Raw genomic sequence first — 111,607 nt, forward strand, 5'->3', positions numbered from 1 at the left:
GTTGAGTTCTCAAGAATCGGACACACCCCGCCTCCACACCACAAAGGCACTTCACAACGAGAGTGATCGAAAAATATTATTGTCAAACAAATTCATCGAAGACCAAAGCCTGTCGATTTGTCGACTTTGCCGAGACCGGTTAGGCTTGTCAGAACCGAAGTCCTGACCGCCTCCGTGGCAACTCGACTAACCTAGCACACCCGCAGGCCGTGTCAAATCCGGCTTCTTCGTGGTGTTCGCGGTCGGATCGAGATCGTCCCGCTGCACCGCAGCGCTGCTGTCACGCATCGCTTCGAGGCCGGGACCGTGTCCCGCGGAGGCTTTACATCTTACGCTCGCTACCCCGCGGTCTTCAAGAGACGAATCTCGGAAAAACCAGGGGCGAGGAGATGGTCCCCGCTTGAGGTGGGCCAGCTGGTCTCGACGCTCTGCGCCGGACTCTCGCTTGCCGCTCCTTTGGGGTGACGAAGAGTTACATTACGTCGGCGCGCGACCGCCCGGCAAATCCCTTCCGCCCCGGGCGTGTCGTGATCATCGAGTCCGCCGGCCGCTCGCTGACCGACCCGGCTCAGCGCACGAAGGCCCCGGCGAAACTCTTCTTGCCGCGTCGCAGGACGGCGATGCCGTCGATCAGCGGAAGCTCGCCAAGGACCGCAGCGTCTCCGGGAACCGGGACGTTGTTCACCGAAAGCCCGCCCTGAGCGAGTGCCCGCCGCGCCTCCCCCATGCTCGCGACGAGGCCGGTCTCGAGGAACGCCTGCAGCACAGGGGTTTCGGCGGTCGCCTCCGTCGAGGGGACAGCGTCCAGCGCGCCGCGGAGGATCGTGGGATCGATCCCCACCAGGGAGCCCCGCCCGAAGAGCGCGGTCGACGCGTCGATCACTGCCCGCGTCACCTCCTCGCCATGCACCAAAGAGGTGACCTCCCACGCCAGGGCTCGCTGGGCCTCGCGGCGGAACGGCTCGTCCGTGCTGGCCCGCTCGAGCCGGTCGATCTCGGCGCGCGGCAGGAAGGTGAAGGTCTTGAGCCGATCAACGGCATCTCGGTCGTCGGTGTTAACCCAGAACTGGTAGAACGCGTACGGGCTAGTCAGTTCGGGGTCGAGCCACACGGCGTTCCCCTCGCTCTTGCCAAACTTGGTGCCGTCCGAGTTCATCACCAGGGGCGTGCCTATCGCGTGGACTGACACTCCCTCCGTGCGGTGGATCAGATCGGTCCCGCTCGTGAGATTGCCCCACTGATCGCTGCCACCGGTTTGCAGTACGCAGCCGTACTGGCGGTAGAGCTCCAGGTAGTCCAGGCCCTGCAGGATCTGGTAGCTGAACTCGGTGTAGCTGATGCCCGCGTCGGAATTCAGACGCGCGCTGACTGCATCTTTCTTGAGCATCGTGCCGACCCGGAAGTGCTTGCCGATCTCGCGGAGGAAGTCGATCGCCGAGAGCGGAGCGGTCCAGTCCAGATTGTTGACGAGTCGCATTCCATTGTCGCCATCCACCGGGAGGAACCGGGACACCTGAGTCTGCAGGCGCTCCACCCACTCGACGACGGTCTCACGGGAGTTGAGCGACCGCTCCGCTGTCGGCCGCGGATCCCCGATTAGTCCGGTCGATCCTCCCACTAGGCCGAGCGGGCGGTGGCCGGCGAGCTGGAGTCGCCGCATCACGATGAGCTGCACGAGATTGCCGAGGTGCAGGCTCGGCGCGGTCGGGTCGAAGCCGCAGTAGTAGGTGATCGGGTCGCCCGAGAGGAGGTCCCGGAGTGCCTCGCGATCGGTCGAGACATGGACAGATCCGCGCCAGATGAGTTCCTCCCACACGGAGTCGAACGAGCTGTCGAGCTGGGGGCTCGTCGCGGATCCCCGGACGTCCTGGTCGGTCACTCCTCCAGGCTAGCGCGCGAGTGAGCGAGTCGACTCGACAGCATCAAGTTTGTGGACTTGATGTGCGGGAATCAAGTGTGCATACTTGATCGGGGAGGCACAAGTGTTCGTCATTACCGCGGATCAGCGCGACAGCCGTCACGACGACGACCGGGTGGAACACGCCATTGCGAACCTTCTCGAGAGCGCAGGCACCACCTTCGTCTTGCCGCCCGAACGTACCGCGGGGGACGAATTCCAGTTCGTACTGGACCGGGCAGACGCGGTGGTTTCGCTCGTGCTCGCCCTACACCGGGCCGAGCACTGGAGCATCGGTCTGGGTATCGGAGCGGTGGAGCATCCGCTTCCCGCGACGACCCGTGCTGCTCGGGGTGAGGCCTACTTCGCCGCACGGAGGGCGGTCGAGTCGGCGAAGACACGCCCCACCCGGTTCTCGCTCGATCCCGACGCACCCGGCGACGCCGCGCCGACCACGGCGGACGTGCAGGCGCTGATCGATCCGCTGCTGCTGCTCCGCGACTCGCGCACTGCCGCCGGCTGGCAGATCGTCGACCTGCTCGAGAGCGGGATCTCGCAGAAGGAGGCGGCTACACGCCTCGCCGTCACTCCGCAAGCCGTCAGTCTGCGGGTGCGCGCGGCCGGCGCCCGGGTCGATGGACCCGCCCGCGATGCGATCGCACGCCTGCTGACGGTGGTCGACCGTACTCTCGATCCCACCGACGAGAGGAACCCCTGATGACGGATGCCCCCGGCTCCCCCGCACTGCTCCTCGCCTCCCCCGCACTGCTCCTCGACTCCGCTGTGCAGACCGCCTCGTGGACCGGCGTGGTGCTGGTGCTACTGGCAGGTCTCGTCGGCGCCCTGCTCGCGATGCGCCTGCGTCGCCCACAGCTCGCCTGGATCGCGATCGGTGCGGGAGTGGCGGCGTTCCTGCTCACAGCGATCGCCGGCGCCGCGGCTCCCCCGGTCCACGCGGTGCTCGTCACGGTGCTCGCGTTTGCGCTCGCCGTCCTCGGCGGCGGGCCGGTCGTGCTGCTCACACTCGACCTCGCGACCGCCGACTCCCGCAGTGGCAGCCACGGCGGCATCATGGTCGCCGCCTCGCAGCGGACGACCGGAGGCCTCCCCACCGCCATCGGGCAACCGATCGAGGTACTGCGCGGAGGCACGACCATCGGCATTCTGGAGCGAATCGCGACCGCGGGTGCCCTCCTGAGTGGGGTGCCCGAAGGCGTAGCGGTCGTGGTGGCGATCAAGGGCGTCGGCCGGTTCAGCGAACTCGCGTCGGCGGAGGCGCGCGAACGATTCATCATCGGCACGCTCGCGAGCCTCGCGTGGTCGGCGGCGCTGGGGATCCTCGCCCGGCTCTTCCTCACGGGCTGAGCTCAGCCCGTGGCCGACGGCGCTGAACGGCCGGGCGGTAGGGAGACACCGTCGGATCGCCCGCACTGCTGAAACGCCAGGGGAACTCGACACCGCCGCCGGCGCCCGAGACTCCGGTCCGAGGGCCGGACACGACCGCGACCGGCTCGTCGGCCGGCCGCAGCTCGAAGGCCGCCGAGAGCGGGGCGCCGGACTCGGACAGCAGCACGCCGAGAGCCTTCGCCAGGCGCGCAGGGCCCCGCGCCAGATCCCGCGGACGCACCGCTCCCCTCCGCTGCAGCGCCAGCTCGCGCCCGACGACGACCTCGCCTGCCCGCAGCAGGACAGCGGAGGCCGTCCCCACCGGTGAGCAGACGATGTTGACGCAGGTGTGCATCCCGTAGGTGAAGTACGCGTAGATCGACCCGGGCGGGCCGAACATCGGCGCGGTCCGTGGGGTAGGGCCGCGGTGCGCGTGTGAGCCCGGGTCCTCGCCGGTGCCAAGGTAGGCCTCCACCTCGGTCAGGCGAACGCCGACCACGCCCTCCTCGGTCCGGTGCAGGAGGACGCAGCCCAGCAGTTCCGGGGCGACCTCGAGGGCCGATCGGGACAGGTCCACGACCGTCACGTCTAGAAGAAGCTCTGGCCCGAAACCAGGGTGATCACGATCACCGCGACGATCACCACGGTCGCGACGATCACCAACGTGCGCTGTTGCCAGGGCGGCAGCGGTGGACGCCCGTCATCCCCGGGCGCCCCGCCGAGAGTCACGAGCGATCCCCGCGGAGGGAGCCGCGCACCACACGCACACGCGCGGTCAGCTGCGCGAGCTGCTCCGCAACCCGGGCGGGAGCAGTGCCGCCCACTCCGTCGCGACTCGCGACGGAGCCCTCGATGCTGAGCACCGAGCGGACATCGGGAGTCAGCAGCGGGGACACCGAGGCGAGCGCGTCGTCGTCGAGGCCGTCGAGGCCACAACCGCGCGACTCCGCCAGCTTGACCAGTTCGCCAGTGATCTCGTGGGCGTCGCGGAACGGCACGTGCTTCGTGACGAGCCACTCGGCGACGTCAGTCGCGAGCGAGAAGCCCTGCGGCGCCAGCTCGGCCATCCGCTCCGTGTGGAACGTGAGGGTGGCGATCATTCCACTGAAAGCGGGAAGCAGCACCTCGAGAGTGGTCACCGAGTCGAAGACCGGCTCCTTGTCCTCCTGGAGGTCGCGGTTGTACGCGAGAGGGAGGGCCTTGAGAGTCGCCAGCAGCCCGGTGAGGTTGCCGAGAAGCCGACCCGACTTGCCGCGGGCCAGCTCGGCGATGTCGGGGTTCTTCTTCTGCGGCATGATCGAGGATCCGGTCGAGTAGCCGTCATCGAGGGTGACGAACGCGAACTCGCGCGTATTCCAGAGGATGATCTCCTCCGCGATCCGCGAGACGTCGATCCCGATCATCGCCGCGACGAAGGCAAACTCGGCGACCAGGTCCCGGCTCGCCGTTCCGTCGATCGAGTTCGGGACGCTCGCCGCGAAGCCGAGGTCGCGCGCGACCGCCTCGGCGTCGAGACCGAGCGTCGAGCCGGCGAGCGCCCCGGAACCGTAGGGCGACACGTCCGCGCGAACCGCCCAGTCGCGGAGGCGCTCGAGGTCGCGCAACAACGCCCACGCGTGCGCGAGCAGGTGGTGGGCGAGCAAGACGGGCTGCGCATGCTGGAGGTGAGTGCGTCCGGGCATGATCGCGGACGGGTGGGCGGACGCCTGCGCTGCGAGCGCATCGATGAGCTGCACGACGAGTTCGGCGACGATCGCGGCATGGTCGCGGAGGTACATCCGCACGAAGGTCGCGATCTGGTCGTTGCGTGAGCGCCCGGCACGGAGCTTGCCGCCCAGCTCGGGGCCGGCCTCGAGCATCAGACCTCGCTCGAGGGCACCGTGGACGTCCTCGTCGGACTCGTCCGCGGTGAAGCTCTCGTCGGCGACCGCGGCGCTGAGCCGGTCGAGCGCGTCGAGCATTCCCGTCAGCTCTGACTCGTCGAGGTACCCGGCCGCGGCGAGCGCACGAGCGTGCGCTCGGGAGCCGGCCAGGTCGTAGGGCGCGAGCTGCCAATCGAAGTGGGTCGACTTCGAGAGCGCTGCGAGTTCTGGCGAGGGGCCGCCGGCGAAGCGTCCGCCCCACAGGGCTCCGGCCTCGCCCGCGCGGGCGGAGGGTCGTTCCGTCATGGTTCTCCTCGGTGTCGGCTGTCGAGTCTAGCGAGCGGTTCCGGCGCGCTCGAGGAGCCAGACCAGCAGCGCCTTTTGCGCGTGGAGGCGGTTCTCGGCCTCGTCCCAGATCACGCTCTGCGGACCGTCGATCACCTCGGCGGTCACCTCGTAGCCGCGGTCGGCGGGGAGGCAGTGCAGGAACAGGGCGTTGGGCGCCGCGGCGGCCATCGTTGTGGCATCGACGCGGTAGGCGCCGAAGGTCGCGACGCGTGCGGCCTTCTCGCCCTCCTTGCCCATCGAGACCCAGGTGTCCGTGATCACGATGTCCGAGCCGGCCGCGCCCTCGGCCGGGTCGGTCGTGGTCAGGGCGGATCCGCCGGTCGTCGCGGCGATCCGCTGCGCGTCGGCCAGCACGGCAGGATCCGGGGCGTACGACTCCGGGGAGACGATGCGCACGTGCATCCCCGCCGTTGTGCCCGCCAGGAGATAGGAATGTGCCATGTTGCTGGCTCCGTCACCGAAGAAGGTCAGCGTCAGGCCGGCGAGATGCCCACGGTGCTCACGGATCGTCAGCAGGTCGGCGAGCAGCTGGCAGGGGTGGAACTCGTCGGAGAGCGCGTTCACGACCGGGACGCGGGTGCCGCGCGCCATCTCCTCCAGACCCGACTGTGCGTAGGTGCGCCAGACAATCGCCGCGACCTGGCGCTCCAGCACCCGGGCGGTGTCCGACGCAGTCTCCTTCCCGCCGAGCTGGCTGCTCGCGGTCGAAATGATCAGCGGGCTCCCGCCCAGGTCGGCGATGCCGACGGCGAACGACACGCGGGTGCGAGTGGAGGACTTGTCGAAGATGACGGCGACGGTCTGTGGCCCGGCGAGCGGCTTGCGCGCACAGCGGTCACGCTTGAGTTCGAGCGCGAGATCGAGGATCTCGGCCTGCTCGGCGGGGGTGATGTCGTCGTCGCGGAGGAAGTGGCGCGTCACGGTGCTGGTCGCTTTCGGTGAGAGGTGCGGGGTGAGAGATGCGGGGGTCAAAGGCTCTGGAGGGCGCGGCCGAGCCGGGCGGCGAACTCCGCGACCTCGGCGGCAGTGACGATCAGCGGCGGCGCGAGGCGAATGCTCGACTCGTTGGCCGCGTTCACGATCAGCCCGGCTTGGAGGGCGGCAGCGGCGAGCTCGGCGGCGACGGGCTGCGTGAGCGCGAGGCCCAGGAGCAGGCCCGTGCCGCGCACGCCTGCGATCAGTGGGGAATCGAGCGCCGTCACGGCCGCGACAATCTGGGCGCCGCGCTCGCGGGCGTTGCCCAGGAGGTCGGCGCGCTCGATCTCGGCGAGGACGGCTCCGGCGACCGCGGTCGCCAACGGATTGCCGCCGAAGGTACTGCCGTGGTGGCCCTTCTGCAGCAGAGCGGACGCCTCGCCAAAGGTCACCAGCGCGCCGACGGGGAACCCGCCGCCGAGGCCCTTGGCGAGCGTGACCGCGTCCGGCAGGATGCCCGCCTCCTGGTACGCGAACCAGCGGCCGGTCCGGCCGATGCCGGTCTGGATCTCGTCGATGATCAGCAGCGCGCCGTGCCCGCGGGTGAGTTCCCGAGCCCGCTCGAGGAAACCGGCGGGCAGCGGGAGGACGCCCGCCTCCCCCTGGATCGGCTCGACGATCACTGCCGCAATCGACTCGTCAAGGGCAGCCTCGAGCGCCTCAATGCTCGCCTCGATGTGTTCGACTCCGCCGGGCATCGGCTCGAAGGGCGCGCGCATCGCAGCTTTGCCGGTCAGCGCGAGCGAGCCCATCGTTCGTCCGTGGAACGCGTTCTGCAGCGCGAGTATGCGGTGCCGTCCACCGGTCGAATTCAGCCGAGCCAGCTTGAACGCGGCTTCGTTCGCCTCGGTTCCGGAGTTCGCGAAGTAGACGCGCCCGGCGTCTCCCGCGCCGGTCAGTCGGCGCAGGGTCTCGGCGAGCTCGATTTGTGGGGCGGTGGCGAAGTAGTTCGAGACGTGCGCAAGCGTGCCCGCCTGACGGGCCACGGCGTCCACGAAGACCGGATGCGCGTGTCCGAGCGAATTGACGGCGATCCCGCCGAGAAAGTCGAGGTACTCGCGGCCATCGACGTCCCACACCCGGCAGCCCTTGCCGCGCTCGAGCACGGCGAGCGGCGGAGCAAAGGTCTGCATCAGTGCGGCGGAGTAGCGCTCACGGGCCGAAGCGGTGCGGGAAGCGGTCGGGGCACTGGGCATGGTCATGGCGGCCTTTCGATCGAAGCGGTCCGGCCGCGAGGGCCGTCGGTGCGCGCACCCGGAACGGGGCGGACGCTCGGAGCCGGGGCCGCTGAGGATCAGCGGCCCGACATTCGCTCCCGGTCGCGAGGATCGGCTGACGCCACGACCTCGGTTCCGATCCCCTCCGAGGTGAAGACTTCGAGCAGGATCGAGTGCGCACTGCGGCCGTCGATGATTGCAGCCTTCGGCACCCCCCCGCGCACGGCATCGAGGCAGGCGGTCATCTTCGGGATCATCCCCGACTCCAGCGACGGCAGCAGGGCCGCGAGTTCGTCCGAGCGGATGTGCGGGATGAGCGACTCGCGGTCGGGCCAGTCGGAGTAGAGGCCGGGCACGTCGGTGAGGATGACCAGCTTCTCGGCGCCAAGGGCCACGGCGAGGGCGGCGGCTGCCGCATCCGCGTTCACGTTGAGAGACTGCGTCGGGTCATCGGAGTCGGGCGCGATCGACGAGACGACGGGGATGCGCCCGGCCTCAAGCTGAGCGAGGACCGCGGCGGGGTCGACGGCGATGACGTCGCCAACCAGGCCGAGGTCATACTCCTCACCGTCGATCACGACGCCACGACGGCGCCCGACGAAAAGCCCCGCGTCCTCACCGGAGATGCCGGCAGCCAGCGGCCCGTGCTCGTTGATCCGGCGCACGATGTCGCGGCTGATGCTGCCGGTCAGCACCATGCGCACGACCTCCATCGCCTCCGGACTCGTCACCCGGTAGCCGCCGCGGAACTCGCTCTCGATGCCGAGTCGGTCGAGCATCCGTGAGATCTGCGGTCCGCCGCCGTGCACGACCACCGGGCGGATGCCGGCGTAGCGCAGATAGACGATGTCCTGCGCGAAGGCGCGCTGCAACTCCTCCGAGACCATCGCATTGCCGCCGAACTTGATCACCATCGTCCGGCCGTGGAAGCGCTGCAGCCACGGCAGCGCCTCGATCAACGTCGCGGCCTTGCCCGGCGCAGCGTCGCGCAGGGCGTGGTTCTCCGCCTGTGCCGGGGTCTCGTCGGTCATCGTCGGCTCAGCTCGAGTAGGCGGAGTTTTCGTGCACGTAGTCGTGCGTGAGGTCGTTGGTCCAGATCGTCGCGGTCGCCGCTCCCGCGTGCAGGTCGATGTCGACCGTGACGCCGCGTGGGGTGAGGTTGACGAGGTCGCGGCTGTCGTGCGGCTCGCCCGCCCGGCAGACCTGGACACCATTCAGTGCGACGTCGATGCCGTAGGGATCGAACTGCGCATCAGTCGTGCCGACGGCGGCGAGCACCCGACCCCAGTTGGGGTCCTTGCCGAAAATCGCGGCCTTGAAGAGGTTGCTCCGCGAGACCGCGCGGGCGACGACGACGGCCTCGTCCTCGGTCGCGGCGTTGAGCACGCGGATCGCGATGTCGTGGGCAGCGCCCTCGGCGTCGGCCTGCAACTGCAGGGTGAGGTCGCGGCAAACCTCGGTGAGCGCGGCCGTGAACTCGGCGACGGCCGGCGCCGCTCCGCTCGCTCCGCTCGCGAGCAGTGCGACGGTGTCGTTGGTCGACATGCAGCCGTCTGAGTCGAGCCGGTCGAAGGTCACGCGAGTCGCCGCGCGAAGCGCGCGGTCAAGGTCGGCGGACTCCAGGACGGCGTCGGTGGTGAGCACCACGAGCATGGTCGCCAGTCCGGGCGCGAGCATCCCGGCACCCTTGGCCATGCCGCCGATGCACCAGCCCTGTTCCGAGCGCACCGTCGCCTGCTTGGGGACGGTGTCGGTCGTCATGATCGCGCGGGCCGCAGCCTCTCCTGCCTCGTCGCCCACGGCGAGTTCGGCGGACGCGCCGGTCACTCCTACGGTGAGCGCCGCGAGGTCGAGTTGGTCGCCGATCAGGCCGGTGGAGCAGACGAGCACGTCGCCCGCCGAGACGTCGAGCCGCTCACCGACGAGCTCGGCGGTGCGGTGGGTGACCTGGAAGCCCTGGGCGCCGGTGTAGCAGTTGGCGCCTCCGGAGTTGAGCACGATCGCCGAGACGACGCCGTCGACGATGACCTGCTCGCTCCAGAGCACGGGATTCGCCTTGCAGCGGTTGCTCGTGAAGACCGCGGCAGCGTTCTGCAGCGGACCGAGGTTGTGCACGAGGGCGACGTCGCGCCCTCCCGACGACTTCAGGCCCGCGACGACGCCCGCCGCCCGAAATCCTGCGGCAGCAGTGACGCTCACGGCGCGACTCCGTTCACGCTGAGACCGAGGGACTCGGGGAGCCCCAGGGCGATGTTGGCGGACTGGATAGCCGCGCCGGCGGTGCCCTTGACCAGGTTGTCGATCGCGGTGACCACGACCACACGGCGAGCGCGCTCATCGACGGCGAGTCCGATGAGCGCCGTGTTGGCACCGACCACATCCGCGGTTCGCGGGAAGGAGCCGTCGGGGAGCAGCTGGACGAAGAGTTCGTCACCGTACGCGGTCTCCCAGGCGGCGCGGACGTCCTGGGTCGAGACGCCGGGAGTGAGCCGAGCGGTCGAGGTCGCGAGGATGCCGCGTGACATTGGCACCAGCACAGGCGTGAACGAGATCGACACAGGACCGGCACCGGCCAGGAGGAGATTCTGCCGGATTTCGGGGTTGTGGCGGTGCGCGCCAGCCAGACCGTAGGCGTGCGCCGAGCCGAGCAACTCGCTCGCCAGCAAATCGGTGCGCAGACTCTTGCCTGCCCCGGACGGGCCGACGGCCAGCACCGAGACGAGGTCGACGGGCTCGACCACGCCGGCATGCAGGCCAGGGGCGAGGCCGAGGGTGATCGCGGTGACGTTGCAGCCGGGAACGGCGATCCGCCGCACTCCCGCGAGCTGCGCACGCTGCCTACGTCCGCCGCCTCCGATCAGCAGCTCCGGCAGACCGTAGGGCCAGGCACCCGCGAAGTCGCCCCCGTAGTAGTCGGCCCAGTCCTGCGGGTCGGTCAGCCGGTGGTCGGCCCCACAGTCCACGACCAGCACGTCCTGGGGAAGGGTCGCCGTGATCTCGCCCGACTTCCCGTGGGGAAGAGCGAGGAACACCACGTCGTGGCCGGCGAGGTTGTCGGTCGTGGTGTCGACGAGGACACGTTCGCGCAGCGACCGGAGATGCGGATGCACGGCCACCAGGGGCTGACCCGCGTTGGCGTGCGCCGTTACCGTACGCACCTCGAACTCGGGGTGACTCGCGAGGAGGCGCAGGAGTTCGCCGCCTGCGTAGCCGCTCGCACCGGCTACCGCCACGGAGAAAGTCATGCCCGAAAGCCTAGCCGGTACGGGTCCGAGCCTTGCCCGGTGACGCCGGACCGCCGCCGTCACTCCCGCAGACGAGCACCCCAGCGCTCCGCTGCGACCCGCACGCCGCCCTCCTTCGCGGCCGTCGCCTCGGCCGCCGTGAGCGTCCGGTCCGGAGCACGGAAGCGCAGAGCGAACGTGAGCGACTTGGTACCCGCTGCGAGGCCGGTACCGCGGTAGTCATCAACGAGTCGGATCGCCTCCAGCAGCTCCCCCGCGCCGTCGGCAACGGCGGCGCGCACGTCGCCGGCAGCCGTCGCGACGGGGACGACGAGCGAGAGATCCTGCGTCGCGGCCGGCAGTGCCCCGACGGGGCGGGCCACCACGACCCTCCCGGCCTGAGAGAGCAGAGGATCGAGATCAAGCTCAACGACGGCGACGCGGCGCGGCAGGTCGAGTTCCTCGGCGAGCGCAGGCAGCAGCTCACCGGCGTGACCGATGACGGCGCCGTCGAGAACGACCTCGGCGGTGCGCCCCGGGTGCAGCGCGGCATGCGCGCCCTGGCGCAGGATCAGTTCGGCGCCGCTCGCGGCGGCGACCTCGCGGACGACGTCCAGTGCATCGCGCCAGTCAACCTCGCGGCCCGCGACGCCTGGTTGGCGCGGGACGGCGGCACCAGTGAGCAACGCGCCCAGGTGCAGCGGCTGGAGCGGAATCCCCGCGTTGAGCACGGCCTCGACCTCGGCGGAGGGACGCGCACCACCGATGGGGAGCGCGCCGGAGCCGAACGGGCGACCCCGCTCGGGCAGGAAGACCGAACCGAGCTCGTAGACCGCGAGGTCAACCAACCCGCGCGAGCGGTTGCGCGCCGCCACCTGCACCAGACCGGGCAGGAGCGAGGTCCGCAGCTGGGCGGCAGTCGCGTCGAGTGGATTGGCGAGGGTGATCTGCTCCTGCGGCTCGCCCGAGACGGAACCGAGCCGGTCGTTCATCGAGCGCGAGTGGAACGGGTACGACAGCACCTCCGTCAGCCCGGACGCGGCGAGCGCCTGGGCGACGGTCCGGCGCAGGCGCTGGCCAGCGGTGAGCCCACGTCCGGGTGGGGCGACGGGGAGAATGGCGGGGATCCGGTCGTAGCCGGTGATGCGAGCGACCTCCTCCGCGAGCGCCGCTCGGTCCGTCAGGTTGGGACGCCAGCTCGGCGGTGTGACCAGCAGGCCCCTTCCCCCGACCTCGACGGAGGCGCCGACCTCGAGAAGAGCCCCGCGGATGTCCTCCGGCGTGTACGCGACTCCGATCAACCCGGCGATGTAGCCGTCGGGCAGCTCGATCGGCTCGACAACGCGAGAATCGGTAAGCACCGACCCCAACTCGTCCGCCGTGCCGCCGGCTAGCTCGACGAGCAGCTGCACCGCGCGAGCGGCGGCGACGGGCGCGACCAGAGGATCGACGCCGCGCTCGAAGCGCCGCGAGGCCTCGCTGGGCAGCTTGTGCCGTCGGGCCGTGCGCGCGACCGACACCGGGTCGAAGTTCGCGGCCTCGATGAGCACGTCGGAGGTGCCGCCCGAGATCTCAGTGCGCGCCCCTCCCATCACGCCGGCCAGACCGATCGCTCCGCCGTCATCCGTGATGACGAGGTCCTCCGCGTGCAGACGACGGGTCTGCCCGTCAAGAGTCTCGAGCGTCTCGCCTGCGATAGCTCGGCGCACAACGATGCCGCCCTGCAGCGTCGCCAGGTCGTACGCGTGCAGGGGCTGCCCGAGCTCGAACATGACGTAATTCGTGATGTCGACAACGAGCGAGATCGAGCGGACGCCCGCGAGCCGGAGCCGCGCGAGCATCCACGGCGGAGTCGGACGCGACGTGTCGATTCCGCGGACGACGCGCGTCACGAAGACCGAGGCGCCACTCCTACCGCGAATCGGGGCCTCGTCGGCGACCCGCACGGGGAAGACGGGAGCCGACTCCGCTCGCTCGTGTGCGGGCAGGGCCTGCGCCGGGTCGCGGAAGACCGCACCGGTGGCGTGAGCGTACTCGCGGGCGATACCGCGAATGGAGAAGGCGTAGCCACGGTCGGGGGTCACATTGACCTCGACCGCCGCGTCGTCCAGTCCGAGGAGCGCGATCGCGTCGGTCCCAGGCTCCGGGTCGACGCCGAGGGTCGCCAAGCGGAGGATGCCGTCGTGATCCTCGCCGAGGCCAAGCTCGCGGCTAGACGCGATCATCCCGTCGGACACGTGGCCGTAGGTCTTCCGCGCCGAGATCGGGAACGGCCCGGGGAGCACCGCGCCGGGGAGTGAGACCACGACCTTGTCGCCGACACCGAAGTTGTGTGCGCCGCAGACGATCCCGCGGACGTCCGCGCCGCCGTCGGCCGCGCGCTCGCCCTCCGGAGCCACCCGTACGTGGCACCAATTGATCGTCTTGCCGTTCTTCTGCGGCTCGGGTGCGAGGTCGAGGACCTCACCGACGACAACGGGGCCGGTCACCTCGAAGCGGTGCACGTCCTCCTCCTCGAGCCCGACCGACACCAGGGCCGCATGCACCGACTCCGTCGTGACGTCCCGAGCAAGATCGACGTACTCGCCCAGCCAACTCAGCGGGATGCGCATCAGATCACCATTCCGTACTGCTCGCTGAAGCGGACGTCGCCCTCGACCATGTCGCGCATGTCCTTCACGTCATTGCGGAACATCAGGGTCCGCTCGATTCCCATCCCGAAGGCGAAGCCGGAGTACTCGTCCGGGTCGATGCCCGCTGAGCGCAGAACCCTGGGATTGACCATGCCGCAGCCGCCCCATTCGATCCAGCGCGCACCACCGACGAAGGTGGGATGCCAGATGTCGAGTTCGGCGCTCGGCTCGGTGAAGGGGAAGTAGTTGGGCCGCAGGCGGATTCGCGCGTCGTCGCCGAAGAGAATGCGGGCGACGTGCTCGAGGGTTCCGCGCAAGTGCGCCATCGTCAGCCCGCGGTCCACAGCCAGGCCCTCGAACTGCGTGAAGACGGGCGTGTGTGTGGCGTCGAGCTCGTCCGTGCGGTAGACCCGGCCCGGAGCAATGACATAGAGCGGCAGCGGGCGCTCCAGCATCGAGCGGATCTGCACGGGCGAGGTGTGCGTGCGCAGCACCAGGTGGGAGTCGACCGGATCGACGAAGAAGGTGTCCTGCATCGCGCGCGCCGGGTGGTCCTCATCAAAGTTGAGGGCGTCGAAGTTGAACCACTCGTTCTCGAGCTCCGGCCCTTCCGCGATCTCCCACCCCATCCCGACGAACACGTCGGCGATCGACTCCTGGAGCAGCGAGAGCGGATGGCGGGAGCCGCGCCGCACGAAGCTCGCGCCAGCTGTGACATCCACACGCTCGGCCTCGAGCGCGGCAGCCTCCTCGGCCTCGACCAGTTCGGCCTCGCGGGCGGCGTACGCGTCACTCACCTGCTTGCGGGCGCCTCCGACGAGCTTGCCTGAGGCGGCCTTGTGCTCGGGCGGGACGGAGCGCATCTGCGCGTTCAGCCTTGCCAGAGCGGAGCCCTCGCCGAGGTGGGCGGCTCGGGCGGCCTTCAGAGCGGCGGAGTCGCCTGCCGCGCCGATGGCGGCCAGGGCGTCGGCGACCGCTGCGGAGACGGCCTCGTCGGTGATCGGGTTGCTGTCGGACACGATCCCCCAGTGTAGGCGAGGCCCTCCGCCCGCCGACGCGCCGCGGATGCCTCCCCGTCCGCTCTCTCGCTCCGCCGCCGGGACTGACGAATCGCGGCTGGTCTCCTAGCGTGCTTCACGAGCACGTGCGGCAGCGAAATGACGCGACATCTCCTCAGCGAGGGCGGCGTTCTGATAGGCGCCATCTGAGCGGAGATGCGCGATCACGCTGTCGATAACCTCCGACGGCTTGTTCTGACTGTATTTCGTCCGCGCGTCGGACCGGGTCACCCTGAGGCGGAATCCCACGGTGCCCACGGCAGCGCGTCGAGCGAGGTCCAGATCGATGTCGATACTCCGCGGGTCGGGGACGTGCTGCTCAAAAGTGTCCACGAGCAGACCGAGAGTTCGAAGGTTCTCGTCCTCGCTGAGGAGTTCCGGGGTGCCCCAGAGATGGGCCGTGGCGTGGTTCCAGGTCGGGACGAACGCGCCCGGTGCATACCAACTCGGCGAGATGTATCCGTGTGGCCCTTGAATGATCACGAGGAGCTCCCGGTCGCCGAGTTCCAGGGCCACCTCGTCCGGCCGGCCGACATGGCTCAGGAGGACGATCTCATCCTCATTGCGCTCATCGAGCAGCACGGGGTAGTGGCTCGCCACGAGTCCGGCAGCGGTGTGGGACACGATCGTCGCCCAAGGATGGCGGCGAATCAGACGCCGGATCTCCTCGTCAGAGTCGAGGACGAAGTGAGGTGTGTTCCGCATGAATCACATTTCTACTGGATCCGGCTGGCAACGTGAACGTTGCTGGTTGGTTCCGCAAGCAGAGTGCCGGGCGGCAGGTATTCTCCGAACCCGACGAAGCCCGGCCGTCGAGCGAGAGCGCCAAGACCATCGATGGGGATCTCTTCAATCCTGCACAGCGATCAGTTGCGTGTCGGTCGTCGCACGGGCTGCAGGATGTCCGCCGAGCGCCCGCCCGCCGCGGCCGCCGCGCTGCGTACGAATCTCGATCCATTTCGCGAGTCCGGACAGCAGCAGGCAGATACTGATGTAGATGGCTCCGATCACGATGGCCGCCGGGATGATCGGACTATCCAGGCTCGGTTGGTTGCCCAGGTACTTCGCGTAGTAGAGCAGCTCGTTGTAGGTGATGATCGAGCCGAGCGCCGTGTCCTTGAGGGCGACGACGAGCTGGGCGATGATCACCGGCAGCATCGAGCGGATGGCCTGTGGGAAGAGGATGAGCCGCATGACCCCGGCCTTGCGCAGGCCGATCGCGTAGCCTGCCTCCTTTTGCCCTCGTGGGAGGGCTTCGATGCCGGCGCGGAAGATCTCGGAAAAGACCGAGCCGTTGTAGAGCGTGAGGGCGATGACAACGGCAAGGTAGGGGCTGAGCTTGAGCCCCGCGAACGGCAGGCCGTAATACATCAGCATCATCAGAATGAGGACGGGGATCGCGCGGAACAGTTCGATGAAGAGCGTCACCGGGACGTTCACCCAGCGGTGGTCCGAGAGGCGGCCGATTGCCAGCACGAGGCCGAGGACAATGCTGGCGACTCCGGCCGTGGCGAATGCGGCGAGAGTCTGTCCGAGCGCGGCCCCGATGCTCCGCCAGACCAGCGGATAGCCGAAGGCGCGCCACTTCGAGGCGCTGAACTGCCCGGATTCGGCGAAGCGCCAGATGATGAACGCGATCAGCGCGGCGACCAGCAGGACGACGACAACGCCGATGATGCGGTTGCGGGCAATGGCGCGCGGGCCCGGGTTGTCGAAGAGGACGGAACTCATCGGGCGACCCTCCACTTCTTCTCGAGCTGACGTTGGACGAGCGAGAGCAGGGTGACCAGGATCACGAAGATTACGGCGACCCAGAGGACCACGATGAGGCTGTTCTCGCCGCGCTCGTTCAGGACGCGGACGATAGTGCCCGCCTCGGCAACCGAGAAGCCCGCGGCGACGGTCGTGTTCTTCAGCAGGGCGATCAGAATGCTCATCAGCGGCGGGATCACCGAGCGGAAAGCCTGCGGCAGGACGACCTGGGTCATCGTGAGACCGAAGTCGAGGCCGATCGCGCGGGCCGCCTCGGCTTGACCGATAGGCACCGTATTAATGCCGGAGCGGAGGACCTCCGCGACGTAGGTCGCGGTGTACAGGCTGAGTGCACAGATCGCGAGGTTCGTGTAGTCGACATCGGGCAGGTCAAGCTTCGGATAGCCGAACGCGAAGAAGAACATCAAGAGCGTGAGCGGCGTGTTCCGGACAGTGTTCACGTACACCGTCCCGAGCGCTCGCGCGATCGGGATGGGCGAGACGCGCATCGCGCCCACGATCGTCCCGAGGATCAGGGCGAAGACGAGGGAGACGGCGAACAGCACCAGCGTGTTCCCGAACGCCGGGACGAACACGTCGAGATTGTCCAGCAGCACAGTCATGCGGCGGGCCCTTCTCTGGGGATGGGGCGGGGAGGGGAAGTTTCAGGGAGTGCGGGGACCCCCGGACGGCGCGGACGCCGCCCGGGGCGCCTCCTAGTAGTCGTTGACCGCCGGCTGAGTGACGGTCGTACCCGACTGCCCGAGCGTCTTGTCGTAGATGGCGCTCCAGGTGTCGCCACCGTCGGTCAGCATCCCGTTGATGAAGTGGCGCAGCGCATCGTCGCCCTTCGCCAGGCCGATCCCATAGAGCTCGGTGCTGAAGGGCTCACCGACGACCTTGAGCTTGTCGGGATTCTGGGCGGCATAGCCGATCAGAATCGCGCCGTCGGTCGTGACGGCGTCGACCTGCCCGTCGGCCAGCGCGTCGACGCACTGCGAGTAGGTGTCAAACTCCTCTGTCTTCACCTCGGGGTAGTTGGTGCGGATGTTCTGAATCGGGGTCGAGCCGGTCGCCGAACACACGGTGGTGTCAGCCGAGAGGTCGTTGGGGCCGGTGATGGTGCTGTTATCCGCCGCGACGAGCAGCTGCTGACCGGTCTCGAAATAGGGACCAGCGAAGCCGACCTGCTCCTTGCGCTTGTCGGTGATCGAGTAGGTGCCGACGTAGTAGTCGATGTCGCCGTTGACGATCGATGCCTCACGGTTCGCCGACGGAATCGAGGTATACGTGATCTTGTCCGCGGAGAAGCCGAGCGACGCTGCGACCCACTTCGCGATCTCGATGTCAAAGCCGGTGCGCTCACCGGTCGCCGCATCGAGATAGCCGAGCCCGGGCTGGTCCTCCTTGACCCCGATGGTGATGGAGCCGGCGGCCTTCATTGCCTCGAATGTCGGGCTGCCCTCGACCGTGACGTTGGAGGCGACCTCGTAGGCGGCGGCGCTCCCCTCGGAGCCGCCACCGGCCGAACCGGAGTCGCCGGCACAGCCGGTGAGAGCAAGGGTCGCTGCCGCGAATCCCGCGGTCATGAACATGAGCTTGGTGCGCATGATCGTCCTTCCTAGAGTGTGGCCCGCTGGAGCGGGCGATGGTCGGGCGGCCTCCGGAATTCCGGGTCAGACCTATTGGATACTGCTGGTCGAGGGGCGGAGCTAGTGAGTGATGAGCTTCGAGAGGAAGTCCTTCGCTCGATCCGTGCGCGGTGCGGTAAAGAAAGACTCCGGGTCCGTGTCCTCAAGGATCTGGCCGTCGGCCATGAACACGACGCGGTCCGCGGCCTTGCGGGCAAAGCCCATCTCGTGGGTGACGACGATCATCGTCATTCCCTCCTTGGCGAGCCCAACCATCACGTCGAGGACCTCGTTAATCATCTCGGGATCGAGCGCCGAGGTCGGCTCGTCGAAGAGCATCACCTTGGGCTTCATCGCCAGGGCGCGCGCGATGGCGACGCGCTGTTGCTGCCCGCCAGAGAGCTGGGCGGGAGTCTTGGAGGCCTGGTGGCCGACTCCGACACGGTCGAGCAGCGCCTGCGCCTGGGCCTGCGCCTCTTTGCGAGCGAGGCCTCGCACCTTGATCGGCCCGAGCGTCACGTTCTCGAGGATCGTCTTGTGCGCGAACAGATTGAACGACTGGAACACCATGCCGACGTCGGCCCGGAGGGCTGCGAGACCCTTACCCTCCTCCGGGAGCCGCTGCCCATCGATCGAGATCGTGCCGCCTGAGATCGTCTCGAGACGATTAACGGTGCGGCAAAGCGTCGATTTGCCTGATCCGGAGGGGCCGAGCACGACGACCACCTCACCTCGGTGAACCGTCAGGTTGATGTCCTTCAGCGCCTGGAAATCGCCGTAGTGCTTCTGCACTCCGTCGAGCACGACGAGGGGTTCTCCTGCGGGAGCGACGGAGCGCTCGTCCTGGGGTGCGGTGACCATGCGGTCAGGCAATCACACGAGGATGGTCGGGTCAAATCATGAGCGGATTCTTAATCGAAGGGTAACAACCAGACCATTACCCCAGCCTGGGGCCGCCCGCCCTACGATTCCACTCAGGAACGAAGGGCGAAGGCGCTTTCGTAGAGACAGACTGAGGCGGCAGTGGCCAGATTCAGCGACTCAGCGGCTCCGTAGATCGGCACCGCGACGACGCCATCGACGAGGTCGAGCGACTCGTCCTCGAGACCGCGCGCCTCGTTGCCGAAGACCCAGACGGTGGGCTTGGTGAGATCCCCCCGTGCGCGCACCGCCAGCAGATCCTCACCCTTCACATCCGCGGCGACCGAGCGCAGGCCCACCGAACGCAGGCGCTGCAGAACATCGGAGAGGTCGGCTCCCACCGCGACGGGAAGGTGGAAGAGTGAACCGGTCGTCGAGCGGACCACCTTCGGGTTGTAGAGGTCGACGGAGCGGCCAGACAGCACGACCGCGTCGGCGCCGGCGGCGTCGGCCGCGCGGATGATCGTGCCGAGATTGCCGGGGTCGCGGACCTCCTCGAGCACCACGACCAGCCGGGGCTCGGAGGCGGCGACATCTTTCAGCGAGGTGGGGAACTGGCGGCAGACCGAGACGAAGCCCTGAGGTGTGACCGTATCGGCCATCGTGTCGAGCACATCCTCGGTCACGTACTCGATTTCGACCTCCGCCTCCTCGGCCGCCGCCACGATCTCGGGGTAGCGCTCGAGCGCGGTCGGAGTCGCGAACGATTCGACCAGCAGCTCCGGCCGGTACTGCAGCGCCTCGGCCACGGCCTGCGGGCCCTCGAGGAGGAACAGTCCCGTCTCCTGCCTGGCCGGCCTGCGGGTGAGCTTCGCCACAGAGCGGACGCGGGGGGAACGGGGGTTGTCGAGCATGCGGCGAGCCTAGCGGCGCGGTCCACACGGCTCCGGCAGACACGTCGCGGGCCACCGATGCCGCGCGGAAACGACGAAAGGGGGCCGCGACCCTTCGGTCGGGCCCCCCTCCGGGAAGCGGTGCGGACTACGCGGCCTTCGGGGCCGACGTGTCGGCGGGCAGCGCGTTCTTCGCGGTCGCAACGAGCGAGGCGAAGGTCGCGGGCTCGGTGATCGCGAGGTCCGCGAGGATGCGGCGGTCGACCTGGACGCCGGCCAGGGCGAGACCCTGGATGAAGCGGTTGTAGGTCAGGCCGTTCGCGCGGGACGCGGCGTTGATCCGCTGAATCCAGAGGCGACGGAACTCGCCCTTCCTGGCGCGGCGGTCACGGTACGAGTAGACGAGGGAGTGGGTGACCTGCTCCTTCGCCTTGCGGTAAAGGCGCGAACGCTGCCCGCGGTAGCCTGAGGCGCGCTCGAGGATGACCCGACGCTTCTTGTGGGCGTTGACGGCCCTCTTCACTCTTGCCATTGCTGTTTTTTCCTATCGATCCTGGTCGGCGAAGTAGCGGACTACGCGGCGCAGCGGACTGCGCCGGCAGTGAGCTACAGACCGAGAAGCTTCTTGGCGACCTTCGCGTCCTGCGGAGCGAGGACCTGGTCCTGGTTGAGGCGGCGGGTGCGGACGCTGGACTTCGACTCCAGGTTGTGACGCATACCGGCCTGCTGCTTCATGATCTTGCCGGAGCCGGTCACCTTGAAGCGCTTCTTGGCACCCGAGTGGGTCTTCATCTTGGGCATGTTCTCTCCTTGTGAACGTCACACCGCGCGCGGCGGGGCGAAACCGGTGCCCCGCGAGCGGGGCGTCCACCGGCCCCGAGGCCGGGGCGGCGAAGTATTAGACGGACTCGGCCTCGGCCGTGTCCTCGGGGGTGTTGGCCTCGCGACGAGCGGCGCGGACCGCGTTGGCCTCCGCCTTCGCCTCTGACTTGTTCTTCAGCGGGCCGATGACCATCACCATGTTGCGACCGTCGATGGTCGGGGTGGACTCGACCTGGCCGAACTCGGCGACGTCCTCCGCGAAACGCTGAAGGAGTCGGACGCCCATCTCGGGGCGGGACTGCTCGCGACCGCGGAAAAGGATCATCGCTTTCACCTTGTCGCCAGCCTTGAGGAAGCCCTCGGCACGCTTGCGCTTGGTCTCGTAGTCGTGCTTGTCGATCTTCAGGCGGAAACGGACCTCCTTGAGGATCGTGTTCGCCTGATTACGACGGGCTTCCTTGAGCTTCTGCGCCTGCTCGTACTTGAACTTGCCGTAGTCCATGATCTTGGCGACCGGCGGCTTCGAGTTCGGGGCGACCTCGACCAGATCCAGGTCTGCGTCCTGCGCGAGTCGCAGGGCGGCTTCGATTTTGACGACGCCGACCTGTTCTCCTGCGGGACCCACGAGGCGGACCTCGGGGACGCGGATACGGTCGTTGGTACGGGGATCGCTGATTGCGTTTCTCCTCTGATCTCGGTGAGTGCAGCTCTGCGTCCGGAGTCTTCTCCAGCGCACCCGAGAGAGGTGATCGTCCCGTCCGCGCCGTGCATCGGCACAGCGCTCGCACCCTCTGATGCGACTCCCGAGGCGGACCTCGGGAACCGCAGCCCTGCCTCCGTTGCCGGAGGCGGAGTGCTTCTAACCCGGTAACCTTATGAAGCGGTCAAGCGCGGGTGGGAGAATCTCCACTTTCGAACCGAGGACATGCCTCGGAGCCCGGTCAACCATAGCAGACCCGCGGCCCGCGCGACAGCGCCGAATCAGGCACTCCGACTCACCGAACGAAGGACCCATGGCTCAGCACGACGACGATTACGCCCGACGCTTCGGTGACGGCGAGGACGCCTCCGACTTGGAGGCCGCCCGCGACATCGCGGAGGTGCCCGCGGTCGAGATCATCACCACAGCGGCCGTGCACCTCATGAGCGCTGCCGCCGTGAAGTGCGGGCTCGCCGACGAGCCCGGCGCGCAGGTCGACCTCGACGAGGCGCGCAAGCTCATCACTGCCCTCGCCGGGCTGGTCACCGCCGGGGCTCCCGATATCAGCGACATGCACGCGCGCAGCCTGCGCGACGGACTGCGCACCCTCCAGCTCGCATTCCGCGAGGCCTCCCCGATCGCCGACCCGATCGGCAAGGGACCCGGCGAGAAGTGGACCGGCCCGGTCACCTGATCCGGAGTCAGGGGGCGGCGGTGAGCTGCAGCGTCATCGAATCCACGCGCGCGGCGACGATCTCGTCGGCCGCCCACCGCGCACCGAGCCGACCGGCCAGGGCGCCGAGCGCCTCCTGATTCAGGCCGGGACGCAGCCCGAGCACGATGACGATCTCGGGGCCGACGAGCCTCTGCGCGGCGTCTCCTTCGCGAACATCGAGCGACACCACCGCAGGCTCCCCCGCCGTGCAGGCCCGCAGAGCTGCCATGACCTCGGGATCGTGTACGGCCGGGTGCCAGGGTGCCCCCTCGGCGATCGCCCAGAGCGCCGGGCGCCGGATGGCGAATTCCCCCGCGGAGCCTGGATCCAGCACCACCACCTCGGTGCCCTCTGTCACGGCGGCCAGCGCAGCACGGCGTCCGTCCACCGGAACCGGCCGGGCGGAGGCGTCCCAGACGCGCATCGCCTCGACGCTACTGAAGACGGGAAGCACCGTGCGGCCGTCCGGTCCCGCCACTGTCACGATCGCAAGCTCCTGCGTTGTGTCGGCGCGCAGGCCCTCGACTCCCTCGCCCTCCTCGCCGAGACGAGCGACCAGGGGGATCAGCAGACGCGAGGAGCGCAGAGCGTCGATGACTCCCTCCGGCCCCCGCGAGCCGCCGGCGAACGCCTCGACGGCCGCAACCAGCGCCTCCGGGGCGCGGCCGTCGTCCTCGGGGGCCGTGCTCGGCTCAAAGTGCCGACCCGCCCACGGAGTCCCCGCGGAGTCGGTCAGGTGAGCGGGTAGCGGACGGTGCTCATTCGGCTGCGACATCCAGGGCCTCCGCGAGCGTGAAAGCGCCGGCATACAGCGCCTTGCCCACGATGGCGCCCTCGAGCCCCTGCGGGACGAGGTCACGCAGGGCGGCGATGTCGTCGAGGTTCGAGATGCCGCCGGAGGCGATCACCGGACGGCGGGTGCGCGCCATGACCTGCTGCAAGAGCTCAAGGTTCGGGCCCTTGAGGGTGCCGTCCTTGGTCACGTCCGTGACGACGTAGCGGGTGCAGCCGGCCTCCTCCAGGCGGTCGAGGACCTGCCAGAGATCGCCGCCCTCCCTGGTCCACCCACGCGCCGCGAGCGTCGTCCCGCGGACGTCGAGGCCGACCGCGATCTGGTCACCGTACTGGGCGATCACGCTCGCTGCCCACTCGGGGTTCTCGAGCGCGGCCGTGCCGAGATTAATGCGCTTGGCGCCCGCGCTCAGCGCGGACTCAAGACTGCGGTCATCGCGGATACCGCCAGAGAGCTCGACGTTGACGCCCTTCACCTGGCGGATGACCTTCTTCATGATGCCGTGGTTGTCACCCCGGCCAAAGGCCGCATCGAGGTCGACGAGGTGGATCCACGCGGCACCCTGGTCGGCCCAGTCCCCGGCGGCATCGATCGGATCGCCGTAGTTGGTCTCGCTCCCGGCCTCACCCTGCGTAAGGCGTACGGCCTTGCCGCCCGCCACATCGATCGCGGGCAGGAGGACCAGACCCGGGGCCTTGGTGAACTCGCTCATCGTCATCCTCAGTCTCGGAACCCGTGCCGGCCGCGACAGGCGCCGACCACCGGCCGATCCTAGTTCGTGCGGAGGGTGCCCAGCCAATTTGAGAGCAGTCGCAGGCCCGCCGCTCCGGATTTTTCGGGGTGGAACTGCGTCGCCGAGAGCGGACCGTTCTCGACCGCCGCGATGAACGGACCGCCGTGGTCGGCCCACGTAACCGCGGGCCGCGGGAAAGGCGGCATCACGTCGAGTGACCACTCCCTCGCCCCGTAGGAGTGGACGAAATAGAAACGCTCGTCGGTGACCCCGTCGAACAGGACGGACCCCTCGGGTGCCGAGACCGTGTTCCAGCCCATGTGCGGGACGACAGCGGCGGGGAGCAGGTCGACCGTGCCAGGCCACTCCCCCAGGCCCTCACTCTCGACGCCGCGCTCGACGCCACGCTCGAACAGGACCTGCATGCCGACGCAGATTCCAAGCACGGGGCGGCCTCCGGCAAGCCGCTTCTCGATGATGTCGCCACCGCGCGCCCGAGTGAGGGCCGCCATCACGGCATCGAACGCTCCGACGCCGGGGACCAGGAGGCCATCGGCCTCGAGGGCGCGACGACGGTCCCCGGTCAGCTCGACGTCGGCTCCGGCCAGCTCGAGCGCCTTGACGGCGGAGTGAACGTTGCCCGAGCCGTAGTCGTAAACAACCACGGAGGGGCGGACCGAGCTCACAGTGCGCCCTTTGTCGACGGGATCCCCGCGACCAGCGGATCGAACGCCTTCGCGTGCCGGAACGCGCGCGCGAACGCCTTGAACTCGGCCTCGGCGATGTGGTGCGGGTCGCGCCCGCCCAGTACTGTCACGTGCACGGTGAGCCCCGCGTTGAAGGCGATCGCCTCAAAGACGTGGCGAACCATCGATCCGGTGAAGTGCCCGCCGATCAGGTGCAGCGCGAAGCCCTCCGGCTCGCCCGCGTGCACGAGGTAGGGGCGACCAGAGATATCGACCACGGCCTGCACGAGTGCCTCGTCGAGTGGGACGAGCGCGTCGCCAAAGCGGGAGATGCCGGCCTTGTCGCCGAGTGCCTCGCGGATCGCGGTGCCGAGCACGATGCCGATGTCCTCCGCCGTGTGGTGGATGTCGATCTCGATATCGCCGCGAGCACGGACGCGGAGATCAGTGAGGGAGTGCTTCGCGAACGCCGTCAGCAGATGGTCAAAGAACGGCACCCCTGTCTCGAGGTCGGCGACGCCGGTGCCGTCGAGGTCAAGGGAGAGCTCGATGCTCGACTCGCTGGTTGCACGGCTGAGGGAGGCGGTGCGCCCGGGTGCGGCGCTCGGAGAGGTCATGCTCGCCAGTCTATTCGCGGGGGAACGCCGCTTCCCGGCCGGCGGTCACTCCCGCGAGAGGGCGACGGCGGGGTCGTCGGAGGGGGTGGGTAGGGAGGCCAGCGCGTCGAGGAATGCGGTGGTCTCCTCCTCAGTTCCGGCGCTGACGCGGAGGTGTCCGAGAATCCCGACGTCGCGGATGAGCACGCCGCGCGCGAGCAGACCCTCGAACACCGCGGCCGGGTCAGCGATGCCGCCGAAGAGCACAAAATTGCTGCCCGTCGCGTACGGGTGGTAGCCGAGCGCGCGGAGTCCGTCGATCATCCGGTCGCGCTGCACAATGATCTCGCCGACCATCGCGAGCATTTCGTCGGCGTGCGCGAGGGCGGCGGTGGCCGCTGCCTGGGTGAGAGCAGACAGGTGGTAAGGGAGGCGGACGAGACGTAGGGCGTCGATGACGGCCGGGTCGGCGGCGAGATAGCCGAGGCGGACACCTGCGAATGCGAAGGCCTTGCTCATCGTGCGCGAGACCAGGAGACGGGGCCGTCCGGGCAGCAGACTCAGCGCGCTCGGTGCGTCTCGGCCGGCGAATTCCGCGTAGGCCTCATCGACGACCACGATCCCCTCGGTCGCGTCGTAGACCGACTCGATCACGGCGAGGTCAAGCGGCGTACCGGTGGGATTGTTGGGAGCGCAGAGGAAGACGATGTCGGGCTGTGCGCGGCGGACCTGCTCGGCGGCGTACTCGGCTCCGACCTCGAACCCGGCCTGTCGGTCGACCGGGACCCACGCGGTTCCGCTTCCCGAGGCGAGGATCGAGTACATCGAGTAGGTCGGTGCGAAGCCGAGGAGTGAGCGGCCGGGGCCACCGAAGGCCTGGATGACGTGCTGCAGGACCTCGTTCGATCCGTTCGCGGCCCAGACGCCCTCCGCGGTGAGCCCGTGACCGAGGTAGCCCGCGAGAGCCTCCCGCAACTCGCGGAACTCGCGGTCCGGGTAGCGGTTGACCGTGTGCAGGGCCGCGGAGACGCGCGCGATGATGTCGGCGATCACGTCGTCGGGAACCGGATGGGTGTTCTCGTTGACGTTGAGGGCCACGGGCACGACGGCCTGCGGAGCACCGTACGGGTGCTTGCCTCGGAGATCGTCGCGGAGGGGGAGGTCGTCGAGAGTCGTCACCAGGGAATGGTAGCTGGGCGCCTGACGCCGGCCGGAGCGCGGCCGGCGCTCAGTGCGCCGACGCGTACTTGGCCGGGACGGCCAGACGCTGGCCAGGCTCGAGGCCGACGCTCGGCAACTGGTTGAGGGCGAGGATGTCGTCGACCACGTCACGGGGGTCGGCCTCCGGCGCGAGCTCCTCGGCGAGCGACCAGAGCGACTCCCCCGCGTGCACCGTGACGTACTGGAACTCGATCGACGCGGGGCCGCTCGACGCGACCGCTCCACCACCGTTGAGTCCAAAGACAAAGGCTCCAGCCACGATCGGCAGCGCACCAAGAGCGGCGACGACGACGCGACCGCGGCGGGTGAGCCGCAGGTGCGTACGGACGACCCGCGACTCGGCCTCCTGCTGGGGGCGTGCGTCGTGCGACGCATCGGCGGGCGGTACCGAGCGGGAGGTGAGCTGTGCGGTCATGGGATCGCTCCTTTCGACAGGAATTCGGGGGGCCTCGGCCGGGAGGGCAAACCCGAATGCCTGTACCGAACATATCTTCGACTGCCGCACCGGTCAAGCGACCGGCCCGGTGTATCCGCGGCCGAACACCAGCGCGACACACTCGAACGAATGTTCCGCACCAAGACCCCCGGCGGATACAGTTTCGAGAGCCTGGTTGCAGTAGAGCGGCGACCACCGACATTCCACGTCGAGTCGTGACCGGGTGGGCGCGTGCGCGGCGTGCGCGCCGGGAAAGAGGGAGCATCGTGGGCGACGCGAACACAGCCGGATCATCGGCCAAGACGAAGGCGGCAGCGGGCCGGCGCCGAAAGAACTTGAGCGCGAAGCAGCTCGCGATCCTCGACGCAATCCAACGCTCGGTCTCGAGCCGAGGCTACCCGCCGAGCATGCGCGAGATCGGCGACGCGGTCGGGCTCGCCTCACTCTCGAGCGTCACCCACCAGCTCAACCAGCTCGAGCTCAGCGGATACCTGCGCCGCGATCCGAACCGGCCCCGTGCGCTCGAGATCCTGATCGACGTGCCGAGTTCCACCGAGGACGACGGCTCCTTCGAGTCGACAGCGACGGTCGGCGACGCGGCGATGGTGCCGCTCGTGGGGCGCATCGCCGCGGGCGTCCCGATCATGGCGGATCAGCAGATCGACGAGGTCTTCCCGCTCCCCCGCCAGCTCGTCGGCAAGGGCGAGCTCTTCATGCTCAAGGTGGTGGGCGAGTCGATGATCGATGCGGCGATCTGCGATGGCGACTGGGTCGTCGTCCGCTCACAGCGCACCGCAGAGAACGGCGAGATCGTCGCGGCGATGCTGGACGGCGAGGCAACCGTCAAGGTGCTCCGCCAGCGCGACGGTCACACGTGGCTCCTCCCCCGCAACTCCAACTTCGAGCCGATCCTCGGCGACGAGGCCGAGGTGCTCGGCAAGATCGTCGCAGTGCTGCGCTCGATCTGAGTCCCGCCACATGAAAGGGGCCCGTCGGCTGCACGCCAACCGGGCCCCGTCGCCGCTCCTCGGGCTCAGACCACCGCGAGCGAAGCGCGGGCGGCCGTCGCCGCCGCGACCATCGCACGGAGCGATGCGACCGTCTCGTCATAGCCGCGCGTCTTGAGGCCGCAGTCTGGATTGATCCAGAGTTGCCGCACCGGAATCGAGCCCAGCGCTATCCGGACAAGCTCCGCGAGCTCGTCGCCACTGGGCACCCGCGGCGAGTGGATGTCGTAGACGCCCGGACCGATGCCGCGCGCGAAGCCCGAACGCTCGATGTCGCCGATGACGTCCATCCGCGAGCGCGCAGCCTCGATGCTCGTCACATCAGCGTTGAGCCGATCGATTGCGTCGATGACGACCCCGAACTCCGAGTAGCAGAGGTGGGTGTGAATCTGCGTCGTGGTCGCCGCTCCGCCCGTCGCCAATCGGAACGCGCCGACAGACCATTCCAGGTAGTCCGGCTGAACCGCCACCTCAAGAGGCAGGAGTTCGCGCAGCGCCGGCTCGTCCACCTGCACGATGCGGATGCCTGCCCGCTCAAGGTCGGCGATCTCGTCGCGCAGGGCGAGCGCGACCTGATCGGCCGTCTCAGCGAGGGGCTGGTCGTCTCGGACGAACGACCACGCGAGGATCGTCACCGGCCCAGTGAGCATCCCCTTCACCGGTCTGTCGGTGAGCGACTGGGTGAAGCTCGACCACTCCACGGTGATCGGCGCCGGACGCGCCACGTCACCCCACAGTAGGGAGGGCCGCGTACAGCGGCTCCCGTAGGACTGCACCCAGCCGTTCCGCGTCACCGCGAAGCCGTCGAGGTGCTCGGCAAAGTACTGCACCATGTCGTTGCGCTCGGGCTCGCCGTGCACAAGCACGTCGAGGCCGATCTCTTCCTGGAGTCGCACAACGCGCTCGATCTCCTCGCGCATCCGCTCGGTGTACTGCTCGGCGGTGAGGTCACCGCGGCCGACCGCGGCGCGGGCCGTGCGGATCTCGCGGGTCTGCGGGAACGAGCCGATCGTCGTCGTGGGCAGCAGCGGAAGACCGAGCGCCTCCTCCTGAGCCGCACGGCGCTCGTCAGCAGGAGCGCGATCCCGATCCGCGGGGCGGAGTACCGCTGAGCGCTCCCGCACCGAGCCGTCCCACACGCCGGGCGCCGCGCGACGGTCCTCCAGCGCGGCGGTTGCGGCGTCGAGCTCCTGCTCGATTGCTCCGCGGCCCTCCCGGAGACCGCGGGCGAGCACGGCAATCTGCTCGACCTTCTGGTCGGCAAAGGCGAGCCAGGAGGCCAGCCGCGGGTCGAGGTCCGGCTCGTCCGTCACATCGTGCGGCACATGGAAGAGAGAAGTGGAGCTTGCCACGGCAACGCCCGCCGCGAGCGGGCGCAGCGCCTCCGCCCGCTCCAGTGCGGCCGCGAGGTCGCCGCGCCAGACGTTGTGGCCGTCGACCACGCCCGCCACAAGCACGGTGCGTTCGAGTCCCGGCACCGCCACCGGCGACGCGCCCTTCACGAGGTCGACCCCGACGGCCTCGACACCCGCGGCGACCAGCACCGGCAGCGCGTCACCCAGCGTGCCGTAGGGTGCAGCGACGAACAGTGCGGGCCGCTCCTGGGCCTGGGCGAGGAGCCCGTAGGCCGCGTCGACGGCCGCGAGAACCTGGTCCCGCGAGACACCCAACGACTCCGACACCAGCGCCGGCTCGTCGAGCTGCACCCACTCGGCGCCGGCTTCCCGCAGCCGGGCCAGCAACTCGACGTAGACCGGCACCAGGTCGGCAAGGCGCGAGAGCGGCTCAAACCCGTCGGGCGCCGAGTCGTCAGGCTTCGCGAGCAGGAGGTAGGTGACCGGCCCCACGAGGACGGGGCGCGTCGTAAAGCCCGCCTCGCGCGCCTCCTGAACCTCGCGCACCCGCCGTGTGTCGGCCAACGAAAAGACCGTCTGCGGGCCGATCTCGGGCACGAGGTAGTGGTAGTTGGAGTCAAACCACTTCGTCATCTCGAGCGGCGCGCGCTCACCGTCTCCCCGCGCCAGCGTGAAGGAGCCTGCCAGGTCGACCGTGCCATCCACCACGAGGTCCGCGAACCGCTCGGGGATCGCACCGACCGCGAGCGTGGTGTCGAGCACCTGGTCGTAGAAGGAGTGCGCCTCCGGGATCGACGAGTCGTCGCGACCGAGACCGAGGGCGTGCAGACGCTCCCGTGTCGCGGTGCGCAGCGCGGCAGCGGAGGACTCAAGCTCATCGGCAGTCGTGACGCCGGACCAGAAGGACTCGACGGCCTTCTTCAACTCGCGGCGACGCCCGATGCGCGGGTAGCCGAGGATGGTGCCGGTGGGGAAGGCGGGGGTCGTACTCATGCGGTTGGCTCCTAGAGGGACGGGGTGGACGGGCGGGCGGCGGTCAGGAGGGGCGGCGTCCAGTCGGGCAGCAGCCCGCTCTCGGCCAGCACCGCCAGCACCGCCTCGTGGCGGTTGAAGGCGTAGAGATGCACGGCGGGCGCACCACCGGCGACGAGAGTGCGAATGAGGCGCGCGGCATGCTCCACCCCGATTCGTGCGCGCGCCGCGTCGTCTGGCTCGACGTCCAGGGCAATCGCGAGTTCGGCAGGCAGATCCTCACCGCTGAGCTCGAGCATCCGGCGCAGGCGTCCGGGGCTCGTCACGGGCATCACACCAGGGATGATCGGCATCCGCAGTCCGGCAGCCCGCGCGCGGTCCACGAAACGCAAGTAGTCGTCCGCGTGGAAGAAGAGTTGAGTCAGAGCGAACGACGCTCCCGCCGCCTCCTTTGCCAGCAGCACATCAATGTCCTGAGTGCGCGAGCGCGAGCGCGGATGCCCGTTGGGAAATGCGGCGACGGCGACCTCTGCGCGCGGGCGGGCACCCACCTCTACCCGCTGCGCGTTCGGCAACCCGGGCACCGCGACCGCTCCGTAGGGCTCGCGCTCGGCCTGGACCCGGTGGATCAGCTGCACCAGTTCGGCGGCGCTACCCAGCTCGCCGAGGAACGTATCGCCCTCCGGCGTCCCGGCGGGCGGATCTCCGCGCAGGGCGAGGAATCGAGTGACTCCCGCCGCGAGGAACTCACGCACAAGGCTGCTCGCCTCTGCGTGCGTGGAGCCGACACAGGTGAGGTGCGCGAGCGCGGGTGTCGCGGTGTGCTCGCGGAGGTGCTTGAGAATATCGAGCGACGCGCTCCGTGACGATCCGCCCGCCCCGTAGGTCACCGAGACGAAGGCGGGCCGGACCGCAGCCAGCCGGTCCACGGTCCGGGTCAGCGCGAGCGCCCCGGCAGGAGTGCGGGGCGGATAGATCTCGAACGAGAAGGGGACGTGCGAACAGGCGGGGTCCGCAGATGATCGCTGCTCCGACACGGCTGTGCCCTCCGTTCCTCGTGCCGAACCCCGGGAGGAGTCGGCTGGGTTCGGGCGGGTGCCGGGCTCGGCTGTCGCTCCACGCGCCGATCGGCGCCTCGCGGACCACAGTAGGAAGCCCTGGTCGTTGAGTCGAGCGGGATGACGTCGTGTGAAGCGATATGACGCCGCGTGTCGTGGCCGGATGCACCGGGCGCCCGCCTCCTCGAGTAAAGAGACGGGCGCTGCGTCGGCGAAGTCAGGCCTCGACGGCCGGCTGCCCAGCGGCGAACTCGGTGAGCGAGCCCGCGAGGTCGGCGTGCACCAGAGCGGTCACGTGCGTGCCGCCCTCGACGTACTGCGTCGACAGGATCCGCCCGCTGCGGTGCAGGTGGGAGATCACGTCCCCGCGGTCGTACGGCACGAGCAGCTCGATCTCGATGTCGGGCTCGGGCAGGATTGCGGCGATCCGCGCTTCGAGCTCGTCGATACCCTCGCCGCTGCGCGCCGACACGAAGACGGCATTCGGAGCGAGGCCGCGGAGCACGAGGCGCGTGCCCTCGTCAACCAGGTCGGCCTTATTGAAGGCGATGATCTCCGGGATGCCGCGCGCCCCGACCTCGCCGATCACGTCGTGCACCGTCGCGATCTGCCCGGCGGGGTCCGGGTGCGAAGCGTCAACGACGTGCACGATGACGTCGGAATCGGCCACCTCCTCGAGCGTCGAGCGGAACGCCTCAACCAGCTGGTGCGGCAGCGCCCGCACGAAGCCGACCGTGTCGGCGAGCGTGTAGAGGCGGCCATCACTCGTCTGGGCCTTGCGAACGGTGGAGTCGAGCGTTGCGAACAGCGCGTTCTCGACCAGCACTCCCGCCTGCGTCATGCGGTTGAGCAGGCTCGACTTGCCGGCGTTGGTGTAGCCGGCAATCGCGACGGACGGGACCGCGTTGCGCTTACGGTTCGCGCGCTTCGCCTCCCGGGCGGGCTTCATAGCGGTGATCTGCTTGCGCAGCCGCGCCATGCGCGTGTGGATGCGGCGACGATCGAGCTCGATTTTCGTCTCACCCGGACCGCGCGAACCCATGCCAGCACCCGCCCCCACCTGGCCGCCGGCCTGGCGGGACATCGACTCACCCCAGCCGCGGAGCCTGGGCAGCAGGTACTCGAGCTGCGCGAGCTCGACCTGAGCCTTGCCCTCGCGGCTCGTGGCGTGCTGGCTGAAAATGTCGAGGATCACCGCCGTGCGGTCGATCACCTTCACCTTCACCACGTCCTCTAGTGCGCGGCGTTGGCTCGGCGCAAGTTCGGTGTCGGCCACAACCGTGTCGGCGCCCAGAGCGGCGACGAGGCCGGCGAGTTCCTGAGCCTTGCCCTTGCCCAGGTAGGTGCTGGGGTCGGGATGTGGCCGCCTCTGGAGCAGACCGTCGAGGACGGTCGCTCCGGCGGTCTCCGCAAGCGCGGCGAGCTCGTGCAGCGAGTTCTCGGCGTCCTCGAGGGAGTTCTGCGAGTACACGCCGATAAGCACGACGTTCTCGAGTCGCAGCTGGCGGTACTCGACCTCCGTGACATCCTCGAGCTCGGTCGACAGGCCGGCGACGCGACGCAGCGCCTGCCGGTCGTCGCGGTCGAATTGCTCGCCGTCGCTGCCGCTGTTCTCGCCCTCGTGGCCGGCGCTCTGCAGCGCCTGGGCTCCACCCGCGACGAATCGCGAGTACCCTGCCGAGCGCGACTGCGCGTTCGCCAGGACCCTCGAGACAACGTCCACGGCCTCGGTCGTGTCGGTCTCGTTCAGGTCTTCCGTCATCCGGATAACACTAACTCCTCAGGTGTTGATAGGTTCACTTCTCATGGCCGCGGAGCACTACTTCTCGAGTACGCCCGACGGCGACCTCCGGCCCCGCAGGATTCCCATCCACCTTGCCGGACGCGACCTCGAAGTCACGACCGCCGGAGGGGTGTTCAGCCCCGGTCACGTCGACCTTGGCACGCGTGTCCTGCTCGACGCGGTTCCGAGCGCCCCCGCTGACGGGGACGTGCTCGACCTTGGCTGCGGCTGGGGTCCGATTACCCTCGCGCTCGCCCTCGCCTCCCCCGACGCCCGGGTGTGGGCGGTCGACGTCAACCAGCGCGCGCTCGAGTTGGTCCGTCGCAATTGCGAGGAACTCGGCATCCTTAATGTCAACGCCGTCCTGCCCGAAGATGTTCCCTCGGCGATCCGCTTCCGCGCCATCTGGTCCAACCCGCCAATCCGCATCGGCAAGGAGGAGCTGCACCTGCTCCTGCAGCGCTGGCTTCCGCGCCTGGAGGAGGGCGCCGACGCCTGGCTCGTCGTGCAGCGCAACCTCGGCTCGGACTCCCTACAGACGTGGTTGAGCGCGGCGTTCGCCGGCCGCCTCGACGTAGAGCGCGTTTCCTCCGCGAAGGGCTTCCGGGTCCTCCGTACGACCCGGATCGGCTGAGACCGCCGCTTAATCGATGCGGATGGTGCCGGTGAAGACGAGATCCGCCGGACCGGAAAGGCCGACGTGCTCGCCCTCCTCCGTGGCGAACATGGTGACGCCCAGGGTCCCTCCCGGCACCTCGACGCGCCAGGACTGCGGAGCGCGAGGTCCGGCCCAGTAGCGCACGGCCAGCGCCGCCGCCGCCGCGCCCGTGCCGCAGCTCAGCGTCTCACCGCTGCCGCGCTCGTGCACGCGCATCCGGATGCGCCCGATGCCGTCGTGCACCAGAGGCTCACCGGGCACGACGAACTCGATGTTGGCGCCGTCTTCCGGCTCGGGGTCGAGCTGAGGGATGTAGGTGAGGTCGGCCGACGCCAGTTCCTCGTCGTTGCTGAGGGCCACGACGACGTGGGGGTTACCGAGATCGATGCCAAGGCCGGGACGCGGAACAGTGAGTTCCTTGGCTCGGACAAGCGGTTCACCGCCTGCGAGTTCCCACCGCCCGAGATCGACCTGGAACCCTGAGCCGCTGCGCGTGACGTCACGGACGCCAGCGCGAGTGCCAATCGGCAGGGTGTCGCCCGGCTCGAGGGTGGCGAGGCCACCGGCGAGGAGGAAAGCGGCGTAGACGCGGATGCCGTTGCCGCACATCTCGGCGATCGACCCGTCGGCGTTGTGGTAGTCCATGAACCACTCGGCCTCGCTCTCCTGCGCGAGGGCGGCGGCACCCTCCGGCACTGAACGGGACCGCACGGCACGGATCACGCCGTCTGCGCCCACGCCGAAGTGGCGGTCGCAGATCGTCGCGATCTGCGCGGGCGAGAGGTCCATCTCACCGTCCGGGTCGCTGTAGAGCACGAAGTCGTTGCCCGTGCCCTGGCCCTTGGTGAAGTGCAGCTCGATCGTCATGCCGCACAGCCTAGCGATGCAGCGCAGCGGCGGCCTGAGCGGCGACCCGCGCTCGCGCCGCCAGGTCAGGTGCGTCGGAGGGCAGGCGGTGCGCGGCGGCGTACCGGCGAAACCAGCTGTTCTGCCTGCGGGCGTACCGCCGCGTGAGCGCCTGCGTTGCCGCAATCGCTTCGTCCTCCCGGAGGGTTCCCGCCCGCTGAGCCAGCGCCTGCGCGTAACCGATCGCCCGGCCCGCCGTCACCCCGCGTTCGATGCCCAGCGAGACCAGACGCTCGACCTCGTCGAGCATGCCGGTGGCCCACATCCGCACGACCCTGGCGTCGAGCCGCTGCACAAGCTCGTCGCGCGGCGCGTCAAGGAGGAGGATCGCGGCCGTCCGCCACGGCACGGGCTCGTCCGACATCAGCGCGCTGTGGGTGCTCCCGCCCGTGAGTTCGGCGATCTCGAGGGCCCGGATGATCCGCCGCGCGTTATGCGGTCCGATCCGCTCAGCGATTCCGCGGTCGATCGCGCGCAGGCGCTCGACGAGGACCCCCAGGCCCTCGCGCTCCGCCGTCTCCTCGAGTCGGCGCCGGACCTCCGGGTCCGTGCCCGCGAAGGTGAACTCGAAGACGACGCTCGACACGTACAGACCCGAGCCGCCGACGAGGATCGGGGTCGCGCCACGTGCCAGGACATCCTCGATCGCGCCCCGTGCCTGAACCTGATAGCGCGCCACGGACGCCTCCTCGGTCACGTCGAGCACATCGAGCACGTGGTGCGGAATCCCTCGGCGCTCCTCGACCGGCAGCTTCGCCGTTCCGATGTCCATGCCGCGGTACAACTGCATGGCGTCGGCGTTCACGATTTCGGCGGTCCCGCCCTCCGCGCCGATCGACTCGGCCAGATCGAGCGCCAGCGCCGACTTGCCTGTGCCGGTCGCTCCCACCACGGCGATCAACTCGGGAGCGTGCGCAGGCGGCTCAGCGCTCGCCATCTGCGGCGTCATAGACGGGCACCGTCAGGCTGTCGCTGCTGGTATTGATGCGCGCGCGCAGCGAGGGGAGGCCGAGCGAGACGCGGGGCGCACCGGAGGCGCCGGGCGCGGCCGGCACGCCGCAGGACTCGGTCTGCGCGCGGTCCCAGGCCTCGCCCGCACGGGTGCGGCGGATCCGCAGCGGAGCGCCGTCGGGAGAGTCGGCCAGGAGGTAGAACGGCGCGGCGCGCGTGATCTCGACCGAAACGATGTCGCCGGGTCGGGGCTCTTCTGAGCCGGTCGGCACGTCGAAGTGCACCAGTCGGCTGTCCTCCGCTCGTCCGCTCAGCCGGTGGGTCTCGGCGTCTCGGCGCCCCTCGCCGGTCGCGACCAGCACCTCGACCTCGCGGCCGACGATCATCCGGTTCTCCTGCTCGCTGATCGCATCTTGCAGCGCTGCGAGGCGCTCGTAGCGCTCCTGCACGACCGCCTTCGGGATCTGATCGGGGAGGGTCGCCGCGGGAGTGCCCGGTCGGATTGAGTACTGGAAGGTGAAGGCAGAGGCGAAGCGCGCCTCCTCGACGACGCGAAGGGTCTGCTCGAAGTCCTCCTCCGTCTCGCCGGGGAACCCGACGATGATGTCGGTGCTGATCGCCGCGTGGGGGATGCGGGTGCGTACCCGGTCGAGGATGCCGAGGAAGCGGTCGGATCGATACGAGCGGCGCATCGCGCGGAGAATGCGGTCGGAGCCGGACTGCAGCGGCATGTGCAACTGCGGCATCACGGTTGGCGTCTCGGCCATCGCGTCGATCACGTCGTCCGTGAAGGCAGCCGGGTGGGGACTGGTGAAGCGGATGCGCTCGAGACCGTCAATCGTTCCCGCGGCGCGCAGCAGCTTTGAAAACGCCTGACGGTCGCCGAACTCGACGCCGTAGGAATTGACGTTCTGGCCGAGCAACGTGATCTCGATCGCACCGTCATCGACCAGGGCCTGGATCTCGGCCAGGACGTCTCCGGGTCGGCGGTCTTTCTCCTTACCGCGGAGTGAGGGAACGATGCAAAACGTGCAGGTGTTGTTGCAGCCGACCGAGATCGAGACCCAGCCGCTGTAGGTGGAGTCGCGTTTGGTCGGGAGCGTCGAGGGGAAGACGTCGAGCGACTCCAGAATCTCGAGCTGCGCCTCGTCGTTGTGGCGTGCTCGCTCGAGAAGGCTGGGCAGCGCACCCATGTTGTGGGTGCCGAAGACGACGTCGACCCACGGCGCGCGGTCGAGGACGACGCTCTTGTCCTTTTGGGCGAGGCAGCCACCGACCGCGATCTGCATTCCCTCGTGTCGGCGCTTGACTGAGGCGAGGTGTCCGAGAGTGCCGTAGAGCTTGTTGTCGGCGTTTTCGCGCACAGCGCAGGTATTGATGACGACAACGTCAGCCTCGGCTCCGTCCGCCCGTACGTAACCCGCGGCCTCTAGCGATCCGCTCAGGCGTTCGGAGTCATGCACGTTCATCTGGCACCCGAACGTACGAACCTCGTAGGTCCTCGGCCTGGTCTCGGTGACGAACGACGGGGCGGTACCTAGCATGCTCATGGTGTGCGATTCTACGCGCCGGGTTGGACGCCTCCTGCCCGTCTGTTCAACGGAAACGAATGCTCGGTCCGGATCTACGGACGGTCTCGCGGACGACGCGCTGGACGAGTCCCCCGGAGTAGCCGCGGCGGGCGAGGAATCCGGTCAGGCGCCGTTCGGCGACCTCATCCGAGAGTGAGCGCAGGCTCGGCAGACGCTTGCGTGCCAGCTCAAGTGCAGTGCGGTACTCGTCGTCGCCGTCGAGTTCGTCGAGAGCCGTCGCGATCGCGTCCGGGTCGAGTTTGCGGGCCCGCAACTCCTGCTGAATGGAGGACCGGCCGAGCTTCTTGCGCTCTCGAAGCGACGCGACCAGCTGCTCCGCCATCCGGAGGTCGTCGAGGTAACCGAAGCGAGAGAACCGCTCGATAATCTCGAGGGCGTCCTTCTCGGCGACGCCTTCGGTGTAAAGCTGCGCTTCGACCTCGGCCACCGACAGACTCTTGCGTGAGAGCCCGCGAACGATGCGATCCGCGATGCGCTCCGGATCGATTTCTTCTGGAGCCTCGACCGCCTCGTCCTCAGGGGAGTCATGCGGGTCACCCGGCTCGGAAGTCCCCAACTGCCCGGTGATGTGCGCCGACAACTCGGCGATCCGCTCCGACGCGGCGACATCGAGGGCAGCAGGGCCGGGCGCGACGTACCCCACAGTCGCGGGCTCGGGGACGGCGACCGCCCAACCCTCGTCGTCCGTCCCAGTGGGACGGGCGCTCCCCGCCTCGCTCACCTTGTCCTTATCGACCCAGGGCAGGAAGGCCACGGGACGACTCCCGGCTCCCCCCGCGGCCTTCTCCGCCACGGGCTAGGCGCCCTTGCGAACGGGCTGCTTGGTCTCGATCGCGACCGGTGCGACCTCCGCGACCGCGTTCGGGTCGGCGATAACGCCCAGCTTCACCAGGATCCGCTTCTCGATTTCGGCGGCGATGTCTGAATTGTCGATGAGGAACTGACGTGCCTTCTCCTTGCCCTGGCCGAGCTGGTCACCGTCGTAGGTGTACCAGGCGCCCGACTTGCGGACGATCTCGTGCTCGACGCCGAAGTCGATCAGGCTGCCCTCGCGGGAAATGCCGATGCCATACAGGATGTCGAACTCGGCCTGCTTGAAGGGCGGCGCCATCTTGTTCTTGACGACCTTGACTCGGGTTCGGTTACCGACCGCGTCGGTGCCGTCCTTGAGCGTCTCGATACGGCGGATGTCGAGGCGGACGGAGGCGTAGAACTTGAGTGCCTTGCCACCCGCGGTGGTCTCGGGGCTACCAAAGAAGACGCCGATCTTCTCGCGCAGCTGGTTGATGAAGATCATGGTGGTGTTGGTGGTGTTGAGACCGCCGGTGAGCTTACGGAGCGCCTGCGACATGAGCCGGGCCTGGAGGCCGACGTGGGAGTCGCCCATCTCGCCCTCGATCTCCGCACGCGGTACCAGGGCCGCGACCGAGTCGATGACGACGAGGTCGATCGAGCCGGAACGCACAAGCATATCGGCGATTTCGAGCGCCTGCTCCCCCGTGTCAGGCTGCGAGACGAGGAGGGAGTCGATGTCGACACCGAGCTTCTTGGCGTACTCGGGGTCGAGCGCATGCTCTGCGTCGATGAAGGCGGCGATGCCCCCGTTGCGCTGGGCGTTGGCGATAGCGTGGAGCGTGAGGGTCGTCTTACCCGAGGACTCGGGCCCGTAGATCTCGACGATGCGGCCACGAGGGAGACCGCCAATGCCGAGGGCGACGTCGAGCGCGATCGACCCGGTCTGGATCACCTCGACGGGGGCGCGTTCGTCGCTGCCGAGACGCATGACGGCGCCCTTGCCAAACTGGCGGTCGATTTGGGCGAGTGCGGTCTCGAGGGACTTCTCGCGGTCGGAGGAACTGGGCATGGCCGTCTCGCTCTCGTGTTCGTGGTGGTGTCGCCTACAGGCTGTCGCGACATGCCGGCGGCTGTCGGAGTGACAGTGCCGACCGGCTGCAACAAGGCGGTGAAGCAGATCCGTTCAGGTGTCTCTGACGGTACGCCCGACCACCGACACCGGGGCCGAGCGACAGCGACTCCGTGGAGACGGAGCCGATTCTGCTTCTGTGGAGGAGCCTAAACCCGATCGAACACTGATTCGAGCAGGCGCCTTCCGGCGTGTCGAACATCGCTTCGGGTCCACACGTGTTCGGCAGCCTCAGCGAGAGCGCTTCTTCGGCTCTCTGCCGTACCACCGAGCCTCGGGAACGTCGTTCGCGCGGCAGAGGGCGAGCCACACCTCACGGGGCTCCGCTCCGTCGCTCAGCGCCTGCTCCGCCGTACGGCCACCGAGTTCGGTGAGCACAAGGTCCGACACCAGGACACGGGCGTAGGGACCCCCGAACTCGTCGTCAACCAGCTGCCGGAATTCGCTCAACCGCATCCATCCACGCTAGCCGCTCCCCGGCAGACCTCCCGGCCAACGCCGAAGGGCGCCCGGCCGAAGCCTGGGCGCCCTTGGGGTGGAACGAGGTGCGGTGAGTGGAGGGGGAAGCCGATTACTGCGTCACGAGGTCGGCATCGAAGCCGGCGACCATGTCGGCCGGGATGGTATCGGGGATGGTGTCAATGCCCTCGATAACGGCGAGACGATCGCCGACCTCGCGCATGATCACCGAGATGGGAGTGCCGAGGGCGTCAGCGACAGACGCGAGGATCTCCGAGGAGGCCTCCTTCTGACCGCGTTCGACCTCGCTCAGGTAGCCGAGCGCGACGCTCGCCTTACTCGCCACCTGACGGAGTGTACGACCTTTTTGCAGGCGAAAGTCCCTGAGGACATCGCCGATCTCCTGACGAACTAGAACCACTGGACCCTCCTTCTCCACGTCAACCGCATGTCGCGCACCTTCCCCGGGGCACGGGCGCCGGACTTCTCCGAGGCTGGTGGTCGAGGGGCTGGGACGAGAGAACCGGATAGCTGTTCACTACCCGGTTCGTATTGTGTCGACTCTAATACCGGATGACTGGACTTTGCGTGTGAGCGACATCAGATGTAACCGGGTCGCAATGCGCGGCATTCCGATCGCCGCGTGCGCATGGCTGGGTATTCGCCTCATGCCGTTCGAACGAGCAGTTCGCGCCCCAGAGCCAGAGCCGCATCGACCGAGGCAGATCGGATCGCGGCTCGATCGCCGTTGAAGCGGTGCTCACTAACGAGCTCCTGTTTTCCGAGGACAGCGGCGACGAAGACCGTCCCGACGGCGGCGGAACCCTGCGGATCGGGTCCGGCGACTCCTGTCGTCGAAAGCCCGAGGGTGAGCTGGCCGTCGGCGCGCAGGCGAGCGGCCGCGCCCCGCGCCATTTGCAGAGCGACCTCCGGGTGCACCGGACCCTCTGTGGCCAGCAGGCCGGCATCGACGCCGAGTAGGCGGTGCTTCAGTTCCGTCGCGTAGCTCACCACTCCCCCGCGATACACCGCCGAGGCACCGGGCACCTCCACGAGGGCCGAACTAAGTGCGCCACCGGTCAATGATTCCGCGACCGCGAGGCCGAGGCCGCGACGACGGAGCTCCCCGATCAGCTCAGCGGCCGTCATGAGCGCTTGCGTGCGGCCCGGCTCTGGCGGGACGCATCGGCGAGGTAGTCGATACCGGTGACGACGGTGAGCACGAGGGCGGCGGTCATTGCAATGCCGTTCAGCCAGTGCACCCACTCACCGAGGACGGCCCACAGGGGAAGCAGGGCGAGCGAGAGGGCGACCGACTGCACGATCGTCTTGAGCTTGCCGCCGCGGGAGGCGGGGATCACCCGGTCCGAGAGCACGGCCATCCGGAACACTGTGATGCCGATCTCGCGCACGAGAATCACGATGGTGACCCACCACGGCAGCTCAGCGAGGATCGACAAGCCCACCAGGGCCGCGCCCGTCAGCACCTTGTCGGCGATCGGGTCGAGCAGCTTGCCGAGGTCGGTGACCAGACCGCGGCTGCGCGCAATGTGTCCGTCGATACCGTCTGTCGCGATGGCCACGATGAACAGCAGCGCCGCGGCGATGCGCAGTCCGCCATCCGCACCGTCGTCGGCAAGAAGCAGCCAGAAGAAGAGCGGTGCGAGCAGGATCCGCACCACCGTGATCGCGTTGGGCAGGTTCCAGTTGCCCGATCGCGCCGAGCTCGGCGCCGTGGGAGTGCTCATCGTTCTTCGCCGTTCGTCGTCGTAGAAGGAATGGCCGCGGCGGTCACTCGCGGCCGGTCAGCGCCCAGGCGTCCTCGCTGGAGCCCTCATCGTCATCGTGGTAGTCGATTGCACCCGGGCCGGTCGGCTCGGCCAGCGGGTCGGAGTAGGGATCGGGCGCGACGGCCGACGGCGCCGCGGCGAGCTCTGCCGGCTCCTCCCCACGCATCTGTGCGAGCACACCCGGTAGCTGCTCGGCCGTAACCAATACGTCACGTGCCTTCGACCCCTCCGAGGGACCGACGACCTCGCGAGACTCGAGCAGGTCCATCAGGCGACCGGCTTTGGCAAAGCCCACCCGGAGCTTGCGCTGGAGCATTGAGGTCGAGCCGAACTGGGTGCTGACCACGAGCTCGGCTGCGGCCATGAGCAGTTCGAGGTCGTCCCCGATATCGGAGTCGATCTCCTTCCGCTGCGCCTGGACCGTGATGTCCTGGCGGTACTCGGGCTGCGCCTGCCGGGTGACGTGCTCGACGACCTTCGCGATCTCGTCCTCGCGGACCCAGGCGCCCTGCACGCGCATCGGCTTGTTGGTGCCCATCGGGAGGAACAGCCCGTCGCCCTGGCCGATCAGCTTGTCGGCGCCGGGCTGGTCGAGGATGACCCGGGAGTCGGTGACGCTCGTCACGGCGAAGGCGAGGCGGCTGGGGACGTTCGCCTTGATCAGACCGGTCACGACGTCGACGCTCGGGCGCTGCGTCGCGAGCACGAGGTGGATTCCGGAGGCCCGCGCCAGCTGAGTGATGCGGACGATCGAGTCTTCGACGTCCCGCGGGGCGACCATCATCAGATCGGCGAGCTCATCAACGACCACAAGCAGGTACGGGTAGGGCTTGAGCACGCGGTTGCTGCCCGCCGAAAGCTTGATCTCGTCGCCGCGGACTGCAGCGTTGAAGTCATCGATGTGGCGGAAACCGAACGACGCGAGGTCGTCGTAGCGCATGTCCATCTCCTTCACGACCCACTGCAGCGCCTCGGCGGCCTTCTTGGGATTCGTGATGATCGGAGTGATCAGGTGCGGTACTCCGCCGTAGATGGTGAGCTCGACGCGCTTGGGGTCGATGAGAACCATCCGCACGTCCTGCGGACGCGCACGCATCAACAGGCTCGTGATCATCGAGTTGATGAAGCTCGACTTGCCGGAGCCGGTGGAGCCCGCGACGAGAAGGTGCGGCATCTTGGCGAGGTTGGCCACGACGTAGCCACCCTCGACGTCCTTGCCGACACCGATGGTCATCGGGTGCGTCGACGTCGTCGAGGCCGGTGAGCGCAGGACGTCGCCGAGCGAGACGATCTCGCGGTCGGTGTTCGGGATCTCCACGCCGATGGCGCTCTTGCCGGGAATCGGCGAGAGGATGCGCACCTCGTTGCTTGCGACCGCGTAGGACAGGTTCTTGCTCAGCGCGGTGACGCGCTCGACCTTGACGCCCGGACCGAGTTCGATCTCGTAGCGCGTGACGGTCGGGCCACGGGAGAAGCCGGTGACGGTCGCGTCGACGTTGAACTGCTGAAGGACCTCGGTGATCGCCCGGACCATGTCATCGTTGGCGGCCGAGCGCGCCTTCGACGGAGTGCCGGTCGAGAGGGCAGTGGCTGACGGGAGGCGGTAGGGCGCATCGTCCCGAAAGGACGAGTCGAATCCTTCGGTCGAGTCCTCGTCGGCAAGGGGCGCGATCGGGCCGGTCTCGCCAGCCGGCGGGACCGGCACGGCGGGTGCGACGTCGAGGCGATCGAGGCGGATGACCTCGGTGGCGTCGTCATCGACCACGCCGGTCGCTCCGCGGGGCGTGCCGCTCTGCTCGAACCGGGCGAGAGCCGCTTCGGCGGTCTCAGCAGAAGCGAGCACCTCCGTCGCGTAAGAGCGGGTAGGCGGATCGGCCGGCTCCTGGAGGGCAGTGTCGAAGCCGGTCGCGCGGCCCGCCGCCGGAGCCGTCCCCTCGATGACCTCTGTGAACGAGCCGAGCGGCAGCTCGGTCTGGACCGTCGGCTCGTCCTCACGGCCGGACTCGGTGCGCCGCCACCAGGGCAGCTCGCCTCCGTCCTGCTGCGTGTCCTCCTCGTGCTCCGCCTCTGCCTTGGCGGCGGCCTTAGCGGCGGCCCGCTCGGACTTCAGCCGGGCGCGCTCCTCGTCGTCGAGCACGGGAGCGCCGAAGAGGTAGCCGTACAGCTCGCGCGAACGCGCTCCCACGCGATTCGGTGGAGTCTTGGTGATGATGAAGAGGGAGAGCAGGATCACGAGGGACAGCAGCACGGTCGCACCGGGAACCGTCGCGAGTGCCGCGAGCGGAGCGCCGACGAGCCAGCCCAGAACACCTCCGGCCGCCGCCATCGTTTCGATGCCCTGGCCGGGCTGCGGCAGGCCGAGGTGCGCGTGGCAGAGACCCGCCGAGGCGACGAGGAGAGTCGTCACGCCGACGCCGATCCGGCCGTTGTCATCGACTGAGCGCGGATGGCGGAACAGCCAGAGGGAGAAGAGGAGGAGAACGACCGGCAGGACGTAGGCGACGCGGCCGAACAGGCCCCCAAAGCTCCAGGCGTCGAGCACGCGCGCGACCGGGTCGGTCACGAGGAACCACTCGACCACGGCACCAGCCAGCGCAAGCAAGAGCAGCAGGAAGGGAACGCCGTCGCGGCGCTCCTCCTTCGCGAGGCGCTCAGGACCGAGGGCGCGCGCGGCTCCCCCGGCGAGATGGGCGAGCGCCATCCAGATGCGGACGATGATGCCGGTGCGTGGAGCGGAGTCGAAGGCCACCGTCTTCGTCTCGGCGGCCGCCTTGGCCGAGCCCCGGCCGGATCGCGGCGCGCCGGAGCGCGGAGCCGCGGTACCGCGCCCGCGGGAAGTCGTCTTGGTGCTGGTCGCCATGAGGCCACCGTACCCGCCGCCTCCGCTCGGACCAGTGACCCGCGCCGCGAGCGACGCACCCGGACTCCGCCCGCAGCCTGTGGAGGAGCCTTAAGCCTCGATGACCAGCGGAACGATCATCGGACGGCGGCGGTAACTGGTGTTCACCCAGCGGCCGACGACGCGGCGGACCGCCTGCGAGAGCGCGTGCTGATCGCTCACTCCGTTCTGCACCGCCTCCTCGAGGGCCTTCGCGATGCGCGGCTTGACCTCGTCGAACACGCGGTCGTCCTCGGCAAAGCCCTTGGCATGGATCTCGGGGCCGACCACGACCCGCCCCGTCCCGGCCTCCACCACCACGATGATCGAGATGAAGCCCTCCTCGCCGAGGATCCGCCTGTCCTTGAGGTCGGCGTCGGTGATCTCACCGACGGAGGATCCATCGACGTAGACGAAGCCGAGGTCAAGCTGTCCGACCACGGTGGCCGTGCCGTCGAGCAGGTCGATGACGGTGCCGTCCTCGGCGATGATCGTGTTTTCCTCCGCGACACCCGTGTCACGGGCCAGCTTCGCGTTCGCGACGAGGTGCCGATACTCACCGTGCACAGGTATCACGTTCCGCGGTTTGAGGATGTTGTAGCAATAGATCAGCTCGCCAGCGGCAGCGTGGCCCGAGACGTGCACCTTCGCGTTGCCCTTGTGCACCACGGTTGCACCCAACTTGGTGAGTCCATTAATGACCCGGTAGACCGCGTTCTCGTTACCCGGGATGAGACTGGAGGCGAGGATCACTGTGTCACCCTCCCCCGGCTCGATCTGGTGATCGAGATTGGCCATCCGGCTCAGCACCGCCATCGGCTCACCCTGCGACCCGGTGGACATGTAGACGATCTCGTCCTCGGGGATATCGCCCGCCTTCTTCATATCGATCAGTACCCCCTGCGGGACAGTGAGGTAGCCGAGGTCGGCGGCGATGCCCATGTTGCGAACCATCGAGCGGCCCAGGAGCGCCACCCGGCGCCCGGTGGCGTGCGCCGCGTCGAGCACCTGCTGCACCCGGTGTACGTGGCTGGAAAAGCTCGCGACGATGACCCGGCGGGTCGCCTTCGCCATCACGCTCTCGATAACCGGCCCGATGTCGCGCTCGTTCGGCGTGAATCCGGGGACGTCCGCGTTGGTCGAATCGACCAGGAACAGGTCGATGCCCTCCTCGCCGAGGCGGGCGAACGCGCGGAGGTCGGTGATCCGGTTGTCGAGCGGCAGCTGGTCCATTTTGAAGTCGCCGGTATGCAGTACCGAGCCGGCATCGGTGATGATCGCGACGGCCAGTGCGTCCGGAATCGAGTGGTTCACGGCGACGAACTCGAGCTCGAACGGGCCGAGATTCTCGACATCGCCCTCCTTCACGGCCAGCGTGTAGGGCTTGATGCGGTGCTCCTTCAGCTTCGCCTCGACGAGGGCGAGCGTGAGGGTGGAGCCGATCAGCGGGATGTCACGCTTCAGGCGCAGGAGGTAGGGAACGGCTCCTATGTGGTCCTCGTGCCCGTGCGTCAGCACCACTGCGACGATGTCGTCCAGACGGTCCTTGATCGGGCTGAAGTCCGGCAGGATCAGGTCCACGCCCGGCTGGTTCTCCTCCGGGAAGAGGACGCCACAGTCGACCACCAGGATCTTGCCGTCAATCTCGAAGATCGTCATGTTGCGGCCGATCTCGCCGAGACCCCCGAGAGGGATGATCCGCAGTGTGCCCGGCTGGAGCGGAACGGGAGTGATCACGGGACTGGGCATGCGCCCTCCTCTTCTCTGAAGATGCCGCTCCTGCGGCTCAGCGGGTGGTGCCGGCGATCTTCGGCAGGGCGCCACCGGCCGCGGCGTTGCGGTCGGGCCGGAAGTTGTGGAAGTCGACTCCCGGAATGTCGCGGACGAGGCCGAGCTCGTCCTCGATCAGCGCGGCCTCCGACTCCTCAGGGCCGACCAGCGGCAGCCGGACGCGCGGAGAGGAAATGCGGCCGAGCCCGTGCAGGATGTACTTCGCGGCGACGGTGCCCGGGACGTGCGTCATGACGGCGCGCACGAGTGGCTCAAGCTGCTGGTGGGCGCGAGTCGCGGCGTGCAGATCGCCCGAGTTCACGGCGTCAACGATGATGCGGTAGGGCGAGGCGGCGATGTTGGCGGTCACCCCGATCAATCCGGTGGCGCCGATGGCGAGCTCGGGCAGCACGTTCGCGTCGTCGCCACAGAAGTACATCAGGTCGGTCTGGTTGAGCACGCGGCTGACCTCGGAGAGATCGCCCTTCGCATCCTTCACCGCCAGGATGTTCGGGTGCTTCGCCGCGCGCAAGATCGTCTCGTAGCGGATCGGGACACCCGTGCGACCGGGAATGTCGTAGAGGATGACCGGCAGATCGGTCGCGTCGGCGATCATCCGAAAATGCGTGAGGATACCGGCCTGCGTGGGCTTGTTGTAGTACGGAGTCACGATCATGTTGCCGTCGGCGCCGGCCTTCTCACTTTGGCGGGCGAGTTGCATGGCGTGCGCGGTCTCGTTGGAGCCGCCCCCGGTGATAATTTTCGCCCGGCCCGCGGCGACCGAGCGGCCGACCTCGACGAGGCGGATCTTCTCGGGGTCGGTCAGGGTGCTGGTCTCGCCCGTGGTTCCGGTGACCACAATGCCGTCCGCGCCGGCCGCGATGCAGTCGTCGATGTGCTTCTCGACACCGGGCCAGTCGACCTCGCCGTCGGCGGTGAACGGGGTGACCAGGGCAACCAGGACCTGGCCGAAAGGATTCTCCGGATTTGACACGCTGACAGGGTAACGGTTCGGCGCGGCGGGTCCGCTGGCGGCGTTGAGCGGCGTGCGCGGGGGTGCGGTGTGCAGGATCGGGTGCGATCTGCAGGACGGGTGCGATCTGCAGGAGATGATCCGCGCGACCGGCGGCGTTTCTCCGCTCGATTGACGTCCGGCGATAGAAATCCCCTGCAGATCGGACGGTTGCGGATCGACTCGCCGGCGCCCGGGCGTCAGCCGCGGAGGTGATCGCCGCGGGAGAGTGCCGCGAGGATGTCCGCCTCGGCGGCATCCCAGTGCGTCTGCACCATCGTGGTCCGAAAGTGGTGGATGCGGTACCCGAGCCGGCCGAGCTCGATGTCGCGACGGTTGTCGTGATCCGCCTCGTGGAACGCTGCTCCGTCTACCTCGAGCACGAGAACCTCGCCGAGGAGGAAGTCGACGCGGCGAGCGCCGATCCGGACCTGCTGCCGGAACCGGATGCCCAGCCGCCGCAGCCGGAATGCCACCATCGACTCGAGCCCGCTCTCGGACTCACGGCCGGCCCAGCGCAGCAACGATCTCGTCCGCGGTGGGACTCGCTCTAGCAGCCGCCGCTTGTCGGCATCGCCGAGCAGCCGGAGTCGCAGAGCGGACTCGAGCAGGACGAAGGCGAACTCGGCACCGTGGCACCTGGCAGCGGTGACGATGCAGTCCTCGATGCTCTGCACGAGGGTGCAGGGCCGCGGGGCGGACTCGGACCAGTGCACGACGACATCCGGCGCATCGGCGAGGCGCCGGTGGTACTGCTCGCGATCACGGAGACGGGAGGCCTGATCGGACACCCCAACGTGGAGGCCGCTGAAATGCGGGACCCAGAGCCCGTGGACGGCGGCCGCATTCGCGCACGCGAGAACTCCTCCGACCCGGAAGGCCTGCTCGACACTCGGAGTGAGGCCAGGGAGTGCGTACCATCCCTTTCGCACCCGGAGGAGGGACCCCGCGATGACGGCTCGGCTCAGTTCCCGCTGTGTCGTCCCCTCGCGCAGGAACTGCTCCGTCTTGACGACACCGCCTGAGCGGAGAAGGGCTGTGCTGGAGCGACGCATGCACTGAGCGTGACGCGAGCCGCGAGTTCGCTGGCGAGGAGCTGCCCTGTCGGTGGAGAGTTCGACGAAACGGAGGCTGTGGAGGACGATCGACGGTCCGATGTGCAGGGGATGGAGGGCTCGCTGGTCGCGGCATGCGATGGAGAGCGCTCTCCGGCGAGGATCCCCTGCAAATCGCACAGGCGCCTGCAAATCGCACAGGGGCCTGCAAATCGGACGGCGGGGCTAGGGGGCGACGCGGCCGTTCGCGGTGAAGGCGGCGGCCGTGAGGGGCATGAGCTCCTCGAAGTGCGACTCCATCTGCTCGGCGGCCATCTCGATCTCGCGCTGCGGGAAGGAGGGGAACGTCGAGTCTGCACGCTTGGTGCGCAACGAGAGGAAGTTCATCAGCGAGCGGGCGTTCAGCGTGACGTACATCGAGGAGTAAATATTCAGTGGAAGGACGATGCGCGCGACCTCGCGCGCAACACCCGCGCCGAGCATCCGCTGGTACGACTCGTACGCCTGGGTGCTAACCCGGCGGGTTTCCTCCATGACGAGCTCGGTCTGCTCGGGGGTGCCGGGCACATAGTCGTAGGCGCCGGGCTTACCGATCTGGACGAGGTTGCGCTGAGGGCCGGGCACGTAGAAGACAGGGCGCAGCTCGCGATAGCGGCCTGACTCCTCGTTGTAGGAGGCAATCCGGTGCCGCATGAATTCGCGGAAGACGAAGATCGGCGCCTGGACGTAGAAGGTCATCGAGTTGTGTTCGAAGGGCGAACCGTGACGGTCGCGCATCAGGTAGTTGATCCGACCCCGGTCGCGCTTGCGCTGCTGCTCAGTGTCTGGTCCCTCGTCGTCGAGCGCGTCGGCGAGCGTCTTCTCGCCCTGCGTGGACACTCGGGCGGCGAAGAGGACGTCGGAGTCGTGGGCACTCGACCGGACCAGCTCGACGACGATGTCGGAGCGAAAAGTGGCGCTGGAGTCGGGGCTGCTGTCGGTCTGCTCAGTCACGGCTTCGAACTTAGACCATGCCCTGACCGCTCCCGCTGACTCCGGGCGTCATGGGCGTGATGGAATGCGCCTCGCGCCGTACGCTCACCGCATGGACCCTCTGACGATCGCCGCCGCACTCGCGGGGCTGGTCGCCCTCGGCACAGTCCTCGGCGCCCTGCACCGGCGCAGCGCGGGGCGGAGGGCCGCACGGCCGGCCCGGACCGACGCGGCGATCGATCCGGCCGACCTGGTCCCCGGCGCGGTCCTCGGATCCCGCGCCACGCTCGTGCAGTTCTCCACTGATTTCTGCACCCGGTGCCCCGCGGTCCGGCGGATGCTCACGGCACTCGCGGAGGAACGGCCGGGTGTTGCGCACCTTGACGTCGACCTGACCTACCGGGCCGACCTCGCCGCGCGGTTCGGCGTCCGACAGACCCCGACCCTGCTCCTGCTTGACGCGGCGGGCGTTCCGCGCAGCCGTATCGGCGGTGCGCCCGCCCGCGCTGTCGTGACCGCAGAACTCGACCGACTCCAGGAGACACGATGAGCACCCCTCCCCCGCCCGGAAGCATCGACCCGCGGGGCCCGCGCGTCGCCGCCGCCATCACCGCCGCGCCGCTCCTCGTGAGCGTCGGCCTCGGCCTCGCGGAGCCGACGGAGGCGGACCTTGGTGCGCGGATCACGCAGCCCGGCTTCCTCCTCCTGCTCCTGCTGACGCTCCTGTTCGCCTGGTCAGCGGCACGGGGAGTCGGCTCCGGCCCCTGGGCGCTGGTGTTCCGCCGCGCGATCCAGCCGCACCTGGCTCCCCCGCAGGACTGGGAGGACGCCCGTCCGCCGCGGTTCGCCCAACTGATCGGACTGATCGTCTCGGGAGCCGGCGTCCTCCTTCATCTCGCCGGCGTTCCCGGGGCGGTCCCGGTCGCCGCGGCAGTCGCCTTCCTCGCCGCCTTCCTCAACGCCACCGTCGGCCTCTGCCTCGGCTGCGAGCTCTACCTTGTCCTGGCACGGATCGGCCTCCTCGGGCGTTCGAGCGGCTCCCGGGCGTGAGGCTCTAGGCTGGATTTGCTTCGCGGGCGGCCCGCGACGGGCCTGGGGAGGCACCATGAGCGACTCATCCGCACCGCAGTCAGACCAGGAGCCGACGGAGGCGGAGGGCTCGCCCCGGCGGGCTGCGCGCCCCGCCGGGGAGCACGTGTCCGAGCCTGCGCTGTCGGAGCAGGAGACGCGGGCACCGAGGCTGCGGGTCCTGATCTCGGGCGCGAGCGGCATGATCGGCTCCGAACTCTCGAGGCAGCTGCGCGCGGAGGGGCACGAGATCCTCCGCCTGGTGCGGCACACGCCGACCGGTCCGAATGAGTTCCACTGGGCGCCCACCTCCCACATGCTCGACTTCAGCGTGCTCAACCGGGTGGACGCGGTGATCAATCTCTCGGGTGCCTCCATCAGTCGGCTCCCGTGGACGTCCTCCTACAAGCGGGAAATCCTCGATTCGCGGATGCAGGCGACCCGGACGATCACGGACGCGATGCGGATGTCGTCCGCTCCCCCGGCGGTCCTCCTCAACGCCTCCGCCGTCGGCTTCTACGGGGACCGGCCGGACGAGGACCTCACCGAGGAGTCTGCGCGTGGAGAAGGGTTCCTTGCGGACGTCGTGGACCGCTGGGAGCAGGCGGCGAGCCTCGCTCCCGAGTCGACCCGTGTGGTGACCCTGCGCACCGGCCTGGTACTCGGCGACGGAGGCGCGCTGAAGCCGCTGCTCCCTCTCACGCGCCTGGGGCTCAGCGGTCCGCTCGGCGGGGGTCACCAGTTCTGGCCGTGGATCAGCCTCTACGACGAAGCCGCGGCGATCCGCCACCTGCTGACGTCGTCCCTCTCCGGCCCGGTGAACCTGGCTGGGCCCGAGCCTGCGACGGCGAATGACGTCATGCGCACACTCGCCGGGCTGCTGCACCGCCCGTTCGCGCTGCCGGTGCCCGAGAAGGTCATCGAACTCGCACTGCGGGACGCCGGCCACGAGCTGCTTCTCTCGAGCCAGAGGCTCGTGCCGCAGCGGCTGGTCGAGGACGGTTTCAACTTCCGACACCGCACCGCCGCGCAGGCGCTGCAGTGGGTGCTCGCCTGACCTCTCAGGCCGGAGCGTCCTGCTCGAGCGCGATGGCCCGGCGGATGGCTCCGCGAGCCCGCTTGCGGTCGCCGCTCGCATCGTAGGCGAGGCCGAGACGGTACCAGGCGCGCCAGTTCTCCGGTTGCGCGTCCACCTCCTCGGCATAGCGCGGGAACAGCTCATCCGCCTCCTCCCGGAGCGGACGGCCGCTGGCGCGTGAGTCGAGGACCTCCTTCGGGAGGCCGTCCTCGCCCTCGAGACGGCGAGCAAGGCGCTCGGCACGGACGCCGAACATCAGCTCGCGGATGAGCCCCCAGACGCCAACGGCACCCAGGATGAGCAGGCCGACGCCCAAGACGATCCCGGGCGCGGTCCCCGCCGCGAAAGCGACGACGGAGTATTGCAGGCAGACGAACAGGTAGAGGGCGAGCAGGACCGCCATCAGGACGACGCCGACGCGGGTCCTCACGGAAGGCTAGTGGCGGTGGCGGCCTGACCGGAGGGCACCTGATCGGCGACGGGCTGTTCAGCGGACGGGCGCTCGGCGAGGGGTACCGCGTCGAAGGCCGCCCGCAGGTCGATCAACGCGTCGAGGCCGACGACCACGCCGGTCGTCGTGCGGACAGCGTCGAGCGCGCGCAGGACACCCTGCTCGTAGGAGGACTGGGAGAACGTGTCGTGGCGGATGGTCACGGTCTCGCCCGTGCCGCCAAAGACGACCTCCTGCCGCGCCTCCACTCCGGGCAGGCGAATGCTGTGCACCGGGACGCTCGCAACCTGCTGGCCTCGCGCCCGCTGATCGGTACGCGGCGCCTGCACAGGTCCGAGCTCGGCGCGAGCACGGAGCAGGAGCTCGGCTGTGCGCACCGCGGTGCCCGAGGGCGAATCGACCTTCCGGGCGCCGTGCGCCTCGATGATCTCCGCCGCGTCGAAGAAGCGGGCAGCGACGGTCGACAGCGCGGTGGCGACGACCGATCCCAGCGAGAAGTTGGGGATGATGACCACCCCCGCCTCCGGCTGCTCCTCGACGGTGCGCCGGAGCGCAGCAATGCGGTCGCCCGTCCAGCCGGAGGTGCCGACCAGCACCTTCTTCCCGTTGACCACGGCGAAATCGACGATTTGCTGGCTGATCGACGGCACGGTCATGTCGACGACGATCTCGGCGGCGAGCATCTCGTCCAGATCGCTCCGCGAGCCGAGCCGCGCCACAAGCGTGAACTCGTCGGACGTCTCAATGAGTGAGCAGGTGAAGGAACCGAGTCGGCCGGACGCGCCGACCACGGCGACAGAAGTAGTCACCGGTTTAGCGTAACAACGCGGCGCCGCTCAGCGTGGCGGGAGCGCGAGCCAGGACGCCCCGGGCGGATCCGCAGGGAAGCCGCTTCCCGGCGGCAGAAGGAGCGCGACGCCCTCAAGCCGCCCCTCGCACTCCGCCGCCACGAGCTCGGACGGCTCCGCAGTCAGCGTCCGCAACTCACTCCCCGCCGCCGCTCAGTACGGCTGTGCCTCTGGCAGACCGGTGCGCAGCTCGACGGGCAGATGCGACAGGTCGTTGTGCACCACGAGCACGGGCGGCTTGCGCGAGCGCACGCGGATGATCGTCAGGCCGCAGTTGGCCTGGTTCACGCCCAACCAGCGCCAGTCCGGCGCGTCGAAGACGTGGCGCACGAACCAGCCGATGACGAAGTTGTGGGTAATCAGGAGGTCGTGGCGGTCCTCGCGTGAGGGCGCGAGGAACTCCGCAACAGCATCCTGCATCTGTGCATGACCGGCCTCGATCTCGGCCGGCGTCACGCTGCCGAAGAAGGGCTCGAATGCCTTGGGCATGTCGAGAGTCGGACCGGACGGGATGCAGTCGAACAGCAGCGAGGACGGCCGCAGCGGCAGACTCGGGAGGAGCGTCTGGAAGCGCGCGGCCGTCTCCTCCGCCCGCCGCAACGGCGAATGCCACGCGCCGGTGAAGGGAACGCCGCCAAGCCGCTCCGCGATCAGCCGGGCCTGGCGTTCACCCCGCGCCGACAGCGGACCGTCGGGCAGCCCGTGCTCGGCGTCCTGCTGCTCGCCGTGACGGACGAGGTAGATGTAGTGAGACACGGAAGTCCTCCCTGCTGCGGCGCGACGGTGCGCGGTCGACGGGCGTTGACGATCCGGCCGGAGTGAATCCGATCAGACCACAGAGGAACGTGCGATCTCGGCGAACCCGGCGAAGGTCGACTCCTCGACCGCACCGACGACCGAGATCGACGACGGCCCCCTGGCCAAGTCTGCCGCCAACGCCTGGACGTCGTCCGCGCTGACGAGGGCGAGTCGCCGCAGGCTCTCGTCGAGATCGGCGAACTCACCGAAGGTCAACTCGGCACGGCCGAGGCGAGACATGCGGGTGTCCGAGTCCTCGAGCGCGAGAGCGGCGGCGCCCGAGAGCTGCCCGCGGGCACGCGTGAGTTCGTCGACGGTGACGCCGCCCTCGGCGAGTCGGCGGAACTCGCTCAGGAGCAGCTCGGCGACGGTGCCCGCCTTGGCCGGCGTGCAGGCCGCGTACAGGCCGAAGAGACCCGCGTCGGAGTACGACGGTGCGAAGGAGTAGACGGAGTAGGCGAGCCCGCGCTTCTCGCGCACCTCCTGAAACAGCCGCGACGACATGCCGCCGCCGAGGATAGAGTTCAGCACCCCCATGGTCATCCGGCGCTCGTCACCCGCCGCGAGCCCGGGGAAGCCGAGGAGCAGGTTCGCCTGCTCGGTGGGGCGCTGCACGACCGAGAGCGCGCTGCCCCGGCTGTACGAGGCGGTGCCGCCGACGCGGCGCTCGACCGGCGCCGCGGGGGTGTCGAGATCCCAGCCGTCGGAGGCGAGTACGCGCTCGAGCAGTGTGACAAGCGCCTCGTGGTCGACGGCACCGGCGACGGTGACGACGAGATCGCGCGGGCGGTAGGCGGAGCGGTAGTGCGCCCAGACCGCCTCACGCGTCGCCTCACCGATCGTCGCGGCCGTGCCGCCGATCGGGCGGCCGAGTGCGTGGTCGCCGAAGACGGCCTCGAACAGCCGCTCCCCCGCCACATCGGCCGGGTCGTCGTCGGCCATCGCAAGCTCCTCGAGGATGACCCCGCGCTCCGTCTCGAACTCGACGGGGTCGAGGAGGCTCGACGTCACCATGTCGGCGATGACCTCGACCGCCATCGGCAGGTCACGGTCCCGGATCTTGGCGTAGTAGCAGGTGTACTCCTTGGCGGTCAGAGCGTTGTGCTCGCCGCCCACCGAGTCAAAGGCGATCGCGATGTCGAGCGCCGATCGCGTCCGGGTGCCCTTGAAGAGGAGGTGCTCGAGGAAATGCGTCGAGCCGACGTTGGAGGGCACAGCTGCCTCGGTTGCGGTGGCGGGGCGACCGGCCCGCTCGTCGCGCGAGCCCGCAGCGACCCAGAAGCCGATCGTCGAACTCCGGGCACCGGGCACCGCCTCGCTGAGGATCCGAACCCCGCTCGGGAGTATGGAGCGGCGGACCAACGATCCGCCTGCGGCCCGGATAGTCGTCTCCGGCTGGTCGAGTGGGAGTGCGACACCGTGATTCATCGTGATCACCCTAGGCCAACGGCGCCCGACTGCCACGTGGTGGCGCAACCGGCTGAGCGGAGCGTCGCTGCGGCGTCCGTCCCCGGTCGTCAGCGCCGCGCGCGATCGAGCGCGGCGACGTGCCCGGCGTCGAGAGTGAGTGACACTGCGCGCATGAACGCGTCCACGTCGGCCGGCGAGCGCGGGGCCACGGTCGCCGCAGCCAGGTGCGGCCGAGCGAGTAGCCAGGCGAGCGCGACAGCGGCCGGCGCCGCCGAAAGCTCGGAGCCAATCGCGTCGAGGGCGGCGAGCATCCGCCGTCCGTGACGGCCGACATACGCCGCCGCGAGATCCCCCTCCGGCAGGCGAGCCAGTTCACGCCTCGTCCTCTCGATACCCCGGAGGAAGCCGTGCGCGAGTGGGACACTCGAGAGGAGTGAGAGGCCCTGGCCAGCGGCGACGAGGCCGAGGTCTCCCTCCGCCTCCTGCCGCTCGAGCAGGTTGTAGCGGAGTTCCACGGCGCAGAAGCGAGGCAGCCCGTGCGCGGCGAGTACTCGCGCCTCGAAGAGCTGTTCGGCCGCAAAGTCCGAGGCGACGACCGTGCGGACCAGGCCGCGGGCGAGCAGCACCTCTGCGGCGCTCAGCAGCTCGTCGAGTCGGCCCGCGCCGTCGGGTCGCACGGCGAGCACCTCCAACCGGTCCGTACGGAGGCGGCGCAGGACATCCTCAATCCGGGTCACCAGCAACTGCGGTGTGGCCGCGGCGAGCGCGGGGGCGCCGAAGCGGCCGATGAAGAGGAAACGGTCTCGGTCTCGGTGGCCAGCGAGCCAATCGCCGGCCACCGTCTCACCCGCAGCGGAGGAGGCCGAATCGGTGACGACCACACCGTTACCGCCCCAGGCGGCGAAGCGCTCGAGCAGGGCGGCGCCGTCCTCGCGGCCGACCGCGGCGACGTCGAGAATCAGGGGGAACAGGGCGTGCTCGGACTCGCCGAGCGGGCGGCGGTGCGTGTGCGCAACGACGGCGGTCTCGACCGGCCCTGTGGCGGACAGCAGGGCACCGTGGCGCAGTGCCTTCACGGCTGCACCAGACTTCACCCTCGGCACGCCACCACTCTCCCTGCGGCGGGTCGGATGCCCGCCGCGTCAGACGTTATCCGAGCGTGGGAGCCGCACCCACGACTGGTCCGAAACGGTTCATCAGATCGTTACACGAGCGCCGCATCGAGCCACAGAACGCGCCGCGAACCGGTGCGGTGGCCCCCTCCGTGTCGCACCTCCCGGCTAGATTCGGGCTCATGAAACACGTCGCCCCGACCCCGTCCGCTCCCTGGTGGACCAGCGCCGTCGTCTACCAGATCTATCCCCGCTCGTTCGCCGACTCGAATGGCGACGGCATCGGCGACCTCGGCGGCATCCGCTCGAAGCTCGACCATCTGGCCGACCTCGGTGTGGACGTGATCTGGCTCTCACCGATCTACCCGTCGCCCCAGCACGACAACGGCTACGACATCTCTGATTACCAAGACATCGACCCGCGGTTCGGCACCCTCGCCGAGTTCGACCTGCTGCTGGCAGAGGCGCATGAGCGCGGCATCCGTATCCTGATGGACCTGGTCGTCAACCACACCAGCGATGAGCACGCCTGGTTCGTCGAGTCACGCTCGTCGCGGGATGATCCAAAGCGCGACTGGTACTGGTGGCGTCGGGGGCGCGCCTCGGCCGAGCCCGGCCGGGAACTCGAGGCGGCGGCCTCCGCCGGTCTCGATGTCGCCGAGCCCAATGGCTGGCGCTCCTACTTCTCGGGTCCCGCATGGACTCTCGACCCCGCCACCGATGAGTACTTCCTCCACCTCTTCGCGGTGCAGCAGCCCGACCTCAACTGGGAGAACCCCGAGGTCAGGCACGCGGTGCACGAGATGATGACCTGGTGGCTCGACCGCGGGGTCGACGGGTTCCGGATGGACGTGATTAACCTGGTCTCGAAGGACGTCGAGGCGATTGACAGCGAGGCGGGTGGCGCGGGCATCCTCGACGGGGTGGGCCCTCGGTTGCACGAGTTCCTCCGCGAGATGAACGAAGCCGTGTTCGCCGGTCGTGAGGGCGCCTTCCTCACCGTGGGCGAGATGCCCGGTGTCACACTGGAGGAGGCGATGCTGGTCACCGATCCCGAGCGGCGCGAACTCGACATGGTCTTCCAGTTCGAGCACGTCGGGATCGACCACGGCGTCGATAAGTTCCATCCTGTGCCGCTCGATCTCATCGCTCTGAAGGCGAATCTTGCGCGCTGGCAAGACGGCCTCGCCGAGCGCGGCTGGAACAGCCTGTACCTCGGCAACCACGACCAGCCTCGGCTCGTCTCGCGCTTCGGCGACGACGGCGCCTACCGCTACGAATCCGCAACGCTGTGGGCGACGCTCCTGCACCTGCAGCGTGGCACGCCCTACATCTACCAGGGCGACGAGATCGGGATGACGAACGTCCCCTTCGCCGGGATCGACGACTTCCGAGACGTGGAGTCGCTCAACTACTGGGCGGAGGCGGTCGGCGAGCGCGGAGAGGACGCCGCCACGGTGCTCGCCGGGCTGCGTGCGCAGAGCCGCGACAACGCGAGGACCCCCGTCCAGTGGGACGACTCCGCGCACGCGGGCTTCACCACCGGTGAGCCGTGGATCGCGGTGAACCCGAACGCGGCCGAAGTGAACGTCGCCGCTGATCGCGCCGCCGAGCGGTCGGTGTTCGAGTACTACCGGGCCCTCATCACGCTCCGCCACGAGGACGAGACCGTGCAGTTGGGCCGCTTTACCCTGCTCGAACCCAAGCATCCGACGCTGTTCGCCTTCACCCGCAGCGGAGCGGATGAGTTGCTGGTCGTCGGCAACGTCTCTGGTGATCCGCTCGAGGTGCCGCTACTCGACGAGTGGGCCGGAGCCGAAACGGTGCTGGGCAACCTGCCCGGCGGCTCCGGGGCCATCCTGGCGCCGTGGGAGGCGCGCATCCTGCGCCGCTGAAAGCGCCCGCCGAGGGGGCCGGCACCGTCGGGTCCGGCGCTCTCGGCGGGCGGATCTTCCGTCGAACGACGTTAGGCCGAGACGCGGTCGAGCTGGGCTATTTCACTGCGAGTGAGTGGCAACGCGGCGGCTGTGAACAGCGGCTCCAACTCGGCCGCACTCCGCGCTCGGACGATCGCGGCCGATACCTCCTGATGCGAGAGCACCCAGGCGAGTGCTACGGTCGCCGGCTCGGCACCGTGCGTCTCGGCAATCTCATCGAGGGCGGCGAGCACACGGGAGCCGTGCCGTCCGATGTAGTTCAGACCCGCCTCGAACATGGCCGACTCCGGCTCATCCGTGCGGCTGCGCAGCATGCCCGTCAGGTATCCACTCGCAAGCGGGAGGCGAGCGAGCGTCCCCAGCTCGAGACGCACCACCTCGGGAGCAACGTCGGCCTCGTAGTCTCTGCGCTCCATCAGGCTGTACTCGGCGACCACCGCGGACAGCGGCGGCAGCGCGAAAGCGGTCGCCGCATCCTGTGCAGCAGCGAGGGCGGCGCCGCTGAAGTGCGCCGCTCCGAGCGCGCCCACGCTGCCGTCGGCGAGGAACGGCACGACGGCCGCGAGGCTCTCGGCGATTGGTACCTCCGGGTCCTCGCTGTCGAAGGACAGCAGGTCGATTCGAGTGCCGAGCCGCTCCAGACTCGCCTCGATCGCGATCCGCACATCCTCCGGGTCGAGCCCCGGCGCATCCGGGTGGCGACCGACCTTCGTGGCCACCAGCATCCGCTCGCGCAGCCCGCTCGACTCGAGCCAGCGGCCGATCATATATTCGCTTCGTCCCGTGGCATAGTGGTCGGCCGTCGAGATCAGCGTGCCGCCGAGGCGGCCGAAAGCGTCGAGCACCTCCGCGGTGTCGTCGATGCCGGTGGCCCAGCCGAAGACCGAGCCGTCGAGGGCGAGCGGATGCACGGAGAGACCGGTCCGGCCGAGTGTGCGCGAGAGAGGGAGCGTCTCCGGCTCGGTGGCCAGGGGCGTCGGGTCGGTCACGGAGTCCTCCGGTCAGGGCGGTGCGGCGGCACGGTCTCGCTACCGTATCCCATGCCCGCCGAAACAACGCGACGCCCGCCCCACCGGAGTGGGACGGGCGTCACAGTCGTGCGGAAGGGATCAGCCTTCGACAGGGACCTCGACGGGAGTCTCGTCGGCGACGACGGGCGCAAGGGACAGCTTGCCACGATCATCGATCTTGGTGATCTGAACGAGCAGCTTCTGGCCGACTCCGAGGACGTCCTCGACGTTCTCAACGCGCTTGCCGCCGGCGAGCTTGCGAACCTCGCTGATGTGCAGCAGTCCGTCCTTGCCCGGGAGCAGCGAGACGAACGCGCCGAAGGTCGCGATCTTGACGACGGTTCCGAGGAACTGCTCGCCGATCTCGGGGTTGGTCGGGTTCGCGATGGCGTTGACCTGTGCGCGAGCGGCCTCCGCCGACGGACCATCGACGGCACCGATGTAGACGGTGCCATCCTCCTCAATGGAGATGTCGGCGCCGGTCTCGTCCTGAATCGCGTTGATCGTCTTGCCCTTGGGGCCGATCAGCTCACCGATCTTGTCGACGGGGATCTGCACCGAGATCACGCGCGGCGCGGTCGGGGCCATCTCGTCGGGCTGGTCGATGGCCGCCGTGAGCACCGCGAGGATCGTGGTGCGGGCATCCTTCGCCTGCTTGAGCGCGGCGTCGAGGACCGACGACGGGATGCCGTCGAGCTTCGTGTCGAGCTGGATGGCCGTGACGAACTCGGACGTACCGGCGACCTTGAAGTCCATATCGCCGAGCGCATCCTCGGCGCCCAGGATGTCGGTCAGCGCCGCGTAGCGGGTCTGACCGTCGACGACATCGGACACCAGGCCCATTGCGATGCCCGCGACAGGGGCGCGCAGCGGCACACCCGCGTTGAGCAGCGACAGGGTCGAGGCGCAGACGGAGCCCATCGAGGTCGAGCCGTTGGAGCTGAGAGCCTCGGAGACCTGGCGGATTGCGTAGGGGAACTCCTCGCGGGTCGGCAGCACCGGCACGAGGGCGCGCTCGGCGAGGAAGCCGTGCCCGATCTCGCGACGCTTCGGCGACCCGACGCGGCCGGTTTCACCGGTCGAGTAGGGCGGGAAGTTGTAGTGGTGCAGGTAGCGCTTCTTGGTGACGGGCGACAGCGAGTCGATCTGCTGCTCCATCTTGAGCATGTTCAGCGTGGTGACGCCCAGGATCTGGGTCTCGCCGCGCTGGAAAATCGCCGAGCCGTGGACGCGCGGGATGACCTGCACCTCGGCGTCGAGCGGACGGATGTCCGCGAGGCCGCGACCGTCAATGCGCACACCATCGCGGAGGATGCGGCCGCGAACGACCACCTTCGTGACGGACTTGTACGCCGCGCCGACCTGGTTGTAGGCCTCGGCGGACAGCTGACCGGACGCAATGCGCTCGGCGATCTGCTCTTTAACGCGCGCCTTGAGGGCGTCGTCCGCATCCTGCCGCTCGACCTTGTCGGCGATCTGGTAGACCCGGACGAGTTCGTCGTAGCTGAACTCGGCGACGCTGTCGTAGGTCTCCTGCGCGTAGGGCAGGAACACGGGGTAGTCCTTGACCGGCTTCGCGGTGTCGGCCGCAAGCTTCGCCTGCGCCTCGACGAGCAAGCGGAGGAAGGGCTTGGCGGCCTCGAGGCCCTCGGCGACGACGTCCTCGCTGGGCTTGGTCGCACCCGCCTTGATGAGGTTCCAGGAGGACTCGGTGGCCTCGGCCTCGACCATCATGATCGCAACGTCGGAGGAGCCGTCCTCGTTGGTGACGACGCGGCCCGCGACGGTGAGATCGAAGACGGCGTTCTCGAGCTGCGAGGCCTTGGGGAAGGCGACCCACTGGTCGTTGCCGGAGCCGTCGGACATCAGCGCGAGGCGAACGCCGGCGACGGGGCCGGAGAAGGGCAGACCCGAAATCTGGGTCGAGGCGCTCGCGGCGTTGATTGCGAGGGCGTCGTAGAACTCGTCGGGCGCGATGCTGAGGACCGTGATGACGATCTGAACCTCGTTGCGCAGGCCCTCGACGAACGACGGGCGCAAAGGCCGGTCGATCAGACGGCAGACCAGGATCGCCTCGGTGGAGGGGCGGCCCTCGCGGCGGAAGAACGAACCGGGGATCTTGCCGGCGGCGTAGGAGCGCTCCTCGACGTCGACGGTCAGCGGGAAGAAGTCGAAGTTGTCCTTCGGGTTCTTTGACGCCGACGTCGCCGAGAGGAGCATGGTGTCCTCGTCGAGGTACGCGGCGACCGCTCCCTGAGCCTGCTGCGCGAGGCGGCCGGTCTCGAAGCGGACCGTGCGGGTGCCGTATGAGCCGTTATCGAGAACGGCTTCGGCGAATGTGATTTCAGGACCTTCCAAGAGGTCTGTCTCCTTCAACGTCTGCGGCGACGCCCCTTCTGGGCGCCGGCGTTCGTCGGAGCAGAGGTCTGGTCAGGAATCGACACGATCCGACGGCAAGGCTTCTCGCCGTGCCGTCGTGTGGAGGGCGTTCGTGCTGGCCACCAGTAGAAAAGCTCCGGGCTGTCATGTGTCGCTGACCGGGACTCCACCACCGAGGACCAGCTTCCTGCCAGCCTGCTCCGTGGTTCGAATCCGGTGTCGACCGGCGGTCGCTTTCGGATTCGGAACCGTCTGATGCTATCAGCAGCGGCGCGGTTCCTCCAGGAATCCGCGCGGTACGGCGATCCGCACCGGGTCAGCCGCGGGTCTCGTGCATCAGGAGGTGGACGCGGAGTCCGCCCCTGGCCTTCACGATCCGGGCGGGGATGCGCGGCGACGCTCCCGCCTCCGACAGCCGGGCCAGCGCTGCGTCGACGACGTTCTCGAGGCCGCGCGGCACGAACCCGACCAGGGCCGACGGACGCTGTGCGGCGAACAGGCGCACCGGCATCGGTGCGTCGACCCGGTCCTCCTCCGGGGTGCGGCGCGGAATCACCGCACTGACGTCCCCGTCGCCGAGGGCGAGGACCCGAGTGAGTTCGTCCTGGTGCGGGCGGGAGTCGGCAAGGCCGAGCAGAGTCTCGCCGCGTCGCTTCGGGCGCAGCTCGTAGTCGTAGTCGTCCAGCGTGCCTGAGCCGCGATCGTCGGAAGGCAAGGGGTTCGCGTCGCGGCGGCCAAACGGGAAAAGCTTCATTTCTCCATTGTGGGGCGCCTGCACAGGAGTACCGAGCGAGGCGCCTGCGCCGGAGTACCGACGCCCTGCAAGCGGAGATGACAGCTCATCCAGCGTCGTGGTCCGCGACCCTCTCCGCCCAGGACGCGTCGCCGGAGTGCTCGAGCGGGTCTAGCCTCCGAGCAGGAGGTAGCGCGGTGGGCGGTCGAGGCGTGACGCTTCTCCTGGCGGCAGGCGTGCTGATCGCCGCGGCAGCGATGGCCGTCCACGGCGCACTGCTCCCCGCGGCTGTCCCCACCGACGCGCCCGCCCAGTGCGTCGACGCCCGCGAGCTGCTCGCCTCGTCCTCTGCTTTCGAGGGTGGAGCGGGAGTGCCGGCCGGCCACCTCGTCGCGTGCGTGGACGAGGACCACCGCCGGCTGACACTGCACAACCGCACGCCCGTTGTCTGGAGCCTTGGCGACGCGTCGGTGCGCGGAGTGGCGAGCGGGACAGACGGAGTGACGGGGCTGCTCAGTCTGCACGCGTCGCAGTCGTCGTCTGGCCTGCTTCTTGCTCCCGGATCGTCCGCGTCAGTCTCGGCCGGTGACGGGCGGATCACGCCGCGTCCAGACGAGGCGTCGACCCGCATCCAGCTCGCCCTCACCGCGGTCGTGGCGGCGCAGGACCAGGTGATCGGCTCCTCCGCAGGGCCGGACAGCGTCATCCGGGGTGCCGCCCTGACCTGCGCAGTCGCCGTCGCGGAGTCGGGGACGGGCTGGGAGGTGACCTCACCCTCCGCTCTTGGTGCCGCCGCGGCCGATCCGGTGTGCAGCCGCGACTGGGCCCGCGCGCAGCGCAGCGCCGCCGCGTGGCGGATCGCCCTACCCGGATTGGTCGACGCCCTGACGGCGCCGGGCCGTCAGGAGGCGGACGCCGCGCGGGAACGTGCTGCAGCCGACTGGTTCGCGGCCTCGACGGGATTCTCGTGGGGCGGCGTCCAACGGCCGGCGCCGCTGCCGTGACGACCCCGCGAACACAGAACGGGCCGCCCTCCCGAGGGAGGACGGCCCGTCCGGCAAGAAGTTCGCGGTGTCATCGAGACCCCGCGCTCGCTCCGTGAGGAACTAGCGGCGGAGACCGAGACGCTCGATCAGCGAGCGGTAGCGGTTGATGTCCACATCCGACAGGTAGCCGAGGAGTCGACGACGCTGACCCACGAGCAGCAGCAGCCCACGACGCGAGTGATGGTCGTGCTTGTGCTCCTTGAGGTGCTCGGTGAGGTCCTTGATCCGCTTGGTCAGGACGGCCACCTGCACTTCGGGGGATCCAGTGTCACCCGGGTGGGTCGCGTACTCTTCGATGATCGCCTTCTTGACATCTGCTTCGAGTGCCATAGGTGGGATCCCCTCTCTCTCGTTGCGCGGTGCCCGGCGCCTGATGCGTGGGCTCTCTTCATCCGCGGCCGTCAAACGGCAACTGGACGAGCCTACCAGAGCAGCGCCAGGAGCCGGTGTTGCCAGGAGTTGGTGTTGTCAGGAGTTGGTGTTGTCAGGAGCCGATGGCCCGGTTCCAGAGCACGACCAGCCACGGGGAGACGAGCAGTTCCCAGTAGATGAGCACGACCGCGTTGAGCACGACACCGATCCAGCCTGCGATAGGCGGGCGCCCCTCGCGGCGGCGCGCCTGGATCGAGGAGATGGCGAGCAGGATCCCAGCGAGCAGGATCGCGTGCACGAACGCGGTGTATAGGACACCCACGATGAGATCGCTGACGGCCTTATTGCCGGGGTAAGCCCCCAGGGAAATAAGGGCGTACCAGACGAAGAACGAGAGCGGGACGGCGAACAGCGCGAGCGCGATTGACAGGACGGCCGGTCCGTATCGTCGCCAACCGCCGTGCTCGCTCGCGGCGGGGTTGCGGGAGGAGCGCCGACCACCGGGGACGACCGCGGCACGGCGTGCGCCTGCCCGAGCGGCGGCGCGCATCGTGCGTCGCAAAGGGGCGGCCCCGGCTACTGACGGGGCAGGAGGCTCCTCACGCACGGGCGCTTCGTCGGATGACGTGCTCATGCTCCCCACCCTAGGGGATGCCTCCTGGGGTGCCGATCGGCTCCCTCCCGCCTGGCGCGCGGCACTCAGGAGAATGGGCAGAGTGAGCCAGACCCCGCGCGCCCCGAAGCGCAGCCACGTCCTCGACGTTTCTCCCCTCCGCGAATCCCCCGCCTTTGCTCGGCTCCGGGCGGGCAACGTGATCTCGGGGATCGGCGGCCAGATGACGATCGTCGCCGTCGGCCCTGCATGTCTATGAGCTCACCGGATCGACCCTCACGGTGGCGATGGTCGGCGTGGGTCGCCCTCGTGCCGACGGTGCTCGCCGGACTGTACGGCGGGATGCTCGCCGACGCCGTCGACCGACGGTTGGTGCTGTTGCTCGCTGCCGTTGTCGCCTGGGCTCGACCGCGGGCATCGCCTCGCTCGCCTGGCTCGGCACCGAGACTCCGCTCTCGCTCTCCCTGTTGACCGCGACGAACGCGGTGGAACCCGGGACTGATCGCCCTCGCGGCTGTGACTCTGGCGGGAGCCGGAGCGGCCGATAACGTGAGTTCGATCTTCCGGCAGACGATGCTCCAGACCAGACGATGCTCCAGACCGCTGTGCCCGACAACATGCGCGGACGGCTCCAGGGCGTCTTCATCGTCGTGGTGACCGGCGGGCCGCGGATCGGCGACCTCTACACCGGCCTCCTCGCGTCGCTCGCGCTACTCTGGCTGCCACCGCTGGCGGGCGGGCTGGCGATCATCGCCGCGGTACTGCGGCTGCGACCGGGCTTCCGCGCCTACGACGCGCCGCATCCGACGGCCTGACCGAGCCGCTGTTCAGTGGATCGTCGGCCTGGCGACGCAGATCAGTCGCCCGAGGCCGCGTCCGCTCCACCGCCGTCGGTGAGTTGCTCGTCCGAGATGGCTCCGCTGTCGTCGTCGCGGCCCTTCACCCGCACCGGACGGTAGACGTGGAACCCGTCGTCGTCGGGCTCACGCTCCCAGACGACCTCGACCTCCTCGCCGTCGATATCGGCCACCCGGGTGAAGGAGCGCTGCGGGGAGCCATCGATGAGCTCGAGGCGAATGCTTTCCTGCTCCGCTCCGCTGTCCAGGATGGCAGTGTAGGTCGAATTCGTGTCCATCCCTCGACGCTAGACAGGGGCCTAGAGGCGTCGCCACCCCTTGCGGCCCGCCGCGGTCCGCGTAGCGTCGAGGACATGACTGAGACCGAGATCGCTCCCGCCGACTCCAACGACCGCGCGCAGATCACCGAACTCGTGAAGAGCGCGAAGATCGGGCTGCTCACCACCGTCAACGCGACAGGCCAGCTCGTCAGCCGTCCGCTCGCCGCCCAAAACATCGATTTCGACGGCGAGCTCTGGTTCTTCACGCAGGACCCCTCTCCCAAAGTCGACGACATCCGCGCGACCCCGAGCGTGAACGTGGCGTTCGAGTCGAAGAAGGGCTACCTCTCAGTCGCGGGATCGGCAACAGTCGTGCACGATCGCGCAAAAGTGAACGAGCTGTGGTCGCCAGCCGTCGCGGGCTGGTTCCCCGACGGCAAGGACGACCCGAGCGTCGCGCTGATCCGCGTCGACGCCGAAACCGTCGAGCTGTGGGCGACGAACGAGCCACGCCCGGTCGTGCTCTTCAAGGTCCTCAAGGCGGCGGTCACCGGCGGACAGCCCACCATAGGCGAGAACCGCACCGTCTCCTTCGACTGACCCGCCCCCTCCCCCTCCGCGAGACGCCTCTTGAGTGCGCCCGGGGTGTCGCGTACTCAAGTGGCATCTCGCGGGGAGCGAAGGGTGTGGGCCTAGGGGCAGAATGTCTGCGGCGTGTGGCCCGCTACTGTTGCGACGGCGCAGCCGGCGGCGGCTTCAGGTGCATCCGTGCTGCCGAAATTGACGGTGACCGTGAGCGACGCAGGCGCGTCCTCGTCGCCGAACGAGGTGCGCTGCACGTCAGGCGAGATGCGTTCGAATGACGTCAGTGGATCTGTGCCGGCAGCGTCCTGCAGAACAGTGAAGAACGCTTGCATTGCCGCGATCTGCTGACCGTGCTCGTCGAGGAGGCGGTGATCCAGCGAGAGCATTGCCGGTGTGTTGTTGAGTAGGTTGACGAGGGTGCGCTCCTTCTCGAGTCCCTCAAACTTATAAAGGCCCATCTCCCATCGGTCAGTGGAGACGACAGAGTCATGCAGAACCGTTTCGTAGAGCGGTACGCGGAAGCGAGGATCGACCATCTCCTTGGCGAGGGCATCGGAGAGTTTCACAGGCTTGAAGAAAAAGGTCGGACGTTCGTCGGGCCAGTAGGCACCCCACTGCTTCTTGTCCTTCTGCAGCATCCAGATACCGGTCGAGAGCGCCGTGCTCGATCCGTGGGAGTAGCTGAGCGCGTGGTTCGCCCACCACTCGGCCTTCTCGGAACCGACAACGAGCGGCTTTCCGTCGGAGAATTGCCCGGCAGCGAGTTTCCCGAGACGATCAATACGATTCTGACGGTCTTCCGCCCGTGTCTGCGGGTGACTCGGCGTGAAGTCGTGAGCGAGGTCACCCGTGGAGTCGACGTCGAGGAAGTAGGAGGTCACGCCGTTTGCCGAGAGTTGCCGAACGCGGTCGGTGATCACGCCTTTCTCAGCTTCCGCGGTGGCCATTGCCGAACTGCTCAGCGTGCATCCTCGGCCTTGGAAACCTTTGAGGGAGACGCCGTTCGCATCCGTGACGCAGCCGTTCGGCCAGATGTCGCCGGGCCACACGCTCGTCAAACTGTCGGACGAAGCCGGGTCCTGGGCGTTTTCCCACGTGTCGTAGGGGGCCGCGAGATAGCCGGCATCGTTCGCTGCCTTCACGGTCGCCGGGCTCATTGATGTGGTGCCGGTATTGTATCCGAGCCACGCGTTCCGAATACCGAGGTCCTGCAGCCGACCGATTATGGTCGGGTCGTCACCGTCCCCCCAGAGATAGCCGTGAAATGCTCCGATGAGTTTACGGTTCTCCGGATTCGCGGCGATTTTCTCATCGAGCGTCGTGATACCTCCCCGTGAAAGCAGAAGGCGACGGTAGTCCTGGGCTGCTGCGACGGGATTGCCGTCTGTGGCGGCCATAGTGACCCGGAACTTCGACGTCTGGAGGGTGCTATCGAAGGTGTGCTCGGCCGACGCAGTTAGACGGTCATTCTTCGGAGCGAAGGTGACCTGTGTGCCGATGTCTGTGTCGGCGTCCACGATGTAGCTCACGCCGGAATCGGCGAGGGTCGTCCCCCAGAACGGCATGGTGAAGTTATCGGTCATGTTCCACGGATTTTGAGTGAGCTGCGCGTCCTCGGACCACCAGAACTGGTCATCGACCGGAATCGACTGGCCCTCACCGTTCGGGAATTCAATCGACCGTGTCGTTGATTCCGTCGCCGTGACGGGCCAGGTGATGGCGCGGTTCGTCGGGGAATCGAGTTCAATGCCCAGGCGGCCGTCCTGTTCTGAGACCTGGACACGGAGGTCCGAGTTCGCGTAGCCCCAGGAAAGAGTCCCCTCGCCTCCGACGGCCAACGACGTGGGCTGTCCGAGGTCGCTCGGCGTCGGGGCGGACCAGACGACCGGAGGACCCGAGGTCGGGAGGAAAGTGACGGCAAGAGTCCCGGGATCGATCGCGGCGGCGCCTCCGTCGATTGGGATCGTGAGAGGGGCGGAGACGTCGGCCGCGGCCGGAGACTCACCCATCCCGGAGGCCAGGTGGATCCCACCGGCGACCAGAGCGAGCGAGAGTGTTGCTCCGAGGCGCGCCGACCATCGATGCGTACGTGTTGGTGGAGTGATCATGCGGGCATGCTGCTCGGCAATGGTGAAACGAACGTGAAGCCAGGGTCGTCCCCGGTTGCCCAGGCCGCTGTAGCACTCTCCCGGTCTGCAGAGGCAGACGACATTCCTCGCCCGCAGAGCGGCCTTCTCGATGGTGGGACTGGCGCGACCTCCCCGACGACCCGAGGGACCCATCGTGGACGCTGACGACGGGGAAGGAGCGGGCCTCAGGCGCCGCCGAAGCGCTCCGTGCGGATACGCGCGGGGGCGTGGCCCTGCTCAACCAGGGCGGTGGCGACCGCCTCGACGAACGAGGTCGGGCCGCACACGTAGACGGTGGGCTCGAGCGCGACCGGCAGCGCGGCCGCGGCGAGCAGTTCCGGAGTGACGCGGCCGGCCGAGCGCGCGGCTCCCGGTGGCGCCACCCGGGTGAAGACATGGTCGACCGCGACCCCACCCGAGCCGGCGGGCTGCTCGGCGAGCGCCGCCAACTCCTCGCGGTAGTAGGCGAACACGGGCGAGCGGACTGAGTAGAGCAGCTGCATCCGCGCCGCGCTCCCGGCTCGCGCGTGCTCGCGCGCCATCGCCATCAGCGGCACCACGCCGCTCCCGCCCGCGATCAGCTGCACCGGCTCGGTCTGCTCGGGTCGCCACACGAACCAGCCGCCGACCGGCCCACGGACCTCGAGCCGGTCACCCGGCTCCAGAACGTCGACCAGGTACGGCGAGACCTCGCCGTCCTCGAGCCGCTCGATCGCCAGCTCGACCCTCTCGCCCTCGGCGGGCGCGCCGATCGAGTACGAGCGGCTCGCCTGGTAGCCGTCGGGAGCGGTCAGTCGCACGTCGAGGTGCTGCCCGGCCAGGTGACCCGGCCAGCCGGGAACGCGGAGTGAGAGCAGGCGCGCAGTGGGCGTGAGCGGGGTGACCGAGTCGGCCACCGCCTCCGTCCACCTCACCAGTAGCGCTCCTCGGTCCACGGATCCCCGTGCATGTGATAGCCGTTCTGCTCCCAGAAGCCGGGCTCGTCCCCCGGCATCAGGCGCAGCGTCCTGACCCACTTCGCGCTCTTCCAGAAGTAGAGGTGCGGCACCAGCAGCCGGGCCGGGCCGCCGTGCTCGGCGGCGAGCGGCTTCCCGTCGAACTCAGTGGCGACCCACGCCTTCCCGCCGCGGATCTCGGCGAGTGGGAGGTTGGTGGTGTAGCCGCCGAAGCTCTGCGCCATCACGAAGCCGGCGTCGCTCTGGATGCCCTCGAGCAGGGTGTCGACCGAGACGCCCCGCCAGCTGGTGCCGAGCTTCGACCAGCGCGTCACGCAGTGGATGTCGGTGTGCACGTCCTCGTGCGGAAGCTGGGCAAACTGCTCCCAGGTCCAGCGGCGAACGCCGGCCGGTCCGCCGTCGATCGAGAAGGCCCACTCGTGGATGTTCGGAGTCGGGCCGATCGAGAGCACGGGGAAGCCACTCTCGAGGTACTGGCCAGGCGGGAGGTCGGGATTCGTCTCCCGCTTACCCAAGAAGCCCCGCGTAATGATGCCCATGTCCGCCCTCGTGTCTTCGGGGCAGGACCCCGCTTCGCTGGAAACCGCTCGTTTCGCCCACGCTACCGCTCGCCCGGCTTTACAGCATCAGGGGCCATCAGGACGACCCCGCGACCGTGTCGGAGGTCGATGCGAGGATCACCCCATGAGACACACTGTCGTGCCGCCGTATCTCCTCGTCCGCATCGCCCGTCTCGACGACCCCGCGTTCGAGAGGGCCGCACGGGCGGCGAGCCGCTCCCTAAAGCAGGACGTGCCCTTCCGCCGCGTTCGCCCGGGCGAGCCCGCCCCCGGTCACGGCGGACCGACCGCCACAGCCATGCCCTCGCCGCGTAATCGGGTGCAGTCGCTACAGCGCACTATCGGCGATGCACGGACCACTCAGACCCTTCCGGGCGCCGTTGTTCGCCGCGAGGGCGAGCCGGCCACGGGGGACGCAGCGGCCGACGAGGCCTACGACGGCCTCGGCGCGATGTCGACGTTCCTGCGGGAGGCGTACGGCCGCGACTCCATCGACGACGCCTGGCTGCCGTTGGATGCGACGGTGCACTACGGGGACGAGTACGACAACGCCTTCTGGGACGGCTCGCGGATGGTCTTCGGCGACGGCGACGGCCAGGTCTTCCGGCGCTTCACCGTCTCGCAGAGCGTGATCGGCCATGAACTCGCGCACGGCATCACCGCATATACGGCCAACCTCGTCTACCGCGGCCAGTCGGGCGCACTCAACGAGTCAATCTCGGACGTGTTCGGCGCCCTGCTCGAACAGTTCGGCTCCGGCCACAGCGCGGAGGACGCGAGCTGGCTGATTGGCGAGGGCCTGTTCACCGACGAAGTGCAGGGCACGGCGCTGCGCTCGATGATCGCCCCGGGCACCGCGTACGACGACGACGTACTCGGCTCCGATCCCCAGCCCGGCTCGATGGCCGACTACGTCGACACGGAGGACGACAACGGCGGCGTGCACATCAACTCCGGCATCCCCAACCGCGCCTTCGCCGTGGCGGCGACCACCCTCCGGGGGCACGCGTGGGAGCGGGCGGGGCAGGTCTGGTACGACGTGCTGACCGGGGGCGTACTCACGGCAACGGCCGACTTCGAGGACTTCGCGGCGCTCACCGTCGCTGCGGCGGCACAGCGCTACGGGCCCGACTCCGAGGTCGACGCCGCGGTGCGCACGGGCTGGACGACGGTGGGGGTCGTACTAGCGGAGTGAGGCACCGACCGCTTCCCGGCGGGTAGCATCGCGCGCATGGACGTCATCGTGTCGCGCAGTGGCGGCTTCGCCGGGCTCCGCCGCGTGTGGCGGGTCGACGTCGAGCAGCAGCCCGACGAACGCGCTTGGCTCGACCTCCTCCGCTCGCTGCCGTGGGACGACTCCGACGCCGACTCCCCTGGCCGAGCCGACCGCTTCGTCTACGAGATCCGCGTGCAGACGCATCGCGTGCGCCTCGGCGAGACCGAACTCGACGGCGCCTGGCGCGAGCTGGTCGACCGCGTGAAGAAGGCGCAGCCCCGCTAGGAGCTGCGCCTTCGTCGTGGGCTCGGGGCTACTTGGTACCGAGCAGGTCGATCATGAAGATCAGGGTCTTGCCCGAGAGGGGGTGCCCGCCGCCGGCCGGGCCGTAGGCCAGCGCGGGCGGGCAGACCAGCTTGCGACGGCCGCCGACCTTCATGCCGGGGATGCCCTGCTGCCAACCGCGGATCAGGTTGTTCAGAGGGAAGTTGATCGACTGGTTACGACTCCACGAGGAGTCGAATTCTTCGCCAGTGTCGTACTCGACGCCGAGGTAGTGCACCTCGACGGTCGAACCGGGCTGCGCCTCTGCGCCGTCGCCGATCACGATGTCCTCGACGACGAGGGAGTCGGGGGCCGGTCCCTCGGGGGCGTCGACCTCGGGCTTGGTCAGGTTTTCACTGCTCATGCTCCAATCCTAGGGCGGAGCCGTGCACGACGAAGGAGAGGGAAGTGGCGCGGGACGAGCGCCCGACGCCGACGCCGTCAGAAACACCACGGACCTCAACATCCGCAGAGCCGTACCGGCTCCGCCGAGCAGGAACGCGTGATCGCCACGCACGGCCGGCCAGGAGTCAGCGTAGTTTTCGCGCCACGCTCACGGCACTGCAGGCGCCATCACTACGCTCTCCTCGGCCGGGACCACTCCCGGCGACTTCGGAGGATGACATTGCTCGACGCCCTGCTCTCTCTTCAACTTCTCTCGGGGAAGGTGCCCAAACTGGCGTTCGGCGCAGCCGGCCTGGCACTCATCGTCATCCTCGCCCGCCGCTACGACTCCAAGCGGCTGCGCGGTTTCGCCATCGGACTATTCAGCGGTGCCGCCGCAGGAGTTCTGCTGCTTGTGGTTGTCGAGGGCCTGCTCCACTCCTTCGGGACGCCCTTGAGCGCGGGAACACACCTGTGGGTCGTTATCTTCACCGCCGGCACCGGTCTCGCGATCGCGAGCATGCTGCGCACCGCACTCTGGCGGCGCCTCGTCGCGATCGTCGCTGTCTTCTCCTTCCTGATCGCGGCGGGAATCGGAATCAATCTCGACTACGGACTCACCTCGACCCCAGCCGAGATCCTCGGAACATCCACGGTCGGCCCGATCGCACTGCCTCCGCTGCGCCAGCCGGGTGCGCCGGAGCAGGGGCAGGCGCCGAAGGACCGCCCCTCGCACGGTGCGATTGGCACCGCCACCATTCCTGCCGAGGTCTCGGGGTTCCCCGCACGCAGCGCCGGGATCTACCTCCCTCCCGCGGCGTTGCAGGCCGACCCGCCCGACCTGCCGGTCGTCGTCATGATGATGGGGCAGCCAGGGTCAACGGATCCCAAGAGAGTCGGGAAGGCCATGGACACCATCGCAAGCGCACACGACGGGTGGTCTCCGATCGTCGTGATCGCCGATCAGATCGGGCGTCCGGTGGATGATCCGCTGTGCTCGGATGTGACGTCGTTCGGCGCAGCACAGACCTACATCTCGGTGGATGTCGTCAACTGGATCCGCCGCTCGCTCAACGTCCTCCCGGACCCGAGCGCGTGGACCGTGGCGGGCTACTCCAATGGAGGCACCTGCGCTGCCCTGCTCGGCGCTAAGTTCCCGGACGTGTTCAAGAACGCCATCAGCATCGCCGGCGAGGCCTTCCCCGGCCAGGATCAGGAGCACGAGACGCTCGAGAATGCACTGAATGGCGACACGGCTCTCTACGATTCCTTGAAGCCCGCAAGTGTACTCGGCGGCTCCGGCGCCGACTATTCCCAGAGCTGGCAATATTTCACCGTCGGACAGACGGATGGCAATTTCGCGCAGTGGACCCGCGAGCTTGCCGACTCCGCCGAAGCGGCAGGCGTCACGACCGAATTTGAACTGCTTCAGAATGAGGGGCACGGTGGCCCCGCCCTCGATGAGGCACTGTCGAACGCATTCACCGCGCTGATCCAGCGCCTCGATCGGACCGGTCTCCCCGTACCCGTCGCGGACGCCGCCTCCCACTGAGTCGGCTGCGGGCGCTCACTCCACCAGGGTGAGGCGCTGCGTCGGCCGGGTCATCGCCACGTAGAGAGAAGCGGCGCCGCGCTCGCCGGTCTGCGCGATCAGGCGGGGTCGGGCGATGACGACGGAGTCGAACTCAAGTCCCTTGGCGTCATTGGTCGAGAGGACCGCGATCGGGCGGTCGAGCCCCGTCGCTCCGCGGCCGACCTCCCGGCCGTACTCAGCCGCGAGGCGCGAGGCGATCGCGGCGAGTTCGTCGTCGGGCGCGATGACGGCGAGGGTTCCCTCCGCCTCGATCGCGCGGTCCTCTGCCACCGCCGCGAGCACGCGCTCGGCGAGTGGACGCTCGCCGCGGTCGCGGATGGTCCGGACCGGCCACTCCGTCGAGCGGACCGCCTGACCGGGCGTGATCTCGAGCCCGTTCTCGCGCGCCGCCCGCTCAGCGAATGCCACGATCTGGGCGGGCGTGCGGTAGTTGACCGTCAGCTCCTCGAGGCGCCACGGCGCTGCCTCCACCCCGCGGCCCTGACGGCCGAAGGTGTCGCGCAGGGCGGCGTCCCAACTGGTGGCTGAGGAGGCGCCGGACGCCTGGGCGACGTCGCCGACAATCGTGAACGAGCGCATCGGGCATCGGCGCAGCAGTACCCGCCACTGCATCGGCGAGAGCTCCTGAGCCTCATCGACCACGACGTGTCCGTACGTCCAGGAGCGGTCGGCGGCCGCGCGCTCGGCGGCGGTGCCGACGAAGGTTCGCTCGGCGAAGCCCGATGCGAGGTCCTTCGCGTTCACGAGGCCCTCGACGCCCATATTGCGGATGGCCGCCTCCGCGTTCTCGATGTCGCGGCGACGCTGCTCCTTCTCGGCCTTTTTCGACGCGTCGGCGTGGTCGTCGTAGGCACCGAGCAGCTCGGCGGCCTCGTCCAGCAGCGGCACGTCCGAGACCGTGAAGGAGCTGTCGCGATCTCGGCGGAGGAGCGCCCGCTGAGCGGGCGTCCAGCGCGGCGTGAGAGATGCAAACCAGTTCGGCCGCGCATAAAGGTCCTGGAGCAGCTTCTCGGGCGTGAGCGGCAACCATGCCGTGTTGAGGGCGACGCGCACGTCGTACGCGGTCCGCACGTCCTCACGCAGCACCGCCTCGTCGGCCTCATCGACTGTGTTGCCGTGGCTGCGCAATTGATCGGCGAGCTGGCGGGTGAGTTGCGTGACCATCGCCTTGACGAACGTGACGCGTGCCTCGTTGTGCGGCTTGCGGGAGTCGCGGGCGCGGGTGATCGCGCGCTCCACGTCCTGCGGCTCCAGCCGGAGCTTCTCGCCGTTCACGTCGAGCACCTGCGTCTCGGCGGGGACGACCTGGCGCGAGCGGACCGCGCGCTTGAGCAACTCCGCCATCCGCGCTGAGCCCTTGACCCGCGCGACCGCCGGGACGTCCTCGTCGATGAGATCGAGGCCGGGGTAGAGCTGACCGAGGGTGGCGAGCACGACGCCCGTCTCGCCGAGCGAGGGCAAGACCGCCTCGATGTAGCGCAGGAAGGAGCGCGAAGGGCCGACGACAAGCACGCCGGAGGAGGCGATGCGGTCGCGGTAGGAGTAGAGGAGGTAGGCGGCGCGGTGCAGTGCCACGGCCGTCTTGCCTGTGCCAGGGCCGCCCTGCACAACCAGCACGCCGCGCAGCTCCGAGCGGATGATGCGGTCCTGCTCGCTCTGGATGGTCGCCACGATGTCGTGCATCCGCCCGGTGCGCTGGGCCCCGAGCGCGGCCATCAGTGCGCCCTCGCCCTGGAGCACAGTGCCCTCGCGCAGCAACTCCTCGTCGAAGACCTCGTCCTCGAAGCGGAGGACGTCGCGACCCCGCGTGGTCAGATGCCGGCGCGCGCGGGTGCCCATCGGCCGGGCGGCGGTCGCCTGGTAGAAGGCGGCGGCCTGCGGGGCGCGCCAGTCGAGCAGCAGGGTGTCCTGCTCCTCGTCGCGCAAGCCGATGCGGCCGATGTAGCGGTGCTCGGAGTCGCCCTCGGCGAGGGTCAGGCGGCCGAACGCAAGCCGGTCGTCGGCGCCGGTGAGCGAGCGGATGCGGTCCTCGTAGAGCCGCGCGTAAGCGTCGCGCTCGGAGCGGCTCTGGTGGTTGCCGCCGACGCTCTCGATCCGGACCGTGTCCAGCGCCTTGCGGGCCTGGGCGATCAGCTCGTCCAGGCGGGCGTAGAGCGCCGCCACGTACTCGCGCTCCCGCGAGAGTTCGGTGTGCTGGACTCTCGTACCGTCCGTCATCGTGCGCCTTCCATGCATCCGCCTCCGCGGACCGTGTGGCGCGGGATGCGCTGCGGGGGTCGCGGGAAAACAGGCGGTCCAGTCTACCGAGCGTTCCGATCGGAGCCGCAGGGGACCGGCGATCACCGGGCCCCTTGCGCTCGAGGCCGCGCAGGAGCATCCTCGATGTCACAAAGAGTTCGACACCCCGTCCGAGTAGCCGGCCGCGCCGCTGCCGCAGGGTGTCGGGCTCTTTCTCCGTGCCGGGCCCGAACGCCGTCCACCTCGCAGGGAAGATCGCAGGAAAGATCGCAGGGAAGAGCAGGGAAGAGAACCGGTCGCGCCCGCGTTGCACGCCGCATGGCCACACCGAGCAGCAGCGTCACCGCCCCCTCCCGAGCGTCGATCGACCTGACCGAATCGGCGCGTGCCGGATGGGAGGGCTGGCTCGCCCGCCGCGCTGAGCGCGTCACCGGCCCCCGCGGCGACCTCGCCCTCGTCGAAACGCGCTGGCTCGAAGCCGGCCAGAGCGTGAGCGACGAGCAGGCGCTTGCGGACTACGGCCCAACCGCCTCGCTCACCCGCCTGCGGCGCGAGAACCTCGACACGGGCGAGCCCGAGTACGGCTATCGCGTCTGGGACGCAGCCTCCGCGGGGATCCGCTCGTTCGACGCCATCGAAACGTTCGCCTTCGACGCCGCCTGGGTGCTCGAGGCCTGGTTCGAGCCGGTGGGCGGGGACCGCACGATTCCGTTCGAGCACCTGCGCGACAACGGAGCTACCCGGGACCTCGTCGTGCCCGGCGACATCACCTTCTCCCTCATCGACGACGGTCGAGCCCGCGAGTACACAGTGGCGGCCTTCGACGACGGCGGCACTCTGCTCGTCCCCTTCGGCGACCCGACGAACCGCAGCGACGATCCGGAACTGCGCAGTTATCCCGTCGGCCGCTTCCTCGTGGTCCAGCGGATCGGCGCCGCGGCCGATGCGGGCACGCCCGGCCCGGTGTTGCTCGACTTCAACCGGGCCTACATCCCGCCGTGCGGCTTCTCGCCGCACTACAACTGCCCGCTGCCTCCGGCGCAGAACCGCCTCGACGTACCGGTGACGGCGGGCGAGCGGCGCGTGCGCAGCGCCTGAGTCGTCGGCGTGCGGGTCGTCGGCGTGCGAGTCGTCATCAGCGGATGAGCGCAGCGCGGCGGGCGACCAGCTCATCCAGCAGAATGCGCTCTTCGACGGCGGCCGATGGCCCACCCCGGCCGAGCAGTTGGTGCTGACGCAGGTGCGCGAGTCGCGTCGCGGTACCGAGGAACGCCCGCATCGCCCGCGGTCGATCACCCCCGGCCAGGGTGGCCCAGCGCACAGCGGTGCGCCGCCCCTCCACGGTGCCGATCATGCGCACCTCCATCAGCGAGAACCATCCCGCCGCTGCATAGTCCCCGAGCCGCTCGAGTGTCACCCTGCGCTCCTGGCGGCGCAGCAGCACCACCGCGACCACGGCGACGGCGAACAGCGGCACCTGCACGACTCCGTAGAAACCGAACCAGTCGGACACCAGGAACGACGAGCCGTTCCACAGGGCGTGCAGGAACGCGGCCAGCGCCAGACCGAGCAGAACGATCGGGATGCGTACCACTCTCGGACGGTGCGATGCGATGCCGAGCGCCGCGCCCGTGCAGGAGGTGAACAGCACATGCGCAAACGGCGAGAGGACCCCGCGGAGGAAGAACGTGACGGCGAGCGATTCGACGCCGCCCTCCACAAGCGCGGTGCCGAAGTAGAGGACGTTCTCGACGAAGGCGAACCCGGAGGCGACGACGGCCGCGTAGACGATGCCGTTGACCGGCCCGTCGACGGTGCGACGCCAGATCAGCAGTACCAGCAGGACGCCGATCCCCTTCGCCACCTCCTCGACCACGGGCGCCTGAATCACTGCGCCGACGAAGTCGGATCCGCTCGGCCGCCGACCCGACGTGTAGACCGCGATCTGCACCCCGAGATCGACCAGGAGCGCGATCGCCACCGACCCCGCCGCTCCCCACAGAAACGCGAACCACAGACCGAGCGCAGGCTCCGGCTCCCAGCGGTCGACCCAGCGAACACCGAGCAGCACCACGGTGAGCGGCCCCAGGGCAACGACTGCGCAGACGGCAGCGGCGCTGACACCAAGCCCGCGCACGACGTAAGCCAACACGAGCAGAAGGAGGATCCCCAGCAGCGCAACGCCAATCGAGCCGAGCACGGTGGGGACGACGGACGGGCGAGCAGGCGTCGGGGCGGGCGGCGGGTAGACGCTCATGGCGCTGAGAGTAGGGCAGGCGCGCGCCCGCTGACCGCGGCCGACGCAGGACGGAGCCGCAGAACCAAGGCCGAGAACGCGGCTCCAGCCGATCCGGGCCGGGACCGTCGGCTCAACCGTCGTTGTCCAGGCGACCAGACGGTCCGTGCGGCCGCGATGCTGCGCACCGAGGCCCTCATGACTCCGGAGCGGGGGCGATGATCGGGAGTACTGAGGTCATGGCCTCGATGCCCGAGAGACGGGCGGGCGAGATCAGCCGTAGCACGTCCTCGCGCGACATCAGGCCGGCCTCGACCACCAGATCGGCGACGTTGCGACCGGTGGCGAGCGCCGCTTTCGCGAGGGCGGCGGAGGCGGTATAGCCGATGCTCGGCGTCAGCGCCGTGACGACTCCGACGGAAGAGGCGACCATCGCCTCGAGCCGGTCGACGTTGGCGGTGATGCCGTCGATGCAGTTCTCGCGGAGGGTCTTGCAGGCCTGCGTCATCCAGGTAATGCTCTGCAGCAGTGAGTGCGCGATCACGGGCTCGAAAGCGTTGAGCTGGAGCTGCCCCGCCTCGGCCGCCATCGTCACCGTGACATCAGCGCCGGCCACCGAGTAGGCGACCTGGTTGACCACCTCGGGGATGACCGGATTCACCTTGCCGGGCATGATGCTCGAGCCGGCCTGACGCGGCGGCAGGTTGATCTCGCCGAAGCCGGCCTGCGGGCCCGAGGAGAGCAGCCGCAGGTCGTTGCAGATCTTGGACAGCTTGATCGCCGAGCGCTTGAGCGCGCTGGAGAACGACATGAAGACGCCCGCGTCACTGGTCGCCTCGACCAGGTCCTGCGCCATTTCGAGCTGGAGGTCGGTGATCTCGTTGAGATGGCGGACGGCGGCGGCGCCGTAGCGCGGATCGGCAGTGATGCCGGTGCCGATCGCCGTGGCTCCGATATTGACCTCGGCGAGCAGCCAGATGGTCTCGGACAGCCGGGCGTGGTCCTCGCCGAGCGTGGTGGCGAAGCCGTGGAACTCCTGGCCGAGAGTCATCGGCACCGCATCCTGGAGTTGCGTGCGGCCGACCTTGAGCACACTGCCGAACTCGACGGCCTTGCGCGAGAACGACTCGCGGAGCAGCGCCAGTTCGTCAAGGAGGCGGCGCAGCGACCAGGTCATCGCGATCTTGATCGCGGTCGGGTAGACATCGTTCGTCGACTGGCTGCGGTTGACGTCATCGAGCGGGTGCACGTGCGCGTACTCACCCTTGCCGTACCCGCCGATCTCGAGGGCGACGTTGGCCACGACCTCGTTGGCGTTCATGTTGGTGGAGGTGCCGGCTCCGCCCTGGATCACGCCGACAACGAACTGGTCATGGAACTCACCGTCGATAATCCGGCGGCAGGCGGTCTCGATGAGCTCGCCCTTGGCCGGTGCGAGGCTACCCAGCTCAGTGTTCGCGCGCGCGGCGGCGAGTTTCACGGTCGCGAGCGAACGGACGAGATCGGGGTAGATGGAGATCGGGCGCTTCGAGATCGGGAAGTTGTCGAGTGCGCGCGCGGTGTGAATGCCCCAGTAGGCATCGAACGGGATGTCCTTGGCGCCGAGGGAGTCGGTCTCGGTGCGAAAGGCGGGGGTTTCGGGGGTGTTCAGGGCTCGGCCTTCCGGGTCGGGATCGGGGAGAGTGCGCGGTGCGAGGGTCACGTCCAGCTCCATTGCTGTCGTCGTGCGGCCCCGAGGGGCAGGGGGTCCGCGAACTGCCCGGCCAGCCTAACGCCGAGCTCGTGAACGAACTGGGCGCAGGCGCCGGATCACAGGTGGCCGCAGAAACACGACGACCCGCGCCTCCCTCCGCTGGTGCGGGAGGGGAGGTGCGGGTCCTCGAGAATCTGCGGCGCAACTACCTCAACATCGACAGGAACGGCGCAAGCAGGAGCAGAGCAACGAAGGCAACGGCGAACAGCAGGACGATCCCGAGCATGACCCCGTTGAGGACGATGCCCCAGATCGCGAGGGTGCGCCCCGTGGGCTCGCGACGCAGTCCGAGGATGCCGAAGACGAGGCCCGCAGCAGGCGCCACCACGGTGAGGCCGAAGAAAATGGACGTGACGCCGAGGATGAGGCTGGTCAGCGAGAAGGGCGTCGAGGGGGCGGGAGCGAGGGCCGCCGGCGGGACGGGCGGGGCTCCGTAGTCGGGGCGCGGGGGAAGGTACGCGGTGGCGGGCTCTGCGTGGGGTCGGGCATCGGTCAGCACGGCCGTCGTGCCCACGTCCTCGGTGGGGTGCTCGTCGGCAGCGGTCGAGAGGCGGGCGGTGCGGTCGTCGGTGGACACGGGTGTGCTCCTTCGGGAGGGATGCCGGTGACCCGGCGGGATGAGGTGCTGCCGGGTCCGATCCGGCGATCGGGTGGGATCCGGCGATGCCTCCACGCTACGGACGGCCCGGCCCCCGGCCCATCGGGTGAACCCCCGGAACCGGGGGCGATCCCCCTCACGGAAGCGGGGGCGGATGCGAGACTGGAGGGCGACCCGAGGAGGCGGCGGCCGATGGATGACGATGAGCTGCGGCACCGCACCCGCGACCGACTGGGCGCCCGGGCCATCTGGTTCGCCGGGCTCTCGGCGCTGGCGGGCTTCGTCGTGCTCTCCCCCGTGATCTCGCTCACCGCGACCGTCATGGTCTGGGGCGCGCGACGCCGCACCGGCACCCTGAGCGACCGGAACGGCATCGTCGCCGTGAACTGGCAGCTCACCTACCTCGCGCTCCAGCTGATGCTGGTGCCGCTGCACCTGGCGCTCGTGTCAGTGCGCGACTCCCTCGACGCCGACTGGCCGCTCGCGACGATCAGCGCGATCCTCCTGCTCTCGGTCCTGAATGTGGTGCTGTGCGTGGTGCTCGGGATCCGGTCCGGCCGAGGCCGCCCCGTCCGCCTCTGGATCGCCGTCCCCTTCGCCCGCTCCGCCCGGCCGCCGCGCTGACGCCTCCGCGGCGCGCCCCGCCCTCCCGCTCCTTCCCGCGAGATGCCTTGGGTACACCTCCGTCGGCGTGTCGCGTACCGAAGAGGCCTCTCGCGGGTGGGGGCGAGGGCAGGGTGGGAGGGTGATCGCGTTTCCGCCGCCCGTGTACGTCGTGGCCGACGACGGGATACGACTCGCTACGTACTCCGTGGGAGATGAGGACGCACCCACCGTGCTCGCGGTGCACGGGTTCGCGTCGAACGCCGTGCTCAACTGGGAGACGGCGGGATGGCTCCGCACGCTCCATAAGACCGGCTACCGGGTCGTCGCCCTCGACCAACGTGGTCACGGGGCGAGCGAGAAGCCGCGATACTCCGGCTCCTACAGCGTTGCGGTGATGGTGGCCGACCTCGTGCGGGTGCTCGATTCCTACGATCTGATGGCGCCGCACCTGCTCGGCTACTCCCTCGGCGCGCGGATGGGCTGGGTGCTGGGGCTCCAGCATCCGGAGCGGCTTGCGTCGCTGAGCCTCGGCGGTTTGACGGTCGGTGAGCCGCTACGGCACTTCGACGCGGAGGCTGCCCGGGCGCGGCTGGCCGACGGCGGCGAGATCGACGACAGTTTCACCCGCGCCTTCATGGGGATGGCGGAGGGAGTGCGCGGAAACGACCTGGCGGCGCTGGTCGCGGTGGCCGACGGCATACGCGGCGGCGAGCATCCTGAACACGGGCGGTACCCAGACCTGCCGATGCTTCTGGTGACGGGTGGGGCAGATCCCATCGCTCCCGGAGGCGAGCGGTTGGCCGCCGAGGCGGGTGCCCGGTTCGTGAGCGTTTCCGGCCGGGATCACACGAGCACCGTGCCGGCGCGCGCGTTCAAGGAGGCGGTGCTGGGCTTCCTCGCGGCGCAGGGGTGAGGCGCTGACGCGGGGTGCGATGTGCAGGGGATGGTGCGATGGGCAGGGGATGGCGGCGAGAGATCGATCTCTTTAGGATTCAGCACCGCGAGGACGTTCGATCTCCTGCAGATCGCACGGACTCCTGCAAATCGGACGGACGCTTCAGGCCGCGTAGCATCGCCCCATGCAGGCGATCCGCGTCGAGAACCCCGGCCCCGACTCCGAACTCGTGCTCGAGGAGGTGCCGACCCCGGTACCCGGCCCGGGTGAGGTCCTCATCAGCATTGCGGCGGCCGGAGTCAACCGTGCCGATCTCGGTCAGCGCGGTGGCGTGTACCCGCCGCCGCCCGGCGCCTCCGAGATCCTCGGGATGGAGGTGTCGGGATCGGTGGTCGCGCTCGGAGCGGGCACGACGCAGTTCCACGAGGGCGACGAGGTCTGCGCTCTGCTCTCGGGTGGCGGCTACGCCGAGTACGTCGCGGTGGATGCGGGCCTGGTGCTCGCAGTGCCGGAGGGTGTCGGGCTCGTGTCGGCCGCGGCGCTGCCCGAGACGACGGCAACGGTCTGGTCGAACCTGGTGATGGTCGCCGGGCTCGGCGCAGGCGACACGGTCCTGATCCACGGCGGCGGGAGCGGCATCGGCACCACCGGCATCCAGATCGCCGTCGCGCTTGGCGCCCGCGTCGCGGTCACGGCCGGCAGCCCACGCAAGCTAGACGCCTGCCGGGCGCTGGGCGCCGACATCCTGATCGACTACCGCGAGGAGGACTTCGTTGACCGGATCCGCGAGGAGACCGGCGGCCTCGGGGTCGACGTGATTCTGGATCCGGTCGGCGGGGACTACCTCGCTCGCGATCTCGAGGCGCTCGCGACCGGCGGCCGCGTCGTCTTCATCGGCAACCAGTCCGGCGCGCTCGGTTCGCTCGACCTGGGCGTACTGATGCGCAAGCGCGGTGCGGTACACGCAACGACCCTCCGGGCCCGGCCGCTGGAGGAGCGGCGACTGATCATCGAGCAGGTGCGCTCACGGGTCTGGCCACTCGTCGCCAACGGGACCGTGCGGCCAGTGGTCGACGAGGTGATTCCGCTCGCAGAAGCGGAGCGCGCCCACGAGCGGATGCGCACCTCCCGCCACATCGGCAAGCTGCTGCTCACCCCGTAGCGACGCGACGTCTCAGCTGGCGTCGCGTCAGAGACCGGAGCGCAGCAGGCCGAGCGAACGGTTGATGCCCTCGATATCGACCGCGGTCGGGTCGAAGGAGGCACCGGGCTCGAGCCCGAGCGCCTCGAGCGCCTCCGCATGGTCCGGCGACGACGGATCGGACGCCGCGCGGACGGTGTCCGTCCACGCCGCAGGGCCGCCGGACGCATCGAGCGGAGCCGCGCCCTGCGCCCCAGTGCAGCGCGGGAGGGCGACCGAGAGCGGCGCCATCGACTCGAGGCGGATGACGTGGCGCCACTCGTCCTCCAGGTCGTAGACGTAGAACAACTCGTCCTGCTCCTCCTCGAGCACGTCGGCCAGCGCCACGTGCGATTCGTCGATCAGGTCGGCGCCGAGTTCCTCCACGTCCGACGGCGAGCCGATCGGAGCCTGCTCCTCGTCGGGCACGCCGACGCTGAAGTAGTGCGGCTGCGCGTCTGTCCAGCCGAGCGAGAGCTGCAGGGCGAGGTGCAGGTCGCGCAGTGAGGACTCGGAGGAGAGTTCGAGCCGGCGCCAGACGACGGGCTTGGTGCCGAGCAGAGCGACATGCAGGGCGTAGGCGGTGGCGGTCTCCTGGGTCGCCTCGTCGAGGATCTCGAGCCGAGTCGCCTCGCGCCCGCTCAGCAGGACGATGCTCGCGCGGACGACGGCCGCGAGCGCGGGCGCCAATCCCTCGGGAACCACATAGCCGAATTCGGGCGAGTGCAGCAGCAGGCCGAGCTCGGCAGCGTCGTCGAGCATCCGCTCGGCCGAGCCGACCATCCGCTCGCGCTCATCGAGGGCCTCCTCAAGCGAGACTCCGGAGTCAGCCGCCAGCTCGTCGACGAGCTCACCGACGACCAGCCCCGGATGCATCTGCGCCTGGCAGGCGACGGCGATGCGCACGAGTACGGCGTCGGTGGTGGCGACCGCACGCTCTGCGGGCGCGAAAGCGCCGTCCTCGGTGTCGGCGGCGGCGAGCGCCTCCTGAGCGCTGAGGAGCCACAGCTCAACAAAGCGCGCGACGTAGGCGATGCGTTCGGCGGCAGCTTCGGGAGCGTCGGAGCTGCGCCAGAGCACGGCCGCCTCGCCGAGGCCCGCGGAGGCGCCGTCCGATTCGAGCACGGTCGAGCCAACCAGGGCGTCCCACCAGGCGGAGACGGGGATGCGGACGGGGTCGTCGCTGGGCGTCGATCCCGCGGAGGAGATACCCGCCTCGGCCACGATCTCGCGGGCGGAGTGCTCGGTGAGGGTCGCCTCCTCGGTGCCCGCGAGGTGCTCGACCACGACGTCGGCGGCGTGCACGAGGGCGGTAGCTCGGATGGCGGAGAGCATCGCGTCAGCGGGGACCTCCTCGACCTCGCCGAGGTCGTCGAGGACCGCATCAACGAACGATCCTTCGAGGTCGAGGACTTCATCGAGGACGGCCTGGCACTCATCCAGCTCCTCGTCGGTCCCGGTCCAGAGATCTTCATCGGTCAGGAAGTCGAGGAAGTGCTCCACGACCTCGGCGACGGTGAAGAGCGTGTCGTCGAGGTCGGCCTCGCTCTCCTCCCCCGAGAGATCGGACTCGATCTGGTCGAAGACGGCTTCGAGCAGTTCGGCGTCGGGCTGCGCGAAGGAGCCGCGCGGGCGCAGGTCGCGGGTCATCGCGAAGAGATCGGTGAGGACTTCGACGGCCTCGTCGACCTCGAGGTGCTCGTGCAGGGCGCCTACCTCGGCCAGGTGCGAGCGGTACCAGCTGCGGAACCGCACCATCATCGCCGTCTCGGCCGTGCGTCCGCCGCCCTGGCCCCCGGAACCGCCCTGGCCCCCCGAGCCGCCCTGTCGCCCGCCTCCGGATCGACCCTGATTGCGCTTCTTGCCCATGATTCCTCCGCGACCGCTCCACTCCCGACGACGAAGCGCTCCAGCCTATCGACTGGGGCGGCGCGGACGAGCCTGGCGACGCCGGATGAAGGCCCGTTCGGCCAGAGTCCGCATGAGAATTTTCGTAGCGGTCTCGCGGCGGGGCTCGCGCTCCTGCGCCGGTCTCGCTCGACTTGCCGGATGAACGGACACGACGAACGCGGAACGCTCCGCCCCCGAGAAGGCGACACTCAAGCGGATGATCACCGGGCCGCTGCTGTTCGCCTTCATCGTGGGCGACACCCTCGGCGCAGGCATTTACACCCTGGTCGGCACAATATCTCTCGTTCCTGATCGGCTTCCTGATGATGGCTCCGGGCATGACGACCGCGGCCTCGCTCGCCAATGCGTTCGCGGGCGACTACCTCGGGGCGCTGCTCGACGTGCCGCCAGTCCCGACGGCGATCGTGTTCATCGCGGTGCTCACGCTCGTGAATCTGCGCGGGATGAAGGAGTCGTTGACCGCGAACCTGGTCGCCTCGGTGATCGAGGTGAGCGGCCTGGTCATTGTGATCGTGTGCGCCGCGGTGTTCTTCGGCAGCGGCAACGGGGATGCGGGTCGTGTCCTCGAATTCAACCCCGACGTCGCTCCGCTGCAGGGCGCGTTCGCCGCGTCCATCGTCGCCTTCTTTTCCTTCCTCTTCGAGCGTGGTTCCGATGCTCGCCATCGTGACGAGCGTGGTGCTGCTGACGCAGCAGACGGGGGTGGTGTGGCTGGCGACGGCGGGGTACGCGGTCGTGGGGACGCTGCTGTTCCTGGCGACGCGGCTCGGGAAGCGGAAGCACGCCGAGCGCGACGCCGACTGACGCGCGGGCATCGCCGGATGCCACAGTGGAGGGATGACCGTCACGCTCGCGCCGATGTCACCATCCGCTCTCGCCTCGTGGATGCGGATGCAGCGCTCGGCGTACATCGCCGACCGGATGCGAGCGGGCGACGATGAGGCGGCCGCAACCCGCAACGCCGACGCCTCCTACGAGAAGTACTTTTCGAACGGCTTCGCCGCCCTAGGGCACGACGTGCTCGAGGTCCTGGAGGAGGGGCGCACTGTCGGGTCGTTGTGGCTCGGCCCGCACCCGAACGATCTCGAGGGCGTCTGGTACGTGTGGGACGTGCAGATCAACGCCGCCGAGCGTGGCCGGGGATTCGGCCGGGCGGCGATGCTGCTGGCGGAGTCGCACGTCCTGTCTCGCGGAGGCTCGGCCCTCGCGCTGAACGTCTTCGGCTTCAACACGCCGGCTCGGGCGCTGTACGAGTCGCTCGGCTATGAGACGACGGCGGTGCAGATGCGGAAGGCGCTCGGCTGAGCGCCGCGGAGAATGCTCAGCGAGGGCGCGGGACCCCGGTCCGCGCCCAGTCGCGAGGTGCCGGAAGCGTGGGTACGCGCTGCTTGGAGCCCGCATTCGCCGTGAGCGCGGAGCGGCAGGCCTCGAAGGGCGGGATCGGTGCCTGTCAGTTCGGCGCGCAAAGGTGCAAACCCAACGAGTGCCGGACGAACGGCAACCGATCCGGCGACGAAGGAAGAGCACGAAAGCGTGGATCGCTAGTGGGTGGCCCGCGCGCCGCGCCGCCGCTCGGCCCGGGCGAACACAATAGCCACGACCACCATCGGCGAACCGGGCAGACGGTCGCGCGGACAGAAACCGAATCATCATGCACCTCCCTGTTGGAAGCCTGAGGTCTCGGGTCGATGAGCGTGTGGACATGACCCACGTAGGCCCTCGCCAGAGACCTCGCGGCGCTCCTTCGCGCAATGCCTTGCAGACTCCAGTCGGCGAGCCGCCCCAATCGCGCGATCGGCAGAGCCTCGGAGAAGCCGACTACCACCACAGGAGCCGCCACTGCCGCTCTCCCTTCGACGTGCAGCTCGCCGGCGGCGAGCAATGTCACCACGAAGAACCCGATTACGACGAATACCAGTGTGATCCAGCCCGTTATTCGATCCGATCTTCCGGTCGCAGACAGGATGCCAGTCGCCAGGACTGTCACGACTGTCGCGAGTCGGCTTCTGTGAGCGCAACCGCAGGGTGCGCAGGCGTTGGCGAACGACGTGCCTCGACGACTCCGCTGCGGCCATCAACAGTGCGGGCTCGAAGACGATGTAACGACCGAGGACCAGCGCCAGGAAGAGGACGATGCCGACTTGAGGAATGATGACGACCAAAGACCCGCACTGCCTGGGATCTGAGATGCACGCAGCCGCGACAAGTATCAGCGCTGGAAGAAGAAAACTCGCCATCCCTAGGGGGAGGAAAAAAACGCGATGAGTAGTGGCGCGCGCTGAGGATCCGGACGATCGACGATCAATTGCGCCGGTGGCCGCCCTCCGGCGGCGTCGATCTGGACTGTGCTCCGCGCCTGCGCTCAGAGAAGCAGGTCGACCATGCCGAGGCGGGCTTTCATGGCGTGGATCACCAGCTCATTGCCGCTGTCGAAGGTCAGGACGACGAGTTCGAGCAGTCGGCCTCGGGTGTCGAAGCCGAGGCGCAGCTGACGCGCCGGGGAGTCGTCGTCGAGATTCCCGACCCATACTGGAGCGGTTGCCGCCCTGACCGCGTCCTCCTCTCGGACCCCGTGCTTGAACGCGGAGGGATGGACCTTCATGCGGCCGATGTGGCCAGGGCATTGCGGATGATGTCGGACCGGGACCGGTGCTCGCGTGCGGCCCGCGCGTCGAGGGCGGCGAGCTCCTCCTCCGTCAGCCGTACCGTCACGACCTGCGAGGCTGCGGTTCCGCGACCCGGTCGCCCACGGCCCCGCCGCTTCAGAGCAGCCACGTCGTACCCGGCTTCGGCTTCCGCAGCCCACGCGGCGATCTGCGCCTCGGTCACGGGAACGCCGTCGATGGTCTCTTCTGCTGTCATGCGAATATCGTAAGACGAAAGAACCGCCGCTGAAAGGGTTGCTGGGATCCTGCTTGCAGAGTGGCACGTCCGCTCCCGGGGCGGCACGGCCCCTGGAGCGGACGTGTTCAGCTTCAACGCGCCGACGCGGGCAACGGACGACCGTTCGGCTACGACACGACCTCCTTGCAGCCGCACGAGGCGCTCGTCTGAGAGCCCCTTTCTCGGCATTCACTCGCGACTGGACGCGTCGAGTGGGCGCAGGGCGGGGTCCGCGGAGGGGTCGGGCCCCGGCCAGCGGCCGTTTGTGTCTCGAACACTCTGCGAGTGGGCATGCAACGGGAGACTCGCGAAGGCACGGAACCGGGGTTGCGTCGCCGTGGGCGGTCAGGCCGGCGCGAGAGCGGACGCCAGCACGGTGCCGCCGACGACGACGGCGACGGCGGTGGCGTAGTAGCCGAGGATCAGCGCGAAGACGGTCAGGCCCCAGCCGGCCTCGCCGGTGCGGCGGATCTGCGCGCGGGCGAGGTGGCCGCAGACGACTCCGGCGAGACCGACGACAAACGAGAGCACGAACGCCGTGATGGCTAGCGGATTCACGTTCGGGTCGGCGACGAGGCCGGCCTCGCGGCGGGCGCGGCCCTGCACGAGGGCGACCGGGAGGCCGACCGCCAGCAGGATGACGGGCGAGAGGATGACGAGGATGATGAGCAGGTGCCAGCCCTGCAGCCCGGCGAACATCGTTCGAGGGTAGCGCGACGCGGGGGTCAGGCGGTCTGTTCAATCAGGTTCGCCTCGTCGGTGGCAAGCTAGCGGGCCTTGACCTCGCAGGCCGCGTTGATTCGGGCGACATTGGCTTCGCGACGGACACGCTCGATCTCCTGCGCGCCGAGGGCCTCGATGTAGCCGTTGCGGTCGGTGACGCCCTGGATCGCGAACGCTGGTCGGCCGTGGAGTCGATCTTCACGAGTGCGACGACGGCGAGGTGGATCGTCACGCCGTTCTTGGTCTACGCGACCGGCTCCATCTTGATCTGGCGGGAGCGCAGCGAGATGCGGTCGGAGCGCTGGGTGAGCTTGTTGACGAACGCGCCGCCGCCGGTGATGACGGTCATGTTCGAGGTCAGGCCGTTCTCACCTTTCTGCTTCTTGCCGACGATCACGATCGCCTCGTCGGCCTGAGGCACTTGGTACCAGGCGCGGAAGACGAAGAAGCCGATGGGGGCGATCAGTTGGGGGCGCCGACGGGGATGCCGGCGATGACGATTCAGAGGAGATCGGGTTGCATGGACGGGCGACCTTTCAGCAGCCGAGGAACAGCCCAAAAGTGGCGAGGCCCCAACCGGCCTCGCCGCTCCTCCGGATCTGCGCGCGAGGCATGTGACCGCAGACGAGGCCCGCAACATCGACGAAGGAGGAGAACACGAAGGTGGTGACGGCCAGCGGATTGACGCGCGGGTCGGTCACGAGCCCGGCCTCGCGGCGCGCGCGACCCTGCGTCACAGCGATCGGGATGCCGATCGCCGCAATGATCACGGGAGAGAGGATGATCAGAATGATGAGCAGGTGCAAGCCCTGCAGTCCCGCGAACACGCCGCCAACCTAGCGGGTGGGCCCAGGAGCAACGCCTGTAGGTTGGCAGGCATGCCCAGCGATGACGTCCTCGATGCCCTGCGAGACTTCGTCCGGGCCCGTGAGTGGGCGCAGTTCCACACGCCCGAGAACCTCGCGAAGAGCGTCAGCATCGAGGCAGGCGAACTGCTCGAGTGCTTCCAGTGGGGCGACAGCGACCTGCCCTCGGCGGTGGAGGAACTCGCAGACGTTCTGACCTATTGCCTCCTGCTCGCTGATCGACTCGGTGTCGTCCCGGATGCGATCGTCCTCGACAAGCTCGAGAAGACCCGCGAGAAGTACCCCGTCGACAAGGCTCGTGGTCGGAGCGAGAAGTATGACCGACTTTAGCCTCGAGCATTTCCCCTTCGACTCCGACCAGGTCCGGGCCTGGGGATCGGCCGATCCGCGGCACCGGAACTGGCCAGTCGTGTACGTCCTCGACAGCGCGGCGGAGGTCTACGTGGGCGAGTCCCTGAACGCCGAGGGTCGCCTCCGCCAGCACCTGGACTCAGCCGAGAAGAGCCGGCTCGAGCGGGTGCGGGTCGTCCTCGACGAGACGTTCAACAAGTCCGCGTGCCTCGACCTCGAGTCGTTCCTCCTTCGCATGTTTTCAGGCGAGGGACGGCTGAAGGTGCTCAACCACAATGCCGGGATCACCGACGCGGACTACTTCGATCGCGACTCCTACCGGAGGACGTTCGACGAGGTATTCGAGGTGCTGCGCACTCAGGAGCATCTCTTCCAGAGGACGCTCCCCGAGATTATCAACAGCGACCTCTTCAAGCTCTCGCCCTTCAAAGCTCTCAATCACGACCAGGCGATCGCCGTCGAGGACATCCTCGAGGGGCTCTTCTCGGACCTCGAGTCGGGAGACCGCAGCACGGTCGTCGTGCAGGGAGATCCCGGGACAGGGAAGACGGTCGTCGCGATCTACCTCCTGAAGCTGCTGCAGGACATCCGTGAGCACGATCCGGAGGAGTCGCTCGACAGCGATTCGCTGTTCAACGACTTCTTCACCCCCGGTCACGCTGAGCTGCTGTCCACCCTGCGAGTCGGACTCGTGGTGCCGCAGCAGTCGCTCCGAGGCTCGATCTCGCGGGTCTTCGCACTCACGCCTGGTCTGCACAAGAGCCAAGTGCTGACCCCGTTCGAGGTCGGAGGCAGTGAGCAGCGATTCGACATCCTCATCGTCGATGAAGCGCACCGCCTGAGTCAGCGGGCGAATCAGCCCTCGGGCCCACTGAACAAGAGGTTCGCCGACATCAACCGGAGACTGTTCGGCGACGACTCGCTCGAGTACACGCAGCTCGACTGGATCCGAGCGCAGAGCACTCACACGATCCTGATGCTCGACACCGGGCAGACCGTTCGGCCAGCAGACCTGCCCGCGGCGGTGACACGCGGTCTTCTCTCGGAGGCGGCGGCGGACGGCCGCGTCTATCCCCTCCGCTCGCAGATGCGTATCACCGCCGACAAGGACTACGTCGGCTACGTCCGATCGGTGCTGAGCGACGCTCCACCGGCACAGCGGGAAGACTTCGGAGGCTACGACCTGCGGTTCTTCGACGACCTCAGCGAGATGCGCCGTGAACTGCGTTTCCGCGACGAGGAGCACGGGCTGTCGCGCCTTGTGGCCGGGTACGCGTGGGAGTGGGTGAGCAAAAAAGACAAGAACGCCGTCGACATCCGCATCGGCCGCGAAGCGCTCCGGTGGAACGGCACCCAGCGCGACTGGATTAACTCCCCCGGCGCGATCGACGAGGTCGGATCGATCCACACTGTCCAGGGGTACGACCTCAACTACGCGGGAGTCATCATCGGGCCGGACCTGCGGTACGACCGTGCTGAACAGCGAATCGTCTTCGATCGCGCGAACTACCACGACAAGAAGGGGCGCGAGAACAATCCGAAGCTCGGGCTCCGCTACAGCGACGAGGACCTGCTCGCGTATGTCCGCAACATCTACACGGTGCTGCTGACGCGCGGGATCAGAGGGACGTACGTGTACGTGTGCGATGCCGCGCTACGCGACCATCTCGCGCCTTACTTCTGACGAACGAATCCGCCCGTCTTGCGTCGTGATGATGCTCAACAAATGGAAACACCGCGACCTGCGTGGGAAATACCACACACGCCGCGGTGCTTCGCCGCATCCACGCTCCATCAGGGTGAGACACGAAGATGAAGCGACAGGACTAGCGCGTTCGTCGGTGCGTGACTAACGCATCTTCTCGAAGGCCGACTTGATGTGCGTGTACTCCGCCTGAGTCACCCGCACTGCTTCGAACGAGTAATCGGCCTTGCGCTGGGCCAGGATCCTGTTCATCGAGCTCTGGAAGACGTCCCAGTACCCCCGATTGTTGGGAGCGATCTCCTGATAGAGGAGACCGCCACCGAAGATCGCGATCCACTTGTCACTCGCAGCGCCAGCCTCTTCGCATACCACAGCCATTGCCATATCGTCATCCTCCATAGTGATCGTTTCAATGGGCGGAACAGGAACGTTCCCCACTGCGTTCGTGATGAATTTCGTCATGTCCACGCGACGACCCTGCGCGTCGAGGCCATGAACATGCAGATGCGTGTCTCCGCCATAGTCGGCGCCGTCAGCAGAAGCGCCGGACTTGCCGATGTACTCGCCGACCTCTTTGTGCCCCGCCGAACCAAACTGGGCCTGGTGTTGAACAACGATGGCGACCATCGGCCCTGCCGCTTCAGGCGGCACCGACTCAGCCGCGTGGACACGATTGATCGGAGTGTCGAGGGTCAGAATGGAGCGCCGACCGGCACTTCCCACCCATCCCGCGGCGAATTCGCCGGAGCCTCCGGAAGTCCTGAGCGTCCCCGCAGCCGGAGCGACCAGATCGGTGCCGTAAGCCAGAGGGTAGTCTATTCCGCCCTGACTGTAACTCGCATGCTCTCTCCACGTGCCGGTGATGCGATAATCGGCCCACGGATTATACGGCTGCACCGCCGCATTCGCTCGCGGCGCATCACCGACGATGGAGACGCCGACGGCAGTTGCAGCCGCTCCGACTCCAAGGCCTAGAAACATTCTTCGCCGAACGGAGACCATGATCTGGTCGACGCTGGCAGACTCGCCAATGGATTCATCCAATTGCACCCCCCTTTCTCTCGAAATTTACATTCCGCGACAAGAATCTCGTCGGCCGGCAGCCCGACCGCAAATGCTTTGTCACGTCGTCATCGAACATATCTCCTCTTCAAGGCTCGACACAGTCCTCATTAGGGGGGACCCTTCGGGGGACAAACGGATGGGACCTGGAGCGGAAATCGAGCTACGGATAAATCGAGTTACGGATCCAGACGCCCTATAGCACTTACCTTCATGCACCGCTCGGACTCGGCGCGAATACGCGCCATAAGTCGACCATCTCGATATTAGGTTCGCTCGCTCTTCTTCTGACCATGCGAACGGCAACTCCCCCCGAACGGAGTAGCCTCATGCACCTCCGCCCTTTTTCGGCGGACTATCCGGCTCCGACGTCGCTCCCACCAACCAGCGATTGATCAGCGTCTACCATCGCGCGGTTCAGAGTCGAGAAGCGCGCCGCGCCCATTCTCTGCACGCAGGGTCGCGGACACGCCCACGGCGTGCGTTTCGGATCTTATGATCCGATGAGACGGGCGACCGGAACGAGGCGAAGGCGCCGCCAGCCATCGCATGGTGGGGCGTTTGACACGGCACCGAAACCGAGAAGCCCCGGCAATCCTGCCGGGGCTTACGAGGTGCACGAACTTCGGTCAACGCGATCCATCGCTTTTGCGAAGCCGCGCATGGCTGGGGTACCTGGACTCGAACCAAGAACAACTGAACCAGAATCAGCCGTGTTGCCAATTACACCATACCCCAATGGTCATGCGGAGATGAGCCGGAGACCAGGTGACGAGCGGACCAGGATCCGGGCGCCGAGGTAAGACAGTACCCTACGGAGCCATGCCGCTCAAATCGAGCCGCGCACGACGGAGCCCTCCGACTCGGGAGCGGCCTCGCCGAGACGGGCGCGCACGAGGTCGCGGTTGAGAGCGGACGCGACCTGGGCGCCTGATCCGGCGGCCACGATCAGCTGCTGGGGTCCGGGAGCGGTGACCTCCCCCGCGGCGTAGAGGCCGGGCACAGTGGTGCGACCACCCGCATCGACGCGGAGGAAGCCGTCGGCGTCGCGCTCGGGGCCGGCGGCGTCGAGGTAGTCGAGGACGGGTGTCCAGACGGGACGCACGAAGGCGCCGGTGCACGGGACGACATCACCGTCGGCGAGCAGTACGCCGGTCATCACCGCGCGCTCCCCCGCGAGGTCGGCGACCGGGCGGCGATCGACGCGGATGCCGACGGACGCGAGCACGGACTCGTCGGCGTCGCTGACGACTCCGACTCCGTTGGTGAACACGACGAGGTTGGTCGACCACTGCGAGAGCAGCATCGCGCGCTCGGCCAGGTCGTCAGTCTCGCCGATCAGCGCGAGCGCCTCGCCCGCCTTCTCGTAGCCGTCGCACTCCATGCAGCTGTGCACGGCGGTGCCGTAGTACGCGCGCAGGTTCGGCAGGGTGGGCAGCCGCTCCAGAAGCCCCGCGGCGACAACGACGGCGGTCGCGAGGACCGATCGATCGGCGCTGCCGCGGACGCCCCGCGCGCCGACAACGAATTCGCCGCCGGAGCGCTCGACGGAGGTAACCAGGGCGTGGTGCACCTCGGCAGCCTCGTAGCGCTCGAACTCTTCGCGGCCGAGGCGGCGCAACTCGAGCGGGGAGATGCCGTCGCGGGTGAGGAAGCCGTGCGAGTGCAGGGTGGCCGCATTGCGCGGACGGTTGCTGTCGAGCAGCAAGACGCTGCGGCGGGCGCGGACGAGGTTGAGGGCGGCCGAGAGCCCGGCCGGGCCGCCGCCGATGACGACGACGTCGTACCGGCCTCCGATCGCCTCCGCCATGCTCAGGCCGGCCGGGCGGCGGTGAGGTGCGCCGAGAGGCGGTCCAGGCGGGCGATCGACTCCGCCTTGCCGAGAATCTCCATCGACTCGAACAGCGGAGGCGAGACGCGGCGCCCGGAGATCGCGGTGCGCAGCGGCCCGTAGGCAATCCTCGGCTTGAGGCCGAGGCCCTCGATCAGGGCGGAGGCGAGCGCCTCCTGGATCGCGGCGGTCAGCCACTCGCCCTCGGGGATCAGCTCGAGCGTGCCCACCGCGGCGGCGAGCACCTCTCCCGCGTGTGCGGGGAGGCCCTTTCGGGCGTCCTCGTCGTAGGTCAGCGCCTCGGCCGTGGTGAAGAGGAAGCCGAGCATCCCGGGAGCCTCGCCGAGCAGGCCGATCCGCTCCTGCACGAGCGGGGCGGCGGCGTCGAGCACGGCGCGCTGCTCTGGCGTGGGCTGGCCCGTGAGCACGCCCGCGGAGACGAGGTACGGGATAGTCCGCTCGGTGAAGTCATCGACGGCGAGGAGGCGAATGTGGTCGCCGTTGATCGACTCGGCCTTTTTGAGGTCGAAGCGGGCGGGGTTGGGATTCACGTCGACCACGTCGAAGGCGGCGACCATCTCCTCGATGGAGAAGACATCGCGGTCGTGCGTCAGCGACCAGCCCAGGAGGGCCAGGTAGTTGATCAGGCCCTCGGGAATGAAGCCGCGGTCGCGATGGTGGAAGAGGTTCGCTGAGGGGTCGCGCTTGGAGAGCTTCTTGTTTCCCTCGCCCATCACGTAGGGGAGGTGGCCGAAGCGCGGCACGAAGGTCGTGACTCCGATGTCGATCAGCGCGTGGTAGAGCGCGATCTGTCGGGCGGTGGAGGGCAGGATGTCCTCGCCGCGGAGCACATGGGTGATCTGCATGATCGCGTCATCGACGGGGTTCACGAGCGTGTAGAGCGGCTGACCGTTGGGGCGCACGACGACGAAGTCACTGAATGACCCCGCGGGGAAAGTGATCGGGCCGCGGACGAGGTCGTCAAAGGAGAGATCGGCGTCGGGGACGCGAAGGCGGAGCGCGGGCGCTCGGCCCTCGGCGCGGAAGGCGGCGCGCTGCTGCTCGGTGAGGTCGCGGTCGTGATTGTCGTAGCCGTGCTGCTTGGCGCGGCCGGCCGCCTCATTGCGCGCGTCGATCTCCTCCGCGGTGGAGTAGCTCTCGTAGAGGTGCCCCGAGGCGAGCAAGCGCTGGACCACGTCGAGGTAAACATCGGTGCGCTCCGACTGGCGGTACGGGCCGTGCGGGCCGCCGACTCCGACCCCCTCGTCCCAGTCGAGCTTCAACCAGCGCAGCGCGTCCACGATCTGCTCGTAGCTGTCCTCGCTGTCGCGGGCGGCGTCGGTGTCCTCGATGCGGAAGACGAACGTGCCTCCTGTGTGCCGCGCGTAGGCCCAGTTGAACAGGGCGGTGCGGATGAGGCCGACGTGCGGGGTCCCGGTGGGAGACGGGCAGAAGCGGACACGGACGTCGCTCCCGGTCGCGGTCGTAAACGGGTGCGCGTCCGGCGCGCGATCCAGGGGCGGAGTGAGCTCAGACATACGCCGCCGATCTTATCCGGCGGGGGCTGCGGTCGCCCGGGAGGCGAGCACTCCTACCGCGAAGCGTGCTTCTCGTCAACGGACTGACGCGGAGCACGGAGCAGTGGTGCTCTATGCCGAGGGCTTCCCGCCGAGTCCGTCCGAGCACGGCTCCGCATGCCGCGCCCGAGGTCCGCGGGAGCCTGCCCGGAAGGAGCACGGATGAGCATGATCGACCTGGATGTCGGTAGGGACCGCATAGTCCTCACCGAGTCGGCCCGCGCGGAGAAGGATGCGCGCACCCTCTCGCTCTTCCAGGCGGCGGCCGGGGCCGAAGACGCCGAAGGAAAAAGGATCCGCGAGCGCATAGTGCTCGACCACCTCGGGCTCGCCGAGGCGATGGCCCGCCGAGTGTCGCGCGGAGGAGGCGACTGGGCGGATTTGCGCCAGGTCGCCTACGTGGGCCTGGTCAAGGCCGCCCGGCGCTTCACCCCCGAACGCGGTGAGAGCTTTGCGGCGTTCGCCGTCCCCACCATCACCGGCGAACTCAAGCGCCATCTGCGCGACCTGGGCTGGATGATCCGCCCGCCGCGCGGAGTGCAGGAGCTGCACCGGCGCTCGGCCGTCGTGGCCGACGAGCTCGCTCAGGAACTCGGACGCCATCCCTCCGACCAGGAGATCGCCCGCCGACTGGGGGTCGACGTAGCCGAGGTCGCAGACGCGCGCTCCGCCGGTCATCCGCTCTCGCTGGACGAAAGTGTCGGCGAGGGTGGGGTCGGGCTGGCCGAGACGATCGGCGGCGAGGACGCGCGGCTACTCGAGATCGATCGGCGGCACGGCCTGGCCGAAGCGCTCGCCGAGCTCGACGACGGGCAGCGCGAACTCCTCCGAATGCGATTTGTCGAGGAGCGGACGCAGCAGCAGATCGCAGACACGCTGGGGACGACGCAGATGCAGGTTTCGCGCCTGCAGCGCAGGATACTGGCGCAGCTCGCTGACCGTCTGGGCGCCCCTTCGCGCAGCCATCAGCCCCGCGTCGCGCGCGCTCGCGTCACCTCCGTCACAGCCGTCCGGCCTGCCGCGCGACTGAAGACCGCCTGAGGTGGGCCTCGGCACTCGAGGGGAGCGAGGCGAGGGCCGCGAGGACGTCCTCGACCTGGACGGCGAGCAGCGCCGGATCGGGTTCGGCCGAGAAGACGTCGCCGCGGCGCAGGGATGCGTCGGTCACTACCACGTGCGGGCCGGAGACGGGCGGGCCCCAGGCCTCGGGCGGCGCGGGTCCGAAGAGGACGACGGAGGGGATGCCGTAAGCCGACGCGAGGTGGGCGGCTCCGGTGTCGACGGTGACGACGACTTCCGCTGCCGCGATGACCGCCGCGAAGTCGCTCAGGGAGAGAACGCCCGCGAGGGCCTCGCCCGTACCGGCCAGTTCGGCGACACGGCGGGCGCGGTCGGCCTCGTTCGCGCCTCCGGTGTAGATGACGCGGTGCCCCTCGGCGGTCAGCGCACGGGCGACCGCGGCGAAGCGCTCCTCTGGCCACTCCCGGGAGCCGTAGAACGCGCCGATGTGCACGACGGCTGCCCCGGCGATCGGCGCGGGCGCGGCGGGGACGGTGAGGGCGACGTCTTCGGGGTCGGCGTCGAGGCCGATGGAGTTAACGAGGCGGGCCCAGCGGGCGCGCTCGAGTTCTCCGTCGATCCAGAGCGGACGCGGATCGTGGGGGCCGGCGCCGGGATCGAGCCGAGGGACGCGGAACTCCAGCGTTCGCCGCGGGGCGATCTCGCGCAGCCGCAGTCGCGACTCCGGACCGTTGCCGTGCAGGTTGACCCCGAGTTCGACACGCCCGGGGGCCATCGGGAGTGGGTCGTCGAGGCCGTGCAGCGTGGGCACCAGGGCATCCAGGCCCTCGATCAGATCAACGATCGGCTCGAGCCAGGGCGTGGTGGCCAGGATCAGCCGGTGCTCGGGGAAGCCGCGGCGCAGCGCCTTCAGCGCGGGAACCGCCACGAGGAGGTCGCCGAGCTTGAGGGCGCGCAGGGCGAGGATCTCCGGAGTCCCGTCCGGGTCGGTGAGAGCGCGCACGGCGCCTCCTTCCTGTCGGGTCCCCCGTACCCCGTTGCGCGGGACTCAGACGCGCGGTCGGCTGATCCGTTCTGCGACGCGCCCGAGCAGGACGACTTCTCTCGGTGGGGGTTTACATCCTCGGTCTCGGGGTACGAGGAAGGAGTGAACGACTCCTCCCTGCGGAGCGCCGACGGCGCCGACGAGCGCGTGCGGACCCTGCGCGGGATCCTCTTCGATCGCGACGCGACGCTTGTGGTGGACGTGCCCTACAACGGTGACCCATCACGGGTCTCGCCGATGCCGACCGCGCTGGATGCGGTGGAGCGGGCGCGGGAGGCGGGACTTGCGCTGGGAGTCGTCACGAACCAGTCGGGCATCGCGCGCGGCCTTCTCGACCGCGCGCAGGCCGAAGCCGTGAACCGCCGTGTCGATGAGCTGTTCGGCGGTTTCGACGTCTGGATGCTCTGCCCGCACGGCCCCGATGACGGCTGCGCGTGCCGCAAGCCCGCGCCCGGGATGGTGCTGGACGCCGCCGAGGCGCTGGGACTGCCCGTCGACTCCCTGGCCGTGATCGGCGACATCGGCGCCGACATGGGCGCCGCCGCGGCTGCGGGAGCCCGCGGAGTGCTGGTGCCGACTCCGGTCACGCGCTCGGAGGAGGTGGCCGCCGCTCCGCTGCACGCGGCGACGCTCCTCGAGGCCGTCGAGCTGCTGCTCGCGATGCAACCCGACGGGGACTCCGAGTGAGGCGCCGTGTCCTCGTCGCCCGGCTCGACAGCGCCGGCGACGTGCTGCTCTGCGGTCCCGCGATCCGGGCGATCGCGGCGGAGGCGGAGGTGCTGCTGCTGAGCGGACCCCAGGGCGCAGCCGCGGCGGCGCTGCTCCCCGGGCCGGTGGCGGTGCGCACGTGGTGGTGCCCGTGGATCGGCGACGCCTCTCGGCCCGTCGACGTTGAGCTGGTCGATGAGCTGCGCGCGATCGTGGCAGAGTTCAGCCCCGACGAGGCCGTGATCCTCACGTCCTTCCACCAGTCGCCGCTGCCGCTCGCGCTGCTCTTGCGCCTCTGCGGAGTCGCCCGGATCTCCGGCGCCTCCGTCGACTTCGCCGGAGCTCTGCTCGATGTGCGCCTCGTTCCGGGCGAGACGCTGGCGGAGGACCAGCCGGAGCCGGAGCGCGCGCTGGCCATCGCGGCGGCGGCCGGATTCACGCTGCCCGCGGGCGACGACGGCCGCCTGCTGGTGCGCCGCGAGGGCATCCTCCCCGCTGCACTCGTGGACGTCGGCCGCTACGCCGTCGTGCATCCCGGAGCCGCGGTGCCGGCCAGAGCCTGGCCCGCGGCCAACGCGGCGCGCGCGGTCGAGCTGCTCGCCGACGCGGGCCTCGCCGTTGTTGTCACCGGGGGGCCGGGCGAGCGGGCGCTGACAGCCGAGGTCGCCGGCAGCCGCGGGATCGATCTGGGTGGGGCGACGGACTTCGCGGGGGCATCGGAGGTCCTGGCCCGCGCCGAGGTGGTGATCAGCGGCAACACCGGCCCCGCGCACCTCGCCGCGGCGGTCGGCACCCCCGTTGTCAGCCTGTTCGCTCCGGTCGTCCCCGCCGTTCGCTGGGCGCCCTACGGAGTCCCGGTCGCGCTGCTCGGGGACCAGGAGGCGGCCTGCGCCGGTTCGCGGGCGCGCGTCTGCCCTGTTCCCGGCCACCCCTGCCTCGCGGGGGTGAGCGCCGAGGAGGCGGTCGCCGCCGCGCTCCGGCTCAGCGCCACCCTCCCGGCTCCCACCCCCACGAGAGAGGCGATCGCATGAGGATCCTGCTCTGGCATGTGCACGGCGGCTGGACGGACGCGTTCGTCCGCGGGTCGCACACCTTCGTGCTGCCCCGCACTGCGGCCCGCGACGGCTGGGGCCTGGGTACCGGCGGACGCGACTGGCCGAACGCCGTCGACATCGCCCCGGAGCAGTTGCACGACACCGACATCGACGCTGTCCTCCTCCAGCGCCCCGACGAGTTCGCCGAGGCGGAGCGCCTGCTCGGCCGCCGACTCGGCCGCGACGTCCCCGCGGTCTATGTCGAGCACAACACTCCGCGCGGAGACGTGCCTACCACTCGGCATCCGCTCGCCGACCGCGACGACCTGCTGATCGTGCACGTCACCCACTTCAACGCGCTGATGTGGGACACCGGCTCGACCAGGACGACCGTCATCGAGCACGGGATCCACGACCCGGGGCCCCTCTACACCGGCGAGCTTGCTCACTTCGGCGTCGTCGTCAACGAGCCGGTCCGCCGCGGACGCGTCGCCGGTACCGACCTGCTCCCCCGCTTCGGGGCCGTCGCTCCGCTCGATGTGTTCGGGATGAAGACCGACCGGCTCGCGGAGCTACCAGGGCTCGAGGAGGTGACCGTGCTCGGTGACCTGCGCACGCAGGCGATGCACGCCGCGCTCGCCCGCCGTCGGGTCTACCTGCACCCGTTCCGCTGGACGTCGCTCGGCCTTGCACTGCTCGAGGCGATGCACCTGGGCATGCCCGTCGTCGCGCTCGACGTCACCGAGGCGGGACGGGCCGTGCCGCACGAGGCTGGAGCGATCACGAACGACCTCGACGCCCTCGTCGCCGCGGCCCGCACCCTGATCGAGAACCCGGATCGCGCCGCCCGCGCCGGGGCCGTGGCCCGCGAAGCCGCCCTCGCCCGCTACAGCCTCGCCCGATTCCACCGCGACTGGGATGAGCTCCTAGCCGATCTTCCGCGTCGCCGCACGGCGCCGCCCGCCCTGGAAGGGAGCACACGATGAAGCACCAGCTTTTGGCGGCGCGTCCGCTCACGATCGCGATGGTCTCGGAGCACGCGAGCCCGCTCGCGACGCTCGGCGGGGTCGACGCCGGCGGCCAGAACGTGCACGTCGCGGCGCTTGCCGACGCGCTCGCCCGCCGCGGCCACCGCGTCGTGGTCTACACGCGCCGCGACGACCCCTCCCTCCCCCGCCGGGTGCCCTTCACCTCGGGTGTCGAGGTCGTGCACATCGACGCCGGACCGCCGCGCCGGGTGCCGAAGGACGACCTGCTTCCCTTCATGGGTGACTTCGCGGTCGACCTCGCCGAGGAGTGGCTCGAGGAGCGACCGGACCTCGTCCACAGCCACTTCTGGATGTCCGGGGTTGCGGCGCTCGACGCCTCCGACCGGGTGGAGCGCGTCACCGGGCGCCGCGTGCCGGTACTGCACACCTTCCACGCCCTCGGCGTTGTCAAGCGCCGTCAACAGGGCGCGCTGGACACGAGCCCCGAAGAGCGCGCCTGGCTCGAGCCGGGCGTCGGCCAGCGGGCAGACGGCATCGTCGCCACCTGCTCCGATGAGGCGTTCGAGCTGAAGGGTCTGGGCGTGCCGACCTCGCGCATCTCGGTCGTGCCCTGCGGAGTCGACATCGACCGATTCACCGTCGACGGCCCGGTCGCGCCGCGCGGCGAGCGACCGCGGCTGATGACCATCGGACGCCTCGTGCCCCGCAAAGGCATGGGCATCGCGATCGAGGCACTCTCCCTCCTGGTCGCGGCCGGCCACGACGCCGAGCTCGTCGTCGTCGGCGGCTCCGGCTCGGGCGACGCGCTCACGGCCGATCCCGAGTATCAGCGGCTGCACGGGGTCGCCGAGAAGCTCGGAGTCGCCGACCGCGTCGACTTTGTCGGCCAGCTCTCGCAGACGGCGATGCCCGCGATGCTCCGCTCGGCCGACGTGATGGTCTGCGCGCCCTGGTACGAGCCGTTCGGCATCACTCCGCTCGAGGCGATGGCGTGCGGAGTGCCGGTCGTCGCCTCCTCGGTCGGCGGACTGATCGACACCGTGGTCGAGGACGTCACCGGAGTGCATGTGCCCCCGCGCGACCCCATCGCCCTCGCTGCCGCGCTCACCTCGCTTCTCGCAGACCCCACACGAGCCCGCGCCTACGGGGTCGCGGGCCGCGAGCGCGTCGAGGCCCGCTACTCCTGGGACCGCGTCGCCACGGACACCGAGCGCGCCTACCTCACGACCCTCGCGGGGATCGGCGACGAGTCGGTCCTCACCGGCGCCACAAGCGCACCCTCATCCCCCACCACCCGGAAGGCGGCTCCGCGACGATGACTATCGACACCGTTCTGGACACCCCGACGGACGCCGTTCGGCGCCTCGTCGACGACCATGTGGCGCGCTCGCTCGACGTGGTCGCGCAGCTCGAGCGCCACTCCGAGCGGATCGCCGCGTGGGGCACAGAACTCGCCGACCGACTGCACTCCGGGGCCCGTCTGCTCGCCGCGGGCAACGGCGGCTCGGCGGCGGAGGCGCAGCACCTCACCGCGGAGCTGGTCGGCCGTTTCGACGGCGACCGCATCCCGTTCTCGGCACTCTCGCTGCACGCCGAGACTTCGAGCTTGACCGCGATCGGCAATGACTACGGCTTCGACCACGTGTTCGCTCGCCAGGTCACGGCCCACGCCCGTACCGGAGACGTGGTCGTACTGCTCTCGACCAGCGGACGCAGCGCCAACCTGCTGCACGCCGCCGAGGCAGCCCGCGCGGCCGGGGCCCGCTCGTGGGCACTGACCGGCGACGGACCGAACCCGCTGACCGACCTCTGTGACGAGTCGATTGCCCTCGACGGCCACGGCGCGAACGTGCAGGAGGCGCAGCTCGTCCTGGTGCACGCGCTCTGCCGGGCCTTCGAGCACCGGATCCGCGCGCGAATGGCGGCGGCCTCATGAGCCGGCTGCGCCTCGTCGTCGTCGGTGACGTGATGCTCGACGTCGACCTCTCCGGGCCCGCGGAGCGACTGAGCCCGGACGCCCCGGTGCCCGTGGTCGATGTGTCGGTCCGCAGCGCCCGCGCGGGCGGCGCCGGGCTCGTGGCGCGGATGCTGGTGCGCGACGGCCACGACGTGACGCTCGTGACGGCGCTCGCCGACGACTCCGACCCGGACGTGGCCGAGTTGCGCGCCGAGTTGCACGGCGTCCGCGTCGTCGCCGGTCCCTCTGGTGCGCCGACACCCGTGAAAACGCGGGTCGCCGCCTCGGGCCACGCCGTCGTGCGGATCGACCGCGGCTGCGAGCGGCCCCCGGTCCCCGCCGTCACGGACGACATGCTTGCCGCCCTCGGCGACGCAGACGGGGTCGTCGTCGCCGACTATGGCCGCCGACTCACCGAGAACCCGTCGCTGCGCGCGGCGCTCGACGCGCTCTCGGTGCCGCTGGTCTGGGATCCGCATCCGCGCGGCTCGAAGCCGGTCGCCACGACCACGCTCGCGACGCCGAACCTCGCCGAGGCGACCGCGTTCTCGGGCGCAACCGGCCGCGGAGTGACGCTCGCCGAGTCGGCCGCAACCACGCTGCTGGAGCGATGGGGCTGCGGCGCCGTCGCGGTGACGATGGGCTCCTCCGGCGCTCTGCTGCGCTCGCGCGGCGCGGGAGTGCCGGTCGTCGTGCCCGCCGCGGCCGTACCGCCGACCGACCCCTGCGGAGCGGGCGACCGGTTCGCCGCCTCCGTTGCCGTCGCGCTCGCTCAGGGCGTGAGCCCCTCGGAGGCGGTTCAGGCGGCGGTCACCGACGCCGGGTCCTACCTGCTGGCGGGCGGAGTCGCCTCCCTCGCCGCTCCCGCCGACGCCGCTCCCCTGCACGGCGGCGGAGTCGACGCCCTGCGGGTCGCCGAATCGGTGCGCGCCTCGGGCGGCACCGTGGTCGCGACCGGCGGCTGCTTCGACCTGCTGCACGCCGGTCACGCCCGCACCCTCTCGGCCGCTCGCGCGCTCGGCGACTGCCTGATCGTGTGCCTCAACTCGGACGACTCGGTGCGCCGGCTCAAGGGTGCCGCGCGGCCGATCATCCCCGAGGACGACCGCGTCGACCTGCTGCTCGCCCTGGAGTGCGTGGACGCCGTGCTGGTCTTCGGCGAGGACACGCCGGACGAGGCGCTTCGCCGCATCCGCCCCGACGTCTGGGTGAAGGGCGGCGACTACTCCGCCGAGTCCCTGCCCGAAACGGCGACGGTGGCGGAGTGGGGCGGCCGAGTCCTGACCGTGCCCTATCACCCCGGCCGCTCGACCACCCATCTCGCTGCCGCGCTCGCGCGCGTCGGTTGACCCGCGGCCCACGAGGCCCCCCAGACCGCCCCCGCAGGAAACGATGAGCACAGAAGGAAACCATGAGCACCACTCCCACCCCCCTTGGCCGCGTCCTGATTACCGGAGGAGCATCCGGGCTCGGTGCGGCGGTCGCCGCCGCCGTCACTGCGGCGGGCGGTACCCCGATCGTGCTCGACCGCGACGTCTCGGCCGTGCAGGAGGGCGTCGCCGCCTACCAGGTCGACGTCGCGAAGACCCGCGAGGCCGAGAAGACGGTCGCCGAGATCGCGCGGGAGCACGGCGGGCTCGATGCCGTCGTCACCGCTGCCGGAATCGACCGCTGCGGCCGCCTGGTCGATGTGGAGCCGGAGGAGTGGGAGCGGGTCATCTCGGTCAACCTGCTCGGCACTGCGGCTGTCGTCCGTGCGGCGCTGCCCTTCCTCACCGAGACCCACGGCCGGGTCGTGACCGTCGCCTCCTCGCTGGCCATTAAGGCCGTGTCGGATGCGACCGCCTACTGCGCGTCGAAGTTCGGCGTGCTCGGCTTCACCCGGGCGCTCGCTGCCGAGACCAAGGGCGAGATCGGCGTCACGACGCTGATCCCCTCCGGCATGAAGACGCGCTTTTTCGACGACCGCGACGAGCAGTACAAGCCCGGCCCCGACGCGCTGCTGAACGACCCGGAGAACGTCGCAAACGCAGTCATGTTCATCCTCGGCCAGCCCCGCGGCTGCGAAGTCCGCGAGCTCGTCATCACGCACGAGGAGGAGCCGTCCTGGCCGTGACCCCCGTCCCGGCTCCCGCGATCTCGCGCGGGGGCTCAGCGGGTGGCGGCGAGGACGGCTCGGACGTCGTCGAGCACGGGCTCAACGCGGACGTCCGCGACGAAGGTGATGTCGTGCTCGCACCGTGGAGCGGTCCAGCCGACCTGCGTCGCGTCGCGCCCGCAGACCGGGCAGCGCGTGGTCCAGCTCAACTGAACGCGGTGGCGCTGCCTGCCCAGTGGAGCGGCGTTGATCGCGTTGCCGACCCAGAAGATCCCGACGGTCGGTGCCCCGACTGCTGCGGCCAGGTGCCGGGGCCCTGAATCGTTGCCGAGCACCAGGTCGGCGAGCGAGAGCAGCGGAGCGAGGTCCGGCAACTCGACCGCGCCAGCCCACGAGACGGTGCCGGGCGCGCCAGCCACGATCTCGTCGGCCGCGGGCACGTCGGAGGCGTCCCCCACGACGAGGACGCGCGCCCCGTCGGCGAGCAGCGCCCGCGCCACCCCCGCGAAATTCGCGCTCGGCCAGCGGCGGCGGGGGTCGGTCGCTCCCGGGTGAATCACCACGAGCGAACCACCCGCCGGCAGCGCGGCGGCGAGGCGGTCACGCCGCTCGGGATCGACGTGCAGGATCGGCTCGAGCCGGGTCGCAGGGGCACCGGCGAGCCCGACGATCTCGAGCCCCCGCAGCATCTCGTGCTGGTAGTAGACGTAGGGGATCGTGCGCTCGAGTTGCACGGCATCCGGGGTGCGCGACCCGATCGTGTGCCGCGCGCCGAGCCGCTGCAGGAAGGGGTTGGAGTAGCGCCCGCCCCCGTGCAGCTGCACGGCGAGGTCGAACTGGTGCGCGCGCATCCGCTCGGTGAAGTCCTCGACGGCCTGCGGATCCTCGCCCTCGCCGTCCCGGACGCCCTGCGCAACCGGCAGGATCTCGACGTGTGCCACCGGCGACTCCACACCCTCGAGCAGCACCCGGTGCGCGGGCGTGCCGAGCAGCGTGATCTCCGCCCCCCGGTACGCCGCCGCGAGCGCCTCGACGGCGGGCAGCGCGAAGAGTAGGTCGCCGAGTCCGCCGCCGCGCAGCACAGCGATCCTCTCGACTCCGGCGAAGGGCTCTCGGAGGGGGGCGATGGCGACCACGGCGGGTTCCTCTCAGGTGCGGAGTCGCGGTGCGGCTCCGGGGGCGTGCACTCCTCCACTTCCCCGCGAGACCCGATCCGAAACCGGATGGGCGCCGCACAACGTCGGCTGAGAGCCCCTCTCATCGACGATGGTGGATGAGATCGCGTCTCAGCTGACGTTGTGCGCGGGTCAGGAGGCAGCGGCCCGCTCAAGCTGCTGAACCCGGGTCCGAGAGACCCCGAACGCGGCCGCGGTTGCCTCAAGGGAGTACCTATCCGCGCGAGCGATGGCCACCGCTCGACGCCGCGCCGCCGCAGAGCGCTCCTGGGCCGCTCGAGATTCGCGCTCCGCCTCCTCCGCCTCGCGCCACAGCTCCTCCGCCTCGGGCGTGACCCGCACGGTGACCTCCACGGTGACCTCGTCCACCGCGACCCCGACCGCGAGCGCCGCTATCTCGTGGGCGACCGCGTCCGCCTCGCCCAGTCCGCGCGCCTGCCCCACGATGTCCAGTTCGCGGATCGTCACGAGCCACCAGCGGCCGTCGCGCTCAACGGTCGCTGCGTACCTGTACTCAGTCATCGGAATCCTCACTATCGCCATTCCTGCGGGACCGCAGGAAGCTTCCGCATCAGCCGAAGTACAAGCCCCCTGGTGAGAGAAGGGCTAGGGGGACTGGCAACTTGGCGCTTCCCACCGCGGGAACGGCGCGGCAGGAGCAATCCCCGCGCCGGCGTGTGACGCCGAAAGCGGCCACCTCCCTAGCCTCGGTGTATGTACTCTCACTTTCCCGCCGCGGCCGTCGCGGCTGCCGCCTCCGTCGCCATCCCCGCGATCGTCCTGTTTGTCATTCGGCGGCGCGATCGCAAGCGTCCCGACGAGCGGATCTCCGCCGCACCGGACGACGCCGTCGTCCTCTCGTTCCGACGCTCGCAGATCGTCGTGAACCGGGTCGTCGGCATCATCGTCGCCGTGCTCGGCGCCCTGATGACCGTCATCGCAGCGACCAGACCCAACGAGACGGAGATGCTCATCGCCAGCATCGTCATGGTCGTCCTCGGCGCTCTGATGATCCTGCTGGCGAGCGCGCTCGCGCGATTCCGGGTCACCCTCCTCGCCGATCGGATCAACAGCGTCCCGATGATAGGGCGCCGGCGGTCTATCCCCGTCCACGACATCGCCAGAATCATTCCGGCAGCAGGCTGGTACGGCGGACTTCAGGTCTACGACGTTCGGCGCAAGCGCCTCTTCTCCGTCACGACCATCAGCCTCGGGTTTGCGCATCTCGTGCCGTTCCTTCAGTGGAACGCCCCCGTAGCGTGGGAGGAGTTCGTGCGGAAGTACGAGCGGAACCTCCCCCAGATCCTCGGGCCCGCAGCACCCCGCGCGCAGGAGCGCTAAATTCCGGCAGGCCCGATGTCTAGGCCACCACCCCGCGGGTACCGGACGGTTGCGCCTGCCACCCCGCGGGCGCCTCCGACCGAGAGGTGACCGTGACCATCGACACCAGTGCCACCGCCGTCGACGCCGTCCGCCGCGCGCGGACCGCATTCCCCACTTGGGCCACCACAGCGCCCGCCGAGCGCGGCGCCCTCCTGCGCGCCGCCGCCCACCGCGTGGCCGCGCGCGAGCAGGAACTCGCCGCCCTCACGACCGAGGAGACGGGTAAGCCCGCGGGCGACGCCCTCGGCGGCGTCCGAGCGGGAGTCGACACGCTGCTCCAGTACGCCGAGCTCGGTCCTCTGCATCGCGGCACGAGTCTTCGCGGAGGAGCCCTGAACGTCGACCTCGCCCTGCCGCACCCGCGCGGCGTGGTCCTCGCACTTACTCCGTGGAACGACCCGGTCGCCGTCGCGGCTGGTCTGCTGGGCGCTGCGATCGTCTCCGGCGACGTGGTCGTGCACAAGCCCAGCGAGCGCAGCCCCGCGACCGGTGCCCTGTTCACGAGCATCCTCGCCGACGCTCTGCCCCACGGCGTGCTCACCCTGGTCGAGGGCGACGGAGCGATCGGCGACGAGCTCGCCCGCACCGAGGGCGTTGACGTCCTCGCCCACGTCGGATCGACGGCCACCGGCCGCGCGCTGGCACGGATCGCCGCGGTCACCGGCGCACACGTGATCCTCGAGAACGGCGGCAATGACGCGCTCGTCGTGGACCGCGACGTCGATCCGGTCTGGGCCGCGGAGCAGGCCGCGCTCGGCGCCTTCGCCAACGCGGGTCAGATCTGCACCTCCGTCGAGCGGATCTACGTGCACCGCGACATCGCCGATGCCTTCACCGCCGCGCTGGTGGCCGAGGCCGAGCGCTGGAGTACCGGCCCCCTCCCCCGGCTGGTCGACGCCCGCATGCGCGACGCCGTGCACGAGCACGTCACCGAGGCGCTCGGCAGCGGCGCCCGTGCCCTCACCGGCGGCACCCCCGGCGAGGGCACCTTCTACCCGGCCACCGTCCTCGCCGACTGCACCGAGTCGATGCTTGTGATGACCGAGGAGACCTTCGGCCCCGTCGCCCCGATCGCCGTCGTCGGCTCCTTCGACGAGGGCCTCGCCCGCGCCGCCGCGAGCCCCTACGGCCTGGCCGCGTCGGTCCTCACCGCCGACATGGAGCACGCGCATCGCGCCGCGGCGACCCTTCCCGTGGGCACCGTGAAGGTCAACGGTGTCTTCGGAGGCGCCCCCGGCGGCAGCGCGCAGCCCCGCGGCACCTCCGGGTCCGGCTTTGGCTACGGCCCCGAGCTGCTGGATGAGATGACCACCACCACGGTCGTGCACTTCGGCCTCCCCGTCCTCCCGGGCGGTGCCCGATGAGTCTCGAGGGCTCGGCGCTCCAGCGGGCGAGCGCCCTCCTGGCGCACGTGCACGAGCGCCCACCGGTGGTCGCCGTCATCGGCGACCTGATCCTCGATTCCTGGTGGCTCGGCGAGACCGAGCGTGTCACACGGGAGGCGCCCGCGCCGGTCCTGCGGCTCGAGGACGTGGTGGATGTCGCGGGCGGTGCAGCCAACACCGCCGCCAATCTGCATGCGCTCGGCGCCGTCGTCCGCACCGTCGGAGTCGCCGGCCGCGACCCCGAGGGCGACCGGCTCCTGCGCGCCCTCGAGCGGGCGGGCCTGGACACCGCCGCGATCGTCCGCACCGGCGCCGCCACCACCATCAAGACCCGCGTCGTCGGCGGCGACAGCGTGATGCTGCGCGTCGACTCCGGGCCGCACCGTCCCGCCGACGACGAGTTGGAGCTGCTGGCCGAGGCCGCCGTGCGGGCCGCGGAGAGCGCCGACGCTGTGCTGGTCTGCGATTACGGCTCCGGGATCCTGCGCACCGCCGTCGAGCGCATGCTGACCGCCGGGCGTCCGGGGCTCCTGGTGATCGACGCGCACGAATTGGCCGAGTGGGCCTTCGCGCGTCCCGATGTCGTCACGCCCAACGCGAAGGAGGCGGAGCGCTTGCTCGGCGCCTCCCTCGGCCGCGGCACCGAGCGGGCCGCCGCCGTGCGCGCCGCCGCCGCCGAGTTGCACGCGCGCTCGGGCGCTCGCCACGTGGTCGTCACCCTCGACCGCGACGGCTCGACCGCGCTCGACGCCGACGGCTCGGTCAGCCGCACCTTCGCCCAGCCCGCGGAGGAGAAGCAGGCGTCGGGAGCCGGCGATACCTTCGCCGCCACGGTCACCCTCGCCCTCGCCGCCGGCCGTTCCCTCGCCACCGCCGTCGACCTCGCGCAGGCCGCCGCCGACGTGGTCGTGCAGCGCCCAGGCACCTCGGTCTGCTCCGCCGACGACCTGCTGGCCTCCCTCGCGGCCCCCGGCGCCGTCGTCCTCGGCGAGGACGCCCTCGTCGAGGTGCTCGGTGAGCACTCGCGGCGCGGCCGGCGAATCGTCTTCACCAACGGCTGCTTCGACGTGCTGCACCGCGGCCACACCGCCTACCTCCGGCAGGCCCGCGAGTTAGGTGACGTTCTGGTGGTGGCGGTCAATGACGACGACTCCGTCCGCCGGCTCAAGGGAGAAGGCCGCCCCATCAACCCCGAGGGTGACCGCGCCGGAGTGATCGCGGAGCTGGGCTGCGTCGACTTCGTCACCCTCTTCAGCGGCGACACTCCCATCCCGCTCCTGGAGCGCGTGCGTCCGGACGTCTACGTCAAGGGCGGCGACTACAACCCAGACATGCTCGCGGAGGCGGGGGTTGTCCGCTCCTACGGCGGCACCGTCACGACGGTCGGCTACGTGTCCGAGCACTCCACGACCGAGATGGTGCACCGCATCCGATCGGCCGCGCCGTGACCAGCCGCCGCTGGTCCGGGCGGTGGGGAGTCGCCGAGGTTCCTGAGCCGCCGCTCATCGACGTGCTCGTGCCGACGGTCGGTCGCCGCGCCGAACTCTCCGCCACGCTCGCCGGGCTCGCCGCTCAGGACGATCCGCCGTTCCGGGTGATCGTCAGCGACCAGTCCGACGACGGAGTTGCCGAGAGCGATCCGACGGTCCTGGCGATGCTGCGCGTGCTGGAGGCGCAGGGCCGCGCGCCGCTCGTGCGTCGGCACCTCCCTCGTCGCGGGCTGGCGGAGCAGCGCCACTACCTGCTCTCGCTCTCCAGTGCCCCCGCGGTCCTCTTCCTCGATGACGACGTCTGGCTCGAGCCGGGGACGCTCGCGCGCCTGCATGAGGCGCTGGAGCGGCTCGACTGCGGCTTCGTCGGCTCCGCAGTGCAGGGTCTGTCCTACCTCGAGGACGTCCGGCCGCACGAGACGGAGGCGTTCGAGACCTGGGAGGAGCGCGTGCAGCCCGAGCGGGTCCGCCGCGGCACCCCCGAGTTCGAGCGCTGGCCGCTGCACAACGCGGCGAACCTCACCCACGTCGCCGCCGACCTGGATGTTCCGGAGGGCGCCTGGCGCGCGTACCGGGTCGCCTGGCTGGGCGCGTGCGTCCTCTACCGCCGCGACGCCCTCTTGGCCGTCGGCGGCTTCGACTTCTGGGAGCAACTGCCCCCGGAGCACAGCGGCGAAGACGTCGCCGCGCAGTGGCGCGTCATGGAGCGCTTCGGCGGCGCGGGCCTCGTGCCCAGCGGCGCCGTGCACCTCGAGACACCCACGACGGTCATCGACCGGCGCGTCGACGCCTTCGACCGGCTCTTCGCCGAAGAGCACTCGTAACCCTCCGACGAAAGGACAGCACAATGGATGCGCCCAACCCGATCCAGATCCAGAAGTACCTCGCGGGCATCGACTACCCGGCTTCGAAGGACACGATCGTCAAGACCGCCGAGAAGGAGGGAGCCGACAGCGCCATCCTCGACGCGCTCCGCGCCATCCCCGACGGCACCTACGACAGTCCCACCGCCGTCAGCTCCGCCGTCTCCAAGGTCTGACCCCCTCGCCCCACCCCGCGAGATGCCTCTTCGGTACGCGACACGCCGTGCGAGACGTACCGAAGAGAGCATCTCGCGGGAGGCGCCGGACGGGGTCAGGCCGAGGCATGCTCGCGGAGGACGCCCGACTCGAGGGCTTGGAATGACAGCACTTTGTAACCCTCGGATTCGAAGAAGATCGTCGCCCGGTCCGCCTCGACGCTCATCACGGTGCCTGCGCCCCACTCACGGTGCTCCACCGCCTCGTCCACGCTGAGCGGAGCATCGACGGGCGCCTCGCTCACCTCGCCGCTCGCCTCGCCACTCGCCTCGTGATGCTCGCAGGCGTCGCAGTTGCCGCACCACTCCTCCGACTCGACGCCGAAGTAGTCGAGCAGTACCCGACGCCGGCACTGCTGCGTCTCGGCGTACGCACGCATCATCGACAACCGCGACTCCGCGATCCGCTCGCGAGAGGCGAGGGCGGCCGTCACCGCGTCCACCGCCTCATCCCCCGTCGCCTCGCAGGTCGCGCGCAGCCCCGTGCCGGTCTCGACGAGGCCGGCGTCTGCGAGGTCGTTCACTAGTCGGGCGATCGTGCGCGCGGGCTTGTCCAGCTCCTTTGCCAGCGCAGCGGAGTCGACGCCCGGCCGCTCCGACACGGCCGCCCAGACCACCCGCAGCGCCGCCCTGTCGACCGACCGCTTGGCGAAGAAGCGACGCAGCCCCAGATCCTCCGCGCGATAGTGCAGCGCACCGGTCGCGGGCTCACCATCGCGGCCCGCCCGGCCAATCTCCTGGTAGTACGCGTCAAGCGACTCCGTGGTCGTCGCGTGCACAACGAAGCGGACGTCCGCGCGATCGATGCCCATCCCGAACGCCGACGTCGCGACGACAACATCGAGCTCGCCCGCGCGCCACTGCTCGTGTACGACGGTGCGCTCCGACACCTTAAGCCCCGCATGGTACGCGGCAACCCGGCGCCCCTCGCCCGCGATGTCGGCCGCATAAGTCTCCGTCTCCTTGCGGGTCGCCACGTAGACCAGCCCCGGAGCCGTCCAACTGCGCGCCTCCTCGACCACAGCCGCGCGCTTCTCGTTCTCGCTCTCGTGTCGGCGCACGACCAGGCGGATCTCAGGCCGGTCGACCCCGTGCACCTGCACCTCCGGATCCTTCATCCGCAGCCGCTCGATGATCTCGTCACGCACGGGTCCGGAGGCGGTAGCCGTCATCGCGAGCACGGGAGGGTCGCCCAACTCCTCGCGAACGTCGGCCAGGCGCAGGTAGTCGGGGCGGAAGTCGTGCCCCCAGGACGAGACACAGTGCGCCTCGTCAACGACCAGGAGTGACACCCCCGCGGCCGCCAGTCGCGTGACGTTCTCGGCCTTGGCCAGCTGCTCCGGCGCCAGCAGGACGTAGAGCGGGCCGCCCTCGTCGATCCGCTCCCAGGCGCGGGCGACGGCTGCCGCGCCGAGGGAGGAGTTGATCGCCACGGCACGCGGAGCAACGGGCGCCGACTCGATTGCGGCAAGCTGGTCGGCCTGCAGCGCGACGAGCGGTGACACGACGAGGACAATTCCGCCGCGCTC

Annotated in this window: 113 protein-coding genes, 1 tRNA gene and 1 pseudogene (1 of these 115 cut by a window edge); 39 read left to right on the forward strand and 76 right to left on the reverse strand. The window is 69.3% G+C overall.

All coding sequences use genetic code 11. From position 1 onward, the window contains the following. Positions 1–568: 568 nt before the first annotated feature. Complete coding sequence (tyrS, locus tag HRF29_RS12725) at positions 569–1,879, reverse strand: tyrosine--tRNA ligase (RefSeq protein ID WP_173249221.1); 1,311 nt, start codon at positions 1,877–1,879, stop codon at positions 569–571. 103 nt (positions 1,880–1,982) lie between these two features. Here tyrS and HRF29_RS12730 point away from each other — a divergent pair, with 103 nt between their 5' ends. After that, positions 1,983–2,615 carry a DNA-binding protein gene (locus tag HRF29_RS12730; RefSeq protein WP_187698447.1) on the forward strand — a complete coding sequence of 211 codons (633 nt, stop codon included), beginning with the start codon at positions 1,983–1,985 and terminating at the stop codon, positions 2,613–2,615. Then, positions 2,615–3,262: a hypothetical protein gene (locus tag HRF29_RS12735; RefSeq protein ID WP_246227034.1), complete on the forward strand. Its 648-nt coding sequence runs from the start codon at positions 2,615–2,617 to the stop codon at positions 3,260–3,262. The genes HRF29_RS12730 and HRF29_RS12735 overlap by 1 nt, the downstream gene beginning before the upstream one ends. Here the strand turns inward: HRF29_RS12735 and HRF29_RS12740 are convergent. The 19 genes from HRF29_RS12740 to infC all read right to left on the reverse strand — a co-directional run bounded on the left by HRF29_RS12740 (position 3,252) and on the right by infC (position 21,235). Then, positions 3,252–3,860 carry a DNA-3-methyladenine glycosylase gene (locus tag HRF29_RS12740; RefSeq protein WP_343043743.1) on the reverse strand — a complete coding sequence of 203 codons (609 nt, stop codon included), beginning with the start codon at positions 3,858–3,860 and terminating at the stop codon, positions 3,252–3,254. The genes HRF29_RS12735 and HRF29_RS12740 overlap by 11 nt on opposite strands. 11 nt (positions 3,861–3,871) lie before the next feature. Continuing rightward, the gene (locus HRF29_RS12745) at positions 3,872–4,012 is read right to left on the reverse strand and encodes a hypothetical protein (RefSeq protein WP_173249223.1); all 141 of its coding nucleotides are present in this window, start codon (positions 4,010–4,012) and stop codon (positions 3,872–3,874) included. Further along, entirely contained in the window at positions 4,009–5,451 is a 1,443-nt protein-coding gene (argH, locus tag HRF29_RS12750; protein WP_173249224.1) for an argininosuccinate lyase, read from the reverse strand. Before argH ends, HRF29_RS12745 begins: the two co-directional genes overlap by 4 nt. Before the next feature lie 27 nt (positions 5,452–5,478). Then, the gene (argF, locus tag HRF29_RS12755; RefSeq protein WP_173249344.1) at positions 5,479–6,414 is read right to left on the reverse strand and encodes an ornithine carbamoyltransferase; all 936 of its coding nucleotides are present in this window, start codon (positions 6,412–6,414) and stop codon (positions 5,479–5,481) included. A gap of 47 nt (positions 6,415–6,461) precedes the next feature. Beyond that, positions 6,462–7,664 carry an acetylornithine transaminase gene (locus HRF29_RS12760; RefSeq protein ID WP_173249345.1) on the reverse strand — a complete coding sequence of 401 codons (1,203 nt, stop codon included), beginning with the start codon at positions 7,662–7,664 and terminating at the stop codon, positions 6,462–6,464. Positions 7,665–7,762: 98 nt separating this feature from the next. Beyond that, positions 7,763–8,716: an acetylglutamate kinase gene (argB, locus tag HRF29_RS12765; RefSeq protein ID WP_173249225.1), complete on the reverse strand. Its 954-nt coding sequence runs from the start codon at positions 8,714–8,716 to the stop codon at positions 7,763–7,765. A 7-nt stretch (positions 8,717–8,723) separates the two neighbouring features. Next, entirely contained in the window at positions 8,724–9,884 is a 1,161-nt protein-coding gene (argJ, locus tag HRF29_RS12770) for a bifunctional glutamate N-acetyltransferase/amino-acid acetyltransferase ArgJ (protein WP_173249226.1), read from the reverse strand. Then, the gene (gene argC, locus HRF29_RS12775) at positions 9,881–10,930 is read right to left on the reverse strand and encodes an N-acetyl-gamma-glutamyl-phosphate reductase (RefSeq protein ID WP_173249227.1); all 1,050 of its coding nucleotides are present in this window, start codon (positions 10,928–10,930) and stop codon (positions 9,881–9,883) included. The genes argJ and argC overlap by 4 nt, the downstream gene beginning before the upstream one ends. A gap of 59 nt (positions 10,931–10,989) precedes the next feature. Beyond that, a complete protein-coding gene (pheT, locus tag HRF29_RS12780; protein ID WP_173249228.1) occupies positions 10,990–13,521 on the reverse strand; it encodes a phenylalanine--tRNA ligase subunit beta in 2,532 nt (843 codons plus the stop codon). Then, complete coding sequence (pheS, locus tag HRF29_RS12785) at positions 13,521–14,561, reverse strand: phenylalanine--tRNA ligase subunit alpha (RefSeq protein WP_173249229.1); 1,041 nt, start codon at positions 14,559–14,561, stop codon at positions 13,521–13,523. Before pheS ends, pheT begins: the two co-directional genes overlap by 1 nt. Before the next feature lie 105 nt (positions 14,562–14,666). Further along, a complete protein-coding gene (locus HRF29_RS12790; protein ID WP_173249230.1) occupies positions 14,667–15,305 on the reverse strand; it encodes an FMN-binding negative transcriptional regulator in 639 nt (212 codons plus the stop codon). A gap of 144 nt (positions 15,306–15,449) precedes the next feature. Continuing rightward, a complete protein-coding gene (locus tag HRF29_RS12795; protein WP_173249231.1) occupies positions 15,450–16,331 on the reverse strand; it encodes an amino acid ABC transporter permease in 882 nt (293 codons plus the stop codon). Beyond that, complete coding sequence (locus HRF29_RS12800) at positions 16,328–16,975, reverse strand: amino acid ABC transporter permease (protein ID WP_173249232.1); 648 nt, start codon at positions 16,973–16,975, stop codon at positions 16,328–16,330. Before HRF29_RS12800 ends, HRF29_RS12795 begins: the two co-directional genes overlap by 4 nt. Before the next feature lie 93 nt (positions 16,976–17,068). Continuing rightward, entirely contained in the window at positions 17,069–17,962 is an 894-nt protein-coding gene (locus tag HRF29_RS12805) for a glutamate ABC transporter substrate-binding protein (RefSeq protein WP_173249233.1), read from the reverse strand. Positions 17,963–18,064: 102 nt separating this feature from the next. Next, on the reverse strand, positions 18,065–18,844 hold the full coding sequence (locus HRF29_RS12810; protein WP_173249234.1) for an amino acid ABC transporter ATP-binding protein: 780 nt from the start codon (positions 18,842–18,844) through the stop codon (positions 18,065–18,067). Between the two features lie 113 nt (positions 18,845–18,957). Beyond that, positions 18,958–19,758, reverse strand: a complete 801-nt coding sequence (locus tag HRF29_RS12815; RefSeq protein WP_173249235.1) for a TrmH family RNA methyltransferase — start codon at positions 19,756–19,758, stop codon at positions 18,958–18,960. Between the two features lie 127 nt (positions 19,759–19,885). Beyond that, on the reverse strand, positions 19,886–20,269 hold the full coding sequence (gene rplT, locus HRF29_RS12820; protein ID WP_173249236.1) for a 50S ribosomal protein L20: 384 nt from the start codon (positions 20,267–20,269) through the stop codon (positions 19,886–19,888). A 74-nt stretch (positions 20,270–20,343) separates the two neighbouring features. After that, complete coding sequence (rpmI, locus tag HRF29_RS12825; RefSeq protein ID WP_077222452.1) at positions 20,344–20,538, reverse strand: 50S ribosomal protein L35; 195 nt, start codon at positions 20,536–20,538, stop codon at positions 20,344–20,346. A 97-nt stretch (positions 20,539–20,635) separates the two neighbouring features. Next, complete coding sequence (infC, locus tag HRF29_RS12830; protein WP_173249346.1) at positions 20,636–21,235, reverse strand: translation initiation factor IF-3; 600 nt, start codon at positions 21,233–21,235, stop codon at positions 20,636–20,638. Between the two features lie 337 nt (positions 21,236–21,572). Here infC and HRF29_RS12835 point away from each other — a divergent pair, with 337 nt between their 5' ends. Beyond that, the gene (locus tag HRF29_RS12835) at positions 21,573–21,953 is read left to right on the forward strand and encodes a DUF1844 domain-containing protein (RefSeq protein WP_173249237.1); all 381 of its coding nucleotides are present in this window, start codon (positions 21,573–21,575) and stop codon (positions 21,951–21,953) included. A gap of 7 nt (positions 21,954–21,960) precedes the next feature. Here the strand turns inward: HRF29_RS12835 and HRF29_RS12840 are convergent, their stop codons facing one another. From HRF29_RS12840 to HRF29_RS12865, 6 genes are read right to left on the reverse strand one after another with little or no spacing between them, the layout of a single operon-like run. Further along, positions 21,961–22,749, reverse strand: a complete 789-nt coding sequence (locus tag HRF29_RS12840) for an SseB family protein (protein WP_173249238.1) — start codon at positions 22,747–22,749, stop codon at positions 21,961–21,963. Then, positions 22,733–23,479, reverse strand: coding sequence for a bifunctional 1-(5-phosphoribosyl)-5-((5-phosphoribosylamino)methylideneamino)imidazole-4-carboxamide isomerase/phosphoribosylanthranilate isomerase PriA (gene priA / locus HRF29_RS12845; protein ID WP_173249239.1), 747 nt, complete (start codon positions 23,477–23,479; stop codon positions 22,733–22,735). Before priA ends, HRF29_RS12840 begins: the two co-directional genes overlap by 17 nt. 59 nt (positions 23,480–23,538) lie before the next feature. Continuing rightward, entirely contained in the window at positions 23,539–24,186 is a 648-nt protein-coding gene (gene hisH, locus HRF29_RS12850; RefSeq protein ID WP_173249240.1) for an imidazole glycerol phosphate synthase subunit HisH, read from the reverse strand. Beyond that, positions 24,183–24,803: an imidazoleglycerol-phosphate dehydratase HisB gene (gene hisB, locus HRF29_RS12855; RefSeq protein WP_173249241.1), complete on the reverse strand. Its 621-nt coding sequence runs from the start codon at positions 24,801–24,803 to the stop codon at positions 24,183–24,185. The genes hisH and hisB overlap by 4 nt, the downstream gene beginning before the upstream one ends. A 45-nt stretch (positions 24,804–24,848) precedes the next feature. Continuing rightward, positions 24,849–25,964 (reverse strand): histidinol-phosphate transaminase, encoded by a 1,116-nt coding sequence (locus HRF29_RS12860; RefSeq protein WP_187698452.1) that lies wholly within the window; start codon positions 25,962–25,964, stop codon positions 24,849–24,851. A 46-nt stretch (positions 25,965–26,010) separates the two neighbouring features. Continuing rightward, positions 26,011–26,418 (reverse strand): LysM peptidoglycan-binding domain-containing protein, encoded by a 408-nt coding sequence (locus tag HRF29_RS12865; RefSeq protein WP_173249243.1) that lies wholly within the window; start codon positions 26,416–26,418, stop codon positions 26,011–26,013. Positions 26,419–26,705: 287 nt separating this feature from the next. Between HRF29_RS12865 and lexA the strand changes: the two genes are divergently transcribed. Further along, the gene (lexA, locus tag HRF29_RS12870; protein WP_173249244.1) at positions 26,706–27,407 is read left to right on the forward strand and encodes a transcriptional repressor LexA; all 702 of its coding nucleotides are present in this window, start codon (positions 26,706–26,708) and stop codon (positions 27,405–27,407) included. Between the two features lie 65 nt (positions 27,408–27,472). On the opposite strand, the gene metE is transcribed toward lexA, so the two are convergent. From metE to hflX, 3 genes are all read right to left on the reverse strand, one after another. Then, positions 27,473–29,794 (reverse strand): 5-methyltetrahydropteroyltriglutamate--homocysteine S-methyltransferase, encoded by a 2,322-nt coding sequence (gene metE, locus HRF29_RS12875; RefSeq protein ID WP_173249245.1) that lies wholly within the window; start codon positions 29,792–29,794, stop codon positions 27,473–27,475. Positions 29,795–29,805: 11 nt separating this feature from the next. Continuing rightward, positions 29,806–30,810: a methylenetetrahydrofolate reductase gene (locus HRF29_RS12880; RefSeq protein ID WP_173249246.1), complete on the reverse strand. Its 1,005-nt coding sequence runs from the start codon at positions 30,808–30,810 to the stop codon at positions 29,806–29,808. Positions 30,811–31,048: 238 nt separating this feature from the next. Then, the gene (hflX, locus tag HRF29_RS12885; RefSeq protein WP_173249247.1) at positions 31,049–32,593 is read right to left on the reverse strand and encodes a GTPase HflX; all 1,545 of its coding nucleotides are present in this window, start codon (positions 32,591–32,593) and stop codon (positions 31,049–31,051) included. Between the two features lie 43 nt (positions 32,594–32,636). Here hflX and HRF29_RS12890 point away from each other — a divergent pair, with 43 nt between their 5' ends. Continuing rightward, a complete protein-coding gene (locus HRF29_RS12890) occupies positions 32,637–33,248 on the forward strand; it encodes a class I SAM-dependent methyltransferase (protein WP_173249248.1) in 612 nt (203 codons plus the stop codon). Between the two features lie 9 nt (positions 33,249–33,257). On the opposite strand, the gene dapF is transcribed toward HRF29_RS12890, so the two are convergent. The 14 genes from dapF to thyX all read right to left on the reverse strand — a co-directional run bounded on the left by dapF (position 33,258) and on the right by thyX (position 48,602). Further along, positions 33,258–34,139, reverse strand: a complete 882-nt coding sequence (gene dapF, locus HRF29_RS12895) for a diaminopimelate epimerase (RefSeq protein ID WP_173249249.1) — start codon at positions 34,137–34,139, stop codon at positions 33,258–33,260. 10 nt (positions 34,140–34,149) lie between these two features. Further along, the gene (gene miaA / locus HRF29_RS12900; protein WP_246227036.1) at positions 34,150–35,127 is read right to left on the reverse strand and encodes a tRNA (adenosine(37)-N6)-dimethylallyltransferase MiaA; all 978 of its coding nucleotides are present in this window, start codon (positions 35,125–35,127) and stop codon (positions 34,150–34,152) included. Beyond that, complete coding sequence (gene miaB / locus HRF29_RS12905; RefSeq protein ID WP_173249250.1) at positions 35,102–36,679, reverse strand: tRNA (N6-isopentenyl adenosine(37)-C2)-methylthiotransferase MiaB; 1,578 nt, start codon at positions 36,677–36,679, stop codon at positions 35,102–35,104. Before miaB ends, miaA begins: the two co-directional genes overlap by 26 nt. 46 nt (positions 36,680–36,725) lie before the next feature. Beyond that, positions 36,726–37,475 (reverse strand): RecX family transcriptional regulator, encoded by a 750-nt coding sequence (locus tag HRF29_RS12910; protein ID WP_173249251.1) that lies wholly within the window; start codon positions 37,473–37,475, stop codon positions 36,726–36,728. A gap of 42 nt (positions 37,476–37,517) precedes the next feature. Beyond that, the gene (gene recA, locus HRF29_RS12915) at positions 37,518–38,585 is read right to left on the reverse strand and encodes a recombinase RecA (protein WP_173249252.1); all 1,068 of its coding nucleotides are present in this window, start codon (positions 38,583–38,585) and stop codon (positions 37,518–37,520) included. Positions 38,586–38,876: 291 nt separating this feature from the next. After that, entirely contained in the window at positions 38,877–39,101 is a 225-nt protein-coding gene (locus tag HRF29_RS12920; RefSeq protein ID WP_173249253.1) for a DUF3046 domain-containing protein, read from the reverse strand. A gap of 115 nt (positions 39,102–39,216) precedes the next feature. Further along, positions 39,217–39,525 carry a helix-turn-helix domain-containing protein gene (locus HRF29_RS12925; protein ID WP_104263953.1) on the reverse strand — a complete coding sequence of 103 codons (309 nt, stop codon included), beginning with the start codon at positions 39,523–39,525 and terminating at the stop codon, positions 39,217–39,219. 245 nt (positions 39,526–39,770) lie between these two features. Next, positions 39,771–40,253: a CinA family protein gene (locus tag HRF29_RS12930; protein ID WP_173249254.1), complete on the reverse strand. Its 483-nt coding sequence runs from the start codon at positions 40,251–40,253 to the stop codon at positions 39,771–39,773. Continuing rightward, the gene (gene pgsA, locus HRF29_RS12935; protein WP_173249255.1) at positions 40,250–40,852 is read right to left on the reverse strand and encodes a CDP-diacylglycerol--glycerol-3-phosphate 3-phosphatidyltransferase; all 603 of its coding nucleotides are present in this window, start codon (positions 40,850–40,852) and stop codon (positions 40,250–40,252) included. Before pgsA ends, HRF29_RS12930 begins: the two co-directional genes overlap by 4 nt. A gap of 43 nt (positions 40,853–40,895) precedes the next feature. Beyond that, positions 40,896–43,754 carry an FtsK/SpoIIIE family DNA translocase gene (locus tag HRF29_RS12940; RefSeq protein ID WP_173249256.1) on the reverse strand — a complete coding sequence of 953 codons (2,859 nt, stop codon included), beginning with the start codon at positions 43,752–43,754 and terminating at the stop codon, positions 40,896–40,898. Between the two features lie 90 nt (positions 43,755–43,844). Further along, entirely contained in the window at positions 43,845–45,521 is a 1,677-nt protein-coding gene (locus HRF29_RS12945; RefSeq protein ID WP_173249257.1) for a ribonuclease J, read from the reverse strand. Between the two features lie 37 nt (positions 45,522–45,558). Next, the gene (gene dapA / locus HRF29_RS12950; protein ID WP_173249258.1) at positions 45,559–46,536 is read right to left on the reverse strand and encodes a 4-hydroxy-tetrahydrodipicolinate synthase; all 978 of its coding nucleotides are present in this window, start codon (positions 46,534–46,536) and stop codon (positions 45,559–45,561) included. A gap of 218 nt (positions 46,537–46,754) precedes the next feature. Further along, positions 46,755–47,609 (reverse strand): DUF559 domain-containing protein, encoded by an 855-nt coding sequence (locus HRF29_RS12955; protein WP_173249259.1) that lies wholly within the window; start codon positions 47,607–47,609, stop codon positions 46,755–46,757. Positions 47,610–47,834: 225 nt separating this feature from the next. Then, positions 47,835–48,602, reverse strand: coding sequence for an FAD-dependent thymidylate synthase (gene thyX, locus HRF29_RS12960; RefSeq protein WP_173249260.1), 768 nt, complete (start codon positions 48,600–48,602; stop codon positions 47,835–47,837). A 91-nt stretch (positions 48,603–48,693) separates the two neighbouring features. On the opposite strand from thyX, the gene HRF29_RS12965 reads away from it, so the two are divergent. From HRF29_RS12965 to HRF29_RS12975, 3 genes are read left to right on the forward strand one after another with little or no spacing between them, the layout of a single operon-like run. Continuing rightward, positions 48,694–49,131, forward strand: a complete 438-nt coding sequence (locus HRF29_RS12965) for a thioredoxin family protein (protein WP_173249261.1) — start codon at positions 48,694–48,696, stop codon at positions 49,129–49,131. Continuing rightward, positions 49,128–49,631, forward strand: coding sequence for a DUF4395 domain-containing protein (locus tag HRF29_RS12970; protein WP_173249262.1), 504 nt, complete (start codon positions 49,128–49,130; stop codon positions 49,629–49,631). Before HRF29_RS12965 ends, HRF29_RS12970 begins: the two co-directional genes overlap by 4 nt. Before the next feature lie 55 nt (positions 49,632–49,686). Next, on the forward strand, positions 49,687–50,706 hold the full coding sequence (locus tag HRF29_RS12975) for a TIGR01777 family oxidoreductase (protein WP_173249263.1): 1,020 nt from the start codon (positions 49,687–49,689) through the stop codon (positions 50,704–50,706). Positions 50,707–50,710: 4 nt separating this feature from the next. Here HRF29_RS12975 and HRF29_RS12980 read toward each other — a convergent pair whose 3' ends face one another. The 5 genes from HRF29_RS12980 to HRF29_RS13000 form a co-directional block, all read right to left on the reverse strand. Next, on the reverse strand, positions 50,711–51,157 hold the full coding sequence (locus HRF29_RS12980) for a tetratricopeptide repeat protein (protein WP_173249264.1): 447 nt from the start codon (positions 51,155–51,157) through the stop codon (positions 50,711–50,713). Next, a complete protein-coding gene (dapB, locus tag HRF29_RS12985; protein ID WP_173249265.1) occupies positions 51,154–51,987 on the reverse strand; it encodes a 4-hydroxy-tetrahydrodipicolinate reductase in 834 nt (277 codons plus the stop codon). The genes HRF29_RS12980 and dapB overlap by 4 nt, the downstream gene beginning before the upstream one ends. A 192-nt stretch (positions 51,988–52,179) precedes the next feature. Next, positions 52,180–52,782 (reverse strand): histidine phosphatase family protein, encoded by a 603-nt coding sequence (locus HRF29_RS12990; protein ID WP_173249266.1) that lies wholly within the window; start codon positions 52,780–52,782, stop codon positions 52,180–52,182. Positions 52,783–52,854: 72 nt separating this feature from the next. Next, entirely contained in the window at positions 52,855–54,252 is a 1,398-nt protein-coding gene (locus HRF29_RS12995) for a M16 family metallopeptidase (RefSeq protein WP_173249267.1), read from the reverse strand. A gap of 89 nt (positions 54,253–54,341) precedes the next feature. Continuing rightward, complete coding sequence (locus HRF29_RS13000; protein ID WP_173249268.1) at positions 54,342–55,337, reverse strand: aldo/keto reductase; 996 nt, start codon at positions 55,335–55,337, stop codon at positions 54,342–54,344. Between the two features lie 191 nt (positions 55,338–55,528). Between HRF29_RS13000 and HRF29_RS13005 the strand changes: the two genes are divergently transcribed. Continuing rightward, positions 55,529–57,241 (forward strand): glycoside hydrolase family 13 protein, encoded by a 1,713-nt coding sequence (locus HRF29_RS13005; protein WP_173249269.1) that lies wholly within the window; start codon positions 55,529–55,531, stop codon positions 57,239–57,241. A gap of 71 nt (positions 57,242–57,312) precedes the next feature. Here the strand turns inward: HRF29_RS13005 and HRF29_RS13010 are convergent, their stop codons facing one another. The 3 genes from HRF29_RS13010 to HRF29_RS13020 form a co-directional block, all read right to left on the reverse strand. Further along, the gene (locus HRF29_RS13010; RefSeq protein ID WP_173249270.1) at positions 57,313–58,272 is read right to left on the reverse strand and encodes an aldo/keto reductase; all 960 of its coding nucleotides are present in this window, start codon (positions 58,270–58,272) and stop codon (positions 57,313–57,315) included. A 120-nt stretch (positions 58,273–58,392) separates the two neighbouring features. Further along, positions 58,393–60,651, reverse strand: a complete 2,259-nt coding sequence (locus HRF29_RS13015; protein ID WP_173249271.1) for a polyribonucleotide nucleotidyltransferase — start codon at positions 60,649–60,651, stop codon at positions 58,393–58,395. A gap of 337 nt (positions 60,652–60,988) precedes the next feature. Continuing rightward, positions 60,989–61,426 (reverse strand): hypothetical protein, encoded by a 438-nt coding sequence (locus HRF29_RS13020; RefSeq protein ID WP_173249272.1) that lies wholly within the window; start codon positions 61,424–61,426, stop codon positions 60,989–60,991. 191 nt (positions 61,427–61,617) lie between these two features. On the opposite strand from HRF29_RS13020, the gene HRF29_RS13025 reads away from it, so the two are divergent. Beyond that, positions 61,618–62,409, forward strand: a complete 792-nt coding sequence (locus HRF29_RS13025; RefSeq protein ID WP_173249273.1) for a hypothetical protein — start codon at positions 61,618–61,620, stop codon at positions 62,407–62,409. A gap of 102 nt (positions 62,410–62,511) precedes the next feature. Here HRF29_RS13025 and rpsO read toward each other — a convergent pair whose 3' ends face one another. Together rpsO and HRF29_RS13035 are read right to left on the reverse strand one after the other, a co-directional pair. After that, positions 62,512–62,781: a 30S ribosomal protein S15 gene (rpsO, locus tag HRF29_RS13030; protein WP_068252328.1), complete on the reverse strand. Its 270-nt coding sequence runs from the start codon at positions 62,779–62,781 to the stop codon at positions 62,512–62,514. 154 nt (positions 62,782–62,935) lie between these two features. Next, entirely contained in the window at positions 62,936–63,457 is a 522-nt protein-coding gene (locus HRF29_RS13035) for a hypothetical protein (RefSeq protein ID WP_173249274.1), read from the reverse strand. An 82-nt stretch (positions 63,458–63,539) separates the two neighbouring features. Here HRF29_RS13035 and HRF29_RS15390 point away from each other — a divergent pair, with 82 nt between their 5' ends. Genes HRF29_RS15390 through HRF29_RS15395 form a run of 3 tightly spaced genes read left to right on the forward strand, consistent with a single transcriptional unit; the run spans position 63,540 to position 64,251 of the window. Next, positions 63,540–63,695 carry a hypothetical protein gene (locus tag HRF29_RS15390; RefSeq protein ID WP_173249275.1) on the forward strand — a complete coding sequence of 52 codons (156 nt, stop codon included), beginning with the start codon at positions 63,540–63,542 and terminating at the stop codon, positions 63,693–63,695. Positions 63,696–63,723: 28 nt separating this feature from the next. Continuing rightward, a complete protein-coding gene (locus HRF29_RS15555; protein ID WP_173249276.1) occupies positions 63,724–63,984 on the forward strand; it encodes a hypothetical protein in 261 nt (86 codons plus the stop codon). A 42-nt stretch (positions 63,985–64,026) separates the two neighbouring features. After that, on the forward strand, positions 64,027–64,251 hold the full coding sequence (locus HRF29_RS15395) for a hypothetical protein (protein WP_173249277.1): 225 nt from the start codon (positions 64,027–64,029) through the stop codon (positions 64,249–64,251). 41 nt (positions 64,252–64,292) lie between these two features. Here the strand turns inward: HRF29_RS15395 and HRF29_RS13055 are convergent, their stop codons facing one another. Continuing rightward, positions 64,293–64,571 (reverse strand): hypothetical protein, encoded by a 279-nt coding sequence (locus HRF29_RS13055; RefSeq protein WP_173249278.1) that lies wholly within the window; start codon positions 64,569–64,571, stop codon positions 64,293–64,295. 75 nt (positions 64,572–64,646) lie between these two features. Between HRF29_RS13055 and HRF29_RS13060 the strand changes: the two genes are divergently transcribed. After that, the gene (locus tag HRF29_RS13060) at positions 64,647–65,153 is read left to right on the forward strand and encodes a pyridoxamine 5'-phosphate oxidase family protein (RefSeq protein WP_173249279.1); all 507 of its coding nucleotides are present in this window, start codon (positions 64,647–64,649) and stop codon (positions 65,151–65,153) included. A 92-nt stretch (positions 65,154–65,245) separates the two neighbouring features. On the opposite strand, the gene HRF29_RS13065 is transcribed toward HRF29_RS13060, so the two are convergent. From HRF29_RS13065 to HRF29_RS13075, 3 genes are all read right to left on the reverse strand, one after another. Next, positions 65,246–66,721 (reverse strand): glycoside hydrolase, encoded by a 1,476-nt coding sequence (locus HRF29_RS13065; RefSeq protein WP_222929654.1) that lies wholly within the window; start codon positions 66,719–66,721, stop codon positions 65,246–65,248. 731 nt (positions 66,722–67,452) lie between these two features. Beyond that, positions 67,453–68,181 (reverse strand): ferredoxin reductase, encoded by a 729-nt coding sequence (locus tag HRF29_RS13070; protein ID WP_343043744.1) that lies wholly within the window; start codon positions 68,179–68,181, stop codon positions 67,453–67,455. Then, positions 68,178–68,762, reverse strand: a complete 585-nt coding sequence (locus tag HRF29_RS13075; protein ID WP_173249282.1) for a molybdopterin-dependent oxidoreductase — start codon at positions 68,760–68,762, stop codon at positions 68,178–68,180. Before HRF29_RS13075 ends, HRF29_RS13070 begins: the two co-directional genes overlap by 4 nt. A gap of 145 nt (positions 68,763–68,907) precedes the next feature. Here HRF29_RS13075 and HRF29_RS13080 point away from each other — a divergent pair, with 145 nt between their 5' ends. Next, entirely contained in the window at positions 68,908–69,978 is a 1,071-nt protein-coding gene (locus HRF29_RS13080) for a M4 family metallopeptidase (protein ID WP_173249283.1), read from the forward strand. Positions 69,979–70,014: 36 nt separating this feature from the next. Next, positions 70,015–70,284 (forward strand): protealysin inhibitor emfourin, encoded by a 270-nt coding sequence (locus tag HRF29_RS13085; protein ID WP_173249284.1) that lies wholly within the window; start codon positions 70,015–70,017, stop codon positions 70,282–70,284. 28 nt (positions 70,285–70,312) lie between these two features. On the opposite strand, the gene HRF29_RS13090 is transcribed toward HRF29_RS13085, so the two are convergent. Beyond that, positions 70,313–70,687 (reverse strand): FKBP-type peptidyl-prolyl cis-trans isomerase, encoded by a 375-nt coding sequence (locus HRF29_RS13090; protein ID WP_173249285.1) that lies wholly within the window; start codon positions 70,685–70,687, stop codon positions 70,313–70,315. Positions 70,688–70,942: 255 nt separating this feature from the next. On the opposite strand from HRF29_RS13090, the gene HRF29_RS13095 reads away from it, so the two are divergent. Then, the gene (locus HRF29_RS13095) at positions 70,943–72,259 is read left to right on the forward strand and encodes an alpha/beta hydrolase (RefSeq protein WP_173249286.1); all 1,317 of its coding nucleotides are present in this window, start codon (positions 70,943–70,945) and stop codon (positions 72,257–72,259) included. Between the two features lie 15 nt (positions 72,260–72,274). On the opposite strand, the gene HRF29_RS13100 is transcribed toward HRF29_RS13095, so the two are convergent. Beyond that, positions 72,275–74,518 carry a HelD family protein gene (locus HRF29_RS13100; RefSeq protein WP_173249287.1) on the reverse strand — a complete coding sequence of 748 codons (2,244 nt, stop codon included), beginning with the start codon at positions 74,516–74,518 and terminating at the stop codon, positions 72,275–72,277. 339 nt (positions 74,519–74,857) lie between these two features. On the opposite strand from HRF29_RS13100, the gene HRF29_RS13105 reads away from it, so the two are divergent. Then, positions 74,858–75,637: a DUF1684 domain-containing protein gene (locus tag HRF29_RS13105; RefSeq protein ID WP_173249288.1), complete on the forward strand. Its 780-nt coding sequence runs from the start codon at positions 74,858–74,860 to the stop codon at positions 75,635–75,637. A gap of 37 nt (positions 75,638–75,674) precedes the next feature. Here the strand turns inward: HRF29_RS13105 and HRF29_RS13110 are convergent, their stop codons facing one another. The 3 genes from HRF29_RS13110 to HRF29_RS13120 form a co-directional block, all read right to left on the reverse strand. Further along, positions 75,675–76,796: a PrsW family intramembrane metalloprotease gene (locus HRF29_RS13110; RefSeq protein ID WP_246227040.1), complete on the reverse strand. Its 1,122-nt coding sequence runs from the start codon at positions 76,794–76,796 to the stop codon at positions 75,675–75,677. Between the two features lie 175 nt (positions 76,797–76,971). Beyond that, complete coding sequence (locus HRF29_RS13115) at positions 76,972–78,426, reverse strand: aspartate ammonia-lyase (protein ID WP_246227061.1); 1,455 nt, start codon at positions 78,424–78,426, stop codon at positions 76,972–76,974. A 247-nt stretch (positions 78,427–78,673) separates the two neighbouring features. Next, positions 78,674–79,105: a DUF4190 domain-containing protein gene (locus HRF29_RS13120; protein ID WP_173249290.1), complete on the reverse strand. Its 432-nt coding sequence runs from the start codon at positions 79,103–79,105 to the stop codon at positions 78,674–78,676. A gap of 213 nt (positions 79,106–79,318) precedes the next feature. Between HRF29_RS13120 and HRF29_RS13125 the strand changes: the two genes are divergently transcribed. From HRF29_RS13125 to HRF29_RS13135, 3 genes are all read left to right on the forward strand, one after another. Next, positions 79,319–79,750 (forward strand): magnetosome magnetite crystal formation protein family, encoded by a 432-nt coding sequence (locus tag HRF29_RS13125; RefSeq protein ID WP_173249291.1) that lies wholly within the window; start codon positions 79,319–79,321, stop codon positions 79,748–79,750. Positions 79,751–79,871: 121 nt separating this feature from the next. Continuing rightward, the gene (locus tag HRF29_RS13130; protein ID WP_173249292.1) at positions 79,872–80,645 is read left to right on the forward strand and encodes an alpha/beta fold hydrolase; all 774 of its coding nucleotides are present in this window, start codon (positions 79,872–79,874) and stop codon (positions 80,643–80,645) included. Positions 80,646–80,811: 166 nt separating this feature from the next. Next, entirely contained in the window at positions 80,812–81,789 is a 978-nt protein-coding gene (locus HRF29_RS13135; RefSeq protein WP_173249293.1) for an NAD(P)H-quinone oxidoreductase, read from the forward strand. Positions 81,790–81,816: 27 nt separating this feature from the next. Here the strand turns inward: HRF29_RS13135 and HRF29_RS13140 are convergent, their stop codons facing one another. After that, a complete protein-coding gene (locus HRF29_RS13140; protein ID WP_173249294.1) occupies positions 81,817–83,676 on the reverse strand; it encodes a plasmid pRiA4b ORF-3 family protein in 1,860 nt (619 codons plus the stop codon). A 359-nt stretch (positions 83,677–84,035) separates the two neighbouring features. Here HRF29_RS13140 and HRF29_RS15575 point away from each other — a divergent pair. The 3 genes and pseudogenes from HRF29_RS15575 to HRF29_RS13150 form a co-directional block, all read left to right on the forward strand. Beyond that, positions 84,036–84,293, forward strand: a pseudogene (locus HRF29_RS15575) (amino acid permease); the annotation flags it as partial. Between the two features lie 79 nt (positions 84,294–84,372). After that, positions 84,373–84,522 (forward strand): hypothetical protein, encoded by a 150-nt coding sequence (locus tag HRF29_RS14720; RefSeq protein WP_222929656.1) that lies wholly within the window; start codon positions 84,373–84,375, stop codon positions 84,520–84,522. Positions 84,523–84,555: 33 nt separating this feature from the next. Beyond that, a complete protein-coding gene (locus tag HRF29_RS13150) occupies positions 84,556–85,023 on the forward strand; it encodes a GNAT family N-acetyltransferase (protein WP_222929657.1) in 468 nt (155 codons plus the stop codon). 1,057 nt (positions 85,024–86,080) lie between these two features. On the opposite strand, the gene HRF29_RS13155 is transcribed toward HRF29_RS13150, so the two are convergent. From HRF29_RS13155 to HRF29_RS15215, 5 genes are all read right to left on the reverse strand, one after another. Continuing rightward, positions 86,081–86,320: a toxin gene (locus tag HRF29_RS13155; protein WP_173249296.1), complete on the reverse strand. Its 240-nt coding sequence runs from the start codon at positions 86,318–86,320 to the stop codon at positions 86,081–86,083. Continuing rightward, positions 86,317–86,580, reverse strand: coding sequence for a ribbon-helix-helix protein, CopG family (locus HRF29_RS13160; protein ID WP_173249297.1), 264 nt, complete (start codon positions 86,578–86,580; stop codon positions 86,317–86,319). Before HRF29_RS13160 ends, HRF29_RS13155 begins: the two co-directional genes overlap by 4 nt. 366 nt (positions 86,581–86,946) lie before the next feature. Continuing rightward, on the reverse strand, positions 86,947–87,300 hold the full coding sequence (locus HRF29_RS13165; RefSeq protein ID WP_173249298.1) for a DUF4190 domain-containing protein: 354 nt from the start codon (positions 87,298–87,300) through the stop codon (positions 86,947–86,949). A gap of 268 nt (positions 87,301–87,568) precedes the next feature. Beyond that, on the reverse strand, positions 87,569–87,745 hold the full coding sequence (locus tag HRF29_RS14635) for a hypothetical protein (RefSeq protein WP_187698449.1): 177 nt from the start codon (positions 87,743–87,745) through the stop codon (positions 87,569–87,571). A 115-nt stretch (positions 87,746–87,860) separates the two neighbouring features. After that, positions 87,861–88,151: a DUF4190 domain-containing protein gene (locus tag HRF29_RS15215; RefSeq protein WP_173249299.1), complete on the reverse strand. Its 291-nt coding sequence runs from the start codon at positions 88,149–88,151 to the stop codon at positions 87,861–87,863. A 51-nt stretch (positions 88,152–88,202) separates the two neighbouring features. Here HRF29_RS15215 and HRF29_RS13180 point away from each other — a divergent pair, with 51 nt between their 5' ends. Further along, positions 88,203–88,520, forward strand: a complete 318-nt coding sequence (locus tag HRF29_RS13180; RefSeq protein ID WP_173249300.1) for a nucleotide pyrophosphohydrolase — start codon at positions 88,203–88,205, stop codon at positions 88,518–88,520. Continuing rightward, positions 88,507–90,225: a DUF2075 domain-containing protein gene (locus tag HRF29_RS13185; protein ID WP_173249301.1), complete on the forward strand. Its 1,719-nt coding sequence runs from the start codon at positions 88,507–88,509 to the stop codon at positions 90,223–90,225. The genes HRF29_RS13180 and HRF29_RS13185 overlap by 14 nt, the downstream gene beginning before the upstream one ends. Before the next feature lie 165 nt (positions 90,226–90,390). Here HRF29_RS13185 and HRF29_RS13190 read toward each other — a convergent pair whose 3' ends face one another. From HRF29_RS13190 to gltX, 4 genes are all read right to left on the reverse strand, one after another. After that, on the reverse strand, positions 90,391–91,290 hold the full coding sequence (locus HRF29_RS13190; RefSeq protein ID WP_173249302.1) for a hypothetical protein: 900 nt from the start codon (positions 91,288–91,290) through the stop codon (positions 90,391–90,393). Positions 91,291–91,971: 681 nt separating this feature from the next. Further along, positions 91,972–92,046: transfer RNA gene (locus tag HRF29_RS13195), tRNA-Gln, on the reverse strand. Between the two features lie 91 nt (positions 92,047–92,137). Then, positions 92,138–93,118: an NAD(P)/FAD-dependent oxidoreductase gene (locus HRF29_RS13200; protein WP_173249303.1), complete on the reverse strand. Its 981-nt coding sequence runs from the start codon at positions 93,116–93,118 to the stop codon at positions 92,138–92,140. 2 nt (positions 93,119–93,120) lie between these two features. Beyond that, positions 93,121–94,677 carry a glutamate--tRNA ligase gene (gene gltX, locus HRF29_RS13205; protein WP_173249304.1) on the reverse strand — a complete coding sequence of 519 codons (1,557 nt, stop codon included), beginning with the start codon at positions 94,675–94,677 and terminating at the stop codon, positions 93,121–93,123. 201 nt (positions 94,678–94,878) lie between these two features. Between gltX and HRF29_RS13210 the strand changes: the two genes are divergently transcribed. Continuing rightward, entirely contained in the window at positions 94,879–95,757 is an 879-nt protein-coding gene (locus HRF29_RS13210; protein WP_173249305.1) for a sigma-70 family RNA polymerase sigma factor, read from the forward strand. Here the strand turns inward: HRF29_RS13210 and HRF29_RS13215 are convergent. Continuing rightward, positions 95,717–96,739 (reverse strand): glycosyltransferase family 9 protein, encoded by a 1,023-nt coding sequence (locus HRF29_RS13215; protein ID WP_173249306.1) that lies wholly within the window; start codon positions 96,737–96,739, stop codon positions 95,717–95,719. The genes HRF29_RS13210 and HRF29_RS13215 overlap by 41 nt on opposite strands. Before the next feature lie 144 nt (positions 96,740–96,883). On the opposite strand from HRF29_RS13215, the gene HRF29_RS13220 reads away from it, so the two are divergent. The 7 genes from HRF29_RS13220 (at position 96,884) to HRF29_RS13250 (ending at position 103,585) form a co-directional block, all read left to right on the forward strand. Further along, positions 96,884–97,468, forward strand: a complete 585-nt coding sequence (locus HRF29_RS13220) for a D-glycero-alpha-D-manno-heptose-1,7-bisphosphate 7-phosphatase (protein WP_343043745.1) — start codon at positions 96,884–96,886, stop codon at positions 97,466–97,468. Further along, a complete protein-coding gene (locus HRF29_RS13225) occupies positions 97,465–98,520 on the forward strand; it encodes a glycosyltransferase family 9 protein (protein ID WP_173249307.1) in 1,056 nt (351 codons plus the stop codon). Before HRF29_RS13220 ends, HRF29_RS13225 begins: the two co-directional genes overlap by 4 nt. After that, positions 98,517–99,509 carry a glycosyltransferase gene (locus HRF29_RS13230; protein WP_173249308.1) on the forward strand — a complete coding sequence of 331 codons (993 nt, stop codon included), beginning with the start codon at positions 98,517–98,519 and terminating at the stop codon, positions 99,507–99,509. Before HRF29_RS13225 ends, HRF29_RS13230 begins: the two co-directional genes overlap by 4 nt. After that, a complete protein-coding gene (locus HRF29_RS13235) occupies positions 99,506–100,831 on the forward strand; it encodes a glycosyltransferase (RefSeq protein WP_173249309.1) in 1,326 nt (441 codons plus the stop codon). The genes HRF29_RS13230 and HRF29_RS13235 overlap by 4 nt, the downstream gene beginning before the upstream one ends. Further along, on the forward strand, positions 100,828–101,448 hold the full coding sequence (locus HRF29_RS13240) for a D-sedoheptulose-7-phosphate isomerase (RefSeq protein ID WP_173249310.1): 621 nt from the start codon (positions 100,828–100,830) through the stop codon (positions 101,446–101,448). Before HRF29_RS13235 ends, HRF29_RS13240 begins: the two co-directional genes overlap by 4 nt. A gap of 5 nt (positions 101,449–101,453) precedes the next feature. After that, positions 101,454–102,818, forward strand: a complete 1,365-nt coding sequence (locus HRF29_RS13245; RefSeq protein WP_173249350.1) for a PfkB family carbohydrate kinase — start codon at positions 101,454–101,456, stop codon at positions 102,816–102,818. Between the two features lie 62 nt (positions 102,819–102,880). Beyond that, positions 102,881–103,585: an SDR family oxidoreductase gene (locus HRF29_RS13250; protein WP_173249311.1), complete on the forward strand. Its 705-nt coding sequence runs from the start codon at positions 102,881–102,883 to the stop codon at positions 103,583–103,585. A 35-nt stretch (positions 103,586–103,620) separates the two neighbouring features. Here HRF29_RS13250 and HRF29_RS13255 read toward each other — a convergent pair whose 3' ends face one another. Further along, positions 103,621–104,703 (reverse strand): glycosyltransferase family 9 protein, encoded by a 1,083-nt coding sequence (locus tag HRF29_RS13255; RefSeq protein ID WP_173249312.1) that lies wholly within the window; start codon positions 104,701–104,703, stop codon positions 103,621–103,623. A 171-nt stretch (positions 104,704–104,874) separates the two neighbouring features. After that, positions 104,875–105,264 carry an antitoxin HicB gene (locus HRF29_RS13260; RefSeq protein ID WP_173249313.1) on the reverse strand — a complete coding sequence of 130 codons (390 nt, stop codon included), beginning with the start codon at positions 105,262–105,264 and terminating at the stop codon, positions 104,875–104,877. Between the two features lie 192 nt (positions 105,265–105,456). Here HRF29_RS13260 and HRF29_RS13265 point away from each other — a divergent pair, with 192 nt between their 5' ends. The 5 genes from HRF29_RS13265 to HRF29_RS13285 all read left to right on the forward strand — a co-directional run bounded on the left by HRF29_RS13265 (position 105,457) and on the right by HRF29_RS13285 (position 110,039). Beyond that, positions 105,457–106,083, forward strand: coding sequence for a hypothetical protein (locus tag HRF29_RS13265; RefSeq protein WP_173249314.1), 627 nt, complete (start codon positions 105,457–105,459; stop codon positions 106,081–106,083). A 92-nt stretch (positions 106,084–106,175) separates the two neighbouring features. Next, positions 106,176–107,489, forward strand: a complete 1,314-nt coding sequence (locus HRF29_RS13270; RefSeq protein ID WP_425503137.1) for an aldehyde dehydrogenase family protein — start codon at positions 106,176–106,178, stop codon at positions 107,487–107,489. Then, positions 107,486–108,958, forward strand: a complete 1,473-nt coding sequence (gene rfaE2, locus HRF29_RS13275) for a D-glycero-beta-D-manno-heptose 1-phosphate adenylyltransferase (protein WP_173249316.1) — start codon at positions 107,486–107,488, stop codon at positions 108,956–108,958. The genes HRF29_RS13270 and rfaE2 overlap by 4 nt, the downstream gene beginning before the upstream one ends. Next, on the forward strand, positions 108,955–109,824 hold the full coding sequence (locus tag HRF29_RS13280) for a glycosyltransferase (RefSeq protein WP_173249317.1): 870 nt from the start codon (positions 108,955–108,957) through the stop codon (positions 109,822–109,824). The genes rfaE2 and HRF29_RS13280 overlap by 4 nt, the downstream gene beginning before the upstream one ends. A gap of 23 nt (positions 109,825–109,847) precedes the next feature. Further along, on the forward strand, positions 109,848–110,039 hold the full coding sequence (locus HRF29_RS13285; RefSeq protein WP_173249318.1) for a DUF2795 domain-containing protein: 192 nt from the start codon (positions 109,848–109,850) through the stop codon (positions 110,037–110,039). 95 nt (positions 110,040–110,134) lie between these two features. Here HRF29_RS13285 and HRF29_RS13290 read toward each other — a convergent pair whose 3' ends face one another. Beyond that, positions 110,135–111,607, reverse strand: partial view of a RecQ family ATP-dependent DNA helicase gene (locus HRF29_RS13290; protein WP_173249319.1) — the 3' portion only. Its footprint extends 174 nt past the window's final position; the window shows 1,473 of its 1,647 coding nt (coding positions 175–1,647); its start codon lies off the right edge, out of view; it ends in the stop codon at positions 110,135–110,137.

The sequence above is a fragment of the Rathayibacter agropyri genome, from assembly GCF_013249015.1.
GTDB classification, from domain to species: domain Bacteria; phylum Actinomycetota; class Actinomycetes; order Actinomycetales; family Microbacteriaceae; genus Rathayibacter; species Rathayibacter agropyri.

Bases quoted from the DNA above. Each gene is read 5' to 3' on its own strand.
- HRF29_RS12735 (WP_246227034.1), top strand. From the start codon at position 2,615: ATGACGGATGCCCCCGGCTCCCCCGCACTGCTCCTCGCCTCCCCCGCA.
- argH (WP_173249224.1), bottom strand. From the start codon at position 5,451: ATGACGGAACGACCCTCCGCCCGCGCGGGCGAGGCCGGAGCCCTGTGG.
- HRF29_RS12760 (WP_173249345.1), bottom strand. From the start codon at position 7,664: ATGCCCAGTGCCCCGACCGCTTCCCGCACCGCTTCGGCCCGTGAGCGC.
- argB (WP_173249225.1), bottom strand. From the start codon at position 8,716: ATGACCGACGAGACCCCGGCACAGGCGGAGAACCACGCCCTGCGCGAC.
- argC (WP_173249227.1), bottom strand. From the start codon at position 10,930: ATGACTTTCTCCGTGGCGGTAGCCGGTGCGAGCGGCTACGCAGGCGGC.
- pheT (WP_173249228.1), bottom strand. From the start codon at position 13,521: ATGCGCATCCCGCTGAGTTGGCTGGGCGAGTACGTCGATCTTGCTCGG.
- HRF29_RS12790 (WP_173249230.1), bottom strand. From the start codon at position 15,305: ATGCGGAACACACCTCACTTCGTCCTCGACTCTGACGAGGAGATCCGG.
- HRF29_RS12795 (WP_173249231.1), bottom strand. From the start codon at position 16,331: ATGAGTTCCGTCCTCTTCGACAACCCGGGCCCGCGCGCCATTGCCCGC.
- HRF29_RS12800 (WP_173249232.1), bottom strand. From the start codon at position 16,975: ATGACTGTGCTGCTGGACAATCTCGACGTGTTCGTCCCGGCGTTCGGG.
- HRF29_RS12805 (WP_173249233.1), bottom strand. From the start codon at position 17,962: ATGCGCACCAAGCTCATGTTCATGACCGCGGGATTCGCGGCAGCGACC.
- HRF29_RS12810 (WP_173249234.1), bottom strand. From the start codon at position 18,844: ATGGTCACCGCACCCCAGGACGAGCGCTCCGTCGCTCCCGCAGGAGAA.
- HRF29_RS12815 (WP_173249235.1), bottom strand. From the start codon at position 19,758: ATGCTCGACAACCCCCGTTCCCCCCGCGTCCGCTCTGTGGCGAAGCTC.
- rplT (WP_173249236.1), bottom strand. From the start codon at position 20,269: ATGGCAAGAGTGAAGAGGGCCGTCAACGCCCACAAGAAGCGTCGGGTC.
- rpmI (WP_077222452.1), bottom strand. From the start codon at position 20,538: ATGCCCAAGATGAAGACCCACTCGGGTGCCAAGAAGCGCTTCAAGGTG.
- HRF29_RS12835 (WP_173249237.1), top strand. From the start codon at position 21,573: ATGGCTCAGCACGACGACGATTACGCCCGACGCTTCGGTGACGGCGAG.
- HRF29_RS12840 (WP_173249238.1), bottom strand. From the start codon at position 22,749: ATGTCGCAGCCGAATGAGCACCGTCCGCTACCCGCTCACCTGACCGAC.
- priA (WP_173249239.1), bottom strand. From the start codon at position 23,479: ATGAGCGAGTTCACCAAGGCCCCGGGTCTGGTCCTCCTGCCCGCGATC.
- hisB (WP_173249241.1), bottom strand. From the start codon at position 24,803: ATGACCTCTCCGAGCGCCGCACCCGGGCGCACCGCCTCCCTCAGCCGT.
- HRF29_RS12865 (WP_173249243.1), bottom strand. From the start codon at position 26,418: ATGACCGCACAGCTCACCTCCCGCTCGGTACCGCCCGCCGATGCGTCG.
- metE (WP_173249245.1), bottom strand. From the start codon at position 29,794: ATGAGTACGACCCCCGCCTTCCCCACCGGCACCATCCTCGGCTACCCG.
- hflX (WP_173249247.1), bottom strand. From the start codon at position 32,593: ATGACGGAAGACCTGAACGAGACCGACACGACCGAGGCCGTGGACGTT.
- HRF29_RS12890 (WP_173249248.1), top strand. From the start codon at position 32,637: ATGGCCGCGGAGCACTACTTCTCGAGTACGCCCGACGGCGACCTCCGG.
- dapF (WP_173249249.1), bottom strand. From the start codon at position 34,139: ATGACGATCGAGCTGCACTTCACCAAGGGCCAGGGCACGGGCAACGAC.
- miaA (WP_246227036.1), bottom strand. From the start codon at position 35,127: ATGACGCCGCAGATGGCGAGCGCTGAGCCGCCTGCGCACGCTCCCGAG.
- miaB (WP_173249250.1), bottom strand. From the start codon at position 36,679: ATGAGCATGCTAGGTACCGCCCCGTCGTTCGTCACCGAGACCAGGCCG.
- recA (WP_173249252.1), bottom strand. From the start codon at position 38,585: ATGCCCAGTTCCTCCGACCGCGAGAAGTCCCTCGAGACCGCACTCGCC.
- HRF29_RS12920 (WP_173249253.1), bottom strand. From the start codon at position 39,101: ATGCGGTTGAGCGAATTCCGGCAGCTGGTTGACGACGAGTTCGGGGGT.
- HRF29_RS12930 (WP_173249254.1), bottom strand. From the start codon at position 40,253: ATGACGGCCGCTGAGCTGATCGGGGAGCTCCGTCGTCGCGGCCTCGGC.
- pgsA (WP_173249255.1), bottom strand. From the start codon at position 40,852: ATGAGCACTCCCACGGCGCCGAGCTCGGCGCGATCGGGCAACTGGAAC.
- HRF29_RS12940 (WP_173249256.1), bottom strand. From the start codon at position 43,754: ATGGCGACCAGCACCAAGACGACTTCCCGCGGGCGCGGTACCGCGGCT.
- HRF29_RS12945 (WP_173249257.1), bottom strand. From the start codon at position 45,521: ATGCCCAGTCCCGTGATCACTCCCGTTCCGCTCCAGCCGGGCACACTG.
- HRF29_RS12955 (WP_173249259.1), bottom strand. From the start codon at position 47,609: ATGCGTCGCTCCAGCACAGCCCTTCTCCGCTCAGGCGGTGTCGTCAAG.
- HRF29_RS12965 (WP_173249261.1), top strand. From the start codon at position 48,694: ATGGACCCTCTGACGATCGCCGCCGCACTCGCGGGGCTGGTCGCCCTC.
- HRF29_RS12970 (WP_173249262.1), top strand. From the start codon at position 49,128: ATGAGCACCCCTCCCCCGCCCGGAAGCATCGACCCGCGGGGCCCGCGC.
- HRF29_RS12975 (WP_173249263.1), top strand. From the start codon at position 49,687: ATGAGCGACTCATCCGCACCGCAGTCAGACCAGGAGCCGACGGAGGCG.
- HRF29_RS12995 (WP_173249267.1), bottom strand. From the start codon at position 54,252: ATGAATCACGGTGTCGCACTCCCACTCGACCAGCCGGAGACGACTATC.
- HRF29_RS13005 (WP_173249269.1), top strand. From the start codon at position 55,529: ATGAAACACGTCGCCCCGACCCCGTCCGCTCCCTGGTGGACCAGCGCC.
- HRF29_RS13020 (WP_173249272.1), bottom strand. From the start codon at position 61,426: ATGAAGCTTTTCCCGTTTGGCCGCCGCGACGCGAACCCCTTGCCTTCC.
- rpsO (WP_068252328.1), bottom strand. From the start codon at position 62,781: ATGGCACTCGAAGCAGATGTCAAGAAGGCGATCATCGAAGAGTACGCG.
- HRF29_RS13035 (WP_173249274.1), bottom strand. From the start codon at position 63,457: ATGAGCACGTCATCCGACGAAGCGCCCGTGCGTGAGGAGCCTCCTGCC.
- HRF29_RS15555 (WP_173249276.1), top strand. From the start codon at position 63,724: ATGGTCGGCGTGGGTCGCCCTCGTGCCGACGGTGCTCGCCGGACTGTA.
- HRF29_RS15395 (WP_173249277.1), top strand. From the start codon at position 64,027: ATGCTCCAGACCGCTGTGCCCGACAACATGCGCGGACGGCTCCAGGGC.
- HRF29_RS13055 (WP_173249278.1), bottom strand. From the start codon at position 64,571: ATGGACACGAATTCGACCTACACTGCCATCCTGGACAGCGGAGCGGAG.
- HRF29_RS13060 (WP_173249279.1), top strand. From the start codon at position 64,647: ATGACTGAGACCGAGATCGCTCCCGCCGACTCCAACGACCGCGCGCAG.
- HRF29_RS13065 (WP_222929654.1), bottom strand. From the start codon at position 66,721: ATGACCGATAACTTCACCATGCCGTTCTGGGGGACGACCCTCGCCGAT.
- HRF29_RS13075 (WP_173249282.1), bottom strand. From the start codon at position 68,762: ATGGGCATCATTACGCGGGGCTTCTTGGGTAAGCGGGAGACGAATCCC.
- HRF29_RS13080 (WP_173249283.1), top strand. From the start codon at position 68,908: ATGAGACACACTGTCGTGCCGCCGTATCTCCTCGTCCGCATCGCCCGT.
- HRF29_RS13085 (WP_173249284.1), top strand. From the start codon at position 70,015: ATGGACGTCATCGTGTCGCGCAGTGGCGGCTTCGCCGGGCTCCGCCGC.
- HRF29_RS13090 (WP_173249285.1), bottom strand. From the start codon at position 70,687: ATGAGCAGTGAAAACCTGACCAAGCCCGAGGTCGACGCCCCCGAGGGA.
- HRF29_RS13095 (WP_173249286.1), top strand. From the start codon at position 70,943: ATGACATTGCTCGACGCCCTGCTCTCTCTTCAACTTCTCTCGGGGAAG.
- HRF29_RS13100 (WP_173249287.1), bottom strand. From the start codon at position 74,518: ATGACGGACGGTACGAGAGTCCAGCACACCGAACTCTCGCGGGAGCGC.
- HRF29_RS13105 (WP_173249288.1), top strand. From the start codon at position 74,858: ATGGCCACACCGAGCAGCAGCGTCACCGCCCCCTCCCGAGCGTCGATC.
- HRF29_RS13110 (WP_246227040.1), bottom strand. From the start codon at position 76,796: ATGAGCGTCTACCCGCCGCCCGCCCCGACGCCTGCTCGCCCGTCCGTC.
- HRF29_RS13125 (WP_173249291.1), top strand. From the start codon at position 79,319: ATGGATGACGATGAGCTGCGGCACCGCACCCGCGACCGACTGGGCGCC.
- HRF29_RS13135 (WP_173249293.1), top strand. From the start codon at position 80,812: ATGCAGGCGATCCGCGTCGAGAACCCCGGCCCCGACTCCGAACTCGTG.
- HRF29_RS13140 (WP_173249294.1), bottom strand. From the start codon at position 83,676: ATGGGCAAGAAGCGCAATCAGGGTCGATCCGGAGGCGGGCGACAGGGC.
- HRF29_RS14720 (WP_222929656.1), top strand. From the start codon at position 84,373: ATGCTCGCCATCGTGACGAGCGTGGTGCTGCTGACGCAGCAGACGGGG.
- HRF29_RS13150 (WP_222929657.1), top strand. From the start codon at position 84,556: ATGACCGTCACGCTCGCGCCGATGTCACCATCCGCTCTCGCCTCGTGG.
- HRF29_RS13155 (WP_173249296.1), bottom strand. From the start codon at position 86,320: ATGAAGGTCCATCCCTCCGCGTTCAAGCACGGGGTCCGAGAGGAGGAC.
- HRF29_RS13160 (WP_173249297.1), bottom strand. From the start codon at position 86,580: ATGACAGCAGAAGAGACCATCGACGGCGTTCCCGTGACCGAGGCGCAG.
- HRF29_RS13165 (WP_173249298.1), bottom strand. From the start codon at position 87,300: ATGTTCGCCGGGCTGCAGGGCTGGCACCTGCTCATCATCCTCGTCATC.
- HRF29_RS13180 (WP_173249300.1), top strand. From the start codon at position 88,203: ATGCCCAGCGATGACGTCCTCGATGCCCTGCGAGACTTCGTCCGGGCC.
- HRF29_RS13185 (WP_173249301.1), top strand. From the start codon at position 88,507: ATGACCGACTTTAGCCTCGAGCATTTCCCCTTCGACTCCGACCAGGTC.
- HRF29_RS13200 (WP_173249303.1), bottom strand. From the start codon at position 93,118: ATGGCGGAGGCGATCGGAGGCCGGTACGACGTCGTCGTCATCGGCGGC.
- gltX (WP_173249304.1), bottom strand. From the start codon at position 94,677: ATGTCTGAGCTCACTCCGCCCCTGGATCGCGCGCCGGACGCGCACCCG.
- HRF29_RS13210 (WP_173249305.1), top strand. From the start codon at position 94,879: ATGAGCATGATCGACCTGGATGTCGGTAGGGACCGCATAGTCCTCACC.
- HRF29_RS13230 (WP_173249308.1), top strand. From the start codon at position 98,517: ATGAGGATCCTGCTCTGGCATGTGCACGGCGGCTGGACGGACGCGTTC.
- HRF29_RS13235 (WP_173249309.1), top strand. From the start codon at position 99,506: ATGAAGCACCAGCTTTTGGCGGCGCGTCCGCTCACGATCGCGATGGTC.
- HRF29_RS13240 (WP_173249310.1), top strand. From the start codon at position 100,828: ATGACTATCGACACCGTTCTGGACACCCCGACGGACGCCGTTCGGCGC.
- HRF29_RS13250 (WP_173249311.1), top strand. From the start codon at position 102,881: ATGAGCACCACTCCCACCCCCCTTGGCCGCGTCCTGATTACCGGAGGA.
- HRF29_RS13260 (WP_173249313.1), bottom strand. From the start codon at position 105,264: ATGACTGAGTACAGGTACGCAGCGACCGTTGAGCGCGACGGCCGCTGG.
- HRF29_RS13265 (WP_173249314.1), top strand. From the start codon at position 105,457: ATGTACTCTCACTTTCCCGCCGCGGCCGTCGCGGCTGCCGCCTCCGTC.
- rfaE2 (WP_173249316.1), top strand. From the start codon at position 107,486: ATGAGTCTCGAGGGCTCGGCGCTCCAGCGGGCGAGCGCCCTCCTGGCG.
- HRF29_RS13285 (WP_173249318.1), top strand. From the start codon at position 109,848: ATGGATGCGCCCAACCCGATCCAGATCCAGAAGTACCTCGCGGGCATC.